The following is a 115,343-nucleotide window of genomic DNA, read 5'->3' on the forward strand; positions in this document are numbered from 1 at the left end:
TTGTACGCCCACTTCCAACAATTGATGAAGTCTTCCGTGAAGTGGAAGCAGGTAGTGCCCATTACGGTGTAGTTCCAGTTGAAAACTCATCTGAAGGGGTTGTAAACCATACTTTAGATTGCTTTAAAACATCGAATTTAAATGTGATTGGTGAAGTTGAATTACGTATTCACCATCAATTCCTTGTATCTGAAAATACACGTAAAGATAGTATTAAGCAGATTTATGCGCATCAACAAACTTTGGCTCAATGTCGCCAATGGTTAGATGCACATTATCCGGGTGTTGAGCGCGTTGCTTTAAACTCAAATGCAGAAGCTGCACGCCGTATTCGTAATGAATGGCATTCGGCAGCGATTGCATCTGATATTGCAGCAGGCATGTATAACCTTGAAATCTTACATAGCAATATTGAAGATAATCCGGAAAATACAACACGTTTCTTAGTGATTGGTCGTGAAAAAATTCCACAAAGTGGCAATGATAAAACATCATTATTGATTTCAGCGCATGATCGTGCGGGTGCTTTATTAGAAATTTTAGCACCATTTGCAAAACATAATATTAGCTTAACAAGTATTGAGACTCGTCCAGCATTACCTGAAAAATGGGCATATGTATTCTTTATCGATTTAGAAGGTCATATCGAACAAGAGAATGTTGCTGCTGCGATTAATGATATTCGCCCAATGGTGAAAGAGATTCGTATTTTAGGTTCTTATCCTGCCGCTGTTCTGTAATCACTTATGTTGGAATAATGACATGCATCAAGATAAGCATGTCATTATGCTTAAAAACAAATTGCTCAATGGTTTAAATATCTTTGAGCAAAAGCAAAGTTGAAGTTATGTCACAACCCCTATTTAAAAAAGTTGCATTTATTGGTTTAGGACTCATCGGGTCGAGTCTAGCTCGTGTTATTGTTGCAGAAAAGTTGGCGACAACTATTGTGGCATCTACACGCTCACATAAAACTTTAGAAGATGCAAAATCACTTGGCTTAATACACGAAGGATTTTCTGATCCTGTTGAAGCCGTGAAAGGGGCAGATTTAGTCGTTTTAGCCTTGCCAGTGCGTGCTACGCAAAAAGTGCTTGAGCAAATTAAACCTTATTTGTCAGCAACCACAATTTTAACCGATGTGGGAAGTACAAAAGGTAATGTCGTTGATGCAGCAAAAGCTGTATTTGGTGAAGATTTACCAGAAGGTTTTGTGCCAGGGCATCCTATTGCGGGTAGTGAACATACAGGCGTTCACGCGGGTAAAGTTGACTTATTTGCAAATCATAAAGTGATTTTAACGCCGTTACCAACAAGTGCAGAATGGGCTGTTGATAAACTGATTCAACTTTGGTCGGCAGCAAAAGCTGAAGTCATTTGTATGGATGTTGCCAAGCATGATGAAGTGCTGGCACATACGAGTCATCTACCACATTTAATGGCATTTAATCTGGTCGAGCAACTTGCAAACCGTGAAGATAATCTTGATATTTTCCGCTATGCAGCTGGTGGATTCCGTGATTTTTCGCGAATTGCGGCTAGCGATCCCCAAATGTGGCATGACATTTTCTTTGCCAACAAAACGGCCATATTAAATGCTGTAGATGGCTTCGAAAAACAGCTTACAGTACTTAGAAAATTGATTGAAAACGAAGATTCTCATGCATTAATGGGTTTACTCGGCCATGCTCAAGCAGCACGTCAGCATTTCAATCATATGTTAGCCAAAAAACCTTTAATGGAGAAAAATAAGGTGACACAGCAATTCAGTATCTTACCGGGAAATAAAACTTTTAAAGGTAAATTTACCGTACCGGGTGACAAATCTGTGTCACATCGCTCCATTATGTTTGGTGCTATTGCCGAAGGCACTACCCATGTCACTGGCTTCCTTGAAGGTGAAGACGCGTTAGCAACTTTGCAAGCCTTCCGTGATATGGGTGTAAGCATTGAAGGCCCTAAAAATGGTGAAGTGACCATTCATGGTGTAGGCATGCATGGCTTAAAAGCGCCTGCAAGTGCTTTGTATATGGGTAATTCTGGAACAAGCATGCGTTTGCTTTCAGGTATGTTATCTGCACAGAAATTTGATTCAGTCATGACAGGTGATGCTTCACTTTCTAAACGTCCAATGGAGCGTATTGCTAAGCCATTGCGTTTAATGGGCGCACAAATTCAGACTACAGGTGAAAAAGGTACACCACCTGTAAGCATTACTGGTGCTCAGCAATTAAAAGGTATTCAATACGATTTACCTATGGCGTCGGCTCAAGTGAAGTCTGGTATTTTGCTTGCTGGATTATGGGCTGAAGGTGAAACTTCGGTAACTGAACCAGAGCCAACACGTGATCATTCAGAACGTATGCTTCGTGCATTTGGTTATGATGTTAAGACTGAAGGCAACAAAATTTCCCTTGTTGGTGGCGGCAAATTAGTGGGTACTGACATTCAAGTACCATCAGATATTTCATCTGCTGCTTTCTTTATGGTGGGTGCTGCAATTACTGAAGGCGCCGACGTTGTGCTTGAAGCTGTAGGTATTAACCCAACGCGTACTGGCGTAATCGAAATTTTAAAACAGATGGGTGCTGACCTCACTGTTGAAAATGAGCGTATTGCGGGTGGTGAACCTATTGCTGATATTCATATTAAAGGCTCGCGTACACTTAAAGGCATTCATATGCCAGAAGACCAAGTGCCTTTAGCAATTGATGAATTCCCCGCATTATTTATTGCAGCAGCTTGTGCAGAAGGACAGACCGTATTAACTGGCGCAGCAGAGCTTCGTGTGAAAGAGTCTGACCGCATTCAGGTCATGGCAGATGGCTTAAAAATCATGGGCATTGACTGCACACCAACTGAAGATGGCATCATTATTGAAGGTAAGGGTAAGTCTGGCGATTGGTCACCAATTTTTACTGGCGGTGAAGTTGAATCACACCATGACCACCGTATTGCCATGAGCTTTAGTATGGCAGGCCTTCGTAATTCTGGTCCGATTACGATTCAGGGTACAGAAACAGTTGCTACCAGCTTCCCAACTTTTACTGAGTTGGCGAATCGTGCAGGCTTAACGATTGAAGTTAGCCAATAACTTTTTACCTAACACATTTTATAATTGCTAACACAATAGCAACGGCAGCAGCGGGCTAAAGGCTTGGCTGCTGTTTGTTTATTGCTTATGCTAAGCGCAGATAATGATAATAGTGTTAGGACAAAGGATGAAAAAATTACAATTTATTGCCAGTTGCCCACAACATGGGGTGCTTGATCATCCACCAAATGAATGCCATATCACACAAGAATATGTAGCGGCTTTATTATTTAAACAATTGGGACATTATGGCTTTGATGCACAGCACATTGTGCATGAGCATGAAAAGGTAGAAGTGAGTATTGATAATCATCTTTTACCCTTGTCTATTACTTGTCAAAAAACAGACCATGATGGGCATTTGATGTGTGAAATCTCTGCCAATCCAGATGAAGAACAAGACTGGTTTGAGAAAATTGAAACACAAAGCATTATTCGTCAGCTCGCACAGGCAGTTGAAAATAGTTTGAAAGCCGATCAAAGCTTTTCAGCATTTGAATGGAAAAATTAAAACATATTATTCTTAAGACTTATTCAGGAAGTACGATTTTTAGAAAAGTCGTACTCTCTTTAGATTAAAGATAAAATACAAAATCTTTACTCAAATCTCTACCTATCTTTAATGCATTGTGTATATTGAAATTATTACGATATTTACATAATTAGAGTGTGGTTTTCATGACACAAGTTGATATTGCAGCGTTATCTCCTCAAGTCGTTTGGCAGCATTTTCAAACACTTTGCACTATTCCTCGTCCATCAAAACATGAACAGCAGCTTCGAGAATATTTGCAAAACTGGGCTGAAAGTCGGCATCTAGAAACTTACGTAGACGAAGTGGGTAATTTGATTATCCGCAAGAATGCGACTGTAGGTAAAGAACATGTATCTGGAGTCATTCTGCAAGGCCATTTAGACATGGTCACGCAAGCCAATACTGGCACAGTACATGACTTCTTTAAAGACCCGATTCGCCCAATACTTGAAGATGGTTGGTTGATTGCTAAAGATACTACCTTAGGTGCAGACAATGGCATTGGGGTAGCCTTAGCTTTGGCAGTTTTAGATTCAAATGATATTACTCATGGACCAATTGAAGTTCTTTTAACAGTTGATGAAGAAGCGGGCATGAGTGGTGCACGGCTTTTACAGGCAGGTGTGCTAAAAGGCAAATGGTTATTCAATATTGATACAGAAGAGTGGGGTGAGCTATATCTCGGATGTGCGGGCAGTATTGATATTGAAGTCGAGCAACCACTCACGTATGAACCAATTCCTGAAAATTTGACGGTAGTGAATATTCAGGTTGCTGGTCTTAAAGGTGGTCATTCTGGTGTAGATATTCATTTAGGACGTGGCAATGCCAACGTTATTTTAGCCCGCTTTTTAAATGAGTATTTAGCAAAGCTTGGTGGATGCCTTGTTGAGTTTAGTGGTGGTTCAGCTCGTAATGCTTTACCTCGAGAAGCAGTCGCAACCATTGCAATTTCGCCTAACCAATTACCTGAAATAGAAAAATTACTCGCTGAATATCAGGCAGAGTGGAAGCAACAGCTAGATGGTATTGATGACAATCTGCAATTAAGTATTCAATCCACTAGCGCTGACGTGACTGAAGTGATTACTCAACAACAGCAAAACGAATGGTTGCAAGCTTTAGCAACAAGCCCATACGGCGTTGCAAGTATGAGTCAGGCTCTACCAGACGTAGTTGAGACTTCAAATAATATTGGGGTTGTAAAACTAAATCGAGAGGATGGAAAAGCTGTCTTAATGGTCCGCTCAATGGTGAACCAAGAAGCTGAAGATTTTGCAAAGAAAATTCAGGCATATTTCAGTCAATTTAATATCGCTTCTACACTCACACCATTAGTTTCGGGTTGGACACCAAATCCTGATTCAGCTGCTTTAAAGTGCTTACAACAAGCCTATCAAAAGGCGTTTAACATTGAGCCAAAGCTCAAAGTAATTCACGCAGGCTTAGAGTGTGGGATTATTGCCGAGCACTATCCAGATTTACAGATGGTTTCATTTGGACCTGATATTCAAGGTGCGCATGCACCGGGTGAGCGAGTAAAAGTTGATACTGTAGATAATTGCTGGAAGTTGTTGGTGACGGCTTTGGCATCTGTAGAGTAATTTTTTAGAAATAAGAAGCTCAGTCATGAGCTTCTTAAACGTTGACCTTTACATGAAAATGATTTGTACCTAACTCGATAAATTCGATTTCACAATCAATAAATTTTTCAATCATAGCTGCTTGAGTGCGAGTGTGTTCGCTAATACATTGTGCGGTGAACTCACCACCTTGACCCAAGGCTAACGGCAATAACAACTGATCTGCTAAATACTCATCCACAGCAGCATTAGTTTCCATATATTGCTTCACTTGTTCAGCCAAATGATTGGCAATTTGTTCTGCACTTTTTCGCATTTCGCCTAAAGAGGTAAATAGCTGGGTATGATGTTTATGTTCAAGTTTGACATACACCGTATTGCCTTGGCTGATTCCATTCAGCTGAAATTGCTTTTGTGTATCCAATTTCAGTCTTTTATTTAAAGTCGCTAATTCTCGTTGTGCAATTTGTGCTTCTTCTGAAAGATTTAATACAGCTGCAAAAGCCTCAGCACATTGCAGAGCACCACGATCTAATAAACTTAGTTTGTTGCGATGTTGCCACGGCTGAACGGTAATTTGAATTTCACCCGCCCCAATTGGAAAGAAGCCTGCTTTGTTTAATTTAAAATCGACGTTAATGCCAAGTTTCGCTAGAGCAGGTAAAAAGCAGTGTTCAATAAAATCTGCTGTTGGTGCAAGCGGGTTATGTGTACCCCCTGAGATGGTGAGTTCACTAGCTTCATTTTGTAATAACAAAACAGGTAGAAGCGTTTGTAAAACCAGTGTTGTACTACCTGCGGAACCGATTTGAAATTGATATTTCCCACTTTGAACATGTTGAGGTACGAAATACAACCGTTGGCTATGTAATTCAGCACCTTCAACATAAGCTTGGCTAATTTGTTGAGATGCCTGTACACAAACTAAATGTTGGCGCATTAAACCTGGTTTTTTACGACCTGCACGTATATTAATTAATTCAAAAGGCTGACCTGTAATCATTGAAAGGGCAAGGGCAGTTCTTAAAATCTGTCCACCGCCTTCACCTTGTGAACCATCAATTTGAATGGTTGTTGGCATATTTGCCAAAACTGTATTCACTTCTATTTTCCTTATTTTTTAATTTAATGAACATACTGTCAGTACATGGTAATGCGAAGTAACGCGTGACTTTGCTTTCGACAAAGGTTTGCTAGGTGCATAGTGCTGAGCCTGATAAGTGAATATCGATGCACGGCTCACATGCTGCCATAGCCGCCTGAATTATTTTCAATCCCTCAGATCGGAGTAACGCAGGATCTTGTACTCGCCCAGTATGCCCAAACTTTGATTGTGAACTAAATTCACAAAATTTGTTGTTTACTCAACTAAATCGATCTGCCAATTGGCAGCCTGAATTTTGATGTTTAAGTCACGGAGTTTCGCACTGATATCATCAGCCTGCTTTTGTAAGCTAGAAACAGGAATGACTTTCTTCCACTTAATTTCACGTGAGCTATAACGATCAGGTTCTCGATGCGTATTGGTAATCGCATCTATTAAAATCTTATGCTGTTCAGCATAACTATCACGTAAGCTTAATAGGGACAACAATACTTTGCCATCTTCCAGTTTTGCTTGCGCATTGGTCAAATGAATACGACAAATCAATTGATTGCTTTCCTGAGTTAAAGCAAATACCTGTTTGATGAGTTCATTTGGATCTTCACTAGGTTCATCACCGTCTTGTACCAATACATTGGCATTGATTCGTTGTTTTAACGAAGCGAGCTTTTTTTGTTGATCGCTTCGCAGTAAAAGTGCTTCTGCGAGTTTCATTTTTTATCTCTCTTTTCGATGGCTACACGTGCACTTTCGGGCAATAAATTATAAAGCTCATCAACTTCTTTAGGTTTGGTGATCATTTCTTCAATAATGAAGTTAATCATTTTAAAAAGTACTTCAGCAATTTCGGGAGTGTCATCAATGTTTATTTCACCAGGATGGACAGCATTGTTTCCAATTACTCGACAATAATCTAAGGCTTGCTGAATTTTTATTGGCAAACCTTTAGAAACTAAAGATTTAATATCTTCATTGATATTATTACCTTTCTCACCGAGTTCAGACATAAGTTGTTGAATTGCTAATCGTAGTAAAGCAGTTGCACCACGTGGAGATTTATAAAAAATTGATAATGCTTCATCAAAATAACTTTTGATGTTATTTGGTAAGTCAGAATGAGGAATAACAATCGGTTGTTGTTCTGGAAAAATCATTTTTTCATTTTTCCAAATTGAAATATTTTGGCATTTAACACATTTGCAACAATCTGTATCTTCAAGGTCGAAATAGTACCCCGATCCTGTAAATTTAGTTAGATACCACCGTTGTTCTGTATATACATTACAAAATACGCAATGAAATTCTGATTCTTTAAATTTCGCAGGAAAATAACTGTTCATAAATTAGTCCTTTATAGTTAATATACTAAGTGTATAAGAAAGTAGTAGTTTATTAATCACCCTTTAACACATACCACTTGTCTTAATGTATAAACTACTTCAACCAAATCGCTTTGAGCTTTCATTACATCTTCAATAGGCTTATATGCAGAAGGAATTTCATCAATAACTGCTGCATCTTTACGGCATTCCACACCTGCAGTTTGTGCAATCTGATCTTCCACAGTAAAACGTCGTTTTGCTTCAGTACGACTCATAACACGGCCTGCGCCATGCGAACATGAGCAGAAAGATTCCTGATTTCCAAGTCCACGTACAATAAAGGACTTTGCACCCATTGAGCCTGGAATAATTCCGTATTCACCTAGACGCGCACGTACTGCACCTTTACGGGTGACCATTACTTCTTCACCGTAGTGTTCTTCCTTTTCTACATAGTTATGGTGACAGTTCACTGCTTCCAAACGTGCCTGAAAAGGCTTTGGTACAATCGTAGCCAAGGCTTTAATTGCAGATTGCATCATGATTTCTCGGTTCTTCATCGCAAAGCGTTGAGCCCAACCTACAGCAAACCAGTAATCATCGAAATGTTCAGTGCCTTCGACTAGGTATGCTAAATCTTTATTTGGTAAGTTAATGAAATGTTTCTGCATATCTTTACGTGCAAGCTCAATAAAATGATTACCGATAGCATTTCCTACACCACGAGATCCTGAGTGCAACATAATCCACACATGATCATGCTCATCTAAACAGATTTCGACAAAGTGGTTTCCTGTACCTAAAGTTCCCAAATGCTTGCGGTTATTGGTGTTTTTTAAACGTGGATGTTTGGCACAAATGTATTCAAAATCTGCAACCAAATCGGCCCAAGCTTGATCTACCATTTCTGGTGGAGTTTCCCATGAACCACGATCTCGCCCGCGTTTAGTCATTCCATGTGGGATCAAACGTTCTAGTTCAGTACGTAGAGCATGTAAGTTATCTGGTAAATCTGAAGCAGTTAAGCTTGTACGGGTTGCCATCATTCCACAACCAATATCTACACCCACAGCAGCAGGAATAATTGCCCCTTTGGTTGGAATCACACTACCAATAGTTGCTCCTAAACCGAAGTGTACATCTGGCATCACAGCCATCCATTTATAAATAAAAGGCATTTGAGCAGTTTGCAATAATTGTTGTTTTGAGTTGTCATCAACAAGCACGCCTTTAGTCCACATTTTGACTGGCATAGTTTTTTCATTTTGCAGAACTTGGTAAGCACGTTCTTGCTGCTTTTGTTCAAATTGAGCTTGTTGGTTAATTTCTTCAATGACAGACATTTTCTTTTCCTTTCAAAGCCTGCCTGCCAAGCGTTTGCAGGCAGGTGTTATTCACAATATCCCAATGATGTTGTGTGCTTCATACTATTGCACTGAGTGTGCCAACTTTTTTAAAAAGTATTTAATTAAAATATAAGTTATTGAAAATAATATATAAAAATAATTAATTTCTCTGTGTAATTAATTTTTATTGGAGATTTTAATGTTTAATATATATCTAAAAATATATTTAAATATCTTTTTGGATATATGTTTTTAATGGGCTTTACGGTTTTTATCGACTTTTAAAAGCTGTCCAGCTTCGTTTAAAGTAAAATCATCAAAATCATTTGCTAAATAAAAATGACCTTTATAAAACTGGCGAACTTCTTCAATAATGGCTTGCTGTCCAGTTCTATCCTGATGTCTAGGGCTAAAGTGCGTCAGAATTAAATTACCCAGAGATTGCTGTTCTGCAAATTCAGCCACCATTTTTGCTGAACTATGCATTGGACCTTTGCCCACCTTATCTAAAACTGTTTGCAAGTAAGTTGATTCGTGAATAAGTAGTTGAGCATCTTTGCAAGCGTCTGCTAACAGTTCAGGTTGGTCATTATCTCCACCTATAACTGCATGAATTTGCTGGTTTTGAACTTTGATAAAGTCTTGAGCTTTTAGAGTTTGTCCCTCAAATTCAACATCATAGCCTCGTTTTAAATGGCCCCACATATCGCCTTGAGGTACGCCAAGCTGAGTTAGAGCTTGGATATCTAATTTCTTGTGAATAGATTTGATATAAATGCTAAAAGCAAAACTTGGAACACGATGGCTTAGTGGATGTGCTTGAACGATGAATTCATCGGTGATCTGCTGTGGCTGTGTCGCTTCATTCACATCAATAAATTGGAGTGAATAGGGCAAATATAAATCTGTAAGTTGGGCGGTGATTTCAAACCATTGCTGAATTTCTTTTGGTGCAATCACGATTAATGGTTTGCTGCGGGCATTCATGCCTGCACTTGCCAATAAACCAACTAGACCATAACAATGATCACCGTGAACATGTGTAATACAAATGGCAACTAGGTTTTGTAAGGAAAGTTTGGCTTGTTGAATGCGGTGCTGCGTACCTTCTCCTGCATCAATTAAAATCCAGTCCTTATTTTTGCTGTTACGAACCGCTAATCCTGAAACATTACGTGTCAGGGTGGGTACACCTGAAGATGTGCCTAAAAAAGTAAAATGAAGCATATTCTTGGAATTTTTTGGTCAAATGCGTATTGTATATTATAGACACTTATAAAATTTTATAGAAATTATGGCGGATGCAAAGAAAACAGTCGTTATTGGCTTTGTCGGTTCTACGCTTGATCAGGGGAGAAGGCCAGATCGATGGCAACGTTGGCGTCCTACAATTAGTCTGTTAATGCATGAAGATTTACTTGTAGATGAATTGGTGTTGTTACATGATCGGCAACATCATAATTTAGTTAAATCTATAGCAGCAGACGCGAAAGAAATTTCTCCACAAACACAGATTTCTGGGCATAAGGTCAGTATTAAAGATCCTTGGGATTTTGCAGAGGTGTATGGGGCACTTTATGATTTTGTAAAAACATATCCGTTTGATGTCGAAAAAAATAACTATTTATTGCATATCACTACGGGAACACATGTTGCTCAAATTTGTTGGTATTTATTGGTCGATGCACATTATTTGCCAGCTCAACTTATTCAGAGCTCTCCTAATCAACAAAAGACACCAGAAGGTGAATATAGGATTATTGATCTGGATTTATCTCGATACGATGTTTTAAAACAGCGATTCGATGATGAACAAAAGCAAAATTGGCAACAACTTAAAGAAAATATTTCTACTCATAATAAAGCGTTTAATCAGCTTATTGAGGAAGTTGAATTAGTTGCAACCCGCTCTAGTGCACCTATTTTAATTATGGGTGCAACAGGTGTTGGTAAGTCTCATTTGGCAAAACAGATTTTTCAGTTAAAGAAAGATAAATTTCAATTAAGCGGTCGTTTTATTGATGTTAACTGTGCGACCTTACGCGGTGATAGTGCCATGTCCACTTTATTTGGTCATATAAAAGGTGCATTCACAGGAGCAGCTGCTTCTCGTGCTGGTCTACTAAAAAGTGCTGACCAAGGCATTTTGTTTTTAGATGAAATTGGTGAGTTGGGGCCTGATGAACAAGCAATGCTTCTTAAAGCACTTGAAGACAAAAGTTTCTTTCCAGTTGGAAGTGATAAGGAAATTCAGGCAGATTTTCAGCTGATTGCGGGTACTAACCGTGATTTACGTAATGAAGTTCAGGCAGGTCGTTTTCGTGAGGATTTATGGGCCCGTTTGAATACATGGACGTTCTTTTTACCAAATTTAAAAGACCGTATAGAAGATATTGCCCCCAATATTGATTTTGAGCTACAGCGTTTTGCTGCAATTCATCAAAGACAATTACGTTTTCAACGTGATGCTTTAGAAATGTATTTAAAGTTTGCTAAATCAGCAGATGCATCATGGCAAGGAAATTTTAGAGATTTAGCAGCGAGCGTGACTCGTTTGGCAACTTTATCGCAAGGTGAGTTAATTCGTCGTGAAACTGTAGAAAAAGAAATTCAACGGTTAAAGCAACTTTGGCTTATTCAGACCACATCTTGCAATGATGAAAATAGAGACGCAGACATTCTATTGAACTATTTAAGTTCTGAACAACTAGAGCAAATAGATGAGTTTGACCAGATTCAATTACGTGGGGTGCTTAAAGTTTGTGAAAATTCAAAATCAATGGCAGAGGTAGGAAGACAACTCTTTTCGGTGTCTCGTCAACAACGTAATACAACAAATGATAGTGATCGAGTGAAAAAATATTTGGCCCGTTTTGGATTAAGTTGGAATAATTTTTAGTAGTTATAGGTCTTATGAAATGATGGACATAGACTCAATCTATGTCCATCAAACTACTGCTTATTTCATAATAATAAAGCGTGTAATGATTTGGCGAAGCTGTTTTAAATAGCCTGTAAAGAAGTGGTTAGCACCCGGTAAAATCGTAATTGGGTGCTTTTGAGGTTTTGCCCATGCAATCGCATCTGAAAGCAAGGTAATGTCATCTTGCTCACCATGAATGAGTAGAATATCACCTTGAATTTCAGGAGTTTTATAGTGGCGCAAACCCACTACGGTAGCCGTTGGTAAACCACACAAAATTAACTGTACAGGTCGTAATTCAGGATTAAGCTGTGCAAAGCATTTTGCCAGAACATGTGAACCGAAACTAAAGCCACCTGCATAAAATGGCAGACCTTCATGAAGCTTACGAACATGTTCAATTACGGCTAAAATATCTTCGGTTTCGCCATGACCTTCATCATGAATACCTTCACTGCCGCCTAAGCCACGGAAACTAGGGCGATAAACAATACAGCCATATTCATTAAAGATTTGGGTTAAAAGGGCAGGGACTTTATGTTGAGGGGTTCCACCTTGCAATGGATGCGGGTGGCAAACAACCGCAAAGCCTTTGATTTCACCTTCAGGGCGGTCAACGAAAAGTTCAATTTTACCTACTGGACCCTGGATGAAAGTTTGCTCAGACATATAAGAACCGCTAAATAACAATACGTGATGCTATTTTACCGATAGTCGTCATTGAAAACACGAGTTAGCATTAAAAAATATCTACTGTTATAGTTGGCATTAATAATAATTTTTTCAGGTTGTCTATGCTTGCTTTAATTTCTCCTGCAAAAACTTTGGATTATGAAACAGCGTTACCTACAGATGAGTTTACTCAGCCTCGCTTGTTAGAACACTCAGTGCAATTAATAGATGTTTGCCGAAAACTTTCTGCTTCCGAAATTGCCAATTTAATGAGTGTCAGTGAAAAAATTGCCACACTAAATGCAGACCGATTTAGAGATTGGAAGCCTGAATTTGATTTTTCAAATGCTCGTCAGGCGATTTATGCGTTTAAAGGTGATGTGTATACAGGTTTAGATGCCTATCATTTAAAAGGCAAAGATATTGATTTTGCACAGCAGCATTTACGTATGCTATCTGGCTTATATGGTTTATTACGTCCTTTAGATTTAATAATGCCTTATCGTCTTGAGATGGGCACTAAATTAAAAAATTTACGTGGTCATAATTTGTATGAGTTCTGGGGTGAAATTATCACGAACCAGATTAATGAAGACTTGGTGGCAATTAAATCTGAGCTACTTGTAAATCTAGCTTCAGATGAGTATTACAAATCGGTTAACGAAAAGAAAATTAAGGCTGAAATTGTGAAGCCTGTTTTTCTTGACCAGAAAAATGGCAAATATAAAGTCATTAGTTTCTATGCGAAAAAAGCACGCGGTTTAATGGCTCATTTTATGATTGAAAACCAATTAAATAAAGCTGAAGATATTAAAGCGTTCAACACCGATGGATACTACTTTGATGCTGAAAACTCATCAGCAAAAGAGCTAGTATTTAAACGCGATGAGCAATAATCCTGAGCGTGGTTAATATATGATGATGCAGCTTTACTTATTAAAACTGGAACATGTTTGGTTTGAGCTGCATCAGCATTATCATTTTTCTGAGCCACAAAAAATCTTAAATATACTCACCGCTGCTTATAGTGAAAAGCAACGGGCCTATCATACTGTTCAACATTTATATGAATGTTTGAGTTTGCTTGAGGCGATTCGTTCTCAATTAAATGATCCGTATGCTGTTGCGTTAGCTCTCTGGTTCCACGATGCGATCTATAACCCACAAGCTAAAGATAATGAGTTTAAAAGTGCTGAACTCTTTGAGAAATGTATGGCTCAAGATTTACCAGTAAATACCGTTCAGAAAATAAAGCAGTGGATTCTTGCCACGCAAAAACATATATCGACTAATGAGTTAGATTTACAATTTTTATTGGATATTGATTTAGCTATTTTGGCAGCAACTCCAGAACGTTTTATGCAATATGAACAGCAAATTCAGCAGGAATATGCTTGGGTCGATCCAGAAGTATATTCAATTAAAAGAAAGGAAGTTCTAGCGCATTTTTATCAGTCAGACCCACTTTATCAGACGACTTATTTTCAACAGAATTTTGAGTTAAGAGCAAAGCAAAATTTACAGAGGACATTAGGCATAGCCTAAGTAAATATAAGAATTTAGATCTGTTGATTTGAATAAAGCGATATAGATTTTAAAACTTTTAGAAAATTAAAAATGGTTATATGAGGGGGAGGAACCACTGAAAAATCAGTGATTCCTTAGAAATAAATTATTTAAAGAAATAACCTGTTTCTGGTGAGCTCGCATTTGCCATACGTTTACGTGGCATGCGACCTGCTAAAAATGCTTCACGCCCAGCTTCAACAGCTTTTTTCATTGCAGAAGCCATCAAAATAGGATTTTGAGCAGCCGCAATAGCAGTATTCATCAATACACCATCACAACCAAGTTCCATTGCAATTGCGGCATCACTTGCTGTACCAACGCCTGCATCTACCAAAACTGGCACTTTTGCATTTTCTTTAATAATTGAAATAGTGTGCGGATTTAAAATTCCTAAACCTGAACCAATGAGACTGCCTAAAGGCATAATTGCAACACAACCCATACTTTCAAGTTCTTGAGCGATGATTGGATCATCAGAGGTGTAAACCATAATCTCAAAACCGTCATCAATCAAAGTACGAGCCGCTTTTAAAGTTTCGGTTACATTTGGATATAATGTCTTTTCATCACCCAAAACTTCAAGTTTTACCAAGTTGTGACCGTCTAGAAGTTCACGCGCTAACATGCAAGTACGTACTGCGCTATCAGCATCAAAACAACCTGCGGTATTTGGTAAAATTGTATACTTTTCTGGCTGAATGACAGAGAGTAAATTTGGCTGATCTGGATGCTGTCCAATATTCACACGGCGGATTGCAACAGTAACGATTTCTGCACCACTCGCTTGAATGGCTAAATCTGTTTCATTTAAGTCTTTATATTTGCCAGTTCCTACCAATAAACGAGATTGAAAAGAACGTGAACCAATAATGAGAGGGGTGTCTTGCATGGATAACTCCGACTTAGCCGCCGCCAACAGCGTGAATAATTTCGATACGGTCATGTTGAGCGATAGAAATCTGCTCTAATTTGCTTTTTGGAATAATTTGCTGGTTGTATTCGACCGCAAATCTTTTTCCTTCAAGTGCCAAAGCCTGAATGAGCTGCATTAGGTTTTGACAAGGCGTGTCCGTTAATTCGCCATTTAAATAAATTTGCATGATCACATTCCAATTATCTTGCGTATTTGAGGGCATTCCAAGCCAAAACGAGCCATCCAGCTATCATAAATGCTCCACCAATTGGGGTAATTGCCCCTAAAATTCTCGGTAATCCAAGCGCCATGATATAGAGTGAACCACAGAAGAATAAAATACCAATCTGAATCAATATGAATGGCAATTTAATGGGGAACGTAAGGATAGCTTTGCTTAAAATACCAAGTGCTAAGAGACCTAAAGCATGGTAGAAAAAGTAGTCGGTTGCAGTATGCCACCAAACAAGTTGCTCAGGACTCGCATGAGCTTTAAGACCATGTGCTCCAAAAGCACCCAACATGACTGCAAAGGCAAGATTAAGGGCTGAAATGGCAATCCACATAACAAAAAACGCAAATGAATAATGAAGGGCAACGTTATCATAGATTGGGTTGGCTAAACATAGCCAGATAAAACAAAAGGGCTAATCGCCCTTTTATTTTTAAATTTATTTTAGCTTGCAGACATGGCAATTTTAATTTTTTCCATTGCATTCTTTTCAAGCTGGCGAATACGTTCTGCTGATACATTATATTCGGCCGCTAACTCGTGGAGAGTAGATTTGTCATCATCTAACCAACGACGTTGTAAAATATTACGCGAACGGTCATCTAACTGATCCATTGCATTATGTAGGGCAGATGTACTTTGCTCTTCCCAGTCCTCATTTTCGACTAAACGGGCTGGATCATAGCGATTATCTTCAAGATACAATGCCGGTGCAGTATGTGGGGTGTCATCGTCGTCGTCACCTTGAGCTTCGAAAGCAGCATCATAAGCGGTTAAACGACCTTCCATCTCCAGAACTTGTTCTGCAGTTACATTTAAGTCATTCGCAATCGATTGAGCTTCTTCGAGCGTTAATTTTTTACTCGATTTTTTTAAACTACGTAAATTGAAAAATAATTTACGCTGTGCTTTGGTCGTTGCAATTTTGACAATACGCCAGTTACGGATAACGTATTCGTGAATTTCTGCCTTAATCCAGTGGACGGCAAAAGATACAAGACGCACGCCCATATTTGGGTCGAAACGCTTCACGGCTTTCATTAAGCCTAAATTACCTTCTTGAATAAGGTCGCCTTGTGGTAGGCCATAACCTGCATAGCTGCGCGCAATGTGAACGACGAAACGTAAATGCGACATTACCAGCATTTTTGCGGCATCAAGATCTTGGTCATAATAATAACGTTCAGCAAGTTCTTTTTCTTGCTCGGCCGTTAAAATAGGAATCTGATTGACAGTACTGATATATGCACCAAGGTTTACACCGGGCGCAGACAATGACAGGGGCATCAATTGATTGCTGCTGTCACTCATGATTTCTCCTTATAGGATCGGATGGGATAACCAATAAATTCATCTTAGTTTGAATCAGCTTCATAATTAAGGAAAATTGGGTAGAGAAATGTAAAATTTTATGCAATTTCTAATCTTTTAGTTTATCAAAGAATTATTGAGTTTCAATTAAATAGTGAAATTCTCTTTCGGATATATGTGTGGTTTGACACACAAAATGATGTAAACCACAGTAACGAGTTACATCTATTTCACTATGGGGGTCAGAAGATTTTAATAAAAATAGCTGTTTACCCGATACTTTTTTGAGTTCGCGTTTTAGCATTAATAAAGGCATCGGACAAGGTTGGCCCAAGGCATTAATTTCAATAAGTGCTGTAGTAGAAGAAGTGTTGGTCATTCATCATCAAAACAACTAAAAAGATTATTCTAACAAATTTTTTTATAAACGCTGCACATTTTATAAAAGAAGAAACAAGCAATTACCTATAAAAAATATTGTAATAAGCTGTTTAAAAAAAGGACTAAAAATACGGGGAATAATTGAAAAAAATTCTATTAATTGTCATAAACCCGTGGTAAGCTCGAACCGTTTTAGGATTTACCGCACACTTAAATTGGTTTAAAAATCCTATAACAAATGGATGTAACCGGAAATTGTTGATAGTTTCACAGAATGATTACAAGCTTTAAGATTATAAATATTTTAAAAACTTGTTTGCTCTGCTGTTTGCAACACCGGAAGGTCCTTTTTTCAACATCTGAGGATTGACTTATGACAGCTCGCGAACAAGGCGTAGTAAAGTGGTTTAACGACACTAAAGGTTTTGGCTTTATTCAACGTAACGGCGGTGACGACGTATTCGTTCATTTCCGCGCAATCGTTGGTGACGGTCACCGTTCTTTACGTGACGGCCAACGCGTAGAATTTAGTGTAGTACAAGGTCAAAAAGGTTTTCAAGCTGAGAACGTTCAGCCTTTAGACTAATTCATCTTTTGATGAATCACGGACGCTCCAATTTTTGAATTGGGGCGTTTTTGTTTATAATGATCTTCTCATTAGAGAGATTGTTTGTTAGAGCACGTATTTATGACATCTGGTTTTGAAACCTTGAATTTACATCCGCAACTTAAAAAGGCGATTGATGCTTTAGGGTTTAAGCAAATGACCCCGATTCAGCAAAAGGTTTTAAAATATACGTTGGGCGGGCATGATGCAATTGGTAGAGCACAAACAGGAACAGGTAAAACTGCTGCTTTCCTTATTAGTGTAATTAATGACTTGTTACATAACCCGATTCAAGAGCAGCGCTTTCGTGGTGAGCCACGTGCCTTGATTTTGGCACCTACTCGTGAATTGGCATTGCAAATTGAAAGCGATGCGAAGTTACTCACAAAATTTTCAAATTTACACGTCGTGACATTGTTAGGTGGTGTAGATTTTGATAAGCAAAAGAAACAGCTAGATGCTAATTTTGTCGATATCATGGTTGCCACGCCTGGGCGTCTAATTGATTTTGTAGAACAAAAAGAAGTTTGGCTCGATCAAATTGAATTCCTAGTCATTGATGAAGCTGACCGCTTATTGGACATGGGTTTTATTCCTTCTGTAAAACGTATCGTGCGTTATTCCCCGCGTAAGGAAGAGCGTCAAACCCTCATGTTCTCGGCTACTTTTAGTTATGACGTGCTTAATTTGGCGAGACAATGGTTGTTTGAACCAATCACTGTTGAAATTGAGCCTGAGCAAAAAACCAATAACGATGTCGAGCAACGTGTTTATGTAGTAGCTAAACAAGATAAATATCGTTTGCTACAAGATATTTTGCGTGAAGAGCCTATCGATAAAGTCATGATTTTTGCTAATCGACGTGATCAAGTACGCCGTCTTTATGACCATTTAAAGAGAGATGGATATCGGGTCGGGATGCTTTCAGGTGAAATTGCTCAAGATAAACGTTTAAAAATGTTAGACCAGTTTAAGCAGGGTAAAAATAACATCATGATCGCAACTGATGTTGCTGGCCGTGGTATTCATGTTGATGGCGTATCTCATGTGGTTAACTATACCTTACCTGAGCAGTCCGACGACTATGTGCACCGTATTGGTCGTACAGGCCGTGCTGGGTCACAAGGTGTAAGTATTAGTTTTCTTTCAGAAGATGATGCTTTTTACTTGCCGGAAATTGAAAAAGCAATTGGTAAGAAATTGCCATTAACCCGTATAGAGGGTTATTGCTAATAAAAAAATCCCAATCATTTGATTGGGATTTTTTTTGATTAATTAATTTTGCAATAGAAAGTAAGTGTTGTTTGATAATCATCATCTTTTGCTAGAGATGCATTTTTACCAGTTAATGTGCCAATCACACCAGCTGCTGCTTCAACCATTTGGCCTGTTTTCTCGCTCACTACATCTTTTAATACACCGTTGTATGTTGTTTTTTCATCTACAACAACGGGCGTAGTATTTTTTGAACAAGTTTTTTGAGCGGCAGTAATCGCATTATTTTTTGCAATTAGATTTGTTTTACCAATGCCTGTGACTTCAAATTGATTATTTTCTTTTTGAACTGCCAAGGTGTTTTTAGGGGTAGTGGCACAAGCTCCTAGTAATAAAACAACACTACTCAACGCACTCGCTAAAATTATTTTTTTCATGTTTCACCTAATATCGTTAATCGTCAAAAGATCTCACTATTTGAACACAAGTTTTCTCATTGACTTTGAAGACGTTGTATTAGTTTTGATGTTTTGTCTTAAAAAAATGTCAAAGCATGAGCTCGTTGTTTTTATGTTCTAGATACAATGGTGGATTATCTGTAGATTATGCTAATCTATTTTGAATTTTTTGAGTTAGATCAATATTAATGACGGATTCAGCAACACAGATAATTCATCAGAATATTCACCAACGTCAATCTATTGGTCAATTGATTGAGCCTGCACCAAATGCAGATCAATTAGAGTTGGCCTTTCAAGCTGCTTTAACTGCTCCTGACCATCATAGGCTTAAACCAACACGTTTTGTTGTTATCGAGGCTGAACAACGTGCTGCATTTGGTGAGGTTTTAGCAAAAGCACTGGCTGATTTGGGTGAAACTGACTCAGCGCAACTTGAACGAGTTAAGCAACATCCTTTCCGCGCGCCTTTACTCATTTTAGCGCTTACGCAATTGCAAGACCATCCTAAGGTTCCGCATTTTGAACAGATTTTAAGTACAGGGGCTGCCGTGCAGAACCTTTTATTGTCTTTACAAGTTCAAGGCTTTTCCACCATGTGGCGTAGTGGCGCGGTTGTTGAATCAAATTGGTTAAAGCAGCATTTAGGATTGCAACCACATGATTTAATTTCAGGTATTATTTATGTGGGCAAAGCAGCTAAAGCGATTGCACCGCGTGCAGAGATTGAAAGTAAAGAATTTGTAAAGGTTTGGCAGGCTTAACGAGCCTCAAAAGTAAGAAATAGGATAATAAAGCATGGCTGAATTTAAGTTTACAGATTTAGTGGAACCTGTTGCGGTTGATAAAAAAACAGCATTACGTATTACTGTGTTAGGTGGAGGTAGCTTTGGTACGGCGATGGCCAATTTAGCTGCACGTAATGGTTGCGACACCATGATCTGGATTCGTGATGCCGAAACAGCAGAAGAAATCAATAAAACCCATATTAATAAACGTTATTTGCCAGACTTTGTTTTAGAGTCATCATTACGTGCTGTGTCTGACCTTGAACAAGCCGTGTGTGATCGAGATATTATTTTGGTGGCAATTCCTAGTCACTCATTTCGTGATGTATTAAAACGAATTGCTCCTTATATTACGGCACAAGCGGTTGTCTCTCTAACGAAGGGCGTCGAGGCTAAAACTTTTAGCTTCATGAGCGATATTATTCGTGAAGAATTACCAGAAGTTCCTTATGGGGTATTATCTGGACCAAATCTCGCTAAAGAGATTATGGCAGGTATGCCATCTGGTACTGTTATTGCCAGTGATTCTGAATTAGTTCGTTATGCTGTGCAGCATGCTCTTCATAGCGCTTTATTCCGAGTTTTTGGTAGTGATGATGTGCATGGTGTTGAACTAGGGGGCGCACTTAAAAATATTTATGCAGTTGCAATGGGAATTGGTGCTGCTTACAAGATTGGTGAAAACACCAAGAGTATGATTTTAACGCGTGCCTTGGCCGAAATGAGCCGTTTTGCAGTCAAACAAGGGGCAAATCCGCTAACGTTCTTAGGTTTATCTGGCGTTGGTGATTTATTTGCAACCTGTAATAGTCCTTTAAGCCGTAATTATCAGATTGGTTATGCTTTGGGTTCAGGTAAAACACTTGACCAAGCGAGTAAAGAGCTGGGGCAGACCGCAGAAGGAATTAATACGATTGTTCAAGTGCGTGGTAAAGCAGAAGAACTAGACGTATATATGCCTATTACCAATGCCTTATATGAGGTTATTTTCGAGGGTGCGCCACCTTTAAATATTGCCTTATCTCTTATGAAAAATGGACACCGTAGTGATGTTGAGTTTGTTTTACCTCATCATGAAGTCTGAAGAAGAAATGTCATAAATTACGGTTATAATGCAAGAATTATTAACAAGGAATATTTATGCAACTGACATTGGTTCGTCATGGGGAAGCCGCTCCTCCAGTGAATGGTAATGACACTAAACGTCCACTTACTGCTCGTGGGCATGCTCAAGCTAAGCAGACAGCAACATTTTTAAAAGATATTGTTAAGCCTGATATTTTTGTAGTGAGTCCTTTATTGCGTGCTCAAGAGACGTTGGCGCATATTCAAGCTTATTTTAAAGATGTTCCTGTGTTGTTATGCGATAAAATTAAACCAGATGATAATGCCAAAGAAGCAGTTGAGTGGTTGTCTCAGGTTCCTTATGAGTCAATTGTCGTCGTGTGTCATATGAACGTGGTAGGGCATATTGCTGAACTACTGACACATGAAAACTTTAATCCATTTGCACTTGCCGAAGCTCGAATTTATGATCAGGCTGTTATTGCAACTGGTTTATCAACACAGAAAAATAGTTTTATACCCACAATATAATTAAAAGGTCATTTAGCCCATTATGCTGTATTTATGGATGCCTGAAACCAATGGAATATGGCATTGGTCTAACGGAGAAAACTGGTTGCAGGCAGCAAGTCTTGATCAATTAATACAAGACCTGCAATTACATCAAGGAAAAGAAGCTGTCATCTTTTTCCCTAGTCGCCATGCTCAGGTACTCCAGCAGCACATGGCAAAGTCTCATTACAAGCAACTAGGGGCAGATGGTGTTAAATATTTGCTTGAAGAATTTGTAACTTTGCCTATTGATCATATGAAAGTGGTGCATCATTTTTATGCTGATCAACTCACCGTATTGGGAGTGGCAAAAACAACAGTGGAAACATGGCAGCATGCGATGGCTTTGCTGCCTATTAAACTCGTTGCTTTATTGCCAGACTTTCTAATTTTACCGGAACCTCAAGAGCAGCAAGTGGTCTTATGTAATATTGACCAGAAATTACTTGTGCGTGAAAGTAAATGGGTGGGTAATTCGCTAGATGACTTAGCATTGTTTTTGGAGTTTCAACCAGTCGAAGCTCATTATCAATATAGTGGTTTGACAACAGAGCAACTTGAAAGCTTGGTGGCAGCATCGGATGCTGAGCATCATTCTGAATTTATTTATCAATTTCAGGGCGTAGATAAACCTAAACAGCATCCTTTTAATGTTCTACCTAAAGCTAAAGGACAAGAGCATACTATTTCTGGTTATTGGAAAGCGTGTGCTGCTGTTGTTTTAGCAATTATAGTGGTCCAGTTTAGTTATGATTTTTTGCGTTGGATAAAGTTAAGAAATGTGGCTAATCAAACCGCCGAACAGACGATTGAGCAATATAAATATTGGTTTGGCCCTTCTAGTCGGGTAAATGAGCAAAATATAAAAAGCCAATTTGAAAGTCATTTGCGCATGAGTAAGCAAGGGGATGCACAAGCACTTTCTTTATTGAGCCGTGTTGGTCCTATTTTAATGCAAAGACAAATTTTAGCTCAGCAGTTAAATTATGATGCTTCAACACTAACTATGGCATTAAAAGCAAAGTCAGCAGATGATTTGCAAGCTTTAACACAGCAACTTAACCAGCAGGGATTCAAAGCTGAGCTAGGTAATGTTCAAGCTGATGGTGGTGGAGCGATTGGGGTGGTGAAAATACAATAATGAAAATGATAACTCAATTGCAAAACCGCTTTGACCAGTGGATTGAACAGGTCATTCAATATTTAGACCGTTTGACTGTGCGTGAGCGGGTTATGGTGGTCTTTACTACAATTTTTGTTGTGGTTGCCATTGTGGGTGCTTCACTTTGGAAAATGCATTCCTTGGCAGAACAACAGCAAAAACGGTTAAATGATTTAAAAGATTTAATGGTATGGATGCAGAGTAATGCCGTTACCATGAAACCAGCGAATGAACTCGAATTAGGCCAATCGGAAAAGATACAACGAGTAGCTCAGCAACAAGGCTTAACAGTCACTTCTCAACAAAATGGTGAGCAGTTACAAATTATTGTTACTCATCAGAATTATGCAATTTTAGCGAACTTTTTAACCCAACTTGCGCAAATGGGCTTAAGTATTGAAAAAATGGAAATGGTTTCAAGTGATGGACAGATTAAATTAACAGCGACGGTTCAATAACATATTAAAATATGCTGTTCTTAAGCATGGTGTTTTGTGCTACCTGTGCCTATAATATGCCTACCTAAAATCAGTAGACTGTGATTGGTATGTTATATTCACTTGCTCGCCCGATGTTGTTTAGTTTAGCACCAGAGCGTGCCCATGAATTAACATTATCTATGCTTGATAAAGCACATAAGTTCGGCCTGCTACGCCAGAGCGTAGAATCAAAACCGACAACCTGTATGGGAATTGAATTTCCAAATCCGGTAGGTTTAGGAGCTGGACTTGATAAGAATGGTGCACATATTGATTCTTTAGCCGGACTGGGTTTCGGTTTTATTGAAATTGGAACAATTACACCTCGTCCTCAGTCGGGTAATCCACAACCACGATTGTTCCGTATTCCTGAAGCGAAAGCCATTATTAACCGCATGGGTTTTAATAATGATGGTGTTGATAAACTTGTTGAGAATGTCAAGGCTTCCAAATTTAAAGGAATTCTAGGCATCAATATTGGTAAGAATGCAGATACGCCTGTAGAAAAGGCTGTTGATGATTACCTGATTTGTCTTGAGAAAGTTTATAATTACGCTTCTTATATTACCGTTAATATCTCATCTCCAAATACTAAGAACTTAAGAAGTTTACAAAGTGGTGATGCATTAACTGAATTATTGCAAACCTTAAAAGAAAGACAACTTGAGCTTGCCGAGCAATATAACCATTATGTTCCTTTGGTTTTAAAAGTTGCGCCTGATTTAACAGCAGAAGATGTTGAGTTTATTGCAGCGCAATTATTGCAATTTAAAATTGATGGTTTAATCGTTACCAATACGACTTTATCTAGAGAAGGTGTAGAAAATCTTCCTTATGGTAATGAGTCGGGTGGCTTATCAGGTGCGCCTGTTTTTGAAAAAAGTACCGAATGCTTACGTTTATTTGCCCAAACTTTAAAAGGACAAATCCCGTTAATTGGCGTGGGTGGAATTTTGTCGGGTGAACAAGCAGCAGCCAAACAGCAAGCTGGAGCAACACTAGTACAGATCTATAGCGGATTGATTTATACCGGTCCTATATTAGTAAAACAATGTGTTGCAGCCATGACTTAAGTGAATATGAACACAATTGATATCATCATTCTGATACTTTTGCTCATTGGGGGGCTAAACGGTTTGCGACAAGGATTTATCAAAGCCTTTGCGAACTTGGTAGGATGGATCATTGCATTAATTATGGGTGCAAAATATGCTGTCCTTCTTGCGCCGTCCATGTCAGGTTTAAGTCATGATCCGGTTGTTCAAAAAATTGCAGCTTTCGCATTTATCGCACTTATGATCATTGTTTTAACATGGATCGTCACTGCATTTTTAAATGGCCTCTTGAAAAGTCTGAAATTGGGGCCATTAAATCGTTTAGCGGGTGGTGCTTTTGGTTCTTTAAAAGGCTTGTTGGTTGTGTTGATTACAATGCAGGGCGTAGGGCCTTGGGTTGAAAGTTCACCACACTGGAAACAGTCCAAACTTATACAATTTTTACTGCCTTATGCACCTTTAGCGACCGAGTTATCTAAAGATGCAGCAAGTGAGGCATTTCATCAAATAACATCTGGAGGTAGTGCATCAAGCACCCCTTCAAAACCAATGGACGAATCGGAAGATTTAGAAAACCGATCCGACCATTCGACAAAGAATCCTTTTTATTAATTCCTAGCTTGTCTGCGAGGTTGCTATGTGTGGAGTTGTTGGTATAGCCGGTAAATCGCCAGTGAACCAAATGTTGTTTGATGCTTTAACGATGTTGCAACATCGTGGGCAAGATGCAGCTGGAATAGTAACCTGCCATGAAGGCCGTCTTTTCCTTCGTAAGGATAACGGTATGGTGCGTGATGTTTTTCATACTCGTCATATGAGAGCATTACTTGGTAATTATGGTATTGGCCATGTACGTTACCCAACTGCCGGTTCTGCTAGCAGTGCTGAAGCACAACCATTTTATGTGAACTCACCTTACGGTATTACGCTTGCACATAATGGTAATTTAACCAATGCTGAAGACATTCATGATGACCTGTTTAAAACAGATTTACGTCATATGAATACTGATTCTGACTCAGAAGTTCTTTTGAACGTATTCGCGCATGAGTTGCAGAAGAACGGTACTTTAAACCCTACACCAGATGATATTTTCCATACAGTTACTCGTGTACACGAGCGCTGTCTGGGTGCATATGGCGTAGTGGCGATGATTACTGGTCATGGTTTAGTTGGTTTCCGCGATCCAAACGGTATCCGCCCACTCATTTATGGTTCACGTATGACTGAACAAGGCGAGATGGAATACATCATCGCTTCTGAATCAGTTGCTATTACAGCGCTTGGTTTTAAAATTGAGCGTGACATTGAACCTGGTGAAGCAATTTTTATCACTGCTGATGGTGAATTGTTCACAAGACAATGTGCAGCTAATCCAAAATACCGCCCATGTATTTTTGAATATGTTTATTTTGCACGCCCTGATGCCATCATTGACGGAATTTCAGTTTATAAAGCCCGTTTAAAAATGGGTGAAAAGCTTGCTCATAAAATTTTACGTGACTGGGGTGAAGATCACGATATTGATGTGGTTATTCCAATCCCAGATACGAGCCGTACTTCAGCATTAGAACTTGCAAATATTCTAGGTGTTAAGTTCCGTGAAGGTTTTATGAAAAACCGTTATATCGGTCGTACCTTCATTATGCCAGGTCAGCAACAGCGTAAAAAATCTGTACGTCAGAAATTAAACCCTGTTGAGTTGGAATTTAAAGGCAAGAACGTTTTATTGGTTGATGACTCAATTGTTCGTGGTACAACCTGTAACGAAATCATCCAGATGGCCCGTGATTCTGGTGCAAAAAAAGTATACTTTGCATCAGCTGCACCTCAGGTTATGTATCCAAACGTTTACGGTATTGATATGCCTGCTAAAACTGAGCTAATTGCTTCAGAACGCAGCGTAGAAGAGATCCAAGAAATTATTGGTGCGGATCGTTTGGTTTTCCAAGAATTGGAAGACTTGAAAAATGCTGTACGTACTAGCAAAGTGCCTGATCTAACTGAGTTTGATTGCTCTGTATTTGATGGAATTTATGTAACAGGTGATATTGATGGTGCTTATCTAAATAATTTGGAGCAGAAGCGTAATGATTCTGCTAAAAAGAAAAAAGATGGTTACATTGATGTGAATGTTGATGCTGCTTCTGTAGATTTAACAGGAATTAAAGAAGAATAGGAATAGCTGAAAAAAGCGGGTGTTTCCCGCTTTTTTCTTTTATGATGAAACCTAACAATGTAATTGGGATTATTTACATTGAAAGAAGTAAGCCACTATCTAATCGAAAATAAGAATATGGCATGGTCCATCACTATGTGTTTGGTTGCTGTGCTGCTTACTATTTTTATTTTAAATTTAATTTTAGGTTTGCTCGTCCATTTTTTTGATTATAGTCAGCCCATTTGGTGGCACACTTTAAGTCCTTATTTTGTCGCACTATTACTTTTTATTATGGTTTGGTCTGTAGTTACCGAACTTTATATCCTGCGTAAAGGTGGACATTCTTTAGCGAAACAGCTTAAAGCGCGTCGTTTGGTGAAAGAAGAAAGTACCCCAGAAGAACTTGCAGCATTAAAAATTACAGAAAATTTGGCGCAGAATTTCTCACTAAAAGTTCCAACCTTGTATGTTTTGCCTGATGAGGTCGGGGTCAATGCACTCACAGCAGGTTTTCACCCTAAAGATATTGTGATTATTCTGACGTGGGGGGCCTTGCAGAATCTGGATAAACTTGAGCTATATGGCTTATTGGGCCATGAGTTTAATCAGATTTTATCGGGTGAAGCTGTTGAAAACACTAAATTAAAGATTTTATATAGTGGTTTAACAACTTTTAGTCAGTGGGGTAGTAAATTAGCGAAACAGGGTTTTAAACGCTATAGCCCAGGCTATAAACATAAATTTGAAACAGTCTTTGTTGCGGTGGGTGGTGTAATTTGGTTAGCGGGTAGCCTTGGGGTATTGATCACTCGATTTATTAAATACTTAACTCTGAGTGGTCGCACATTTCGTAATGACCAAAAAACAGTACGATTATTAAAAAATAGTTCGAATACTCAGACTTTATTGCGTATTTATGTTCACCATTCGGGTTCTCAAATTCATAGTGCTTATTCAGAATCAATCGCACATATGTGTTTTGCAAACTCACTTAGCCCTCAAAGCTGGATGAATATTCATCCGAGTATTCGTGAACGCATTTATGAATTAAACCCGACTTTGCTTCAAGATTTACAATTAGAAAATTTGAAAAAACTACGTAACCGTCCGTTATTTAGCTTATTTCATTTTTTAGAGGAATCTGAGAAAGAAATTTATATTCCATGGTCATCTCCACAGCCTTTGCCTTTACTAAGGTTGTCGCCTATTAGTTTTGCACTAAATGATGCCATCAAGCCTCTTAGTAGTGATGTGCGTCGCAATAAAAAGCGTCCTGAGTTAATTCAGCGTGCGCTACAAACAGCTACGGGGTCACGTGAGGTGATGGTGGCTATTTTGATGATTCGTCAATATCGAGAATTCATCCCTAAAGATGCGCCAGTTAGCCATGCCATTATCGATGCTTTATTGAATTTGGACGGTCGTATTCATATTCAGATATTCCATGATGCCTGTAAAAACATTGGACATATGCCAGCAAGTATTGCGCGGCAATTTCTCACAAAACTAGCACTCATTATTCAAGAAGATGGCGAGATTGGGTTGCTGGATGCACTTTTGTTAGAACGGGTTAAATATGAACTGAGTTTAATGCCGTTGCATTTACCAACTGCATTTGAAGAAGTAAAACCCCAAATTGTTCGCTTGGTTGATGCTTTACTTCATGTTCAACAAATTAACAGCCCAAATCAGTTAGAAGTCCGTGATCGTATTTTACGTTCTTTGCTCAATCCTGATGAAATGAATATTTATGATGAAATTTCGGATGAGCCTTTAGATCTTGCTGAAATTTTAAATGATATTGCGGGTTTATTGTTACGTGACCGTCTGAGTATTTTAGCGATTGCGGAAATGTGCTTATGGAGCGATCGCATTATCACTCAAGATGAGTTGGATGTACTTGAATTACTTTATTGGCGTTTCGGCTTCGAGACAGAAGAAATTGTTGAGCAAATGCAAAAAAGAAATAGTGTTATGATTATTTAAAAGACATCTACGATTATAAAAACAACTGAACGAAATAAAACACTGAAAAAAAAACTGAAGCCCGTTAGAATGTAGATTGAGTAGAGGTATTGATTCAAACATGATTGGGCAGCAAAGAAATATACTGGCAACTTTAGGAATTGATTTATGGATTCCTAAGACACAGGTGTGCCAAAAAAATAATGCTCAAAGCCTTTGGCGAGATCATGTTGTTGAAGAACCTGAACCGATTATATTGCCTTCTGTAGAACCAGTCGTTCTTGAGCAGCCCACAAAGCCACAAATCAAAGATATTCCAAAAGTTGAACCTGAAATTGTGGCGCCAGTTTCAATAGATGTTCAGCCCGTTATAGCACCTCATAATGAAGTGCAAGCACCTGTAATTAAGATTGCATCATTTGAGTTGCAGGCTTTTTCTCTTGAAAAATGTGTTATTTTTTTAGATGTTACGAATTTAAGTGAAGAAGAAAAACAGCTTTGGAGTAACATACAAAAAGCAAAAATAGGGCAGTATGCTGAATTAAAATGGCCTTTCCCTTTAGTGACTTATCAAGATCAACGGGGCGCTGGTTCATATATACAAGGCTTTTTAGATGCTGTCGCAGCAGAGAAAAAGATATTGTGTCTCGGTGATTGTTCTTATATTCAACATGCAAATATTATTCATTTAGCAAGTTTAAAAGAAATGCTGGAGAAACCACTCCTTAAAAAAAGGTTATGGAAATTAATGCAAGATAACAACGAGTAGTAGGGATTTACATGAAAAAAGTTGTAGTATTTAGCCAAATTGATGAAGAAATTTTGTCTCGATTACAACAGAATTATCATGTTGTAGTTCTTAACCCAAAACTGGGTGATATTAATGAACAAATACGACAACACGTTGTAGATGCTGACGGGATGATTGGTGCAGGACGGTTACTGAATGAAAGTAACCTTGCACCAGCCCAAAAACTAAAAATTATTTCATCTGTAACGGTGGGCTATGACAATTATGATCTGGCTTACTTAAATCAAAGAAAAATCTGGTTATCAAATACGCCTCATGTTTTAACAGAAACAACAGCTGATCTTGCTTTTACATTATTACTAAGCGCTGCTAGAAAAGTTCCTTTTCTTGATCATTGGACAAAGCAAGGTGAATGGAAAAGAACTGTAGGGCCTCAGCAATTCGGTTTAGATGTTTTTGGAAAAACACTAGGAATTATTGGACTTGGCAATATTGGGGCTGCAATTGCTCGACGTGGTTTTTATGGATTTAACATGAATATTGTTTACCATAATCGTCGTGAAAAGCCTGAATTAGCTGAGCCATTAAACGCACAATATCTTGGTTTGGATCAATTACTACAACAGTCTGATTTTGTAGTAACCGCAGTTGATTTAAATAACGAATCGAAAGCTTTAATGGGCAAAGCTCAATTTGAGCTTATGCAAAAACACGCTATTTTTATTAATATTGCGCGCGGTTCGGTAGTTGATGAGCAAGCTTTGATTGAGGCTTTGCAGCAAAATCAGATCTTTGCTGCTGGTTTAGATGTGTATGAAAAAGAACCTTTACAAGATTCAGCACTTTTTAAATTGCCGAACGTAGTCACTTTACCTCATGTAGGTTCAGCTACTGCTGAAACCCGTAAAAAAATGGCAAATCTTGCCTATAAAAATCTGGTTGAGGCTTTAGAGGATAAAACACCTAGATATCTGGTAAACCCAAACTTTATATAAGTGATGAATAACACTTCATTGCAAAACTAGTCGATTTCGAGTGATATAGTAAAAGTCTATTGATTGAACATCATTTTTTATGGTTCACATCAGTAGACTTTTTTTATGGTTTAATTTTAATAGAGAAAAACTTTTGAGATTTTTGCCAGTTATTTTAAGTGCGACTTTTATAGCAAATGCTGCGTATGCACAGTCTTTCGACCCTCGGTCATCTGCGAATCAGGTGGAAATTCCAAATCTTGGAAGTGGGATAGGCTTGCTTGATCAACAAAAAGAAAAATTTATTGGTGAAAAAGTATTCCGTGAAGTTCATAAACAAATGCCAGTTCTCCAAGATATCTGGCTCGAAGACCAATTTTTCCAAGTATTTTCAAGTATTTTGAGTGAGACTCAACTTGGTCAGCCTATTGGTCTAGTTGTAATTAAAGATCCACAAATTAATGCGTTTGCTGTTCCGGGTGGTTTATTCGCGCTTAATACTGGCCTTATTGCTTCAGCTCGCAATATTGATGAAATTGCTGGGGTTATGGCGCATGAAATTGCACACGTATCTCAAAGACATTTTAGTCGTTCGGAGGAAGCCTTTAAGGGGCAAACTTTATTAAGTTTGGCTGGGCTTTTGGCAGGTGTGGCAATCGCAGCACAGGGCGGTGGAGATGCGGGGGCAGCAGTGATGTTGGGAACACAGGCTGCACTAATGGATCAACAATTAACATATAGTCGAAATCAGGAACGTGAAGCAGACCGTATTGGCATGCAATATATGTATGCAGCGGGTTATAACCCTCAAAGTATGGCAGACTATTTTGAAACAATGCACCGTGCGACGAGTCGGGTAAGTTTTTTACCAGATTTCTGGCTGACTCATCCATTGACGACTGAGCGCATGAGTGAAGCTCGACTTCGTGCGAACCAGATGCCTAAAGTCAAAAATCGCATATATGATGCCGATTTTGAAATTTTAAAATGGTACACAATGGTGGTTTCAAATCAGGCTACTGAAAATCAACTACAGAGTTTGGCCTCTCAAAAAAATATTGCTGGTCTTATTGCTTTGGCGGCTTTTTACGTAAAACAAGGTGATTATGCACAGGCACAGTCTACCTTAGATCAAGCCAAATCTAGCGGAAAACCTCTTGTTGCGCTATTGCAGACAGATATTTATCTAGGGCAAAACAAGTTGGATCAAGCCTATACTTCAATTGCTTCTACACAAATGACTATGCCTGAAAATAGAGCTTTTAGCTATAAATTGGCTGAAGTGCTATTACGTCAAGGAAAATTTGCACAAGTTCAAACGCTTGTTCAGCGATTTATTAATAAAAACCCAAGAGATATACAAGGTTGGCAATTTTTACAGCAAGCTGCAAATTTGGATAAGGCAGGAAAGTTGAGAGCAGTTAATGTTTTACGCTATCGGGCAGAAGCTGAATATTGGTCGGGGAGTGAAGAGAATGCAATTAAATCGATGTTGCATGCTCAGCGATTGGCAAAAGACAATCAAACAATGTCGGCTAGAATAGACAGTAGATTAAAACAAATGCAAGATGAGCGACGAATGAAAATCTAAAAATATATCTTTTAAAATTTTCAGATATGCAAATATGCACAAACTAAAAGGAATTTTGGTTTGAAGGAATATAAAATTTAAGAGAGGAAATTAAGCTAATTTAGCTTTAATTTTTGCTGAAACGATAGAAGGATCGGCACGCCCGGCTATGATCGGACGTAGAGAATTCATCACCTTACCCATATCTTTCATGCTAGTTGCTTCTTGAGCAGAAATCGTTTGCTCAATAAGAGAATCAAGCTCTTCCTCAGTCATAGCTTCTGGTAGAAACTGAGATAGAATCTCAGCTTCGGCTTGTTCTTTACTAGCTAAATCATCACGACCAGCACCTTCAAAGGCTTTGATCGATTCTTTACGTTGTTTAATTTGCTTTTCAATGACCGCAAGAACCTGAGCGTCGCCAAGCTCTGTGCGCTCATCAACTTCGATTTGCTTAATTGCTGCTTGTAGACCACGCAAAACCGTCACTGTTGCCATATCTTTGGCACGCATAGAAGTTTTTAATGCATCAGTAATTTGGTTTTTTAAAGTAGTCATAATTCAGCAGTCAATCACAAATTAATTAGTAAAGGCGAGTAGTACGTACAGATTCGCGAGCCAATTTCTTTTGGTAGCGTTTAACTGCAGCAGCTTTTTTGCGCTTACGTTCTTGAGTTGGTTTTTCGTAGAATTCGCGTTTACGAACGTCTGCTAAAACACCAGCTTTTTCGCATGAACGTTTGAAACGACGGATAGCTACGTCAACTGGTTCGCCTTCTTTCAACTTAACTTGTGGCATGTAAAATCCTCTAGATTATGGATAAGATCAAGCACACTATTGTGCCGGATCACAAGTGAAGGTCAGTATTTTACTCATTTACAACTCATATCACAAGTCTATAATAGCGATTGCAATATTTTGACTCATATAAAAGGCAGTTTTGATGATTGTTTTAGGCTTGGAAACTTCTTGTGATGAAACAGGGTTGGCACTTTATGATAGCGAACTCGGCTTACGGGGACAGGTTCTTTATAGCCAGATTAAACTTCATGCCGAATATGGTGGGGTAGTACCTGAACTTGCTTCTCGTGACCATGTTCGTAAATTAATTCCTTTAATGAATCAATTGCTTGAACAAAGCGGAATAAAAAAGCAAGAGATTGATGCAGTTGCTTATACGCGTGGTCCTGGCTTAATGGGAGCCTTAATGACAGGAGCTTTATTTGGAAGAACTTTAGCTTTTTCTTTAAATAAACCTGCAATTGGCGTTCACCATATGGAGGGGCACATGTTGGCACCTCTACTCTCAAGTCAACCACCCGAATTTCCATTTGTTGCCTTATTAGTTTCAGGTGGACATACACAATTAATGGCAGCTCACGGTATTGGTCAATATGAACTCTTGGGTGAGTCTATTGATGATGCGGCTGGTGAAGCTTTTGATAAAGTTGCAAAAATGATGAGCTTGCCATACCCAGGCGGTCCAAATATTGCAAAACTAGCTTTAAGCGGTAATCCGTCAGCGTTTGAATTTCCACGACCAATGCTTCACCAAGGTTTAGATTTTTCTTTTAGTGGTTTAAAAACAGCAGTTTCTGTGCAATTGAAAAAATTGAATGGTGAAAACCGAGACGCGGATATTGCAGCTTCATTTCAAGAAGCAATTGTAGATACGCTTGTAAAAAAATCAGTAAAAGCTCTAAAGCAAACTGGACTGAAACGTTTAGTTATCGCAGGTGGCGTAAGCGCAAATTTACGTTTACGCGAGCAATTAGAAACTTCATTGGGTAAAATTAAGGCACAAGTTTACTATGCTGAACCGGCCTTATGTACTGATAATGGTGCAATGATTGCATTTGCAGGTTATCAACGTTTAAAAGCAGGTCAACATGATGGTTTGGCTGTAACCACAACCCCACGTTGGCCAATGACGGAATTGTCTATTCCTGAATAAAGTTACTCATCTTCAAAGACAGCTTGATTTTCGATATCAATGTATTCGATATAGCCACGGCCTTGAACTTCATTGCCGAAGTAATTACCAGTAAATTTATAGCCACTAGCATAACCACGCCCATGACCATAGCGGAATGGGCAGTCAATTTCTGCCTGAATATTCAAAATAATTTGTTTATTCTCATTTCGAGCAATCCACGAAAAGTATTTCGGAAGTTGCATTTTTTCTCCAGTCGGTGAGATGTAGTCATCGACTTGATGAGAAATAACGTCAAAGCTAATATCTGTATAAATTTCTGCGGGTCGCTCAAGATATCTAATATGCAGGGTGTAAGCTACTGTCTGTCCTGCAATATCTGCTTTAGTAAGAAGAAGTTGAGTGGTCTCGTTTAAATTAATAATTTGATAAGTAAAAAAATCAAGCGGCAGTTTATAAACGTCAGGAAGAAGTTTGTTTATGAAACTATGTGGACCAACTGCTCGTGCATATTCATACGTACAGAGTCCTTCACTTTCAATGCGTTCTGCTTGATAACTTAAAAAGCCTTTAAATTTTGCTAATAAACTAAAATGATCATAAATCGGTGTTTTTATAAACCACGAAACATGTGATGTAACATCAATATCAAAGTCGAAATCAAGCCCATCATAATGTCCATGGATATGAACTTGCGGGAATTTTCCTTGAATTGAAATCTCTTTGCCTAATTCTATTAAGCTTCCATCTTTATTAATTTGTGTCTCTTTGGGAATGATATACGCCTTAAGCAAAGCTTGCTCAACCGCGGCAGTACTTGAAAAGAACGTGGCTGTTTTTCTTGGGTCCTCATTAATTATGTCGTCATGATCAAAGGCTAGCGCACCGGGCGTGCCTAATAAAATCATAATGTTTAAATAACGATGTGGTTCGGGTAAAAGGGGGAAAAAGATACCGTAATGTGTCCAGCTATAATATTTTTCATCAACTCGTGGGCGGATGATATGAGACTGAGTAAAAGGAAGAGTTGAGTATTTTTCTGCTTGATCCAAGGCGCCTTGCACGAGCAATAAGCTTTTACCAAGGACTTTGCTGCCTATAGAAATTTTTGGCAATTGTTTTTTCATATATAAACCTAAATAAGGATAGGACTATCTTTGTTTTAGGTTATGAAAAACAATTGCAAAATCTAAGCGGTTTTCAGGCCAAAGCTAAGGCTTTGCAGGACATTCGTCGTTTAATTGTTAGACAACTGTTTTAAGCCATTTAAACCAATCCAGTGCTTTGAGAACTGGTAAGCAGCACGGCCAGAGCGCTGACCACGCATTTGGCACCAACGTAAACTCTCGGCACGAACTTCATCATTAAAAGGCATATTTGCCTTTTGAATATAATGTTCTACGATTTCTAAATATAAATTCTGATCCATTGGATAAAAAGATAACCACAAACCAAAACGATCTGACAAAGAGATCTTTTCTTCAATCGCTTCTTGAGGGTGTAGTTCAGTATATTGAGGAACATCGACCTTGGTTACAGGTGTATTTTCATGCATGAATTCGGGTAACAAATGGCGACGGTTACTGGTCGCATAAATAATAAAATTACTCGCACCAGATTGTAATGAGCCGTCCAATACACTTTTTAAACTACGATAGTTTTCATCTTCAGCATTAAAAGCCAAGTCATCGCAATATACGATGTATTTTTCAGGTCGATTTTGAATGATTTTTTGAATTTTAGGTAAATCTGCCAAGTCATCACGTTCAATTTCAATTAAACGTAACCCTTGAGGGGCATATTCAGTCAATAAAGCACGAACAATAGATGATTTACCTGTACCACGTGAGCCCGTTAAAAGTACATCATTTGCTGGTAAGCCATTTAAAAATTGGAGAGTATTTTGAATGATTTTTTCTTTTTGGCGCTGAATGCCTTTTAAGTCATCTAAATAAATATTTTTTGGGGTATGGATGGCTTTAAGTTGCTGATTTTCCCATCTAAAAGCAGGTGCAGTAAAATCTGTTTCTTGTTTAGGTTCAGGTAAGACCTGCTGTAACTGATTTAATACAAGTGATAATGTCTGAACTAAATTGTCTGGTAAATCAATGGTAGCCATGGTAAGTCAATCATGTTAAACAGTAATTTACTAGGATACTAACACCGAAATTAACAGGCTGACAAAAAAGTTGTTGCTATACAGTTTATCGGTTTTGCAATTGATTGAAATCTTCAGACCGCGCATAGTGTGGTCATGTCTATTTAGTAAAATCATCTGTGAAGATGAGGACGAAATATGTTTGAAAAAATACGAAGTGATATGAATCCGCATCAGGCTTACCGTATCAAAAAATTACAACGTCAATTAGACATGGCTGAATCTTATGAAGAGTGGAAGTCTTTTGCATTAAAACTAGATGAAGAAACAGGGGTGCAAGAGTGGAAGTTCGATAATAGTTCACCTTATTTTGATGCAGAGCTCATTTCTTATCGATATACCTTACTGAAAAGATATCGTCAGCAACATCGAACGCTAGACCTCATTTATTTACTCAAAGAAGGCCTAACCTACGATATTGCAAATATTGGTCACCCAATGCTTTTTGCCGCAACGCATGTGGGCACAAAAAAACTAATTGAAGATTATATTGAAGAAGTTAGCCAAAGCTTGGCCTATATAGCTTCAAGTGAATGTATTACTTTCCAACGCAAAGAAAAAATTGAGTTTTTTGAAAATTGTGAAAAAGCATATGGACAACCGGCCCTTATGTTCTCGGGTGGAGCGACTTTGGGGCTTTTTCACACTGGGGTGTGTAAAGCTTTAATTGAACAAGATCTAATGCCTAAAGTGTTGTCTGGCTCAAGTGCAGGGGCAATTATGACAGGCATGCTCGGAACTTCTGCCAGTGAAGATGTTCAAAATTTATTAAATGGAGAACAATTCTTTAGTGATGCTTTTCATTTTAGAAAACTTCGTGAACTCATTAAAGGAAATGGTGGAATTGCCGATGTGCACTATTTGAAAAAGTTCCTTGTTGAAAATCTGGGTGATCTTACCTTTGAGGAAGCTTTCAAAAAATCTGGTTTAAATATTAATGTTGCGGTTGCACCCTATGATGCAACAGAAAACCCGCGAATTATGAATGCCATTATGACTCCGAACGTTTTGGTATGGAGTGCTGTGTTGGCTTCATGTGCCGTACCTGTGTTATTTCCACCAGTGCGTTTAACCAGTAAACGTTATGACGGTGAACATACCCCTTATATGGCAAATACAAAATGGGTAGATGGCAGTGTAAGAAATGATTTTCCGCAAGAAAGAATGGCGCGTCTATATAATTTAAATTACACCATCGCCAGTCAGGTTAACCCGCATATTGTGCCATTTATGCAAGATGATGCAGACCGCTTTCGTAAAGATGTTTTAAGCTGGCCAGAACGTATTTTAAGACGTCAAGGCAAAGTATTGTCAATGGGAATTATGGACTTTACGCGTCAAAGACTTGGTTCTATTTCTCCGATTAGGAGATTGCTAGATCATGGATATGGCGTAATGGGGCAGCGTTATTATGGCGATGTTAATATTATTGCTAAATATGGCTTGAGTCACTATACCTATACTTTACAAAACCCGCGTCCACATTTGTTTAAACGTTTGCAACGAGAAGGGGAACGCGCAACTTGGCCAAAAATTTCTTCGATTGAGACCCATGCTCGTATTGGCAAGACGATTCAGCATTGTTTAGAAGTTTTGCGTTTTGAAGAAAAGCAACAACAGCCAGAGTCTTACTATGCTGAAGCATGATTTTGCTTCTCATATTGAAAACTTAACATGTGTTACAAAGCCCACAAGTTCAGCTTTAGGACGGCATCTATGGACATGTTCTGTAGATGCTAGAAATTACTGGTTAAAATATCATTTACCTGAAACGCATGTTCAAAGTGAGCAAGATTTCATATATGAACAATGGTTTTACGAAGAAATTAATCACAAGAAACCTGCGTGGCTTTTGCCCCATAAATTAATGGAAGTTAGTACCATTCCTCAATTAAACCATTCTTTAGGTCAGGTTTTAATTTTACCTGATACTGATTTGTGGTTTGGTTCATTGCCTCATGAAACTAATTTAATTGATGTGTATCATACGATTTGGTTCGCACTAGATAAGCTCGCGGAACTTCATAGATTGGGTTGGATTCATGGGGATATTAAGAAAGAGCATTTTCGAAAGTTTGAGCAAAAACCTTACTTGATTGATTTTGAGAAAGCCCGACTTTTGACGAGTTCAGATTCAGTGATGGATGCAACACCACGTTATATGGCACCTGAACTCTATCAAGGTCATCGCAAAAGCCTACAAAGCGATTTATATGCATTTGGAATTGTTTTGTATGAATGGTTAACCCAAACTCGCTTAGAAGCAGGGAGTTACTATGATTGGGCAGTATTGCATTGCCAAAATTTAACCATTCAATTACCAACACAGTTTATGAATTTTTATCTATTACTTTCAGGTTTATTGCAAAAACAACAAAAAAATAGGTTTGCAAACGCGTTTGAAGCGCTGAATTGTTTAAAAGCAGTTTCAATCTGATAAAAATCATTGATCTAGTATCTGTATACAATTTACACGGTCAGTTTTTTTTAGAAAAAAAACACTTGTCACTGTTAGATCTTATCGCTAATATACACAGCCATCGGGGGCGTGGCGAAATTGGTAGACGCACTGGATTTAGGTTCCAGCGCCGCAAGGTGTAAGAGTTCGAGTCTCTTCGCCCCCACCACTTTAAGTTAAATCTTAAAGTTGATTTGGATGTTAAGTCATCTAGATCTTGGAAGAGGATTGGTGTAATGGTAGCATGACGGTCTCCAAAACCGTTCGTCAAGGTTCGAGTCCTTGATCCTCTGCCACATTTATTTTAAATAAATGTCCCAGATGGGGGCGTGGCGAAATTGGTAGACGCACTGGATTTAGGTTCCAGCGCCGCAAGGTGTAAGAGTTCGAGTCTCTTCGCCCCCACCATTAAAGGAAGCAAGACGATGTTCTTGCTTTTTTTATGATTAAATCATTAGCTATTTAATCATAAATATAGAGGATTGGTGTAATGGTAGCATGACGGTCTCCAAAACCGTTCGTCAAGGTTCGAGTCCTTGATCCTCTGCCAATGATTTAAAAATGAAGCTCCTTTTTAGGAGTTTTTTTATTGCCTGAATTTTTAAAGCTCAAATTATTTCAAGTCTTCGTTCATATTTTCATCTGCCGCTTGATAAGTCATAAACAGTTATCTTTCTGTTCCTCGATATTTTAACTAATTAGACGTAAGGTGTTGGTTAAGTAGGGAATATACTAAATTTTTAGTTGCTTTATTAAGTTATTGTTTTTCTGATTTTTATTATAATTTATAAAATTTTTTTCATAAAAAGCTTGAATAGAAATTTATTTCATGTATCATGCTCTTAACTAGAAAAAAGTCTTGTTAGTAAATCTTCTTTAAAGTATCGTAGTTTTAGTCATAATCCTTCGTTTTTTAAGATCTTAACTCAATTTGTTATTCTTTTTTCAAAGTTATGTTAGTGTCATTATTAAATGATACTAAAATATTAGAAATCAGTAGGATATATCATGTCTAATACAGTAAGTGGTACAGTAAAATGGTTTAACGAAACTAAAGGTTTCGGTTTCATTCAACAAGATAATGGTCCAGATGTGTTTGCTCACTTCAAAGAAATTTCTGGCTCAGGTTTCAAAACTTTGCACGAAGGTCAACGTGTAACGTTTACTGTTACTCAAGGGCAAAAAGGCCCAAATGCTGTAAATATTATTCCACAATAATATTTCAGTAAGAAAAAAAGCACTTTTTAGTGCTTTTTTTTATTTTAGTCGTTTAAAAGAAATTCTGTTGTTCTTTTAAATGCTATAAAAGCCCTCTATAAGAGGGCTTTTTATTTTATATCCAGTATGTAAGTCTAATAATATCTCTTATCTCTTATCTCTTATCTCTTATCTCTTATCTCTTATCTCTTATCTCTTATCTCTTATCTCTTATCTCTTATCTCTTATCTCTTATCTCTTATCTCTTATCTCTTATCTCTTATCTCTTATCTCTTATCTCTTATCTCTTATCTCTTATCTCTTATCTCTTATCTCTTATCTCTAAAATCAGCCATTTGTTTAATGCTTAGCATAGGGAAGAAATATAAATTATCAGGAATAGATATATGTTAGATTGAAGAATCTTCAGATAAAGAAATTTTATATTTCACGGAATTGTTAATGAACGTTCGACTGTGTTATGCCAGCCAACGAAACGAAAAAAATGAAGACTTACTGCAAGATTTACGTGATATCTTGACAGAAGCTCGAAATTTCAATGATTTTAATCAAATTTGTGGTGTGCTCTATTATGCTGATAATGCTTTCTTTCAATGCCTAGAAGGTGAAAAAGAGTTAGTGGAAAGATTATTTGAAAAAATTAAAAATGATCAAAGACACTACAATGTTAAATGGCTATGTACATATTCCATTGAGAAGAATTCTTTTCAGCGTTGGTCAATGAAATATGTACAGCGTAATACAAATATTGAATCTTTCTTTTTAAGTATGGGAGAAACTAGTTTTAATCCCATTCGTCTTGATGAGCAGAATTTAAAAAATTTCTTAAATGAATTATTGATTGCTGATCAAACCAAGATGAATACAGTTAAGAAAGTAGGAATGGTTAAGCGTGGGGTGAACCCTTTCTAGTTGTTTGGCTATCACAAATATGGAGGGTCTTGAGTTTAGGAATGATTTTAGTCATAACAAGATAGACAATAATTGAACTTGCGAGCATTGATATCACTTCTAAACTTTGGCTAATAACAAACATTGCCCAGTAAAAAAAGCTAAATAAGGCGAGACATAGTCCGCTACCTTTGAAATACCAAGTAATAAATATTCCAAAAAGTGCAGAAGAGAGCAGAAGGTTGGTTGTTTCGTTCATTCCTAGGTAGTTAAAGAAAATAATCAGTAAGCATAAAGCTAACATTGATAGTAAATATACAAATATATTTTTTGCAATAAACATTTTCTATATCCTATCTGATGACTAAAAGTTATCTTTCCTCTGTTTCCAGAGGAAAGATAGTACATATTAATTTTTTGAGATTCTTTTTCTATTATTAGGAGTTTTTATATTAATAAAGATAATGTTACCGATTCTCCAGATCTCTTCATTAATATTCAGCTTTCTATTTAATAGTAAAGAGTGCTTATATGTACTGAAATTAATTATAGGAAAAACAATTGCTTATGTTGTAGGTTTTGGCTTACATGGTTGTGAGAAATTACCTACGTTTGTTCAAAAAATAGACAAAATTTACAAAATAAGATTTACATGAAATTCATATTTAACAAATGGTTATTTGATTTTTTTGTTGATGTGAGTTTTACATAAATAACAAAAAGTAACATGTGTTTTAGGAGGCATCTTTCTCAAAATAAAAAATATTAGGTCATTAAATGAGTATTCAGTAAAAAAGTTATTTTATGAAATTATAAGAGTACGTAGTTTTTAATATAGAAAATTAATAATAAAAATTTATATGACCTAATTTATACATTAAAAAGTAGATAGGGTTGGCAACCATACAGAGATGAGTAGTGTTAGTGCCATCATTTTATTAAAAGTGTTCATATGCTTTGTTTGTGAAAATAATCGATTACTTAGCCTACCCGCTAAGGCCCACATGTATAGGCAAGGAATAGCTATAACTAAAAAAATGCAGGATAAAATTGAGACATTTATCCAGATATCTTGCCCTTGTTTTGTGTAGACACTAATCACTGCAAAAGCCATCATCCATGTTTTAGGATTAATTGCTTGCATAAAAAAGCCAGCCTTAAAACCTATAGGAGTCTGTTGTTTATCTTGTTCTAAATGAGTAGTGGGGTGATAGCTATATAATTTCCAAGCCAACGAGGTGAGCCAGATTAAACCAATCAATGTCATTATTTTTTGAATAATTGGGTAAGCCAGAAGGGTTGAACCTAGCCCAATGCCAACGATGAGCACAAGTAGAGCAGCCCCGATGCAAGAACCTAAAATGACAGGAAACGTTTTAGAAATTTTATAACGGCTACTTAAACTTAAAATTATAAAATTAGTTGGACCGGGAGTAATTGAGGCAACAATAGCAAATAATGAAAATGCAGTGAGGTTTTCCATCTTGTCTACTTGAGTTAATAGGGAGAGATAAGATGAAATAATTAAGATTTTTAATCTTGAAGATTTGTGCAGATTTTTCTATAGGCAGCAGGTGTTAAACCATAGCAGCGCTTAAACCAGCGACTTAAATGACTTTGGTCAGCAAAGCATAAATCTGAAGCAACCTGTGCGGGAGATATGCTTCTGGCGAGTAAATCACGCGCTCGAGTAAGCCTGAGTTGAATAAGATATTGATGAGGTGCTAAGTGAAAAGTTGCTTTAAAAATGCGGTGAATATGATATCGGTCTAGGCCTGTCATGCGAGCGATGTCTTCAAGACCGATATCTTCAAATAGATGATCATGCAAAATATCTCGGATTTGGTATGCGATTTGAGGCGTGTGAGTAGAAGATGATTGGTGAGCTTTTTTCAACCATTTCCCTTGTGCGATATACTGAATAAGTAGGTCTAGACTATTATCTTTGACAATATTCATTTCTTTATAGTGCAGATGCTGGAATGCTTGAGAAGTAATAATGGCGAGCTGTTCATCTGACTTTAATGGTGCATCAATCACTAACTCGTATTGATCAGGGCTATTATGAAATAAACCTTGGATACGTTGTTTTAACCAGTCTGGATGTAGGTAGAGCATTTGGTAGGTAAAGCCATCAGATGCAGGAGCATGTCCATCATGGATTTCTTCTGGTTCAAGCATAAAGACTTGCCCCGCATGACTATTGATTTGCTTTTTACGACAATGAAATTGTTGAATGCCGGATTCAGTTACACCAATTAAATAGCTCGAATGCCAGTGGGGATCATAAGCATGACCAGTAAAATGGGCACGGATTGTTTCAATACCTGTATTGGTATCTTTTGAAATATCCACCCAGTTACCCATAACAATCCACCCATAAATTTTTAAGTTTAGCCCTTAGAACGGTACAAAAGAGGTGAGTGTAGTTCTAGAAGATTTGTGCAAAATCTTTAAAAATTTAGATGGACTATTCACCAGCGTACAACATCTACGCTGGTTCCCAATATTGTTTAAACGAACTAACCTGAACGCTCAACTAACCAATTACTTATTTCAGGCCAGACCGCTGTAGGTGCTTGGCTTCCGGAAACAACACCCATGTGTCCACCCGGTACGACCTTAAATGTTTTATCTTGGCTGCTAATTAAATCCATGAGTGGCTTAACAGCATCCGCGGTCACAATAATATCAGTACTACCACCCAGTGCTAACACCGAACATTCAATATCTTTTAGATAGGCTGTAAGTTCACCGAATTTCACTACACCGTTGGATAATTCATTATCAATCCAGAAACGAAGGATGATGTCACGCATGACACCGCCTGGATAGGCCAGCATGTTATCGATAAATGAACTAGAAGTTGCGTGGTCAATAATAAATTCTCGGTTATCGAGGTTTTTAAAAAGTTCCCAATACGTTTTTAAATTTCCAATTGGGTCCGTTAATTTAAAACCTAGCGTGTTTTGCCATCCATGAATATGAAACGCTTCACTTGGCACATGGTCGCGAATACGAAACGGCGTATGTTTGCGAACCCATTGTGCAGGTTTGGTTAAGCTGCCATAGAGTTTGCCCATATATCCGGCTTTATGTGTATCGATAGGGGAAGCTAAAATAATTAAGTTTTTAATATCTTTGTCTTTAAATAATGCGGTATAGCAGAGTGAAAGTGCACCACCCAAACTCCAACCGTGTAAAGAAAGCTGTTGCTGACCACTGTGCAAGCGGACCTGCTTTAACATTTCAGGCATAAAGACTTTAATGTAGGTGCCAAAATTGTATTTTGCTTGGTGTCGGGTGGGCACGCCCCAGTCAATTAAATAGACATCAAAACCTTGTGCTAAAAAGAAGCGGACAAAGCTGCGTGTAGGAAACAAATCATAAATGAGCATGTTAACTGCTAGCGGCGGAACGATAACTAACGGTACGCGGTGTTGAGGTGTAGAAGTATTCGTCTCATTTCTATAATGACGTAAGCTAATAATTTCATGCTTATAAATCACGTCAAAGGGCGTTTTTCCTGACAAGGCAATTTGAGGGCCTCTAAAAAATAGATCCGATGCATTGATCAGCATGTGAGGTATTTTTTGACCAGCACGTGTCTGAAGAGATTTTTTAATGGACTGTAGCTGTGGAACGTTCTGTCGAACTTTAAGCAATAAACTCATTGAACATAAAACCTATAAAGATGTTGCCCAGAACAATAACGAGCTGGTCTTTTAAGAATATTAAAGGGAATGAGAGCTAAGTTCAGTGACTTAAAAGACAGGATTTTCTGTTTAAGGTATCAAGGGGTAATTATTTCTAATTAATAACATTTGAAGTTAAATATTTGAAATTAAATAACTAAATTAATTGTATGGTGTAATTTTGTATAAAATATTTAAAAATTTAAGTTTTTCTTAAGAATTGTGAAAATTGATTGCTAGGGTAATTTTGTAAAGTTTATTTGTGTTTTTTTTACATATTAAAAAATAAAATATAATTATTTTACAATCCGTTAGGAATGTAATTAGAAAGTAGTATATATGGAATTTGTTTTTAATGGTTTTTATACACTAATTTCGGCGGTCATCGTTTTATTATTGGGCCGCTTTCTTGTTAATCGAATTGATTTTTTAAAACGCTACAATATTCCCGAACCTGTAGCAGGCGGTTTAGTTGCTGCGGTCGTCTCGCTACTTGTCCATACCATATGGGGATATAGCATTGTTTTTAGTAGCGAATTACAAACCAGCTTTATGCTCGTATTCTTTGCTTCGATTGGTTTAAGTGCCAATTTTATGAAGCTTAAAGAAGGCGGTATGGCTTTGGTTATCTTCTTAGTCTGCGTAGCGTCTTTCATTGTTGTGCAAAATGCGGTAGGCATGAGTCTTGCGACGTTACTTGGTCTTGATCCACTCATTGGCTTAATTGCGGGTTCAATTACCTTAACAGGTGGTCATGGTACAGCCGGAGCTTGGGGTGAAATTTTAGAAACTCAGCATGGTATTCAGGGTGCTCTCGCTTTAGGAATGGCGAGTGCGACTTTTGGTTTAATTATTGGTGGTGTGATTGGTGGCCCATTAGCAAAATTGCTTATCAATCGTTATAGCCTTGCTCAACCAAAAACTAATGCTGAAATCCAACAGCGTGATGGTCATGTTGAACAAAATTCTGATGACCTTGCGCCATTTGAAAACCCTCATCAAGTTCGTTTAATTACTGCTGACAATGCAATTACCACGCTAGGTATGTTCGCAGCGTGTTTGGCATTTGCTGAATTTATGACTGGCTTTAGTAAGGGAACTTGGTTTGAGTTACCAACCTTCGTTTGGGCACTGGGTGGCGGTGTAATTTTAAGAAACATTTTAGAAAGCGTCTTAAAAATTGATATTTTTGACCGCGCGATTGATGTTTTTGGTAATGCATCATTATCACTTTATTTAGCAATGGCATTGCTTTCATTAAAGCTTTGGCAGCTTGCAGATTTGGCTGGGCCGCTTGTCGTAATTTTAGGTGCCCAAACCATTACGATGGCGTTATATGCTGCTTTTGTGACCTTCCGTGTTATGGGTAAAAACTATGATGCAGCGGTCTTGTCAGCAGGGCATTGTGGCTTCGGTATGGGTGCAACACCAACAGCAGTTGCTAATATGCAGGCGATTACGAACATGTATGGTCCATCGCATAAGGCATTTTTAATTGTTCCGCTTTGTGGCGCATTCTTTGTCGATTTAATTAATGCAACGGTTATTCAGCTGATGTTGAAATTTGTTGTTTAATCAAAAAAAGCCCGTAAGGGCTTTTTTTATGGATTCTTTTTCTCACAACTAATAATCGCCCTTAAACATAGTTTCACATAGAATAAATTGCAGATAAATAAAATGAGAAATGTATGAGCGCAGAAGCACATTCAATTAGCTTAGTTGCCCCTGTGGTTTTATTGGCAGCGGCTGTAATTGCAGTCCCTATTTTTAAACGTATTGGTTTAGGTTCGGTATTAGGTTATTTAATTGCAGGTCTGATTATTGGCCCATTCGGTTTCGCTTTTTTCCAAGATTCCACCGCAATTTTACATATTGCCGAGTTAGGCATTGTGATGTACCTATTTTTGATTGGTTTGGAAATGCAGCCGTCACATTTATGGAGCCTTAGACGCGAGATTTTTGGCCTTGGCACACTACAGATCATCATTTGTGCACTGGCTTTGACGGGCGTCGGGTTGCTATTTGGTTTTACGTGGCAAGTTGCTTTTATTGGTGCAGCAGGGTTTGTATTAACGTCGACTGCTATTGTGATGCAGCTATTGGGCGATCGCGGTGACTTGACCCAGCCTCGTGGGCAAAAAATTGTAGCCATCTTATTATTTGAAGATTTACTGATTGTACCATTGCTCGCTATTGTTGCTTTTATGGCACCGAATCATGTGGTCGAAAGCACATCTGTACGTTTAGAAAATATAGGCATTGGTTTAATCGCAATTGCAGGTCTTATTGCGGCAGGTTATTGGTTACTTAACCCATTATTTAGACTCTTGGCTGCTGCTAAAGCGCGAGAAGTCATGACTGCTGCCGCCTTATTGGTTGTATTGGGTGCTGCGCTGCTCATGCAAGTCAGCGGTTTGTCCATGGCGATGGGTGCTTTCTTAGCTGGTGTGCTTTTATCTGAATCAACTTTTAGACATCAAATTGAAGCTGATATTGAACCATTCCGAGGAATCTTGCTGGGTCTCTTTTTCCTTGGGGTCGGCATGTCATTGGATTTATCAGTGGTTGCTCAAAACTGGCAGCTCATTGTCAGTGGCGTAATTGCGCTGATGCTTGCCAAAGCGCTCATGATTTATATTGTCGCTCGAATAACGAAAAGCCCTCATACTGAAGCGTTGGACCGTGCCTTACTCATGGCTCAGGGCGGAGAGTTTGCCTTTGTACTTTTCTCTGCTGCGTTAAGTGCACAAGTTATTGACGGTACAATTAAATCTAATCTTACCGCTATTGTTGTGCTTTCAATGGTGTTGACTCCAATTGTAGGTATTATTTTTAAACGGTTTACTCAATTTAAAGCGAATGTTTCATTAGAAAACGTCAATATTGCCGAGGGTTTAAGCGGTAGCGTTTTAATGATTGGATTTGGACGCTTTGGACAGGTCACCAGTCAATTATTATTGGCAAGAGGCGTAGATGTCACCATTATTGATAATAATACGGACATGATTCAAAACGCGGAAAAATTTGGGTTTAAAATTTATTATGGGGATGGTTGTCGCTTAGATATTTTACATGCTTCTGGTGCTGCAACAGCACAAGCGATTGTGGTGTGTGTAGACAGTAAAGAGACAACCAATAGAATTGTAGAACTCGTCACACATGAATTTCCTTTAGCGAAATTATTAGTCCGTTCATATGACCGCGAGCACTCACTGCATTTAGTCAAACAAAAAGTAGACTTTATGATCCGTGAAACGTTTGAATCTGCGATTAAGTTTGGGGGAGTTATTTTACAAGAACTTGGTGTGGATGAAGATGAAGTAGAAAGAATTACTGAGGAAATTCGAGATCTTGATAATGAGCGCTTTGAAACTGAAATCGCAGCAGATGACGTAAATGCGGGAGCTGGTATGCAATATACACATACTCATCATCCACGACCAACAGCACCATTGATTCGACCAAAACGGGAAGGGCGGATTTTAAATAAAGAAGGTAACTCAGATAACGATTCTTGATGAGTATAAAGATCAGTAAAAGCGCTCTTTAGAAGAACTTTTACTGAACAATAAACCTGATGCGCCTGCTAATCAAACCATCTTAATTGAGTGAGATTAGATTTTTAGTCACATTATAAGCCCGACTACAAATGCTCTAAGGCTGTGCCTTTAACTGGGTTTCTGCGCCAGTAATAAGGCTGCAAAAATCTAAGAAAAAGCTTCCACGGCGTGATCCAAGCGATGCGTCGGTTGGCTTTTTTATTTTCAATAATTTGCTTTGCTAAATATGCACAAACGACTTCTGGCGGATCAATCACAAAGAAAAATAACCGTTTCATCTTTTTCCAGTTTTGGATGTTGCCATTGGTCCAAGAAGAAACTAATAAGTCGGTTGCAACCATGCCTGGGCTGAGTGTGCCAGTTAAAATAGCTGTCGATTTTGTTTCTTTATAAAGTGCTTTACTGAAATAACTTACGGCCCGTTTTGTAGTTGCATAAGGCGTCATGCCTGCACTCCATTCGCCGTTGCTTCCCCAACCTTCCATATTAAAGATTTGACCATAACCTTGTTTAAGCATTCCCTTTAAAGCCACTTGTGAACCCAACATCGTGCCTAGAATATTGGTTGAAACAGCGGCGTTTAATTCATCAGGTTGGAGGTCAACGAAGTCTTTGGTTGGGTGGCAGCTTCCTGCGTTATTAATCCACACATTGACTTGCCCAAAGCGCTCAATTGCACCATCCCATAGGGTTTGCACATCAGACACTTGAGTCACATCGCAACACAGGCCAATGAATTTTTCTTTATTGAAATGAGTTTCTAAATGAGAAAGAGCCTGCTTAAGATGCTCTTGGTTTCGTCCAGCAATGACAACAGAACATCCAAGATCTAAAAAAGCATGGGCAAGGGCTAAACCAATACCTTTAGTACTGCCTGTAATGACCACATTGCAAACTTCAGTTTTGGGTAAACTCATTGCACTCTCTATATAAAATCTTTAAAAATAGTTACATGAATGGTTGTAAGTTAATTTTGCTCACTTAATAAGATGAGATAGACAATAGATAAACTTATCATTGAAAGATTCATTACGATAGGGTTGTAGGGCAAGATCAGGGTAGAGGGTATTAAAAAACCAATTAAAAGAAGCAGCCCAAGCAAACCTAAAATGCTTAAATAATGAATATATTTATGTGCAGTAAAGAGAAAACATAAACCAAAAATCATTTCAGCTATTCCACTTGCATGGCCTGCAAGTTTTGCATGTTCAAGTGATAGTCCTAGCCATTGCCATACAAAAATTTCATCAGAATTAAGAAATAGAAATTTTGGAACTAGACCTTGATAAAACCATAAAAAGACTAGCACAAGGTTTATAAATTTGAAGATATTAATATTTTTCATGAAAAGTACTTTAAGAATTTAAAATTTTCTTTAGATTAGGTTTGGCCTATTATCTTTGGGTTCATTTGTTTCTTCAAGAGATGAGATATAGAAGGAATATAATTTCTAAATATTTTAAAAAGATATTCGCTTAATTTCTGATATTTTATACAGATCTGGAGATAAAAATTAGCTATTAAATTAATAGGATAAAGTATGTTAGTTATGCTTGATAAGCAACAACCTAAACATGCGTTGATTAGCATATACACATACATCCCTTTTTCTATGGAGTTTTCTGAAAATGGATTGGCTGATATATACTGGAGATGAGAAATGGAAAAACTTGTTTATTCTAAGTTAATTATTTTTTAATTAAACTTAACACCTATTATTCTTAACTATCAAATTAAATGAAAAACATATTAAAAAAATAGCGACATTAAAGTCGCTACTTTTATGAAAGAATTTTGCTTCAATCAGGCTATATCAGGGTGTTTATCTGCAAGCTTTTGACGTTTTTGCTGAAGCTCTTCAATTCTCTGATCAATATTTTCAATTTTTTGCTCAATAGTTTCATGAAATTCTTCAAGTAACTCCTGCGCTTCCTCTATATTATGGGCAATAGGCACGCCACCAATTAAAGGCTTATTGGCTGTTTCCTTCAAATATATTGCAGTAGCAATACCCACCACACCACAAATCATCAAGTAATAGGCTGGAACCATCAGATTATGGGTAGTTTCAACCAGAGTTGCGGTAATAGTTGGGGTTAAACCAGCAATAACGACTGAGAAATTAAAGGCAATACCTAAAGCGCTATAACGGATTTCAGTTGGAAATAGGGCGGGTAAAGTTGATGCCATCACTCCGATAGACATATTGAGGGATAAAGCAAGAATAAGTAAGCCTATAAAAATTTGATAACTTACCCCAGAGTTAAGTAATACAAAAGCAGGATATGCCAAGAAAACAAGGGAAAAGCTTCCAATAAAAATAAATGGGCGGCGACCAAACTTATCACTCAAATAACCAATCACGGGTTGTACAAATAACATCCCAACCATAACGGCAATGATAATAAGTGCACCATGTGCTTCTGAATAGCCTAAGTTATGCGAAAAATAGCTTGGTAAATAAGTTAGCAACATGTAGTAAGTGACGTTAGTGCTGATTACTAGACCAATGCACACCAATAAACTACGCTTATGTTTAACAAAAATTTCTTTGAAACTAAATTTTTGAGGTTTGCTTTTTAGTGCTTGTTGCTCTGCATGCTGTTGATACACAGGGGTTTCTTCAAGGCGGTTTCGTAAATATAAACCGATTATGCCCAGTGGTAGAGCAAGAAAGAAGGGAATACGCCAACCCCACTCGGCAAAGCTTGCTTCCCCCACGGCGTGTGTGATCAAAGCGACGGTTGCAGCACCAAGTACAAAGCCCGCTATCGATCCAAAATCAAGCCAGCTTCCCATAAAACCACGTTTTCGGTCTGGAGAATATTCAGCCACAAAAATCGCAGCACCTGAGTATTCACCACCAATGGAGAAGCCTTGTACAATTTTTACAATGAGTAAAAGAATAGGTGCCCATAAACCGATTGTTTCATAAGATGGAATAAGGCCAATACCAAAGGTACTGATGGACATAATAATGATAGTAATGGCAAGAACTTTTTGACGCCCGTATTTATCACCTAAATGTCCAAAGTAAACACCACCTAATGGGCGAAAAATAAAAGGAACTGAAAATGTAGCAAGTGCAGCAATCATTTGCACGCTTGGTGAAGCATTTGGGAAAAATACTTTACCGAGAACGTATGCCACATAACCATAAACACCGAAATCAAACCACTCAATTGCATTACCTAATGCAGCTGCAGTAATCGCTTTTTTGGTTTTTTCGTTCTCGATGATATTGATATCATCAATCTCAATAGGTTTTACTTGTTTTTCAGATGTGCGCATATTTAGCCTAAGAATTGAATCTCAGTATTTAAAGTGAACATATACGGTTTTAAATACTGAATTAAAAAATTGCAGAATAAAGAGGCAGAATAACGATGAGTTATTCAAGAAAAGGAAATTAAGAGGTGTCCTCTTAATGATCCATAAGATAGCAAAATATTTTTAATTGTTTGTTTATGTTAAGGTTTTAAATTGTGAAGAAATTGTATGGATAAAGTTACATAACTTTACTTAGTGGTAAAACTGAATTATAGGGTAAAATTTTTATAGAAAAATTGATAAAAGACATGATATTAGCGTAAAAGTTAAGCGCTATTTTTTTGAATTTAAGAGAGCAAATTTTTTACTTTTCATATACAAAATCTCAACTTGCCTTTAATTTGCACCATAATTTCAATGTTGGGGCAACACTCCAAATATAATGAAGTGGATTTATATTAGGTTTTGATTAATCGAACTTCTTTGCTTCTGGGATTAACTCTAAATAATCAAAAAATTGTTGTATCTGTTCTTCAGTTTCCCGCGCTGTAAAAATAGGAATAATTCATCTTTATCAAGGTAACCGACCTCGGGTGTTTCAATACTTATGTAACGATTGATAAGTATTTTATAAACCTAATTTAACAATAAGTTATTCATTATTTATCCTTACTTTTTAATGATCTATTTTAAAACAAATGTCATTTTGCATGCTTGACTGTAATAGGGTAGAGCACTATCCTTTGCCTGCTGACCTACATTGTCAGCCGGCTTTGACAGGCTGATTTAGACTGCATCAGAATTATTCCTTCTGAGGAATAGTTTTGTGTGTAAGCTCCTCGTCTCCTCCCGTTGCGGTAGGACGGGAGAGGGACACCCTCGGGTGTGCTGGCGTCTAACCAGTCTGTCAACCTTCTCTCGTTCTGCCACCATAATTATTTGACAGTAATTCGGTAGAACTTCTTTAGACATGAGGAGTCCTCTATGCATACTAATTCTTCTTATTCTTTGGCCTTTGCCAAGCTCTTTCTATCCATACCGCTCAACTGGTCTTTAAAACGGTTTAAACATTTATAGGTTTAGCCTTTAGATCGTTACGACTAAAAAATCATAGCAACAATAAAGCTTGAGATAGGTTAGCGCATCCTTTTTGTGCAGCTTTCGCATGCCTGTTTTTAGCACTCATTTTAAGAGTGAAGGCCTTTCTATCTCTTTTATATACAACAAAAAATTATCTTTGAGCAGAATGTTTATGCCAAATTTAGAAAATTCATTTAGAGCATTAAGAGTGCTCCACGCGGCAAGAGATCTATTTAATCAACATGGTTTTCATAATGTAGGTGTCGACCGAATTATTGCTGAAGCTAGAATTTCCAAATCCACTTTTTATAATGATTTTCACTCCAAAGAAAAGCTCATCGAGATGAGCCTAACTTTTCAAAAAGATGCATTAAAAGACGAAGTGTTTTCAATTATCCATTCATATCGTGAACTCATGCTGTTCGATAAGCTTAAGAAAATTTTCTATTTACATGCAGATTTAGAGGGCTTTTACCATTTGCCATTTAAAGCAATTTTTGAAATTGAAAAGCTTTATCCAACCGCCTATAAGGTCGTAATTGACTATCGAAATTGGTTCATTGATGAAATCTATAAACTACTTTTAACGCTAAAAGTTACAGCTTCAATTGAAGATGCTCACCTGTTTTTATTTGTGATTGATGGCGCTATGGTTCAGCTTTTAGGGGAAAATCAGGTAGATGAAAGAGATAGATTATTAAATTATTTTTTGACTATGGTTAATTAAGAATCGGCGAATGAAAAGCTCCTTATTTGAGGAGCTTTTTTTAGATCTGAATTTAAATATCTCACTAAAATAATGTATTGGGCTTGTATTTATTTATGGTGAATTCAAGCTTTTCAAATAAAGATCGGCGCGTTGTGCATGACCAAAGCACCAATCTTCCGCGCTATTTTGCACAATCACAAACATGACATCTTGTTCTGGAACATCAAAATTCTGTTTAAGCTGTGCTGTAACATGCAGCATTAAATCTGATTTTTGTTGCGCCGTTCGGGGCTTGCCTGAGGTGATATAAAGTAAGATAAATTTTTCAGTACGTGCGGTTTTAACCCAATAATCAGCGTCAACAAAAACCTGTCCTTGTGGTATTTGCTCAAAAATATGAAAACAATCATTTTTGGGTGTATCGAAATAGTTTTCCATACAAGTTTGCACAACTTTAGATATTTGCGCTTTTTCTAAATCGGTATATGGATAGCTGGTTGTAAAACGAATCATGGGCATGACCATATCTCCTCTGGCATATGTTCAAGTGCTGAAATAGCGGTGGGTAGTCCTGCATAGAAAGCAAGATGGGTAGTAACCTCAATAATTTGTTCCTTAGAGATACCTTGGCTTAGGGCATTTTTGATATGCCATTCGAGCTGTGAATAGCGACCCTGCAAAATAAGCGCCGAGATTGTAATGAAACAGCGTGTTTGAGTATCAAGGATTGGTCTTTGCCAGATATCTGCAAACAAATAATCCTTACCGAGCTCATAAAGTTTGGGAGCGACACTTTCTAAATTGTTGATATCAATTTTTCTAAACATCTTAAAACTCTGCGTTGGGGGATGTTGTAGCGACTATGGCAGTTTGTTATATTTTAAAAAATCAAAACTTTTTGAACCTATAGTTCAGTTTTTATGAATGATTGTGTGAAAGTACCCACCAACCTTGATTTAGATGCCTTACGAGCATTTGTAAAAGGGATAGAGCTAGGCAGTTTTTATTTGGCTGCTCAAAACTTATGTCGTTCTCCGGCTGCGATTAGTGCTCAATTAAAAAAATTAGAGCAGCAGACTGGCTGCCAATTATTAAGAAAAAACGGAAGATTGTTAGAGTTAACACCGAGCGGTGAATTATTATTTAGTCATGCAAAAAGTGTGTTGGCTATGAATGATAGGGTACTTTTACAACTTCACCAGACTCAAGCGACAGGGGTTATTCGCTTTGGATTACAAGAAGATTTTGCTGAAGGTACGCTACAACAATTAATTGCCCAGTTCATGTTGCAATATCCTAAAGTACAGTTTCAAATTCAGGTCGATCGAAATCTTAATTTATTAGAAAAAGTACAAAAACAAGAGCTGGATTTGGCACTCATCTGGCAACAAGATGAAGCCCGTGAAAATTTTTATGAGTTGCAGAATGTAGAAACAGAGTGGTTATTTTGTTCTCATCCACACATCCAGCAGACTCTTGAAACTGGATCTTCGATTCCATTGGTTGTATTACAGCAACCGTGTATTTTAAGGCAAATGGCAATTCAGGCGCTTGAAGAGAAGGACTTGGAATGGCACATTGCCTATGAGTGCAATTCTGTTCAAGCTTTGTGGCCTGCGGTACGTGCAGGCATTGGAATCAGTTTAAGATCTTTATTTCAAATACCTTCAGATATCAAGATTTTAAAAAGTGCTGAATTGCCTCTACTTAGATCTTTATCGTTTGGGCTTTATTCCAGTTCAAAATTAGAATCTGGTTATATTGTTCAGCAATTTCAAAAATATATTGAACAGCATCTTCAATAGTTTTTCTGTCTAAAAAGTTGAATTTAATTAGATAGTCTTTGGTTTAATTTATATTTTCATTTAACTTAGTAGCAAAGAGGTTCTCTATAAATTATTTTGGGTGGCAGTAAAATAATCAAAATTTTCATTTCTCTTCTATCTTTCTTAACTTGAATGTTGATATACCAATGCTATAAGTTAAATTTTTGGAATGATATTTGCTGCGTGTTAGGAGTCATTGTTTTTAGGTAAAACACGTTCGTTGAAGAATGTAATACAAACTATAAATTTCAGAGTATCACTATGAAGCTTAAAGAATTAGCAGGTTGTGAGGAGTGCGATACAGTCTATCGTAGAGCTCCGCTTGCTTATGGAAAAAGAGCTTATTGTGTTTGCTGTGGCGCAGAACTCTATCGGCATACCAAGCCATTTACCACGTTGTTAGCTTTGATTTTAACGGCCATAATTGTATTTATTCTTGCCAATAGCTTTCCCATTGTAAAAATTGAACTGCAAGGAAACACATCTGAGACTACTTTACTGGGGGCAGTCTGGGTGATGTTTCATTATGATCGGGCTTTCGTTGGTGTACTCATCTTAATTACCACTTTTATTGTGCCGCTTTCCTATCTTTTATTACTTACCTATGTGCTCGGTACAGTGAGTGTATTGAAAAAGAGGCCAACGTTTTTGGTGATTGCCTTACGGACACTTTTCTTTATGAGAGTGTGGGGAATGGTTGAGGTGTTCTTAATCGGAATTTTGGTCACGCTTGTAAAGTTAGTTGGAATGGTCTTAGTGATTCCCGAGATTGCTTTATGGGCATTCGCAGTCTTAAGTATATTGTTGGTTTATATTACTTCAATAAAAGTGAGTGATATATGGAACGAAATTGATAGGTCACTCCCATGAAAACGATAAAAAATGTGACCTCAGAAAAAACCGTAAAGACTGGTGTGAACTTGACTCAATATCCACGAGCCAAAGATCTCTCATTAATTGTGTGTCATTGCTGTGGAGTCGTAAATTCTTCTCAAAATAAAAAAAGACGACGAGATAAAAGCCATCAAGTTTTACATTGTATTAGATGTAATAGCGTGCTGCATTCACGTAAACCAGCGAGTTTAAATCGAACCTTTGCCTTAGTCGTGGCTGCGACAATCCTTTATATTCCGGCCAATGTACTTCCAATGACAGTGACTGACTCACTTTTAGGTAGCCAGCAAGATACGATCATGAGTGGGGTAATTTACTTTTGGCAAAGTGGAGACTATTTGGTTTCAGTCGTCATTTTTATGGCCAGTATTTTTATTCCGATGCTGAAACTGCTGATTTTGTATTTTTTATTATTTGCGGTATATCTACAGTCTTCAGCCGGTTGGAAGTTTGTACCAGAGCAATGCGTTAAATTATATCGAATTGTCGAGTTTATTGGGCGCTGGTCAATGATTGATGTTTTTGTGGTGGCACTTTTAACAGCCCTCATTCAGATTCAATCGCTTGCTACAATTTTAGCAGGGCCGGGTTCGATCGCTTTTGGCGCGGTTGTGGTGTTAACCATGTTCGCATCACTTAGTTTTGACCCACGTATTATTTGGGATAACTTCTATGCATCTCAAAATACAAACAAACCGTCTTCTGTTGCTTCTGAAAAAACAACAATTATTCAGGCAGAACATTCGCCTTTGAATAATGATTCTATTAATCCCAGTCAATAAAAGAACAATGAGTATGTCTGAAAATGAAATAACCACTGGTAACTCAGATCATCGTGATACAGATGTTGAACTGGATAGCATGAATGATTTACCAGAACCCCAAGAAAAGAAAAGTCGGTGGAAGCCTTTATTAATCTGGCTTATTCCATTAATTGCTCTTCTAATCGCGCTTTCATTAGCTGTAAAAGCGTTACTGTCTCATGGCCCTACAATTGATGTGTCTTTTAGAACGGCCGAGGGTTTAGTCGCTGGCAAAACTACAGTCCGTTATAAACAGGTGGATATTGGTGTAGTACGGCAGATTGATCTTTCAGATGACCGTTCACACGTTATTGCCAGAATTGATTTGCGTAAAGGTGCGAGTAACTTTGCTGCTAAAGATTCACGGTTTTGGGTCGTGCGACCACGTATTGGGACGGGTGGAGTTTCTGGAATAGACACCTTATTGTCAGGTTCATATATTGAAGTGGATGGCGGAAAATCAGAAGAGGATAAGTTTGAATTTACTGGTTTAGAAGTACCACCAGTCATATCTTCAGATGTTCCCGGAAAAGTATTTTTCTTAAATGCAGATGATCTTGGTTCGTTAGATATAGGTTCTCCAATTTATTATCGTCGAATTAATGTAGGGCAAATTACAGCCTATAAATTGTCCGATGACGGTAAAAATGTTGAACTACAAACATTTATACGCGCGCCGTATGACAAGTTTGTAACCACCGATGCACGTTTTTGGCAGGCGAGTGGAATTGATGTGACCTTAAATGCTTCAGGCTTTAATTTAGATACTCAATCGCTGGCAAGTATTGTCGCAGGGGGGATTGCTTTTGGCTTCCCTGAAAGCTCGCACGCGACTACAGCCGCTAACAATAGTCGTTTTAATCTTTGGGACTCAAAAGGTGAAGCATTAAAAGAACCTGATGGTCAACCACGTGGCGTGATTATGTATTTTGATCATTCATTACGCGGGCTTACTGTCGGTGCTCCGATTGATTTCATGGGCATTGAAATTGGTAATGTTAAATCAATAAATGCCGAGTTTTATGACCACTACAAACAGATTCGTATGCGTGTTGAGGCGGTCATCTATCCTTCACGAGTTGAAAATGGTCAGGCACTTAATCCGAACAGTGAAATTTTCAAAGATTTTATTGAACATGGTTGGCGTGCTCAAATGAGAACCGGAAACCTTCTAACGGGACAAAACTATATTGCTCTAGACAAGTTCCCTAAAGCTAAACCAGCTACATTACAAATCTTGAGTGATGACCGTGTGGTGATTCCGACCACACCAACTGAACTGAGCGGTTTACAAGCACAAGTTTCTCAGATTGCTGACAAGTTAACGAAATTCCCGTTAGTTGAAATTGGGCAAGATGTGCGTAAAACACTTAACAATATGAACACAGCCATTGAGTCTACCGACAAGCTGGTTAAACAGTTAGATGGTAAAGTTGCACCTGGTTTACAAGCAACCTTAGATGATGTTCGTAAAACTGTAAGGTCATCTGAGTCTATTTTGTCGAGCGATGCGCCATTGCAACAAGACGTACGTAAAGCATTACAGCAAATGACCCGTGCCGCTGCCTCTTTACAGTTAATGTCAGACTATATTGAACAACATCCTGAATCAATTATTCGTGGTAAGACCCCAGAGGCCGATGATGAAAAATAAAAACAATCGATCTTTTCAACATCCTAAAGCAGTCAAATGGCTGCTTGGGAGTGGCTTGTTTTTAACGGCAGTTGCCATGACCGCATGTTCGAGTTCACCAACGCCAAACTACTATACGCTTACACCTAAAGTCACTCCGGTCACCAGCTCAACTGTGCAGGTGATTGAGGTCTTGCCAGTCGGGATTCCAGACCGATTAGACCGTGCGCCTTTGGTGCTACAAGACAGTAGTGGTAAGTCTACGGTGTTAAACAATGAACGCTGGACATCGACCATGGGTACGCAATTACGCGATACCTTGTCTGCGGGTTTACAACAAAAGCTAGGCGCAATTGACAGTTATAGCAGTGGGCTTGCTGGAAACAATCAGCCTTTATATCGAGTTTCTACAGACTTTTCTCATTTTGATATTGTAGATCACAGCAATATTAATATTGCTGTGTCTTGGGTGGTGAAGCGTCAAATACCACCCACTCAATTAGAGTCAGCTAATGCAAAAGTAATCACTAATAGAGGATCTCAGCTGAATTGCAGAATTGCTTTTAAGCAACCAATTGATCAAAAAGCTAAAAAAATGGAAGCAATTGTGAGTGCGTCAAGTGAGGCGATGACTCAAATTATTAATACGGTTTCTTCTTCAATTGTGGCGCTCGATTCAAACAAAAAATCGGTGATTAGCAATGGGGTTTGTTCGTAAACCAAATCGCTTTGAATTAACCCCTTTATTTGTGCAAAACAGATAAAGGGGTTTTATTTTTAGTTGCCTCGATAGGTTGAGTAACCATAAGGGCTGAGTAATAAAGGAATATGGTAGTGATTTACGCTTCCATCCACTTTAAAAATAACGGGTACTTCGGCAAAAAAAGTTTGTTGTTTGTTCTTTTTGAACCAGTCTTCGGTTTTAAAGGTAACTTTATAAACACCTTGCTCTAGTTTTTTATTTTCTGGATAGAGCGCAGTAATACGACCATTTGAATCGGTCACTTGCTGGTTGAGTTTCACCCACTGGTTATTGGTGTTTTTTTCTAAAACAACTTCAACCTGTGAAGAGGGCAAACCCGTTTCTAGATTTAACACATGCACACTCAGCGGATTAGTTTGTGCAAATGTAGCTGAAGCTATAAATAACGAAGATAAAGCAATAAATGATTTAGTCATGGTGAAGTTCCTTATGAATGAAAAACGGTTTCAATTGCTTTGCTTGCGCATTGATTGTCATTTTGTGCGCCGCCAGCACCCGCAACCCCAATCGCTCCGATCACTTGGTTCTCAAAACGAACAGGTACGCCGCCTCCTAACAAAAGTAAATTTGCTACGGTGGTTAAATTTTTTGCATCGGGGTTTTGGTTACTATTTTGGCTTAAAACCAAGGTCGATGTTTTGGTAGATAGAGCCGTATAGGCCTTTTTTTCAGCAGCCATTAAATTATGCGGCCCAACCAACTCATGCCGTTCGGCAGTTAAAGGGTTACCGCCGCGATCCACAACAACCACTGCAATGTTTTGATTTAATTTTTTGCATGCCTCTTTAGCACTGTCCGCTAGTAGGTGCGCAGTTTTAAGATCTAACGAATAGACTTGATTCAAAGCAGGGGGCTGTGCAAAAGTACTATTACCCAATAGCACGGCTGTTAGCATCAGCCATTTCAATTTGTTCATAATGATTGCCTCTATGTTGCTTTGAAAATCTTAAACAAATTGCTTAATTTCAAGCATGACAATCACATTACAAAGTTGTCATCTTTCAAATGAGTCTCTACAAAATGCGTATCCTTATTATTGAAGACGAGATCAAGATCGCCACTTATTTGGTGAAAGGATTAAAAGAGTCCGGATATCAAGCGGAGTGTGTTCATTTAGGGCTTCAAGGTTTAGAAATGCTAAAGAGAGATCAATATGACTTACTTATTCTTGACGTCATGTTGCCTGACATAGATGGCTGGAGCGTATTACAAGTATTACGCCAGTTCTCCAAAATTCCGGTGATTTTTTTAACGGCAAAAGATCAGGTGATGGATAGAGTCAAAGGTTTAGAGTTGGGTGCAGATGATTACTTGGCTAAACCTTTTTCTTATATCGAACTGTTGGCACGTATTAAAAGTCTGTTAAGAAGACAGCAATATCTACAAGAAAACGAACTGTCTATTAGTGATTTAAAAATGGATTTGGTCGGACATAAAGTATGGCGTAATGGCAACTTAATTGAGTTGAGCAAGACTGAATTTAATTTATTGCGCTATCTATTGCTCAACAAAGAGCAAATCGTGACGCGCAGACAAATTGGTTCTGAAGTCTGGAATATTAACTTTGATACCGATACCAACTTTATTGATGTGGCAGTACGCCGTTTACGAAGCAAAATTGATGAAGGGTATGAATTAAAACTCATTCATACCATCCGTGGTTTGGGCTATAAAATTTCGGTTAGCTTATGAACTTTAAATTTCTACGTTCGCTTGAAGTCCGTATTACGCTATTGGTCACGCTTTGTTCTGCCTTGATTTTATGTTCAGTCGGCTTTATGACCTATTTAGGCATTAACCAAATTTTATTAAAGCAACAAGATAAAGCTTTAGCAGACAGAATTAACCGCTTGGAAATTTTGCTACAAGATAGTGAAAATGTAGAGCAAATTATTGCGCGGCCTAAGCTGTATCAAAATATGCTGGGCAACCAAGACAACTTGTTTCTACTCATTCATAAAGATAAAACTTTAATTAATATCAATCCGCTCCATATTCAGTTACCTGAGCTTGCAGAGCGTCCGAGTCTTCAATTTCAGGACTTAGCTAATCATGAATATCCAACGCGAGTTGCTTGGAAAACCATAAAAATTAATCACGAGCCTTATCTGCTCATTGCAGGCAAACAATGGTCTGAACGCATTAATATTCTTTTGCCTTTTCAAAAGAACCTGTTGATGTATGTGGTAGGAGGCATCTTCGCAATCTTTGTGCTTTGCATTTTAGCGTGCCATTGGGGGTTAAAGTCACTACAACAGCTTCGCAAGCAGACGCATTCTATTAACGTAAATCAGCTACAGAAACGATTAAATCTCTTAAATACACCTTTAGAAGTTGAGCTACTTTCAAAAGATATAAATCATATGCTTGAGCGTATCGAAAAGGGCTATACCCAGCTCAACCGTTTTTCTGAGGATATTGCTCATGAGTTTCGTACTCCTTTAAATAATCTGATTGGGCAAACCGAGATTGCTTTAACTGGCGAACGCTCAGTTGAGCAATATGAAGATTTGTTGGTGTCTCATTTGGATGATTACCACCGATTAAAACGCATGATTGATAGCATGCTTTTTTTAGCAAGAGCCGATCAGAAAATGGTTCTTGTAAACAAACAAGAAATAAACGTCCAAGATGTTATAGATGGGCTATGCCAGATTTTTGAATATCAAGCCGAGGAACAAGAGTGTCATTTTAGTCTTAACCTAGAAGCTCAAAAGTTATTTGCAGATCCGGAGTTATTTCAAAGAGCAGTCTACAACCTTGTTTTAAATGCGTTGGTTCACGGTGGCAATAACCGAACTATTTATATCGCAACTAAACATACGATGATTGAGCATACGCAATGGGTGAGCCTGACTGTGGTAACGGGAGGTGTTTCAATTGCTGAACATCAACTTGAGCATCTTTTTGAAAGATTTTACCAATGTCAATCAAGCCGAAGTGATGAGAACCAGACAGGTGGCTTAGGTTTATCCATTGTCGCTTCAATTATGGAGCTACATCATGGTTCATATCGAGTTTATAACACGCTCGAAGGCGTATGTTTTGAACTGAATTTTCCAATTGCAGATGCCCCAAAGAAATACAATTAAATCCTTATTAATGTTCCTTAATTTTTAAAATTCACACTTTGTTCACAACCCTCTGGCGTATGTTTAAACATATGAAATAAATAGAAGAGGGTAGTTATGAAATTATTATTTAAGTCACTTGTCATCAGCAGCAGTCTTGCAGCGGTTAGCTTAACGCTTCCTTTGAGTACCTTTGCCGACACAAATACGAAACCAGTGGCTGTTGAATCTATTGATATTAATAAATACGCAGGTAAGTGGTATGAGATTGCGCATTTACCTATGTTTTTTCAGCGTAATTGTGTAGCCAATACAACTGCAAACTATTCCATTAACGCGGACAAAACCGTTGGTGTCTTAAATAGTTGTACCAACAAAGATGGCAAAATCATTTCATCTGAAGGTGTGGCCTATTCGCAAAATGAGGGCAACAGTAAATTAAAAGTGAGCTTTTTACCTTCTGGCCTAAGATGGATTCCTTTTACAAAAGGCGATTACTGGGTTTTAAGAGTTGACCAAGATTATCAGGTCGCTTTAGTGGGTGGCCCAAGCCAGAAATATTTATGGATTCTTTCTCGTAGTCCCCAAATTGATGAGGCGACATATCAGTCTTATCTGCAAACCGCAAAAAGCTATGGCTACGACGTTTCTAAACTCGTTAAAACAACTCAGTCAAAATAGTGAAGTTACTGATTAGGTAGATGCATATATTTATCTCGTAATCGTATGAACTTCACATAAAATTCATTGCGCATTTTCTAAATTAGAACCAAAAGAAATGCTTTAGATCAGGAAGAATCAATGTCTAAATTTTTTCTGCGCTGGATCGATAGCTGGTCAGATTCAGAAAATGCGCAAGTGGGTACTTCTGGCGAATATGTCATTGAAAAGAAAATTCAATGGTTAAGAATAATTCCTTTTATTTTATTGCATATCGCTTGTTTAGCTGTGTTTTGGGTGGGCGTATCTTGGTTTGCAGTTGTTTTCATGCTGGGGTTTTACTTTCTTCGCATGTTTGCAATTACTGCTTTTTTTCACCGCTATCTTTCACATAAAACTTTTCAAACATCACGTATTGTCCAGTTCATTTTTATACTGATCGGAACCATGAGTGCACAGCGTGGACCGTTATGGTGGGCAGCACATCACCGTTATCATCATCACTTTACTGACACCGATCAGGACCCACATTCAGCGAAAGCAGGCTTTTGGTATTCCCATGTAGGCTGGTTTTTAAATGAGCAAAATTTTGCCACTCGTAAAAAAGTGATTAAAGACTGGTTGAAATATCCTGAGCTGATTTGGCTTGACCGATTTAGTTTGCCTATTGTGATTTTTACAGCTTTGGCAATTTATGGTTTTGGTTCGTGGCTTGCGCAACATTTCCCTGAGCTGAGAACCAATGGCTTACAGCTTTTGGTGTGGGGATTTGTGATTTCTACCGTTCTGTTAACACATGCAACCTTATGTATTAATTCACTCGCACATCGTTATGGTTCACGAGAGTTTAATACCCCAGATGATAGTCGTAATAATTTCCTACTTTCTTTAATCACCTTAGGTGAAGGCTGGCACAACAACCACCACTTTTACGCGGGTAGTGTGCGTCAAGGTTTTTATTGGTGGCAGATTGATATCACCTTTTATGTGCTCAAACTGATGTCTTTATTTGGTTTGGTGTGGGGGCTAAAGCCAGTACCAGCGAAGGTTTATCAATATAAAAAGATTAAAGATCTACCGATAGAAAAAATTGAAAATGGGGAAGTATTATGAAAATTGCCATTGTGGGTTCGGGTATATCGGGACTTTATGCTGCATGGAAATTGTCAAAACAACATCAAGTTACCGTATATGAAAAAAATAACTATTTAGGTGGTCATACTGACACTCATGAGCTGGATATAGAGGGCGCTAAAGTTGCGGTAGATAGTGGTTTTATTGTGTTTAATGACTACAACTATCCGTTATTTACCGACATGCTTAAAAATTTTGGAGTTGAAACTCAAAGCAGCGACATGAGTTTTTCGGTGAATAATCTGGTCAGTGGGCTTCAATATAACCCCTCAAAAAAATGGTCGCTCTTTGCCCGTCCGCAGAACTTTTTAAACCGTAAATTTCTACAAATGCTCTCAGATTTGCTACGCTTTTATGATGATAATAAAAATATTGACTTAGCAGATTTTGACCCTAATTTATCTATTGAAGACTATTTAGACCTACACAAATATAGCCATGAGTTCCGTTATGAGCATCTTTATCCGATGTGCGGTGCCTTATGGTCGGCTCCGGTTGAGCAGGTAGGTCAGATTCCATATCGATTTGTCGTGAGCTTTTTTCAGCATCACCGCATGCTACAGCTAAAAGAGCGGCCACAATGGCAAACGGTTAAACACGGTTCAGCAAGTTATATACATGCTATTCAACAAAACTGTCCATCCATTGAGTGGAAATTTGCAGAAGTAAAAGGTGTGAGCCGTTCACAAGAAACCGTGTTTATCGAAACGACTGAAGGGCAAGCCGAATATGACTGGGTGATTTTTGCAAGCCATGCCGACGATAGCCTAAGTTTATTAAAAGATGCGTCATCTCTGGAACGAGAAATATTAAGTCAATTTAGCTATCAAGATAATCGAATGGTAGTTCACCGTGACACTTCAATTATGCCTAAAAGCCGTTTGCAATGGGCAAGTTGGCATGTACATGTAACCCCAACATCGCAAGCTCAAAGCAATGAGTCCGGCATACATTATGGTTTTACCTACTGGATGAATAATTTGCAGAATTTATCCTGCAATACTCAAGTTTTTTCTACTTTAAATCCGAATATGAAAATTAAAACCGAAGACATCTTGGTTGAACGCCAATATCGTCATCCTGTATTTGATACAAAAGCGATTCAAACTCAATCTCGTTGGCAAGAAATTAACGGACAAAACAGAACTTCATTTTGTGGAGCGTATTGGGGCTGGGGTTTCCATGAGGATGGTGCCCGCAGTGCAGCACGTGTTGTAGAGCAAATTTTACACTTTTAAAAATAGATAAGGAGCTTTTCAAATGTTATTAAATAAACTTGCTATAGCTCCTACACTTATTCGTCACCGACGCTATAGCCCCAAACAGCATCAATTCACATCGACCTTAAATTACTTATGGTTCGATCCAGATCAATTAAATGAGATTGCAAAAGATTGTTCAATTTGGTCGACGGATCATTGGAATGTCTTAGAACTATCCAAAAATGATTTTTTAAATATGTATCGCGGTTCTATAAGGGAGAAAGTAGAGAAAGCGATATTGGAAAATAGTAACTCACATTTTAGGCCAGAGTGGGAAATCAGAGTGTTGGCTTTACCTCGTTGTCTCGGTTTTAGGTTTAACTCGGTCGTCTTTTATTTTGTTTTAGGTAAAACTGGGAAACCTATATTTATTGTAAGTGAAATCACCAACACTCCTTGGAATGAACGAAAAGTTTATATACACGACTGCACAAAACAACAAAGTAATGTGGGCGGTTATCAGAGTTTCGATTTTAACTTTGAAAAATCATTTCATGTTTCGCCCTTCATGCCCATGCAGTTGACTTACTGCTGGCGATTTAGTTTTTCAGACCAACAAAATGTCATTCAGATGCAGCTGTTTGAAGAACAAAAACAAGTGTTTGATGCAACTATGCGGTTTGAACTTGTGCCCATCACATTTCCTTCACAGCAGTATCGATATGCTCTTATGAACAGCCTAGCCCCTTTTAAAATGTTGTTTTCAATATATTTAGAGGCATTTAAGTTATGGCGAAAAAAAGTTCCATTTTATCGTCATCCTAAAAAGATCAAGGTAGATAAGACATGATAAAAACATTTCTTTATGGTGAAGATGACTCACTACCGTTACTGCTCAAGAGTCTTCTCAAACTACGTCATGGACAGATCACTTTTCAGGGTGCATGGAGTGGTACGGTTGGCGAGGTTTCAGACTTACATGCTGTGATTGAAGTTCGCAATCCTTTGCTGATGGATCTCATTTTAAAAAATGGTGTTTTAGGAGCCGCTGAAGGCTATATCCGTGGTGATTGGAGCAGCGAACAACTTGTAGAGTTGGTTCAGATATTGGCACGTAATCGAGATGTATTAGACCAGTTTAACCAGAATGTTATTGCACAGGCGAGCCAGTTTTTTCTGAAGGGTTGGTATAAAAATAGAAAAAATTCTATAAGCGGGAGCCGTAAAAATATTGCTGAACACTATGACTTAAGTAATGACTTTTTTAAATTATTTTTAGACCCGTCGTTAATGTATTCGAGTGCTGTTTTTGAAAATGAAAACATGTCACTCGAAGACGCATCTGATTATAAAAAAGAGCTCATCTGTAAAAAGTTAGATTTAAAACCAATGGATCATTTGGTTGAAATTGGAAGTGGGTGGGGTGGTTTTGCAATTTATGCAGCCCAACATTATGGCTGTAGAGTGACCACAATTACCATTTCACAAGCTCAATACGATGAAGCTATTATTCGGGTAAATGAAGCAGGCTTAGCGCATCGAATTGATGTGCAATTAAAAGACTACCGCTTGCTCGAAGGGAAGTTCGATAAGTTGGTTTCAATTGAAATGGTTGAGGCCGTAGGTGCGCAGTATTTGTCGACATATTTTGATCAGTGCAAAGCGCTGTTAAAACCGAAAGGTTTGGCATTTATTCAAGCCATCACCATTGAAGATTTTCGATATAAAAAAGCATTAAATACAGTCGATTATATTAAGCGTTATATTTTCCCTGGTAGCTTTATTCCTAGCGTGAGCGTATTGACTCAAACCGCCTCTGAAAGTGGTTTAAGGCTAAAGCATTTAAATGACATCGGTTTAAGTTATGCAAAAACAATTCATCACTGGCGAGCACGGTTTTTAATCGCACGAGAGGAAGTATTGGCTCTGGGTTTCGATGAAAACTTCATTCGCATGTGGGATTTCTATTTATGTTATTGCGAGGGTGGTTTCAAAGAAGGTGTGATAAGCAATGTTCACTTGTTGTTTGAAAGTACCAGTTACTAACTCAAACACATCAAGCAAGGAGACTGCTCATGTTTTTGAATTTACTGATTCTAGATTTAATGATCATGTTGCTGAGCTGGCTACTTGCCACAGCAAATGGTCGAGCTGGAATTGTAGATGCCGCATGGAGTTTCTGTCTGGCACTAAACATTATTGTGTCTTCTTTACTCATTTCAGTTGCTCCAGTTGAAGTAAGACTTTTTATCGGTATTTTTAGCGGCTTATGGTTTTTAAGACTATTTTGGCATTTGTTAAGACGCTATCAATCTGAACACAAAGAAGATGGTCGTTACGCGAACATGCGTCAAGCCATGGGAAAGTTTCAGCATTTTGGCTTCTTTTTATTTTTTATCTTTCAAACACTTTTAGTGCTTTTGTTCTTCTTACCAATGTGGACACTCCTCAATGTAGAAGCAACTGAGTGGAGTAGTGGATATAAAGTCACTTTAGTGATTGCTGCCGTCATCATGGCGATTGCCTTTATTGGAGAGCAGCTCGCTGATCAGCAATTATACCGATTTAAATTAAATCCAGATCATCATGGCAAAACGATGGATCAGGGTTTATGGCGTTATTCACGTCACCCAAATTATTTTTTTGAATGGTTACATTGGTTTGCCTATCCAATCATTGGTTTAGCTGCGGGCCAGTATTTATTGTGGATTTATCCGTTACTAATGTGGCTATTTTTATATTACGTCACGGGTATTCCATTTAGTGAAAAACAAGCAATTAAAAGTCGCGGTCAAAACTATCTTGATTATCAACAAAAAACATCAATGTTTATTCCGCGAAAACCCAAAAAATAGGTGCGCATATGGATTTTATTGTTCATCAATCTTTAAAAGTTGTTGAAAGTGGTGTGATCCCAGATCATGCAATTCGGGCAGCAATCCGTGCTTTAAGCAAAAAGCGCTTAATTCAAGAAGGCCGTTATGACCCTGAACAAGGGGCACAGCGCTATATGGATGTGCTTAATATGCTGAAACGGAGCGAAATCGCGGTTGAAACGGATAAGGCAAACGAGCAGCACTATGAATTGCCGACTGAATTTTTTCAGGCAGTGCTTGGAAAAAGACTCAAATACAGTGCTTGTTATTTTCCGACTAAAACAACAACTTTAGATCAGGCAGAGGAACTGGCACTTCAGCTTTACTGTGAAAGAGCACAACTTAAAAACGGTCAACACATTTTAGAGCTAGGCTGTGGATGGGGTTCTCTAACTTTGTGGATGGCAGAAAACTATCCGCGCTCACAGATTACAGCTGTTTCAAACTCTGCAACCCAGAAAAAGCATATTCTTGGGCAAGCAAAGTTGAAGGGTTTAAACAATATTGAAGTGGTCACATGTGATGTGAATGTGCTCGAATTAGACCAAGATCAATTTGATCGGGTTGTATCGGTTGAAATGTTTGAACACGTTCGTAACTATCAACGTCTTTTTGAGAAAATTCAGGGATGGTTGAAGGCAGATGGGCTACTTTGGTGTCATATTTTTTGCCATCGCTTTTTACATTATCCTTTTGAAGTAAAATCAGATTATGATTGGATGTCCAAGTATTTCTTTACTGGCGGTTTAATGCCTGCGACGTCAACTTTTTTGCATTTTCAAGAGCATTTAGAATTGGCTCAACAGTGGCAGTGGTCGGGTGAGCACTATATGAGAACCGCAAATGCTTGGCTTGATAATATGGATAATCAAGAAGTTGAATTGAAGCCTCTGTTTAAAAAAATCTATGGAAAAGATGCCAATATTTGGTGGCAACGTTGGCGTATTTTCTTCATGGCTTGTGCTGAGCTGTTTGGTTTTGAGCAAGGACAAGAATGGGTAATTGGTCACTTTTTATTTAGAAAGAGATCATTGTAATTTCTAGAGCCTACCTCGGCGATAAAGATATGATAAGAACTCGACATGATGGCAAATCTAGTCATCCATTAGCCAAAATGTTCAATCGATATTATTGGTTGCAGATTGGCCTGATTGCATTATCGATCGTGGTCGGGTTGGCTTGTAGTGCATGGGTCATTAAAGGCTCTTTACTTAAAACCGCTTTAGAGCAAGAAATGGAGCATTACTGGTTACGCATAGAACGTGACCCAAATGCAGATTTACCGGATACGAAAAATTTATATGGATATCGGTGGAATACAGAGATTGCACCTCAACCTTTTCGAGGCATGCGTTTAGAAAGTGGGGTGCACCGAGTATTCGTTGATGGTAAAGAGCGAATGACAGTCTATGGTGAGCATAATGGTCAACATGTTCTGTTGGTATTTGGCGAGAGCAATGTCAATAAGCTGATCTGGCTATTTGGACTGGCTCCGCTCATGTTTAGTTTGTCTGTGCTATATAGCTTCTTATGGTGGTCAAATCGAAAAGCCAGACGCTATTTTTCCCCAATTACACGCTTGGCAAATGCTTTGGAAAATATCGATTGGGCACATCAAGATACCCAAGCATCTCCTTTTAGAGATATTAATACCAATGGCAACATGGAAGCAGAATATCTCAAACAAGCTTTGGAAAAATATCATCAAGTTTTAAGTGATTTTATTCGACGTGAAAGGGAGTTTACGGGAGATGTGAGCCATGAGCTACGTACTCCGTTAACCATTTTGAAAGGTAATGTGCAACTTTGTCAGGCGAGATATGGAGATGATAAAGCCTTAGTTCGTCTTCATAATACGATTGAGGATATGCAGTTATTAGTTGATACCTTACTGGCGATTGCACGTAATACAGTAAAAAGCTTACCGTCTGAAAAGAATTTTTTATCTAGAATTGTGAAGGATCTAGTCGAAAGTTTACAAGCAGTGAGTGAGAGTAAGGGGATACATATTCATATTCAACCCGACCTTTCTGAACAGCCGCGCTGGTTATATCCCTCTATGACTAAAATGGTTTTAAGCAATATTTTACGTAATGCGCTGAATTATTCTCAAGGCTCAGAAATCGACATTATTCAACAAAAAAACAGCCTGATTATTGCGGATAATGGAATTGGAATTTCTCTACCTAACGATGTTAAGGTTCAAGAGCTCAGCGACTCTCAGCTTTCTTTAAAAGTTAAAGGCCATGGTATTGGCTTGCAATTGGTGCAAAAGCTTTGCAAACAATTAGGATGGCGAGTGGAGTTGTTTGATCGGCAGTACTATTTAGCTACTCATCCTGAGTTGGACTTAGAACAGGCAACGGGTTTAATTGTTGTGGTCTATTTGAGCTAACTTGCTGAACCGTCTAAAGCAATTTTTAAACCGACACCCGCCACTGTATGTAATAGCTTAGGGTCAAAAGGTTTATCAACCATTTTTCTTAAATTATAGATATGACTACGTAACGCATCACTTTCAGGTTCTTCATCGCCCCATAACTCCATCATCAGTTCTTGTTTGGTCACTACTTTTGGAGATTGACGCATCAAAATTTTTAATAATTTAAATTGAATAGGCGGCAATTCGATATTATTTCCGGCACGAATAACTGTCTGGGTTGCGCTATCAAGAATTAAGTCATGAATCTGAATTTTATGATGAGTAACTTCGCCAGCTGCTCTTTTAATTAATGCACGGATACGCATGACTAATTCATTAAAATCAAAGGGTTTAACCAAATAATCATCTGTTCCAGCGGTAAAGCCTTTAAGTTTGTCATCTAAAGTATCTCTTGCTGTCAGCATAAGGACAGGAATATCAACGCCTTGTTCGGTGCGTAGCCAGTTACATAGGTCATAACCCGAGCCATCGGGTAAGTTTATATCGAGCAGCAAAAGATGATAATGATGCGATTTGAGAAAAGTCCGTGCAGCATCTAAATTACGCGCATGATCGATGATATAACCATGCACTTCAAGAAATTCGCAGACTGTTGCTGCCAGTTCAAAATGGTCCTCAACCATGAGGATAAAATGATTACCCATGAGATTTTATTAAGCCATTAATTTAATAATTGTTGTTTTAATTTAGCATTAAATGGTTCGCTACCAAACCAGATTTTAAAATATTGATTTGCATTCGGATTGTTTAAAGAACCGAGTAGCTTCTGGTTTAATTTTAGTTCCAGTTTTTGATTTTCCTGCTGGTAATACAAACTATATAAATCTCCATTTTTGATGGGTTTATAAAGTTCATTAATATGATTAAGCGGAGATTTTGCATCAAATCCACTAATATTTTTCTTTAAATAGTGGGTTGCTGCTCGCTTAAAAGCCCACTTGGGAATATCGCGGTTATAGCTAAAGTCCATTTTGATGCTTTGACTCTGCCAATTTTTTAAGCAATCTTCAGCAAAGTAACTGACATTTCCCACTTTCTTACTCGTGACCATCAAAGGCGCTGAACTACATTTTTTCAGTTCAGCCGCGTTAGCTTGAGATACGATCAAGATTCCCAGAAATATTAAGACTCGACTTTTTTGAACGGTAATATCCATTTATAGACTCCTCCAAATATTGGTAAAGAACGGTAAAGGCCATTCGCCGGATCCCAATAATCTTGCTGGAAAATAATTTTTTGCTGATCATTAATTTTAATTTGACTCATTCCATAAGAAGCCATGGTTTTTGAACGACCTAACATTTTAAAGTCATAGGTCATGTACCAATGGATATAGGCTGTATCTTGATGGTGAGTTGCACTAATGAGTTTTACAGTGACATTACTCACTCGAGCATTCATGCCTTCAAAATGTTTAATGAGATCTTTTTTTTGAGAGAACTGCGAGAGTGTGTCGTTAATATAAAGCTGATCAGCGTAGAGATTGCCAGCATTGCTTATAAAGGAAGGGGTACCAAGCGTATTAAAGGCAGCAACAAAACGATTGCCGATATCTAACGCCTGTTCGTCATTCAATGTTATTCCATTAATTTTTTGTTCAGCTTTGCCATAGTCACTTGAGTAGCTAGGCACACTTTTACACGCTGTTAAACCTACCAAGGTAATCAGCCCTAGGGCTGTGGTTATAATTTTCATGTCTATATCCGAGCCAAGTTTATAAGATTAAATTAAAGAGCTGGTCGTGAAGTTTGCGTGAATTCTTATGTTTTATGATTTGGGGTTAATGGAGAGAGTTTTCTGTTTTGGAAATTTCATAAACTAGGTCTATATCAACTTAGAAATTTCTCTGGACGTCACAGTTTTTCATATTAATAAATAGAATAAGCTAGAAAAAATTTAATAAAGCAATTTTATTCTAGCTGCGCTTTACTCATAAGAGATATAGATTACATTTGCATAAATAGGAAGTTTATATAATGAAAACAATTGGCTTATTAGGCGGAATGAGTTGGGAATCCACAGCGCTTTATTATCAACAAATTAATAAAATGGTTCACAGTAAATTAGGAAAATTGCATTCTGCCAAAGTAATTATTAATAGTGTTGATTTTGAAGAAATAGCAGCGTTGCAAGCAAAAGGTTTATGGCAAGAGGCAGGTGCATATTTAGCTGAGCAGGCGCTAAATTTAGAAAAAGCAGGGGCAGACTGTATTTTAGTGTGTACGAATACCATGCATAAAATTGCACCGCAGATTGAAGATGCTATTACGGTCCCTTTTATACACATTGCCGATGCGACAGCAAAAGAAATTGTGAGTCAAGACATTCGTAAAGTCGCACTCTTGGGAACAGCTTTTACAATGGAGCAAGATTTTTATAAGGCTCGATTACAGGAGCATGGAATTGACGTGATGATTCCAAATGAAGCCGACAGAAAGATAGTACATCGTATTATTTATGAAGAACTTTGTTTAGGTGTGATCAATCCAGAATCACAGCAAAAATACGAGACTATTGTAGAGAGACTCATAGCTGAAGGTGCCCAAGGGATTATCTTAGGTTGTACCGAAATTTGTATGTTGATTGGTGAGCTTAAATTCTCAGTTCCTTTATTTGATACGACTGCCATTCATGCAAAAGAGGCAGTAAGTTTTGCTTTAGAATAAAAAATTATGTAATAGAAGATAAATTTTATCAATGAAATTTTAGAATGGAGGATAACTTTTGAAATTTAGATCAAAAATTGATTGGTGGCTTTTATTAATATTTATTGTTATCACGGCCAATATCATTATGAAAGTTTATGAAGCAAATCATCATTATTCTTTAGCTTCAAATTTTCCGCATCTCATTATTTATAGTTTAATTATTTTTGTCATTTGGCTTCCAATTTTTAACACTTATTACGTAGTAGAAAACGACACATTAATTATTAAGAGCTTGGTATTCCGATGGAAAATTAATATTAATGATATTACTCAAATAGAACCTACTCATAATCCATTGTCATCTCCAGCGCTCTCATTAGATCGACTCAAAATTTATTATATAAAAAATGGAGAAGTCGCATCAGTGATGATTTCGCCAAAAGATAAAGAAGGTTTTTTTCAAGCCATAAACAAAAGACTCCACTAAAGTTGCTTGTTTAATTGCACACATAAATTACGCTATTTCCATGACGACAAAAAATAAATGGAGATAAACCATGCTTACACGTTTTTTACTGCCAATTTTCGGCACTACGGTTTTAATTACATTAGCTGGATGTGCTTCATCCTCTCAATCTCCTATTAACGAGAGCTATGGGCCTGAACCAAAATTGCCTGAGCCTAAATCAAGTTTATTTCCAACCGTGAATATAGCACCAGCAGAAGGCTGGCCGAGTGGTGTTATGCCAACACCAGCAGAAGGTTTGAAGGTAAAAGCATTTGCAAAAGGGCTTGAACACCCACGTTGGCTTTATGTGTTACCCAATGGTGATGTATTGGTTGCTGAAACAGATGCCCCACCTAAACCAGAAGACGGTAAAGGGATTAAGGGTAAAATTATGACTTTTGTGATGAGACGTGCAGGATCATCTCATCCGAGTGCCAACCGTATTAGTTTATTACGTGACACCAATGGAGACGGAATTGCTGATCAAAAAACGGTATTTCTCAAAGATTTGAACTCACCGTTTGGTATGGCATTAGTAGGTAATAATTTATATATCGCCAATACAGATGCACTTGTGCGTTTTCCTTATCAAGAGGGCGAAACTCAAATTACAGCAAGTGGAACCAAAGTATTGGACTTACCGGGTGGTCCTTTAAATCACCACTGGACCAAAAATGTGATCGCTAACCCAGCAGGGAGTAAGCTGTACATTACTGTCGGTTCTAACAGTAATGTTGCTGAAAATGGTATGGAAAAAGAAAAAGGTCGCGCACAAATTATGGAGTTTGATATTGCAAGTGGTCAGTCACGTCCATTTGCAACGGGACTACGTAATCCGAATGGTATGGCTTGGCAACCTCAAAGCGGCAAACTTTGGACGGTTGTTAATGAGCGCGATGAAATTGGCAGTGATTTAGTACCTGACTATATGACTTCGGTTCAAGACGGTGCTTTTTATGGCTGGCCTTATAGCTACTATGGTCAACATGTAGATGTACGAGTAAAACCACAAAATCCTGAACTGGTCGCACGTGCAATTAAACCTGACTATGCATTAGGTAATCACACAGCCTCTTTAGGTCTTGCGTTCTATGCAGCTGAACTCATGCCACAATATCGTGGTGGCGCATTCATTGGGCAGCATGGTTCATGGAACCGTAAACCGCACAGTGGTTATAAAGTAGTTTATGTACCATTTAGAAGTGGTCAACCCTCTGGTCCTCCACAAGATGTTTTAACAGGGTTTTTAAGTGACAAAGGTAAAGCTTATGGGCGCCCTGTAGGTGTAGCAGTTGATTTTTCAGGTGCCGTGTTAGTTGCAGATGACGTGGGCAATACGATTTGGCGCGTTTCACCAGTTGCTGAGACGACTTATGAAGCTCCAATGAAACGTGCTATTGGAACCCCGCCAGGTACACCATAAAGTGTATCGAAAATCGTTTATTAGCATGGGCAGCCTTTAATCTTTATTAAGGGCTCGCCTAAGTGCCTATTATTTAATTTTTAAATAACTGAATAAAAAAAATACTAATTGGACTTTATAAGCCAACTTCTCAAGAATGAATATGTGAAAACAACAATGATGTTTAAGGATAAAACACATGAATACACATATTCGAATTGCCGTGGTTGGTGGTGGTATTGCTGGTTTGGCTTTAGCAAGTAATTTAAGTAAACATGCTCATTTAGATGTCCAAATGTTTGAATCTGCACCTCAGTTTTCTGAAATTGGGGCAGGGATTTCTTTTGGAGCAAATGCAGTCAAAGCCATTGAACTGTTAGGTTTAGCCAACGAATATCACGCAATTGCAGATAAGGTATCTGCACCATTTCAAGATGTTTGGTTTCAATGGCGCAATGGTTATACCGATGAATATCTATCGGCATCGGTAGCGGCAGGTGTAGGGCAGTCTTCTGTTCATCGTGCAGACTTTCTAGATGCCATTATTCCTCACATGCCTACGCAAAATGTTCACTTTTCTAAACGCCTCGAGACGATTGAAGAACATGGTGATGTGGTGATTTTGCATTTTAGTGATGGCAGTCGCCATGAGTGCGATTATTTGATTGGGGCTGATGGTATTCGCTCTGTTGCTCGCCAATATGTTTTAGCTACTCATCATTTACCACTTGTTCATCCACGCTTTTCAGGAACTTGGGCATATCGTGGCATTATTTCACATGCTTCATTTAAAGAAGCTTTGCAGCAAATGCAAGGTGATACAGACCTAGCTGATATTCCACAAATGTTATTGGGTAAAGATAAGCATATTTTGACGTTCCCAATTCGTAAGGGTGAGCAAATCAATATTGTTGCCTTTTGCTCAAATCGTGAAGATACGGTACTACCAACAGATACACCATGGACACGCCCTGTCGATAAAGCTCAAATGCTTTCCGATTTTTCAGACTGGAGCGAAAGCTGCCAAACATTACTCGGTTTAATTGAAGAGCCTACCATTTGGGCCTTACATGAAATTGAGGAGCTTTCGACTTATCAAAGTGCCTCGGGTCACGTGATTCTTATGGGTGATGCCGCACATGCTATGTTACCTCATCAAGGTGCTGGAGCAGGGCAAGGTCTCGAAGATGCTTTAATCCTTGCTGCCTTACTGGCGACAAAAAACTTACAAGTAGATCAGCTAACCGATGTGTCTTCAATTTATGAAAAGCTGCGTTTAAAACGAGCTTGCCGTGTTCAACAAACCTCTCGTGAGTCTGGCGAAATTTATGAGTGCTATTCAACTCAGTACTCAACGTTTGCAGAAATTGGCGAGCACCTTGAACATCGTTTTGACTGGTTGTGGCAACACGATTTAGAGCAAGATGTTACGGATGCACAGCAACAATTAAAACAGCTAGGAATCGCAACTATTTAAATCATGTGATGCTTTATAAACAATTTGCTAAGGAAAGCAATTATGGAAAAACTAAATGCAAATCAATTGATTGATGAGGCAAAGTTAACGCCATTGCATTGGCGAGTGATTTTGCTGAGTGCACTTATTATTATTTTTGATGGATATGATCTGGTCATTTACGGTGTTGCATTGCCTAAGCTCATGCAGCACTGGCAGTTAGATAGTATGACTGCTGGGCTTTTAGGTAGTGTTGCACTGTTTGGCATGATGTTTGGTGCAATGCTGTTTGGAAGTTTAGCGGACAAATTAGAATCTTATGGCTTTAGTCGTAAACGCCTTATTATGTTATGCATCATGATTTTTAGTGGTTTTACTGTGTTATGCGGTCTTGCCGATAGTCCAAAAGCGTTTGCAATTTACCGGTTCATTGCGGGTTTAGGTTTAGGTGGTGTAATGCCCAACGTTATTGCCCTAATGACAGAATATGCCCCAAAAAAGTTAAGATCTACCTTAGTTTCACTGATGTTTAGTGGTTATGCCATTGGTGGTATGGGTTCGGCACTTTTAGGCATGTGGTTGGTCCCTAATTTTGGTTGGCAAATCATGTTTATTTTGGCAGGTATTCCGTTGGTTCTATTACCAATTATTTGGAAATATTTACCCGAATCGATTGATTATCTAATTCGCCAGAAGAAGTGGGACGAGGTACGGTATTTACTTCAACAATTGGCCCCAGAACAAAATATAAGTGTCCAGACCAACATTGTTTTACATCAGGAAAACCAACAAGTTGCTGCTCGTCCTTTGGTTGCTTTGTTTACTGAAAATCGTGCCCTAGTCACCATCTTTTTTTGGCTCAGTGTTTTTATGGCTTTACTTATGGTGTATGCCCTAGGTAATTGGATACCAAAGTTAATGGTAGAAGCAGGCTATGACCTATCAACCAGTTTGGTATTTTTACTAGCGTTAAATTTAGGCGGAATGCTTGGTGCGATTGGAGGTGGTTTCTTTGCTGATCGTTTTCATTTAGGTAAAGTCATTTGTTCGCTGTTCTTAGCGGGTGCAATTTCACTTTACTTATTAAGCTATGCGTTACCTATGGTGATTTTATATCTCTGCATTGCTGTTGCAGGTGCGGCTTCTATTGGAGGGCAAATTTTATTACTGGCTTATATGGCGCAGTTTTATCCTTCACCAATTCGAAGTACAGGCATTGGTATGGCTTTAGGTGTGGGACGTATTGGCGCTATTCTAGGGCCGATTTTGTGTGGTTGGCTTTTAAGTCTGCATTTACCAATTGAATATAATTTTATTGCTCTAGCCATTCCTTGTGTACTTGCCACATTGAGTGTTATCGCCATAAGTATTTGCAGTAAAACTAAACGAGTACTACTCAATTCAAGCATATCCCCATAAGTGTTAAGCATTTTTTATTCCGATAAAACAAACTAAACTCTAAATAAAGAAGCTAAAGTCTTTGTTTAGAGTATTTTAAGGATCAAGACCATGGATTTAGGTTTGATTAAAGTTTTTGTTTGTATTTATGAGTCTCGTCATATTAGTAAAGCTGCTGATAAATTAAATTTAAGCCAGCCTTCGGTGACTTATAATTTGAACCGTTTACGCCGTCAGTTAAATGATGAGTTATTTACCCGAAGTCGAGGAGGAGTGGAGCCAACAAAAGTCGCTCATGAACTCTATCCAATTTTCCATCAAGCGATTTTTAATATTGAATCGGCGATTGCTCAAGCACAGGAATTTCATCCTGAAAACTCGAATAAAACCTTTCGAATTGGACTGTCTGACGCAGGGGAAATTTGTCTTTTGCCTAGCCTTATGGCTTTTTTACAAAAAGCAGCCCCACATATTCAAATTGAAATTGAAGAGATTCGATCAGATAAGGTTGAGCAGTGGCTCATTGATGGTTTTTTAGATCTGGCTGTATTTAATAGTACGCAGACAATAATGCCGAAAATAGAAACACGTACTTTATTTGAAGAAAGATATGTATGTATTGCCAGAGCTGACCATCCGAGGCTACAACAGCAACTGACTTTAGAGCAATATTTGCAAGAAGACCATGTTGCCATTAAGTCATCGACAGGGCATATCCAAGTTGAACAATATTTAAAAACAATGGATTTGAAGCGACGTATTCGTTTAGAAGTTCCTCATTTTAGTGTTTTACAAGGCGTTTTACAGAGTTCAGATATGTTGGTGACATTACCGTCACGAGCAGCTCGGCATTATCTCGCTCATGGTAATGTTCAAATGTTTGAATTACCTTTCGCTATGGATTCTTTTAAAGTGAGCTTGAACTGGTTTAATCGTAGTGATGACATTATTGCCAGAAAATGGCTGATTCAATCTGTCGGTCAAATATTTGAAGTTTTATAAAACCATTAATATCTATGTTGAAAGTTAGATTTAAAATTCAATTTTCAGATTATTGGGTTTGATCTGAGAAGTTAAAGTTCTTTCCCATTTATTATTAAATTTTGATAGCATTCGCGGTATACACAATAAGAACTGTTGATACGAATTATGACTGATCAATTAAGAGCAAAATTTGAAAATTTAGAACTTAATGCCGGTTTAGGGAAAATCAGTGCGTTTATTTCAATGTCACTCAGCTTGCTTTGTTTATTTGGTGCTTTATGTTTTTTATTTCCCAGTGTATTAACGACCCCAGAACTTCGTCCTCTTTACGCAAAGCACTATAATCTTTTCTATTATGGCCTGATCACTGGCATTGTGATTAGTGCTGGTTTTGGTGCATTTAGCGCGATTGTTCGTCAAAACAGATATGGCTTTTACGGGCTATGTTTTTCACTTCTGGCAGCAGTTTTGGGTTGCGGCGTAATTGAAGCACCCGTTTTACCAAGTGTACCGTTTTATGCAGGTATCGATTATTTTGTACTGACCTTATTCATTTTAGCGTTAGTCTTTATTCCGCTTGAAGGCTTTTTTGCTAAAAATCCTGAACAAAAAATATTAAGAGTTGGCTGGGTGACCGATATGAAATATTTCATGGTCAGCCATGTTGGGATTCAACTATTCAGCTTTTTAACGGTTATGCCAATTCAATATTGGATTACACACCTGCCTGATAACCCAATTGTGCCTTATGTACAAGCTCAACCAATTTGGCTGCAATTTATTGAGCTACTGATTGTGGTAGATTTTACGGTGTATTGGTTGCATCGCGCCATGCATGAAGTTAATTTCTTATGGCGTTTTCACGCGATTCATCATTCGACTGAATATATGGATTGGTTAGCATCTTCTCGTTTGCATGTCATAGAAGTACTGATGACTCGCTTTATTGCGACTTTACCAATTTTCCTATTAGGTTTTCATACTTCAGCTGTTTTTGCTTATTTAGTTTTTATTTTGTTTCACGCTATTTTTATTCATTCCAATGTACGTTTTCGCTTTCCATATTTGCGCTGGATTATTGCAACACCAGAATTCCACCATTGGCATCATTCTTCAGAAAAACCAGCTATTGATAAAAATTACGCTGCTTTTATCCCACTCTATGATGTTATTTTTAAAACTGTCTATATGCCTAAACTTTTGGCAAGTGTATATGGAACAGTTGGCTATAAAATTCCAAATAGTTTTGTGAAACAATTTACTTGGCCTTTTAAAAAGTATGTAAAGCGGTTTTTAAAACCTTGGCGTGATCAGTAAACCTTAAGTTTTAGCTTAATAAATCTAGAATGCTTAAATGACATGTTTAAGCATTCTTCTTGGCATCTGCCGCTGCAAAATGAGCCATTTGGTCAGCATACGCTTTTTGAAAAGAAGGACGTATAGTCGCTCTCTGAACATATGCAAGACAATGGGGAAATTCTGTCAACCCATCAAATTTATTCACCAAACGTAATACGTCAGCCATAACAATATCGGCTATAGAAAATGACTGAGCCAGCCATTCGCGCTCTGCAAGAAATGACTCCATATGTTGAAGGCGAGACTGAAGAAAGGCATCAAATTGTTTGTGTGCGGGAGTATCTCTCTGAGCATTAGAAAATCTTAATAAAGCCCAAGGAAGACTTGCCATTTCTACTGAATTAAGTGCTGCAAATAACCATTCTATAACTTCATTACGCTGTTTCGGATCTGTAGGTAAAAGTACACGACTACGCTCACCCAAATAAAATAAGATAGCGCCACTTTCAAAAATTGAAATATCGCCATCTGTTAACCAAGGAACTTGCCCAAAAGGTTGGTGAGCAAAATGATCAGCTCCTCGCTCATAAAAAGATACGCTATTTATTTTATAGGGCATTTTTGCCTCTTCTAATGCCCATCTTATCCTTATATCTCTTACAAAACCTCGTGGTAATTCCGGAACCCAATCAAAAGTTGTCAAAATGAAATTATTCATAATAAATTTCCTTATATTTTATAATGATAACTCAAACATACTTTTGAGCCTTTTACTTATTTTGTATCTAAACCCATCTTGCGAGTGAATCTTGATATTAAAAATAGTCTAACGAATTTCAATAGGTATCAATGTAGCAATCAGAAGCTAAATTATTTATTTAAGTATTATTTGTTTTAAATTGTTTAAGTCAGCTTCATTTGAGGCTGACTTTTTAACAAATCATTATTTGCTTTTAATATTTTTAAAAATCATCACAAGGGCAATCAGAGCAAGACCAATAATTAAACTCATATAAATATTAGCACTGTTCATAAGTCCAATTTTACCCACAAAATAACCTGCAAGAATTGCCGGAATACTAAAAGCCAAATAGCTTTCAACAAAAAATGCGGCCATAAGACCTGCACGCTCTTCTGGTAACGCAAGCGGCATGACTGTGCGAATTGCTCCCATAAAAGCGGTACCAAAACCCACTCCAGTGATAATAGAACCTAAAAATAGAATAACTGCACTTGTAAAATTAATCGCTAAAAATAAAATCGTAGCTCCAATAATGATGGATAAGGTACCTGTGAGCAAAATACGAAAATTTGTAGATTTTCTTAGGGTTAATATGCCGGCTGCACCTGAAAGTGCGAGCGCCATAAACATAATCCCATTTAACCATGCAGAAGAGGTTTGAAAAATCTTTGCGAGTAAAGAGGGCATAAGTGATAAGAAAAAACCACTGACCATCCAAAGTGCAATATTAATAGGGCTAATACTTAATAAAGCACTTCTCGCTTGATGAGGAATAGCCATGTTGGGTTTTAAAGAAGCAAGTGCGCCCGATCTTTTTTGTGCAGTTTCAGGATTAAAAAAACTTAACATGAGTTGAAATGCAAAGAGAACACATAAAAGCTCAAAAACGAGCTGCAAAGGTTGTGATGAAAATTGCAAAATAGTACATGTAATAAAGATGCCAGCTGCCATGCCGACCATTGGAGCAATACTATTAATCAAGGAGCCCTGATGCTTGCTGAAATCTAAAATTGCGGCTCCTATGGCAGAAACAGCAAGTCCAGTCGCTATGCCTTGCAGACCACGAGCAATAAATAGCATAGAAACATCTGAGGCAAAAAGGAAAAAGCTCATTGAAACGATTTGCAGAAAAATTGCCGAAAGAATGACAGGTCGACGTCCAATATAATCAGATAAAGAGCCAATAATGAGTAAAGAGGCAAGTAAGGTAAACGCGTAGGTCGCAAAAATTAAGGTTAATGTAACAGGCGAAAATTGCCATGCTTGCTGATACAAGCGATATAGAGGAGTCGGGGAGCTGGACGCGGCCATAAATGTCATGAGCGTGATCGTGTTTAAGGTCAACGCAACTCTTGAATCTAACCGAAAAACACATCTAGACCGTTTCGAACTTGAATTGTTCATATAAGATGAATAACATAAAAGCGAATATTTAGCTTTTATACATTATTTTTACACTAAAGCAAATCGTTAGCTTTAGTGTATTTTGTATATGCAAATAATATTTTAATTGTTTTTTATTGAAGTAGAGCTGATTAATGGCAAAAGTTGTTACTGGGTTACGACCGGGCGGCCGTAGTGAAAGAATTCAAACTGCGGTACATCAAGCAGTAAAAGAGCTTCAAAAAACATTCGAGCAAGGTCAAATCACCATCCCTCTGATTGCCCAACAAGCTGGAGTAACACCTTCAACAATTTATCGCCGTTGGGGAGACATTAATCAGTTATTTTCAGACGTTGCTTTAAATGAACTCAAACCCGATATGGAGCCAAAAGATTTAGGTTCATTTCAACTTGATGTTACCGCATGGGTCGAACAGTATTTTGAAGAGTACTCTTCTGAAGTGGGACAGGTCTTACTCCGTGATGTTTTATATGCAGTTGAATCTTCAAATGCCCGACAATGCGAAACCTTAATTATTCAGCAACTCGATATTATTCAAGCTCGAGCAAGACTACGTCATCAACCAACCATATCGAATCAAGAAATTATCGAAGCAGTCATTGCTCCAATGCTGTTTAGAATCTTATTCACTGACCGCACCTTATGCTTAGACTATGTCCATATTTTATTAGAGCGGTTATTTAAGGCTCATCCCAATTTTAATTAATTTATAGCGGCCTATTAGTCTAAATATTTAACAAGAAATAGACGCGGTTTCTCATTAAAAAAATATATATCAGTTTTTCTTATTATTTTTAAAATAAATTTTCATAATTTATAATTCATATGTTTTACACAAAATCATTTATTTAATAAATGATTAGCTTGGGGTGGATACACAAGTACCTATGGCGGGTTTTTTCACTTTTTATGGTGTAAAATTTTAATATAAATAATAGCTTATTTAAAAAATTAACTATTTTTATGATATTTAAAGCCTAAAAATAAAATGTATTCTATACAATTTAATGCATGATTTTTGAATTTAACATTTTTTAAATTTATGACACAGGGTGTTTTTTATTCTTTACAATGGCTTTTCCTTGTTAAAGCAGCTTGTGGTGCTTGCTTTATATTTTATTTTTTTATCCCCATCGAAAAGGTATTTAGATAATGGATTTCAATACCCTTGACCAAGAAGCAGTACAGAAAAAACAGAAATTTCACCAAATTTTGTATGTACAGGTCATTTTTGCAATTATTTTGGGCATTTTAATTGGTCATTTTTACCCAGAACTTGGCGAAAGTTTAAAACCACTTGGTGATGCATTCATCAAGATCGTTAAAATGATTATCGCTCCCGTCATCTTTTTAACTGTTGTTACAGGCATTGCCAGTATGACAAACATGAGCCGTGTTGGCCGTGTGACTGGTAAGGCTATGCTCTACTTTTTAACCTTTTCAAGCTTGGCGCTTGTGGTTGGTATGATTGTGGCAAATATTATCCAACCGGGTAAAGGCCTTAATATTGATCCAGCTACCTTAGTCAACGACAAAGTAAATACTTATGTTGAAAAGGCGCATGCAACAAATATTACCGACTTCTTCATGAATATTATCCCGCAAACATTGGTCAGTCCTCTGGCTGGTGGCGAGATTTTACAGGTGTTATTTGTAGCGGTGCTATTTGGTATTTCTTTGGCTGCTTTGGGTGACCGAGCACGTCCAATTACCGATTTCTTAAATAATTTAACAGCTCCAGTTTTCTACTTGGTTGGTATGTTAATGAAGCTTGCCCCAATCGGTGCTTTTGGTGCAATGGCTTTTACGATCGGTGCGTATGGAATCGAATCAATTGGTAATTTATTACTGTTAATCATGACGTTCTACATTACTGCTGTATTATTTATTCTAGTAATTTTAGGTGCAGTAGCTCGTTATAACGGTTTTTCAATTATTCATTTAATTCGTTATATCAAAGATGAACTTTGGTTGGTTTTAGGAACAAGTTCTTCTGAAGCAGCTTTGCCATCTTTAATGGACAAAATGCAAAAAGCAGGTTGTGAAAAATCAGTTGTAGGTTTGGTCATTCCAACAGGTTATTCATTTAACCTTGATGGTACGAATATCTATATGACTATGGCGGCTCTGTTTATTGCGCAAGCTTGTAATGTAGATTTATCAATTAGTGAGCAAATTGCATTGCTTTTAGTCGCAATGGTAAGTTCTAAAGGGGCAGCAGGGGTGACTGGTGCAGGCTTTATTACTCTAGCTGCAACTTTATCGGTTGTACCAGCTGTTCCTGTCGCGGGTATGGCTTTAATTCTTGGTATTGACCGCTTTATGTCTGAGTGCCGTGCTTTAACAAATCTAGTGGGTAATGCATGTGCAACAATTGTTGTGGCACGTTGGGATAAAGCTTTAGATAAAGATCTTCTTGATAAAGCATTAAAGAACCCTAAAGCAGATTAACCTTACAAAAAAATCTGTAGCTAAGGGCAATTTGGGAGAGTAGCCCTGCTACAGATTTTTTTAATAACTAAAAATATATTTTAATTAAGCCATTCTAAAGTTCTGCAACATTACTTGTCTTTCAACAAAGACATTACTGTAATTAAAATCGAGTCGTGAAAAATTATGCTTTTAAGTGATCCTCAAACTCTTCACCTAATTGCATAGCTAATGAATTACCTGCTAACTCACAGGTCACCAAACCATATTCTTTTTTAAAACTAAAAGTAAAACCTTTCCCGTCAGCAAGATTTTTAACTGAATACCCTAACTTTTCTAACCAAATACGAAACGCAATCAAATTTTTAGCTTTAACAACCTTTTTCACGTGAGAACTCCTTCTATCCGTGGCATTACATCTTATTTATTAATAGGGTTTTAATTAGATTTTTTAAAGGGGGAAAACTTTTTTTTATTTTGCAACTTGTAAAAAAAGTAAGATAAAGAAATAAAAGATTTCATTTTTATAAAATTATGAGTGGGTTATGTAACTAAAAAATAATAACTTTTTATTTAAAGTGCTGTTTGTGTGATGGTTTTTAAAAATTATAAATTCAATGATATTTTTAAAATAATGAACAAATAAAAAATAGAGTAAATGTAAAAAATAATTACAGGCAACAGGTAATAAGCAAAAAGATACAGTTCTTAAAAATGAACCTGTATCTTCTTTGAAAGCTTAATTTTAGAAATTATCTTTAAGAGCACGCAGGTGGGCGAAGTCTTCAACACTTTCTGCGCGAAGAAAGGGGTTAGTTGCTAATTCAAGTTCAATCGTGCTTGGTAGTGTGATTAATCCTTGTTTACGTAGCTCACGGACTTCTTCAGCTCGTTCTGATAGGGCATGGTTATGCGGTTCTACCGTTAAGGCAAATTCGGCATTTGAAAGCGTGTATTCGTGCGTGCAATATACTTTTGTATGGGTTGGTAATGCTGCTAAACGGCTCAGTGAGTGATACATTTGCTCAGCCGTGCCTTCAAACAATCGACCACATCCCATTGCAAATAATGTATCACCGCAAAATACAGCCTCTAATTCTTCAATAAAATAGATAATATGCCCTAAGGTATGACCTGGGGTTGCAATAATCTCTACTTTTAAATCATTAAATTTTAGATGATCGTCATGTTGTAAGGGGTGGGTAATTCCCGGAATTTTTGTGAGTTCATCGCGTGGGCCATACACAGTAATATTTTGGGCAGCCGTTAGATCAGCAACGCCCCCAATATGGTCTTTATGCCAATGAGTAAGCCAGATTTGTTTTAAATTTAACTGATTGTTCTGACAAAATTGAGTTACCAGTTCCGCTTCTGTTGGGTCGATTGCAACAGCTTCTTGGGTTTCAGTATCTTCTAAAATCCAGATATAGTTTTGGAGGGCATTCTGCACATCAATAAAATGAATTCTATAACGCATTGTTTTATCCTGAAACTAAATCCAAAGAGTAAATGAATAATGACTAATTCTGATCATACCAGAAAATGGTATTGAGCCATGCTCTCAACTGTCTTTAAGAATGGGGTGATATAAAACAAAAAAAGCCCCCTAAACGAGAGCTTTTTTGTATGGATGATTTAACGGAGCTTGGCGAGCCAGTTTCCTAGCGTTTGTACAATCTGTACTAATAGCAATAGGATAATGACTGTTAAAATCACAACGCTAGTATCAAAACGTTGATAACCATAAGAAATCGCTAAATCACCAATACCACCTGCGCCAACTGCACCCGCCATGGCGGTTGCACCAATAAGACTGATTGTCGCTGTGGTAAGGTTTAAAATGAGTGAGCTACGTGCTTCAGGCAAAATAAAGCGAGAGATAATTTGCCAAGGTGTAGCACCCATCGCTTGAGCAGATTCAATAATTCCTTCATTGACTTCAAGCAATGAAGTTTCAATCAGACGTCCCATGTAAGGGCCAACATAAATAGTCAATGGAACAATAGCTGCCCACGTACCAATTGAAGTACCTACTAATAGCTTAGTAAGAGGAATCACTGCAATAAGTAAAATAATAAAAGGAAGAGAGCGTAAAGCATTTACAATTGGATTAAGTAAATGATAAATCACTTTATTGGGTAAAATGCCTTCTGGACGGGTAACTAATAAAATAATTCCCTGAATAAATCCCCAAATTCCGCCAAACAAAAGTGCGAAGAAAACCATATGAAAGGTTTCTTGCAAAGCTGTTACGAACTGATCAATAGAAAGGGAACTGTGCCAGAAAGGTTGAGTAAGTTCAGTTAACCACTGTACGATTAAATCTCTCATACTTGATCTCCTGATTGAACTACACCTACTTCATTTTGTTCCAAAAACTCAATAGCCTGCTTAATGAGCTGAGGATCACCTAAAAGCTGCACAAACATTTGACCAATGACTGTGCCATTAATTTCAGTCATGTTGGCAAATAAAATATTTAAGCTAATATCGAATTTTTTAATCAGTGACTGAATTACAGGTTCTTGAGCAGAACGCCCTAAAAACTGTAGACAGTAAATACTATGATGATGTTGGTTTTCGAGCTGATTTAAAATATTCACAGGCAACTGTTGATGTAAAACAGTTTGAATGAAGTTTTTAGTGGTTGGATGTTGAGGTTTACTAAAAATATCAATCGTTGAACCTTGTTCAATGACTTTACCTGCTTCCATCACGGCCACATGATCACAAATAGTTTCAATGACATCCATTTCATGGGTCACCATCACAATCGTGATTTTTTGCTCTTGATTAATTTTCTTGAGTAGTTCTAAAACTGACTTGGTTGTTTGCGGGTCTAGGGCAGAGGTTGCTTCATCACATAAAAGAATCTTTGGATGATTTGCCAAAGCACGGGCAATACCGACACGTTGCTTTTGTCCGCCAGAAAGTTCATCTGGATAAGCATCTTTTTTATGCTTAAGATCAATGAACTCTAATAACTCATTTAAGCGCTTTTCACGTTCTACTTTATTGTAATTCAGTAGTCGCATTGGCATTTCGATATTTTCAGCAACCGTCTTGGTTTGTAGCAGATTGAAGTGCTGAAAAATCATGCCAATACTTGCACGTTCCTGACGTAATGAGCGTGCATCCAAAGCGGTGAAATCTTTCTGATTAATAATGATTTGACCTTCTGTTGGTCGCTCAAGTAGGTTGATCAGGCGGATTAAGGTACTTTTACCTGCACCACTATAGCCAATGATGCCAAAAATACTGCCCTCTGGAATCTCTAAATTGATTTGGTCGAGTGCGCGTATGGTTTGACTTTTGAGCTGATAGTGCTTTGAAATGTTTTTAAATTGAATCATATCGTCAGAAGCTATGCTGGAAAGAAAAAACAGGCAAAGAGAATTTGCCTGTTTCACGTTTCCGCTATTATATTACTATTTAGCTTCTGAGAGATAGCTGATTGGTTGATCTACGTCAACTTTTGTTCCACCAAAACGCTCTGTTACATACTTTTTAGCTGATGCACTGTGATATAGCTGACCAACTTTTTGCAAAACAGCATCATTTTTACGTGAATCAGCAGTTGCAAGAACGTTGACATTAAGTCGTGTGCTTTGATCAACAGGCTCATAGAAAATAGAATCTTTGAGTACGTTCAAACCACCTTCCATTGCTAAGGTGTTACCTAATACAACGGCATCAACTTCGTCTTTAATACGTAATGCAGTTGCCATTTGGATTGGTTTGATATCGATCTTTTTACTATTTTCGATGATATCGTTTGGACTGCCTTGAGCTGGGTTAAAATCAGCTTTAAGTTTGATTAAGCCAGCTGTTTGTAATAAAAGTAAAGCACGAGCTTCGTTGGCAGCATCATTTGGGATTGCAATAATTGCGCCCTCTGCGAGCTCATCAACTTTTTTGTGTTTACTCGAATAGATACCCATTGGCTCAAGATATGTGGTAGAAACCGGTGCAATTTTATCTTGGTTTGATTTATTAAATGCAACAAGATAAGCATAAGATTGGAAAGCGTTCAGATCTACTTCTTTGTTCGCAATGGCCGCATTCATAGAAACATAGTCTGTGAAGTTTTTCACTTCTAACTTTAAGCCAGCAGCTTGGGTTTCAGGCAACGTTGCGATATAACGCCAAATATCAGCATCTGAACCTGTAGAGGCAATTACTACCGTTTGTACTTGGGAGCTATCATTGTTTTGGTTTGTCTGTGGAGCACTTTCTTGTTTACCACATGCTGCCAATAGTACTACTGACATACTTAAAAAAAGGCTGATCAGCTTTTTCATTTAAAAAAGTCCTGATTGAGGAGATATAGAAAAATAAGTATTGATCTATATCTATATGAAATGAGAGGAGTTGGAATTACAACTGGTTTAAACTCTGGTATCTTTTGGTGGGGTCTCATAATTTGCTTGCATATTTTGGCGGTAAGAGAGGGTAATTGTTTTATAAACAAAAACTGTTTCCCCAAACAGTTAATCCCCAAACATTAGCCAAACGAGTGTTCATAAACTTAGAACATTAAAAACTCTCTACAGTCATAATGTGTAGAGCAAGTCACTATGAAAATTATTAAAACAGCAGTGTTTATTGACAGTTCCAACGTTATGCTAATCATATCAATAAAAGTGTGCTTGATATAGGGGGCTTCTTTTTTATTTATTGATATCTTTAGAAATATAATAAAGATTTATACGATTTGCTTATATTGTGGCACATGATAGAAAAGCCTCTATATAGAGGCTTTTCATTAAAGTTTTAAACTTGTGGAATTTTTAAGCTTTTTCACGTGCAATTGCGCGGTAGCCAATGTCGCTACGATATTGCATACCCGTAAAGTTAACTTGTCCGCATACTTCAAGCGCATTAATCTGTGCTTCAAGAACGCTGTCGCCTAATGCTGTTACACAAAGAACTCGACCACCAGAAGTCACGATGTGACCATCTTCACGAGTTGCAGTGCCTGCATGGAAAATTTTAGTATCTTCAGGTGATTGTCCGATACCTGAAATTACATCGCCTTTGCGTACACTATCAGGATAGCCTTCTGCTGCGAGTACAATACCGATTGACTTGCGTTCATCCCATTCAGCTTCTTTTGGTAAGTTACCAGCAATACCAGCTTCTACCAATTCAACAAGAGATGATTTTAAACGCATCATGATCGGTTGGGTTTCAGGGTCACCAAAACGACAGTTAAACTCGATCACACGTGGTTGACCTTGTTCATCAATCATTAGGCCAGCATATAAGAAACCAGTGTAAACATGTCCATCAGCAGCCATACCTTCTACGGTTGGGTGCATGATTTCAGACATAACACGTTCGAAAATGTCAGAAGTTACAACCGGAGCAGGAGAGTAGGCACCCATACCGCCAGTGTTAGGACCTTGATCGCCTTCAAAAATACGCTTGTGATCTTGTGAAGTTGCCATTGGTAAAATATTTTTACCATCAATCATACAAATGAAAGAAGCTTCTTCACCTGCAAGAAACTGTTCAATCACAACGCGTGAACCAGCATCACCAAATTTGTTGCCTGCAAGCATGTCATCAATTGCTGCAAAAGCTTCTTCGTTGGTCATTGCAACGATTACACCTTTACCAGCAGCAAGGCCGTCAGCTTTAATTACAATTGGTGCGCCATGTTTTTCAACATAAGCTTTAGCTGCATCTACTTCAGTGAAAACGTCATAGAAAGCAGTAGGAATGTTGTGGCGCTTTAAAAAGTGTTTAGCAAATGCTTTTGAGCCTTCAAGCTGTGCTGCATATTGAGTAGGTCCCCAAATTTTTAAACCTGCTTCACGTGCAGCATCTACCACACCATTAACTAATGGTGCTTCTGGACCAACAATAATAAGATCAACATTATTTTCTTTAGCAAAAGCAATGATTGCTGGGTTGTCTAAAATATCAAGTTGAACATTAAGACATTTATCTTCTGTTGCAGTTCCAGCATTACCTGGTGCAACAAAAACCTGAGCAACATTGGTATCTTGCGCGATTTTCCATGCTAAAGCATGTTCACGACCACCACTACCTAAAACTAAAATATTCATTTTTAATTTGTTCCTTAACTTTAATCCTTTTTCATCCCCCTCTATCCCTCAAGGTGGAGAGTTAGCTCCATTATTGTGGAAAACCCTCCTGAATGAAAGGAGGGTTAGGGAGGACTAAATTTAAATTAGTGGCGGAAGTGGCGCATACCAGTGAAGACCATTGCAATACCAGCTTCATCAGCTGCCGCAATAACTTCCTCATCACGCATAGAGCCACCTGGTTGAATAATGCATTTAATGCCAGCTTTAGCCGCATTATCAATACCGTCACGGAACGGGAAGAATGCATCAGATGCCATTACAGCGCCTTCAACAACCAAACCAGCATGTTCAGCTTTAATGGCAGCAATACGAGCTGAGTTAACACGGCTCATTTGACCTGCACCTACACCAATAGTTTGGCGGTTTTTCGCATAAACAATTGCATTTGATTTTACATATTTCGCAACTTTCCAAGCAAAGATGAGGTCATCAATTTCTTGTTCAGTTGGTGCGCATTTGGTTACTACTTTAAGATCATCTTTAGTAATCATACCTAAGTCTTGATCTTGAACTAATAAACCGCCATTAACGCGTTTGTAGTCAAGTTGTGGTGCACGTGCGTCAATCGCAGGTAGTTCGCCACAAACTAAAACACGTACATTTTTCTTAGCGCCAGTAACTTCAAGCACGCCATCAGCAATACTTGGAGCAATGATTACTTCAACGAATTGACGCTCTACAATTGCTTGAGCAGTTGCAACATCTAACTCACGGTTAAATGCAATAATACCGCCGAAAGCAGATTCTGGGTCAGTCGCATAAGCTAAATCGTAAGCAGCTTTAATGCCGTCTAAAGAAACAGCAACACCACAAGGATTAGCGTGTTTTACAATCACACAAGCAGGTTTTGCAAATGATTTCACACATTCAAGTGCAGCATCTGTATCTGCAATGTTGTTATAAGACAATTCTTTGCCTTGTAACTGTTTTGCCGTAGAAACTGACGCTTCTTTTGCATTTGCTTCAACGTAAAATGCAGCAGATTGATGTGGGTTTTCACCGTAACGTAAATCTTGTGCTTTGTTCAATTGAGTATTGAACGTACGAGGGAATAAATCAGCTTCGCCTTCGGTCTTACCAACGCGAGCGCCTAGGTAAGAAGCGATCATGCCGTCATATTGAGCTGTATGTTCAAATGCTTTAACAGCTAAATCGAAGCGTGTTTCATAAGAAAGTGAACCAGCAGCTTTTAATTCAGTAATAACTGTATCGTAATCTGAAGCATTTACAACAATACCGACAGAAGCGTGGTTTTTAGCAGCAGCACGAACCATTGTTGGACCGCCGATGTCGATATTTTCGATAGCATCAGCAAGTGAACAGTTAGGTTTTGCAACTGTTGCAGCGAATGGATAAAGGTTCACAACAACAAGATCAATCGGATCAATGTTGTGTTCTTCCATTACTGCTTCGTCTAAACCGCGACGAGCGAGAATACCGCCATGAATTTTTGGATGTAATGTCTTAACACGACCATCCATCATTTCAGGGAAGCCAGTATGTTCAGATACTTCAACCACAGCGATATTATTATCTTTAAGCAACTTGTATGTGCCGCCTGTAGATAATAGTTCTACCCCTAAAGCTGCAAGGTTTTGAGCAAATTCGACAATTCCTGTCTTGTCAGATACAGAAATCAAAGCACGTTTAATAGTCATGATGTTTAATTCAACAATTTCAAGTCTACGGATTAAAACCAATAAGCATAAAAAAATGCCCACGACGTCGTGAGCATTTTATCATTTATTCACTCATCAAACCGTGAGCTTTTAACTTTTTGCGTAAAGTGCCACGGTTGAGTCCAAGAATCTCTGCAGCACGGGTCTGATTACCACGTGTATATTCAAGAACTACAGATAAAAGAGGTTTCTCCATTTCTGCTAGCACCATGTCATATACCTGAGATGGCTGCTCACCTTGCAATTGTGCAAAATAATGACGAACTGCGCGATCCACGTGGATGCGAAGAGCAACATCAGATTGTGCAGTAAAAATAGGAGATTTGCTATTCATGCGAGTTAATCCGAAAATCAAATACTAGCTTGGATAAAGTAGTATATAAATGTGGTCTAAAAATACGGAGTCCTGTTTTAGATCCTAAAACAGTGACTCTAAAACATAAGAACAATTAGCTTGCCATATTTCTTCGTATTGAATAAAAAATAAGCGTAACAATAGTTAAATATTTGTTACAGCTCCCTCAAAAACAAAAAAAGTTAGGCTATGTGCTTAATGTAGAAAAGCACACATGCTTAACAGTATTTTTTTTGGATTGAGAGCGAGGAGTATATGAGTCAAAGCTTTCGTGGCGCGTATCATACCATTGTCTAGGAAAAAGTGAGCAAATTAACTGCATTTTTTTTTATTTTTTTTTCACTTTTTTTACATTTTAGGGGTGGACAATTTCTAATCGATAATTTAGTAGGCTTTTTTTGCTTCTGTTTAGCTCAAATTGGAATCGGAAAGGAGTATTTGAGGGAATGCGCTGAATACCTCGTAAGTTTTCAACAAGATATTGTTGAGGCGTCAATATAATTTCTTCTGTTTTCTTTGACTCTGTTGCAAAACTCAACTTTAGATTAGGAAGTTCAACACTTTTATCATTCTGATTAAGCAATATGCCTGAAAATTGCGTATGACTTGTGTCAACTTTGCGGAGTTTTAACTTTTCTATATAAATAAGTTGATATTGTTCAGTTGACTTATTGCAGTGCAGTATTCCACATACATAATTAAATGCATGGCTGACGGTTGGGCTTGCATGCATGAGCTTAGGGTTAAACCAGAGAATTTGAAAAGTGAAGACTAAAATTAAAATAAGGTTGGCAGAGCTCCAGAGCGTGTAGTACAACCAGCTATGCTTTTTATTATTGTCTTGTTCTTGTGAAGATGCTTGTTCAGCTAAATTAAGATTGGGTAGAGCGTTAATAGGTTCGTTGTGAAAATAATTTAAGTTGTTGAGATAGGTTAAAAGATCAATATTTGAATTCTCAACTTTTTGATCAAAGATATCTAACACGTGAGAATGTGTCATATATCTAGTTTGCATTGAACCGTTGACTAATGTAGATGAGTTAACCATAACAGGCTGTTCAATATTAATCAGATGGGTGAGTGCATTAAAGCTCGAATCACATTTAGGACAACAAACCATACCCTGAGCAACAGTCAATTGAGTAAGAGACACTTTATAGACTGTTAAGCATTTAGGGCAGCGGGTTTGTTTTTCATTCATGAGTTAAAATATTCTCAATTTATTATTTGCGTTTTCCTGAAATGCGACACCAATTTTCTTCGCGTTTTTCGACATCTAATATATCAAAAAATTCAGAATAAACACGTGAAACATCAGCAACTTGCTCTTCAATTACACCTGCAAGTGCGAACTCACCGTCAGATTTAAGTAAATTTGCAAACTCCGGCGCAAGTGCCATTAGTGGACCCGCTAAAATATTTGCAACTAAAACATCTGTCTGTTGAGGTTTAAACTCTTGATCGAATTCTTCAGGAAGGCCTACATATAGTCGATCTAATACGCCATTAAGTTCAGCATTTTGTTTTGTTGCTAAAACAGCCTGAGGGTCAATATCAGTGGCATATACTTTTTTAGCGCCTAATAATAAAGCGGCTACACCTAAAATGCCTGAACCACAACCATAATCAATGACGATCTTATCTTTAACGTCAGTTTTACCTAGCCATTGTAAGCATAAGAAAGTACTTGCGTGGTTACCTGTACCAAACGCAAGACCTGGGTCGAGCTTAATATTAGTTGCATCAGCTTCTGGTGGCTCTAGCCATTCAGGTACGATCCAGAACTTTTCCCCAATTTGAATTGGCTCGTAATAGTCCATCCAAGCGCGTTCCCATACTTGATCTTCAAGTTCTTCATGACGGATAGGAGCGTCTGGAAGTTGAGCTTTTAAGAAAGCTTCTAAAGTGTCGACATCAATAGGGTCTTGTTCGTCTTGTTGATAAATGCCTGTCACAATCACTTTATTCCATAAAGGTGTTTCACCTGGTAATGGTTCAAGTAAAGCCTGATCTTCAGCATCATCCAGAGTTACGCTTACCGCACCTAGAGACATTAAAAGTGTTTCTGTGAACTCAACTTGTGCTTGATCAACGGTAATGTGTATTTGTAACCACTTCACGAAAAGGACCTAAAAATTTTATTTAAAGGCGTATTGTAGCTGACTAGACAGTTTTAAAAAAGAAAGCGGCCCATCTTTAATGGGCCGACTTTAAAAATACTGAGGAGGTATAGTGGAAAATAAATTGCTTCTTCTATACCTCGTGTCGAAACAGATTAAGGAGCAGGGGCTTTAAATTGTAACTTACCATTTTCATTTGGTTGGCAAGTACCATTAAAGATTACGCCGTTATGGTTGTAAGCTACCCATTCACCCTGACTTTTTTTAGTACAAGCTCTCAGCTGTTTTTGCATCTCTGATTTGCCTGACTCAGCAGCATGATGAGCTGTTTTGCTTGATTTAGCCATATGAGTCGATTTAGCAGTATGATTGGTCGCAGCGTGGGTCAACGTTACGCCTGAAAAACAAAGTAGAGATGCGGTTAAGATTTTTAACATAGTCGTTTTCATTTTGTATTCCTTCTTGTCGCGTTAATTTTAAAGTTATAGAAGTGCTGTACGTTTTTTATTCTAAGATGAATTTATTTTAATAACATTCACTTTGTATTGAGTTCATGAAACAAAATGTCAAATCATGTGGCGTACCGTAAATTATGTGAAGATGATTTTGTAATTATGTACATCAATAAGCAGATAATTTTGATATAATGTTCCGTCTTTTTTTTTCTGGTGTTTTTGTACTCATGCACTATCCTAAAGTTTATGATGTTATCGTTATCGGTGGCGGTCACGCAGGTACGGAAGCGGCCCTTGCTGCTGCGCGTATGGGACGACAGACTTTGCTTTTGACCCATAACATTGAGACTTTGGGTCAAATGAGTTGTAACCCAGCAATCGGTGGTATTGGTAAGTCGCATTTAGTACGTGAAATTGATGCGCTTGGCGGAGCAATGGCTTTAGCTGCCGATAAAGGTGGTATTCAGTTCCGTATTTTAAATTCACGTAAAGGTGCGGCAGTACGTGCAACACGTGCTCAGGCTGACCGCGTTCGCTATAAAGCTGCCATCCGCGATACTTTGGAAAATCAAGCAAATCTTGATATTTTCCAGCAAGCGGCTGATGACCTGATTGTTGAAGGTGATACGGTTAAAGGTGTTGTTACCCAAATGGGTATTCGCTTTGATGCTAAAACTGTTGTGTTAACTACGGGTACATTCTTGGGTGGTGTAATCCACGTTGGTTTACAAAAATCAAGTGGTGGTCGTGCGGGTGATCCTCCTTCAATTGCACTTGCTCAGCGTTTACGTGAATTAAATTTACCTGTAGGCCGTTTAAAAACGGGTACACCACCACGTATTGATGCACGTTCAGTTGATTTTTCAGTCATGATTCCGCAGCCAGGTGACTTCCCGTCGCCAGTTATGTCGTTCATGGGTGATGCCTCTATGCACCCTGAACAGGTAAATTGTTATATCACGCATACCAATGAAAAAACCCATGACATTATTCGTGGTGGTTTAGATCGTTCACCAATGTATACCGGTGTTATTGAAGGTGTAGGACCACGTTACTGCCCATCAATCGAAGATAAAATTCACCGTTTCGCTGATAAAGACTCGCATCAAGTATTTTTGGAACCAGAAGGTTTAGATACACACGAGCTTTATCCAAATGGTATTTCGACTTCGCTTCCATTTGATGTTCAGTTCGAGCTGGTTCGCTCTATTCGTGGTATGGAAAATGCCCATATTTTGCGTCCAGGCTATGCGATTGAATACGATTATTTCAATCCACAAGCTTTGAAATTCACTCTCGAAACTAAAGCTATTAACGGGTTGTATTTTGCTGGCCAAATTAACGGTACAACAGGTTACGAAGAAGCAGGTGCCCAAGGTTTACTTGCTGGCTTAAACGCTGCGCGCCGTGCTTGGGAACAAGAAGAGTGGACACCTAAGCGTGACCAAGCTTACATGGGTGTATTGGTTGATGACCTCATTACTTTAGGTACTAAAGAACCATACCGTATGTTTACCTCACGTGCTGAATACCGTTTAATGTTACGTGAAGACAATGCGGATCAACGTTTAACGACTGTTGGTCGTGAACTTGGTTTGGTTGATGATGTGCGTTGGGCTGCTTACTGTGAAAAAATGGAAGCGATTGAGCGTGAAACTTCTCGTTTACAACATTTGTGGGCGGCACCAAATAACCCTATGGGTAAAAAATTCGTTGAGATGACAGGTGCTGACTTAAGTAAAGAATGTAGTGCAATTGATTTGCTTAAACGCCCTAATATTAACTTTGGTCAAATTGCCGAACTTACTGGTTCTGAAGTTTCGGAGCACGTGGGTGAGCAAATCGAAATTGCTGTGAAATACGAAGGTTATATTAACCGTCAGCATGAAGATGTGGCTCAGTTAAAGCGTCTTGAAGAGACCAAAATTCCTACCGATTTTAATTATGATATTGTGTCTGGTTTATCTCGTGAAATTACCCAGAAATTAAAAACGGTTCTTCCGGAAACATTAGCTCAAGCAAGTCGTATTCCTGGTGTTACACCAGCAGCTGTTCAACTTGTAATGATCACAATTCGTAAAAATAATATGATTAAGAAAACAGCTTAATCTTTTAAATGCAAAAAAGCCCAGTTAAGACTGGGCTTTTTTATTTTCTGTTCAAAAATATATGAAAACTTCCTAAGGAAGAAAATAGATTTCGCTTCCTTTTTTTCTTATTTCACATATTTCAAGCAGCCAGTTATATTAAATTCACGTTCAAACAAGAGGTCTTTAACCATGACAATGAAATCAATTCGCTACAATAGAGATGAAATGGCATGCCAATGCTTATGTTCAAAATAGCGCAAAAGAAAGAGCAGGTCAGTTTTGTAGGGGGGAGAACACATTGATCTGAAAACAAGTATAAATATAAGAGTCAATATAAAATTAAGAAAATTATAATTCAAAATCTAAAGAGAACCTTATGGTTCTCTTTTTTATATCTATTTATTCTCAGATTCAATTTCTCGTACAGCATTGTGTACTTGAATAGGCTCGATATGCAGTAATTTCTTGCCAAAACTACGCAACCACCACACCAGTTGAGATGTAAAAGGTACGGTCGCTGTAACTTCTACGATGTTTTCTTCAAGTGGAATTATAGTTTGATCTTTACTTAACTGACTTTCATAGAAAGTTCTAGCAGTTTGCTCTGTCATCGTTAATGTGAGTTGAATTGACTCAGTTGGCTGCTTGTAGTCCACTCTAAAGCCTAAAGCGCCTGAATCGATATAATGATCAATATCAAAATTGACAGGATGCAGTGCTCGACTATCTAAGACTTTTGCTGATTTAAAACGGTGCAAGGCAAATGTTTGAACTTCAGTTTTGTCATGTCGTGTGCAAATTAAATAAATTACCGCACCTTTTTGTACCAAAGCCAAAGGATTTAAAATATAAGTTTTATCCTCGCCCTGATTTACTCGTGCCCGATAAATACATTCTATTTGTTTGTCTTGGAGTAGACCTTCATAAATTGCTTGTTGAGCATTTCGATCGACTACAGGCGGAATAAGAGGTTGGCTTGCTGGTACGATGCGTACTCGGTTAATCCATTGCCTAACATTATTTTGTGTAGAGAGACTGCGTTTGGCTAAATCAAACCAAGGCCCCATCTCATCAAGCAGACTTGGTGGAAGTAAGTGTTTAAGATGCTCCTCAACCATCATAAATGTTACAGCCTGAGAGCTAGTCATGTGAGGTAAGCTCTGAATTGGCGCATCGGATTGCCACCGCCAGCCCTGAGGTACGGCTTTATTACTTTCAATTGGAAAGCGCTGAGCAATTTGATTTAAATCACGCTGAATAGTCCTTAAACTGATATCAATACCTTCACGTTCAAGCATTTCCTGTAACTCCCGCGTCCCGATCCATTTACCGGTAGGGAGGCGAGATAAAATCTGCCATTGGCGATATAAACTATTTGAAGTTTCTTTTTCTATTACAGACATAAGCGTAATACATCTATATCCAACTGCTTTGGTGTCAACACAATAAAAAATCTTTACACATTTAGCAAGTTTGTCAGATTCGGTTTATAGGTCCTTTTACAATCGATGTTAAGATTTAGAGGAAGAAAGTTATAACAAAGCACCGTAAAAATATTAAAGATATATAAATGGCACTGAAATTGCTTATTTAAAAATGAAATATAGATAAATGATAAGACGAGGTGGTTATGTCAGAACAAGAGCATGAATTACATATAGATAATGATTTTTTTATACAAGAGCAGACGACTAAGGCGATCATTAACCCAACCTCTTTTTTAGAACATATTTCCGTACAAACCAACCTATTTGAGCAGCTAAAATCACAGTTTTTTAATGAGATGCTTGACGATGTAACATCAAATGGTGCGGCTTCTAAAAAAATTGAGCAATGGTTGAGTATCCGTACTTTAGATGAATTAAAAGAATTGAATACTCAAGCGAAGCAACATTTTCTTTATCATGGGATTACTTTTAACGTATATGGTGATAAAGAAGGTGCAGAGCGAACAATTCCTTTTGATTTAATTCCAAGGGTGATTGAAAAAAAACAATGGGAGAAAATAGCTTCGGGCTGTGCACAGCGTGTTAAAGCTTTAAATTACTTTTTAGATGATATTTATCATGGACAACATATTTTGAAAGAACAGCTCATTCCCGAAGAGCAAATTATGGGGAATGATGCTTTTCAGCCACATATGCTTAAACATTCTCTGAAAGGTAAAATTTATTCACAAATTAGTGGAATTGATATTATCCGTGATGGTGAAGGAGAATTTTTTGTATTGGAGGATAATTTAAGAACACCTTCTGGCGTATCTTATATGATCGAAAGCCGAAAAATTAGCCAAGAATTGATGCCAGAGCTATGTGCAACCAATAATTTACAGGGAATTGAGCATTATCCAAAACTTTTAAAAGAAATATTGCAGGAGAATTCACCTGCGGACAGACCTTTTATTGTGGTACTAACACCGGGACGTTTTAACAGTGCTTATTATGAGCATGCTTTTTTAGCACGTGAAATGGATGTACCACTGGTTACAAATCGGGATTTATTTGTAGAAAATGATCAAGTTTTTGTCAAAACTATTCGTGGGCGTCAAAAAGTAGACGTAATTTATCGCCGTTTAGATGATGATTTTCTGGATCCGTTAGCATTTCGACCGGACAGTGCTTTAGGTGTGGCGGGTCTTATGTCTGCTTATTTGCAAAAAAATGTTGTTATTGCAAATGCGCCTGGAACAGGTGTGGCTGATGATAAATCTATTTATCCTTATGTGGATCAAATGATTCAATATTATTTGGGTGAAACACCAATTCTAAAAAATGTACCTACTTATCAGTGCCGTAAAGATGAACATTTAGATTATGTACTTTCTAATCTGGACCAGTTAGTTGTTAAAGAAGCACAAGGGTCGGGTGGTTATGGCATGTTAATTGGGCCTCAAGCAAGTTCATGTGAAATTGATGACTTTAGAAAAAAATTGATCGCCACACCTCATATGTACATTGCACAACCGACCTTGGCCTTATCTGTTGCTCCAACTTTAACTACATCTGGGGTGGCTGAACGTCATATTGACTTACGTCCATTTGTATTGAGTTCACCTTATCGTACAGAAATAGTGCCGGGTGGCTTAACGCGAGTGGCCATGCAAGCGGGCTCTTTAGTCGTAAATTCGTCCCAAGGTGGCGGCATAAAAGATACATGGGTTGTCGAAACATTACATTCCTAATTGTGGGTTAAAGAGGAACTTTATGGTTTTACTCAATTCGAGTGCGCATCAAATATATTGGTTGGGTCGATATTTAATGCGAGTTAAATTTGCTGCCTCTCATTTACCCTTTACACAAGATGAGAAAGCAACAAAATTTGCAGCAGCATTTGGTTTAGTCATAGAAAATGCTGAATTACTAAATCACTATATGTTAGACAAGAAGCAAACATTTTCATTACTGAACCAGCTCGTTATTGCTAAAGATAATATTCAGGCACTAAGAGGTATATTGTCATCAAATGCTTATGCAGAATTAAATAATGTTATTAACACGCTTCAACCCCAACCTGAGACTTTGAGAAAAGCTGTTGAACAATGTACTCAAATATTAGAAGCGGAGAATGAAGATATTTGTTTATTTCTGAATTTAGGTCAAAAAATAGAGCAATTTGATATAGAACTACGTTTTGGGCAGGATTTATCAGCGCTCGTGTCAGAGCTAGATGTTGTGGTGCAGCAGCTTGTTGGCTTAGATTGGGAGAATATAGATCAAAATTGGCAAGTACTAAAGCATCAGCTAACGTGGGACGCTTATTATACTTTTACACAGCAGCTGGAAAATATGTTTGAGGTCTGATTATGAAATTGATGGTGAATCATCAAACGCATTATAGCTATACTGAAACTGCTCAAAACAGTATTCAGTATATTAAAATGATGCCTCAAACATCACCGCATCAACATGTTATGAATTGGGCGATTAGCGTGCCGGGTGACAAAACGATAAAAAGGGACATATTTAACAATGTATGGATGACGGCTAGTCAGCGTTATCAATACCAACATCTTACATTTATGGCTCAAGGAATCATTGAACTTCAAAATGTAGAGCTAGGTTGTGTAAATCTATCTACACCGACAAATTTGTTTTTGCAGATGACAAGTGCAACCCGATGTGATTTTGCAATGTTGGACTTTGCCAAAAATATTGTGGTGGTCAAAGACCGACAGCATATTGCATTATTAAGTGAACATATTTTGCAGAAAATACTCTATCAGCCTGAAAGTACTTCGGTTCAGACAACTGCAACTGAAGCATTTCACGCTGGACAGGGTGTATGCCAAGATCATGCTCATGTTTTAATTGCGATGTGTCGTGCGCTACAATTACCGGCACGTTATGTTTCTGGTTATCTATTTGATCAAAACTATCCGCACCTTGCCAGTCACGCTTGGGCGGAAGTATTTTTAGAAAATCAGTGGTATTGTTTTGATGTAAGCAATCAGTTGTTTACACCCAAACATCATATCTACCTTGCAGTAGGCCGTGACTATCTTGATGTGGCACCAATTCGTGGTGTAAGAGAGCAAGGTGGGGTGGAAAACATGATGTCTGTGGTTCAGGTGTTGGCATGTTGAATGTAAAGAGAATGAAATGACCTATTGTTGTGCGCTTAGATTGGAACAAGGTTTAGTGTTTATTAGTGACACGAGAACTAATGCAGGAGTTGATCATATTTCTGTGTTCCGAAAATTGCATACTTTCGGCGTTACTGGAGAGCGTTTCATGGCCTTACAAACAGCAGGTAATTTGGCGACTACACAAGCTGTTATAGGTCATTTGCAAAATGCTCTTACTTTGCAGCAAGAACCTAACTTATATAGTGTCAATACGATGTTTGAGGCGGCTGAACTGATTGGTAAAACCTTAAAAAGTGTTTTAGAAGATATTAGTTCAGACACTCAAGAACAAATGAATTATGCGTGTAGTATTTTAATAGGTGGGCAAATTAAAGGCGGTGAAATGCAGCTTTATAATATCTATCCGCAAGGTAATTTTATTTGTGCAACTACGGATACACCCTATTTCCAAATAGGAGAAAGCAAATACGGAAAACCTATTTTGGATCGTGCTCTATATTATGCGATGCCGCTAGATGATGCATTACGTTGTAGCCTGATTTCTTTTGATTCAACCTTGCGCTCAAATGTTTCTGTTGGATTGCCGCTTGATGCATTGGTTTACAATAAAGATAGTTTCATTATTCCGGTGGGTAAACGAATTACCGAAGATGATCCGTATTTTTCACAAATTAGTAAACAATGGTCCGATACTTTACGCCGTGGTTTGCAAGAATTGCCAAAACCGACTGATGATTATTGGCGATAAAATTTTTAAAAGCTGATAAAAAAATCCAAGCATGCTTGGATTTTTTTATATTTTATTATTTAACTGCTTTTACGAATAGGGCGATTACTTAAGCGACAGAGTAATTCATATCCTATTGTTCCGTTTGCATCGGCTACATCATCAACTAAGCGGTGTATTCCCCAAAGTTCGACTTGAGAACCTAATTTAACTTGAATAGCTGTAACGTCAATTGCAAGCATATCCATGCTGACTCTGCCCACTACAGGACATAATTGCCCATTAATCGCTACATAATTTTGTTTAATATAAGCTCTCGGGTATCCGTCACCATAGCCAATAGAAACTATTGCAATATCCATTTTTTGTTGCGCACAGAAGGTTGAACCATAACCTACATGTTCTCCAGCTTGAATGTGATTCAATGCAATCACTTCTGCTGTAAAGGACATGACTGGTTTTAGGTCAAGATCATGTACTGTTTTATCTGCAAAAGGCGAAGCGCCGTAAAGCATAATGCCCGGGCGAACATAGTCAAAATGTAATTCTGGCCATTTATAAATAGCAGCAGAATTACAGCAAGATGCTAAAACTGGATCACAAGCTTGTTTAACCTGTAAAAATTGTTGTTTTTGTTGCTCGTTGAGGGGATGGTCCACATCTGCATTTGCGAAATGCATCGCTAGTACACAGGTAAAGCCTTCAGATTTTAAAGTTTTAATGACCTCAATAATTTCAGGAACTTTAAATCCTAAACGGTTCATGCCGCTATTGAGCTTAATCCAGACTTTTAGGCATTGAGCGATGTATTCTTGCTTATGCTTAATTAACCATTCAAACTGCTGTTGATGATGAATCACACATTCAAATTTTTGCTTAATTGCAATAGGCATTTCATCTTCAGAAAATGCCCCTTCAATTAAAGTAACAGGTTGTTGAAATCCAAGTTCGCGAATTTCTAAACCTTCTTGTAGGCAGGCGACACCAAAGGCATCTGAGGCATTTAAGGCTGCTAAACAGTCTTTGATTCCATGTCCGTAAGCATTAGCTTTCACCATACTTACAATTTTTGAATTTGCTGCGAGTTGTTTGACACGGTTTAAATTATACTGAAGCGCATGGCGATCAATATAAACTGTTGCTTGGCGCACCCTCATTTACTCCTTTGGGCTAGAGATAGAGCTTATTCTTCATCATCATATTGGCTGTAATACTCAGGAGAGAGATTACTAAATCGGGTATATTGACCTTCAAAGGCAAGACGAACTGAACCAATTGGGCCGTTACGCTGTTTACCAATAATAATTTCTGCGGTACCGGCTTCTTTCGACTCTTTGTTATAAACCTCATCACGGTAAATAAACATAATCAAGTCGGCATCCTGCTCGATCGCACCAGATTCACGTAAGTCTGACATTACTGGGCGCTTATTTGGTCGGTTTTCCAGACTTCGGTTGAGCTGGGAAAGTGCGATAACGGGGCAGTGCATTTCTTTTGCTAAGGCTTTTAAGCTACGTGAAATTTCTGAAATCTCACCCACACGGTTATCACCCATGCCAGGAACTTTCATGAGCTGTAAATAATCGACCATGATACAGCCGATTTTACCATCATGCATTTTGGCAATGCGTCGAGCACGGGCACGAAGTTCCGTTGGAGGTAGGGCAGATGAGTCATCAATATACAAATGCATTTGTTGAAGCTGCAAAATGGTGCCAGTAACTTTGGTCCATTCATCAGCATCTAAGTTCCCCGAACGTAAATGTCCTTGGTGAACTTTACCCATTGCAGAAATAAGACGCATCGCAATTGAGTCTGCTGGCATCTCCATTGAGAATACCAGAGCGGGTAGCTTGTTATATTGTAGAACGCTTTCAACCAAATTCATGGCGAAAGTGGTTTTACCCATAGATGGACGTGCAGCAACAATAATTAAGTCACCAGCTTGCATACCAGATGTTTTATTATCAAGTTCTAAGAAGCCAGTGGTTAAACCAGTAATATTGCCATCAAGTTTTGAAAGCTCATCAAGTTTACTAATTACATCGGCAGTTACAGAGCTAATAGATTTAGGACCTGCATCTTTTTTATTGTTATTGTGCTGTTCTGCTAAAGAGAAAATACTGGTTTCTGCTAGATCTAGAATTTCACTAACACCACGACCTTTTGTGTCATAAGCATTTTGTAGAATTTCAGTACTGACTTTGATCATACTACGAAGCGTAGAGAACTCTTTAATTTTTGTGGCATACGTTTCTAAGTTATAGAAACTTGATGGGGAGTCAGCCATAAGCTGCATTAAATATTCTTCGCCACCAATAGCATCAAGTAAATTTTGTTTTAAAAGCCAATCGTTAACTAAGACCGCATCATAAGGTGAATTTTCTTGTGCGAGTTTTTCGATTGCACGGTAAATATATTTATGGCGAGTCGCATAGAAATCATTTTCTTTTAACATATCACTAACTTGCTCGAAAGATTCGGCAACTGTCATTAGTGCAGCAAGTACAGCTTGCTCAATGGCTAAATTGTGTGGGGGAGTGCGAAACTCTTTAAGTTGGCCTGATTCACTCGTCTTATTTTCTGTTGGAGATGAACGGGTTAAAGAACTGGCATTCGCCTGAGACATAATTAGACCTGATGATAAAGAAAGGTTACGCAAATAGCCTGTGAGGCCGAGAACTATCTTAAAACAAAATTAAATAAACTACCTAATTAAAAAACCAATTAAACTAAAGAACTGATCAGGAATTAATATATCTTATTTTAAAAGTAGGGCACATAAAAAAAGAGCATGCAAAAGCATGCTCTTTTTTTGGTGAGAAATTACTCAGATACGATAGTAACGAGAACTTCTGCAGCAACATCATGATGCAATTGGATTGCGATGTTGAATTCACCAGTGTGACGAAGTGCGCCATTCGGTAAACGAACTTCTGCACGGTCAACTGCAAGACCAGCATTCGTTAAAGCGTCAGCGATGTCACGAGTACCGATAGAACCGAAGAGTTTACCTTCGTCACCAGCTTTAGCAGTGATAACGATATTAACTTCATTCAATTGTTCAGCACGTGCTTGAGCAGCAGCTAAAATTTCAGCTTCTTGCTTTTCAAGTTCAGCGCGACGAGCTTCGAAAGCAGCAGTGTTAGCTTCAGTAGCTGCAACTGCTTTACCTTGAGGGATAAGGAAGTTACGGCCGTAACCAGCTTTAACTGATACTTTATCGCCTAATTTACCAAGGTTTTTAATGCGTTGTAATAAGATAACGTCCACAGATCACCTCACTTATGGTTGTCAGTGTACGCAATCAAAGACAAGTAGCGAGCTTGCTTGATAGCAAGTGCTAATTGACGTTGATAACGAGCTTTAGTACCAGTGATACGGCTAGGAACAATCTTGCCGTTTTCAGTGATGTACTGTTTTAAAGTATCGATATCTTTGTAGTCGATGTACACAACATTCTCAGCTGTAAAGCGGCAGAACTTGCGACGACGGTAAAAACGTGCCATTGATGTTCTCCTTATTCAGCTTCGTGAGTAACTTGCTGTGCTTCTTCGCGTTGAGCTTTACGCGCACGCTTTTCTTCAGCACTTTTAGCAAGCAATGACTCTTCAGTGATTGCGTGTTCACGACGGATGATAAGGTTACGAATGATCGCGTCGTTATAACGGAATAATTCTTCTAGCTCATCAAGCGTAGTTTGACCACATTCAACATTCATAAGAATGTAGTGTGCTTTGTGAATTTTGTTAATTGGGTAAGCCAATTGACGACGGCCCCAATCTTCTAAACGGTGAATTTGACCTTCAGCTTCTTTGATCTGAGAGATATAGCGTTCAACCATACCTACAACTTGATCGCTTTGATCTGGGTGTACTAAAAGTACGATTTCGTAATGACGCATTGTCAGCTCCTTACGGTTTAAACAGCCCCTAATAAATAAAACATTAGAAGCAAGGAGTCATAACTTAATAAGTTATGTCGCAAAATTTGCGAAGGCTGAATTATAGGTAAAAATGCGACCAAAAACAAATCTTTTGATGAGAAAAGTAAAACTTCTTTACTATAAGAGAAAATCCTCCCTTATTTAAAAGAGAGGAAGATTTGGAGCAGGGGATTGATAGGTAAAGCTAAAGCTCAAACTTAACAGGGTAATTAATATGACCGAGTAGAGGAAAAAACGTTTAGCCCAAAGTTGGTCATTTTCAGCTTTAAATCCAATAATTGATAAATATAACCAATACGCTGTTAGTGCATTAAAGGTTATTAGAAAAAATATATTGGTATAGCCAAAACAATATAAACCATTCAATACGGCTGCAAACAACAGAATATAAATGACACATTCTACTTTCGTGCGATAAATAGAGCGTGCAACTGGCAGAATGGGGATTCCGGCATTTTTGTAATCGTCAAAACGATAAATAGCAATTGCCCATGAATGTGGCATTTGCCATAGCGCATAAGCCAAAAACAAAAGTAAGGCGGCTACATCAAAATGATGAGTTACTGCTGTATAACCAATAACAGGAGGACTCGCCCCGGAAATACTACCAATTACGGTTTGATGGATTGAGGTACGCTTTGTCCACAAACTATAAAAACCGACATAGACAATAAAACCAATCATTGCAAACAAAAAAGCGTAAGCATTTACACCGAACCACAAAATACTAAAACCGATAAGTCCAAGAACAAATGCATATATAAGTGCAATAGTAGGAGATATGGTTTTTTTGACTAGTGCGCGGTTTTGCGTACGCTGCATTTTGATATCGATGTCTTGGTCTATAACATTATTTACAACACAACCAGAAGCTACAACTAAAGTTGTTCCAAGTAGGGTGAGTAGTAATAATAAGATGTCTATAGAGCCTTGGGCGGCTAAGAAAAAGCCGCCCAAGGTGGTAATGAAATTACCGAAGAGAATTCCTGGTTTAGTCAGGAATAGATATTTTTTCAACATGTCAATCAGTTTAGATCATCATGTTGTAGTGAAGGTAATTCATAATCCACACAGAACCGATTAAAAGTACCGCGATACATAAGATTGTGTAGATGAATGCAATCATATTCCAGCGTTGTTCAGATGATGTATTCATGTGTAGGAAGTACACAAGCTGTACAAGAACCTGAGCAACAGCAGCGATTGCAATTACTGTAACTAAGATGCCACGACTGAAACCACCCGCCATCACCATCCCGAACGGGATGATGGTGAGGATAACAGAAAGGATAAATCCAACAGTGTATTGCTTAAAGTTACCGTGTGACGCACCTGCAGCATTATGGTCATGACTACTCATTAGAGAACTCCCAGTAAGTAAACGACGCTGAATACACAGATCCAAACGATGTCAAGGAAGTGCCAGAACAAGCTTAAGCAAGCTAGACGACGTGTATTCGGTAATGTCAAACCTTTAGTTTTGATTTGATACATCAAGACCAACATCCACACTAAACCAGAAGTTACGTGGATACCGTGTGTACCAACCAAAGTAAAGAACGATGATAAGAATGCACTGTGAGTTGGACCATGACCTTCTTCGACAAGGTGATGGAACTCATAAAGTTCCATTCCAATGAACGTTGCACCAAAAAGGAATGTAATAAATAACCAAGTGATTACTTGATTTACATTCTTTTTATAAGATGCAAGTACAGCAAAACCGAAAGTTACCGATGAAATCAATAAGGCAAATGTTTCAGTTAACACGTAGCCTAATGAGTCATGGAACAGGTCATATGCACTTGGAGTTCCTGGTGGAATATGACTGCTTAATACAGCGAACGCAATGAAGAGTGATCCGAAAAGAATCAAGTCACTCATCAAGTATGTCCAGAAACCAAAGACCGTTAAGTCGGTATCATCATGTTCATGATGACCATCGTGGCCGTGGTTGTCGTGATGAAGTACTTCAGCCATTTCCTTAGTCCTTCTTCAAGTGTTTTTCAAGTAAAGCATAGCGTTCGTTTTCAATACGCTCAACTTCAGCAGCAGGAACATAGTAATCAACATTCTTAGTGAATGAGCTTACGATCAAGCTAACAACAGCTGAAACGAATGAAACAACAACGAGCCACCAAATATGCCAGATGAGAGCAAAGCCAAGGATCGTAATGAACATTGCAATGACAAAACCAGCAGCACGATCAGTCGGCATGTGGATGTCTTCATATTTAGTGTTACGTGCGTATGCTACACCATTTTCTTTGTCAGTCCAGAAACGGTCAATACCGCTTGCATCTGGTTCATGCGCAAAGTTATAGAACGGAGCAGGGGAAGAAGTCGCCCATTCAAGCGTACGTGCATCCCATGGATCGCCTGTAAGGTCCATGTTGTCTTTGCGTTGTAAGAAACCAACAATGATTTGCATTAAGAAACATGCAATACCAATCGCAACGAGAACAGCACCAAATAATGCAATTGCAAGGTAAGGATCCCATTCTGGGTTGTCATATGTATTCAAACGACGAGTCATACCCATGAAACCAAGGATATAAAGTGGCATGAATGCAAAATAGAAACCGAAGAACCAGAACCAAAACGCAGCTTTACCCCATGCTTCATTGAGCTTCCAACCAAACATTTTTGGCCAGTAGTAAATGATGCCGGCAAACATACCAAACACCACACCACCGATAATTACGTTATGGAAGTGAGCGATCAAGAATAATGAGTTGTGTACAAGGAAGTCCGCAGGTGGAACAGCCATAAGTACACCAGTTAAACCACCAATACCAAATGTGATAAGGAAGCCAAGTGTCCACAACATTGGAGTAGTAAAGGTGATGCGACCTTTATACATGGTGAATAACCAAGAGAAGATTTTCACACCAGTAGGAATCGCAATAACCATGGTCATGATACCGAAGAACGCGTTAACGTTCGCACCAGCACCCATGGTAAAGAAGTGGTGAAGCCATACAACGAACGCAAGAACAGTAATCGCGATAGTTGCATACACCATAGACTTATAACCGAACAACGCTTTACGAGAGAAGGTTGCAACGATTTCTGAGTATAGACCAAATGCTGGTAATACTAGGATATATACTTCAGGGTGACCCCATGTCCAGATCAAGTTCACATAAAGCATTGGACTACCGCCAAGCTCATTTGTGAAGAAATGGAAGCCGAAGTAACGGTCTAGAGTTAACATTGCAAGTGTACCTGTTAATACAGGGAACGATGCGATGATTAATACAGCCGTACAAAGTGAAGTCCACGTAAAAATAGGCATATCCATCAATTTCATGCCAGGTGCACGCATTTTGATGATGGTAACGAAGAAGTTAACACCAGATAAAAGCGTACCTAGACCAGAAACCTGAAGTGCCCAGATATAGTAGTCAACACCTACACCAGGAGAATATTGAATGCCAGACAGAGGAGGGTAAGCCATCCAGCCAGTCGCAGCAAATTCACCTAATACAAGTGAAAGCATCATCAAACCAGCAGCACCGGCGAATAACCAGAAGCTTAAAGAGTTCAATAATGGGAAAGCAACGTCACGAGCACCAATCTGTAAAGGTACAGAGATGTTCATCATACCAACAACGAGACCCATTGCTACGAAGAAGATCATAATTACACCGTGTGCGGTGAAGATCTGGTCGTAATGGTCTGGATGTAGATAACCTTCGCCGCCGCCTTTAGCGAGGAAAAGTTGTAGACGCATCATAATTGCATCGGCGAAACCACGCAAAAGCATGACTACAGATACAAGAATGTACATGATACCAATCTTTTTATGGTCTACCGTAATAAACCACTCATTCCACAAATATCCCCATTTTTTGAAATAGGTGATACCGCCAAGCACAACAATTGCACCAAGTGCCATAAGGACCATGGTGACAAGCACGATTGGCTCTGTCGGGATAGAGTCCCAACCCAGTTTACCAAAAATCATATCCATGTCTTATTCCCCTTGAGCAGCGTGTTCAGCTGTTGCATGCGCAGCAGAGTGGTCAACACCATGATAGTTACTCATATAGTGGTTGATAATTGTTTCAAACAATTTTGGTTCAACTGAAGAGTAATAAGTCACAGGGTGTGGCTTAGTCGGGAACGGTTTCATAGCTTCAGCTTTAGCAAGCGCTTCTTGATCACCAGCGGCTTTAGCACGATTTACTAAATGCTCGATTTGGTGCTTAGAACGGTCACCATCACGTAAGGTTGCCAATTCAGCTTGGTCAAGCGTAGTTTTTTGAACTGCTTCTGGATTAATGGTAGAACCATTACCTGCTTTAACAGCTGCTACCCATTCGTTGAATTGTTGCTCTGTAACACTATGCGCCTTGAAACGCATTTGAGAGAAACCGTAACCTGAGTAGTTAGAAGAGAAACCACGATATACACCAGGTTCATTTGCTAACAAATGAAGGTGAGTTTGCATACCTGCCATTGCATAAATCTGGCCGCCTAACTGTGGAATGAAGAATGAGTTCATTGTAAAGTTAGAGGTGATTTTAAAGCTTAACGGAGTTTTTTCAGGGAAACGTACTTCGTTAACTGTTGCAATGTTTTGTTCAGGATAAATGAAGATCCATTTAAACTGTTCAGCAACAACTTGAATAGTTAAAGGAGCTTTATCTGATTCTAAAGGACGGTATGGGTCATACTTGTGGGAACCCCACCAAGTTAACCAAGCTAAAATACCAATAATAATGACAGGGATACCCCATACTACAACTTCAATTGTAGTTGAGTGTGCCCATGTAGGTTTATAGTCTGCATCTTTATTTGACGCGCGATATTTCCAACCAAACCATAATGCCATGATGATTGAAGGAATCACCACAAGTAACATTAAATAGATCGCAGTCATCATAAGGTCACTTTGACCTTGACCAACTGGACCTTTAGAGTTTAGAAGTACCATATCACCACCACACCCAGTCAAAAGTGCGGCAAGCGTTGATAAAGACAATACAGCTAAAATCGTTTGTCTCATTTTACAACCTCGGTGAAGAGTCCCATTCCCTAATTAAATATGGGATAGCGATTAAAGTGTCGCATGATTGAGAACGCTAATCCTTAAATTTAGACTTCTCAATTATATGACACCGCTACGTTGTAGGGCATTATGCCTCATATCGACAAACTAAGCTATACATAAAGCAGCCTGAAATAATTGTTTTAAAACCCAATTTTTTTTGTAGGGTATTTAATCTGTATGGAGCTTTTATTTAAATATCAACTCTCTATAGAAAAAATGGAGGCGAGGTGCCTCCATTTTTTTAGACTTTAAATCAATGAGTCATTTGCTATCATTTGATCACTTTTGTTCTTGCAATTTTGTCATGTAGTGCTTGGCGTTTTTGCCCTAATGCAAATGCATAGTCAATAATTGTACTAATAGGCATAAACAGTAAATTTAAAATGATAAAAACAATACTTCTTAATAAGAAGATGCGAGTTAAATTAACTTTACCGTTACTTTCAAAATCTACAATTTTAATGCCAACAATTTTCTTACCTATACTTTGCCCAAACTTCGTTAAAAGAAAGGCTTGAATTGCAAGCATGATTACTACGTAAAGAAGCATCGAGTGCCAAGCTTCTACAGGAATTAAAGTGAAAAGCTGGTGTTGTAGTTCTGCTGCTTTAGTTGAAGCAACTTCAGTTGATTGCATTTGTTTTTGCAATTCAAATAATTGCTTATACTGAGATTCATTAAAGAAAAAAGAAGGAATCGCGGCTATTGGTAACCAAAGCAATAAATCAATAATTTTTGCCAAAGCTCGAGATGGAATAGAGGCAAGTTCATGAATTTTAGGCTCTACACGAATTTGACGAATAGTTTCATTAGATGAACTATTTGTGTTTATGACAGGTGCAGAATAACCGATAGGTTGATATACAAGTTTACCTTGGGTTAATTCTCCTAAAGCTTTCCATTCTGTCATGCCTTCATGCCAAGCTAAATCAGTTAACAAAATTTGTTGGCTAGCCAACATTTGATTTACTTGCTCTAAGGTGTAAGGCCCAGCTTGTTGATTATTACGTGCCAAGTAAATTTGCATAAATAAAAATTCTCTGTTCTAAAGATGAAAAAAGACCCACGGATGGGCCTTTTTTTATAACATATTAGATTTGTTTGATTTTTTCTTCAGCAAGGAAGAACCATGTATCTAAAACTGAGTCTGGGTTAAGAGAAACAGACTCAATACCTTGTTCCATTAACCATTTTGCAAGATCTGGATGATCTGAAGGACCTTGACCACAGATACCTACATATTTACCAGCTTTACGGCAGGCATGGATTGCCATTGAAAGAAGTGCTTTAACTGCTGCATCACGCTCATCAAATAGATGTGAAACAATACCTGAGTCACGGTCAAGACCTAGTGTTAACTGAGTTAAATCATTCGAACCGATAGAGAAACCATCGAAATGCTCTAGGAATTGTTCAGCTAATAGGGCGTTAGTTGGTAATTCACACATCATGATTACTTTTAAGCCGTTCTCACCACGTCTCAAACCATTTTGTGCTAGTAACTCAATAACGCGTTTTGCTTCAGATACAGTACGTACAAAAGGAATCATGATTTGAATATTGGTTAGACCCATTTCATCACGAGCTTTCTTAAGTGCACGGCATTCTAATTCGAAACAGTCACGGAAGTTATCAGATACATAACGGCTTGCACCGCGGAAACCGAGCATTGGGTTTTCTTCTTCAGGCTCGTATAACTTACCGCCAATCAAGTTTGCATATTCATTTGATTTGAAGTCAGACATACGAACAATAACTGGTTTGTCACCGAACGCAGCAGCAAGAGTCGCAATACCTTCAACCAATTTTTCAACATAGAAATCTACAGGTGAAGCATAACCAGCAGTACGAGTCAGAACTGCAGCACGAGTTTCACGAGGTAGGCTATCAATGTTGAGTAACGCTTTAGGATGCACTCCGATCATACGGTTAATAATGAACTCAAGACGAGCAAGACCAATACCTTCATTTGGAATTTGAGCAAAGTCAAACGCGCGGTCTGGGTTACCTACATTCATCATAATTTTGAACGAAAGCTTAGGCATAGATTCAATTGAGTTACGTTGAACTTCGAAATCTAAAGCGCCTTCGTAAATGAAGCCAGTGTCACCTTCAGCACAAGAAACAGTTACTTCTTGACCATCAGTCAATACTTCTGTTGCGTTACCACAGCCTACAATAGCGGGTACACCAAGTTCACGTGCAATAATTGCCGCGTGACATGTACGACCACCACGGTTAGTAATAATTGCCGCGGCACGTTTCATTACCGGTTCCCAATCAGGGTCGGTCATATCTGATACAAGAACGTCGCCTTCTTGAACTTTGTCCATTTCTTTAATTGAGCTAATAATGCGGACTTTACCAGAACCAATACGTTGACCAATTGAACGACCTTCACAAAGAACAGTGCCTCTTTGTTTAAGAAGATAGCGCTCCATTGTGCCTACATTTTGACGGCTTTTTACAGTTTCAGGACGAGCTTGAACAATATAAATTTGACCATCATCGCCATCTTTTGCCCATTCGATATCCATTGGCGCACCGTAGTGCTGCTCAATAATAAGCGCTTGTTTAGCTAGCTCTTGTAACTCATGATCATTTAAAGCAAATTGTTGGCGCTCTTGTTTCTCAACATCAACAACTACAACAGATTTACCAGCAGAACCTTCTTCACCATAAATCATTTTCTGGTGTTTTGAACCAAGGTTACGGCGTAAAACTGAATGTCTACCTGCATTTAATAGTGGTTTAGATAAGTAAAATTCATCTGGGTTAACTGCACCCTGTACAACCATTTCACCTAAACCATAAGATGCTGTGATAAACACAACTTCGCGGAAACCAGACTCGGTATCAAGTGTAAACATTACACCCGCAGCGCCAGTTTCAGAACGAACCATACGCTGAACGCCTGCAGAAAGTGCAACGACGTCATGATCAAAACCTTGATGTACACGGTAAGAAATTGCACGGTCATTATATAAAGAAGCAAATACTTCTTTAATCGCAATAAGAACGTTATCAATACCGCGAATATTCAAGAAAGTTTCTTGCTGACCTGCGAATGAAGCATCTGGTAAATCTTCAGCAGTTGCAGATGAACGAACGGCAACCGCGATTTCTGGGTTGCCGTTAGAAAGTGTTGTAAAAGCGGCGCGAATTTCTTGTTCTAGGCTTGCAGTGAGTGGAGTCTCTACAATCCATTGACGAATTTTAGCACCTGTTTCTGCAAGAGCATTTACGTCATCAACGTTGAGTTGAGCAAGTTCTGCTTGAATTCGAGCGTTAAGACCGCTTTGATCTAAGAACTCACGATAGGCATCAGCAGTAGTTGCAAAACCGCCTGGTACCGATACACCAGCATTTGCTAAATGACTGATCATTTCACCCAAAGATGAGTTTTTCCCACCTACGAGTTCGACATCGTGTTTCCCTAATTTTTCTAGACCGATTACGCGCGCTTCCAAAGTTTTCACTCCACTTTTGCAGTATTAATGTCTATCTTGGCATGAAATTATAAAAATAAAGTGCTTAGTTGAGAATTATACTAAGCGACAGTCATGTAAGATCAGTTTACTATAAAGATTATATAGTACTAAGACAAATGTTTAAGGAGAATTTTAATGTCAGAAAGTAAACAATTTAAGCGAAGCGTTTTTTTTATTTCTGATGGAACTGCGATAACTGCAGAGACTCTTGGACATTCGTTATTAGCACAATTTCCCAATGTAGATTTTGATATTCATATCATGCCGTATATTGCAACCGAAGAGGCTGCAATGGAGATTGTAGTCGAGATTAATCGATGTCAAACCAAAGATGGTTGTCTGCCTTTAGTATTTGATACTTTAGTTGATCCACATGTGCGAG

The 115,343-nt window shown here is 38.1% G+C and carries 115 protein-coding genes, 4 tRNA genes and 1 pseudogene (2 of these 120 only partly in view); 63 read left to right on the forward strand and 57 right to left on the reverse strand.

Annotated features, from left to right (window positions below; all coding sequences use genetic code 11):
* From pheA to ACB088_RS03440, 4 genes are all read left to right on the forward strand, one after another.
* Positions 1–740, forward strand: partial view of a prephenate dehydratase gene (gene pheA / locus ACB088_RS03425; protein WP_003650703.1) — the 3' portion only. Its footprint begins 370 nt before the window's first position; the window shows 740 of its 1,110 coding nt (coding positions 371–1,110); its start codon lies beyond the left edge, outside the window; the stop codon is at positions 738–740.
* A gap of 107 nt (positions 741–847) precedes the next feature.
* Positions 848–3,094, forward strand: a complete 2,247-nt coding sequence (locus tag ACB088_RS03430) for a bifunctional prephenate dehydrogenase/3-phosphoshikimate 1-carboxyvinyltransferase (RefSeq protein WP_375038010.1) — start codon at positions 848–850, stop codon at positions 3,092–3,094.
* 127 nt (positions 3,095–3,221) lie between these two features.
* Positions 3,222–3,605: a hypothetical protein gene (locus ACB088_RS03435; RefSeq protein WP_004643460.1), complete on the forward strand. Its 384-nt coding sequence runs from the start codon at positions 3,222–3,224 to the stop codon at positions 3,603–3,605.
* Positions 3,606–3,772: 167 nt separating this feature from the next.
* Positions 3,773–5,233 (forward strand): aminoacyl-histidine dipeptidase, encoded by a 1,461-nt coding sequence (locus tag ACB088_RS03440; protein ID WP_375038011.1) that lies wholly within the window; start codon positions 3,773–3,775, stop codon positions 5,231–5,233.
* 34 nt (positions 5,234–5,267) lie between these two features.
* Here ACB088_RS03440 and rtcA read toward each other — a convergent pair whose 3' ends face one another.
* From rtcA to ACB088_RS03465, 5 genes are all read right to left on the reverse strand, one after another.
* Positions 5,268–6,314, reverse strand: a complete 1,047-nt coding sequence (rtcA, locus tag ACB088_RS03445) for an RNA 3'-terminal phosphate cyclase (protein WP_375038012.1) — start codon at positions 6,312–6,314, stop codon at positions 5,268–5,270.
* Between the two features lie 258 nt (positions 6,315–6,572).
* Positions 6,573–7,031, reverse strand: coding sequence for a DIP1984 family protein (locus tag ACB088_RS03450; RefSeq protein ID WP_375038013.1), 459 nt, complete (start codon positions 7,029–7,031; stop codon positions 6,573–6,575).
* A complete protein-coding gene (locus ACB088_RS03455) occupies positions 7,028–7,657 on the reverse strand; it encodes a DUF4145 domain-containing protein (RefSeq protein WP_375038014.1) in 630 nt (209 codons plus the stop codon). The genes ACB088_RS03450 and ACB088_RS03455 overlap by 4 nt, the downstream gene beginning before the upstream one ends.
* A gap of 56 nt (positions 7,658–7,713) precedes the next feature.
* The gene (locus tag ACB088_RS03460; RefSeq protein WP_375038015.1) at positions 7,714–8,982 is read right to left on the reverse strand and encodes an RtcB family protein; all 1,269 of its coding nucleotides are present in this window, start codon (positions 8,980–8,982) and stop codon (positions 7,714–7,716) included.
* A 255-nt stretch (positions 8,983–9,237) separates the two neighbouring features.
* Positions 9,238–10,212: a ribonuclease Z gene (locus ACB088_RS03465; RefSeq protein WP_375038016.1), complete on the reverse strand. Its 975-nt coding sequence runs from the start codon at positions 10,210–10,212 to the stop codon at positions 9,238–9,240.
* A 67-nt stretch (positions 10,213–10,279) separates the two neighbouring features.
* Here ACB088_RS03465 and rtcR point away from each other — a divergent pair, with 67 nt between their 5' ends.
* Complete coding sequence (rtcR, locus tag ACB088_RS03470) at positions 10,280–11,884, forward strand: RNA repair transcriptional activator RtcR (RefSeq protein WP_375038017.1); 1,605 nt, start codon at positions 10,280–10,282, stop codon at positions 11,882–11,884.
* A 60-nt stretch (positions 11,885–11,944) separates the two neighbouring features.
* Here the strand turns inward: rtcR and ACB088_RS03475 are convergent, their stop codons facing one another.
* Positions 11,945–12,577 carry an alpha/beta hydrolase gene (locus ACB088_RS03475; protein WP_004643457.1) on the reverse strand — a complete coding sequence of 211 codons (633 nt, stop codon included), beginning with the start codon at positions 12,575–12,577 and terminating at the stop codon, positions 11,945–11,947.
* Between the two features lie 125 nt (positions 12,578–12,702).
* Between ACB088_RS03475 and yaaA the strand changes: the two genes are divergently transcribed.
* Positions 12,703–13,476, forward strand: coding sequence for a peroxide stress protein YaaA (gene yaaA, locus ACB088_RS03480; protein WP_375038018.1), 774 nt, complete (start codon positions 12,703–12,705; stop codon positions 13,474–13,476).
* 19 nt (positions 13,477–13,495) lie between these two features.
* Complete coding sequence (locus ACB088_RS03485) at positions 13,496–14,125, forward strand: metal-dependent hydrolase (RefSeq protein ID WP_375038019.1); 630 nt, start codon at positions 13,496–13,498, stop codon at positions 14,123–14,125.
* Positions 14,126–14,252: 127 nt separating this feature from the next.
* Here ACB088_RS03485 and ACB088_RS03490 read toward each other — a convergent pair whose 3' ends face one another.
* The 5 genes from ACB088_RS03490 to ACB088_RS03510 all read right to left on the reverse strand — a co-directional run bounded on the left by ACB088_RS03490 (position 14,253) and on the right by ACB088_RS03510 (position 16,984).
* The gene (locus ACB088_RS03490) at positions 14,253–15,038 is read right to left on the reverse strand and encodes a thiazole synthase (RefSeq protein WP_375038020.1); all 786 of its coding nucleotides are present in this window, start codon (positions 15,036–15,038) and stop codon (positions 14,253–14,255) included.
* Positions 15,039–15,051: 13 nt separating this feature from the next.
* Positions 15,052–15,249 carry a sulfur carrier protein ThiS gene (gene thiS / locus ACB088_RS03495; protein ID WP_003650729.1) on the reverse strand — a complete coding sequence of 66 codons (198 nt, stop codon included), beginning with the start codon at positions 15,247–15,249 and terminating at the stop codon, positions 15,052–15,054.
* A gap of 13 nt (positions 15,250–15,262) precedes the next feature.
* A complete protein-coding gene (locus ACB088_RS03500) occupies positions 15,263–15,628 on the reverse strand; it encodes a DUF423 domain-containing protein (protein ID WP_375038021.1) in 366 nt (121 codons plus the stop codon).
* Positions 15,629–15,738: 110 nt separating this feature from the next.
* Complete coding sequence (rpoH, locus tag ACB088_RS03505; protein ID WP_003650733.1) at positions 15,739–16,605, reverse strand: RNA polymerase sigma factor RpoH; 867 nt, start codon at positions 16,603–16,605, stop codon at positions 15,739–15,741.
* Between the two features lie 133 nt (positions 16,606–16,738).
* Positions 16,739–16,984, reverse strand: coding sequence for a sulfurtransferase TusA family protein (locus ACB088_RS03510; RefSeq protein WP_375038022.1), 246 nt, complete (start codon positions 16,982–16,984; stop codon positions 16,739–16,741).
* 375 nt (positions 16,985–17,359) lie between these two features.
* On the opposite strand from ACB088_RS03510, the gene ACB088_RS03515 reads away from it, so the two are divergent.
* Complete coding sequence (locus ACB088_RS03515; protein ID WP_000126912.1) at positions 17,360–17,572, forward strand: cold-shock protein; 213 nt, start codon at positions 17,360–17,362, stop codon at positions 17,570–17,572.
* Between the two features lie 102 nt (positions 17,573–17,674).
* Positions 17,675–18,826: an ATP-dependent RNA helicase RhlB gene (rhlB, locus tag ACB088_RS03520; RefSeq protein WP_375038023.1), complete on the forward strand. Its 1,152-nt coding sequence runs from the start codon at positions 17,675–17,677 to the stop codon at positions 18,824–18,826.
* Between the two features lie 38 nt (positions 18,827–18,864).
* Here the strand turns inward: rhlB and ACB088_RS03525 are convergent, their stop codons facing one another.
* Positions 18,865–19,245 carry a hypothetical protein gene (locus ACB088_RS03525; protein ID WP_005046134.1) on the reverse strand — a complete coding sequence of 127 codons (381 nt, stop codon included), beginning with the start codon at positions 19,243–19,245 and terminating at the stop codon, positions 18,865–18,867.
* A gap of 209 nt (positions 19,246–19,454) precedes the next feature.
* On the opposite strand from ACB088_RS03525, the gene ACB088_RS03530 reads away from it, so the two are divergent.
* The 12 genes from ACB088_RS03530 to ACB088_RS03585 all read left to right on the forward strand — a co-directional run bounded on the left by ACB088_RS03530 (position 19,455) and on the right by ACB088_RS03585 (position 31,809).
* Entirely contained in the window at positions 19,455–20,030 is a 576-nt protein-coding gene (locus ACB088_RS03530) for a nitroreductase (protein ID WP_375038024.1), read from the forward strand.
* 34 nt (positions 20,031–20,064) lie between these two features.
* Positions 20,065–21,138 (forward strand): NAD(P)H-dependent glycerol-3-phosphate dehydrogenase, encoded by a 1,074-nt coding sequence (locus tag ACB088_RS03535; protein ID WP_375038025.1) that lies wholly within the window; start codon positions 20,065–20,067, stop codon positions 21,136–21,138.
* Between the two features lie 56 nt (positions 21,139–21,194).
* Positions 21,195–21,650 (forward strand): histidine phosphatase family protein, encoded by a 456-nt coding sequence (locus ACB088_RS03540; protein WP_209734012.1) that lies wholly within the window; start codon positions 21,195–21,197, stop codon positions 21,648–21,650.
* A 22-nt stretch (positions 21,651–21,672) separates the two neighbouring features.
* Positions 21,673–22,812: a type II secretion system protein GspL gene (gene gspL / locus ACB088_RS03545; RefSeq protein ID WP_375038026.1), complete on the forward strand. Its 1,140-nt coding sequence runs from the start codon at positions 21,673–21,675 to the stop codon at positions 22,810–22,812.
* A complete protein-coding gene (gene gspM / locus ACB088_RS03550) occupies positions 22,812–23,291 on the forward strand; it encodes a type II secretion system protein GspM (RefSeq protein ID WP_309949260.1) in 480 nt (159 codons plus the stop codon). Before gspL ends, gspM begins: the two co-directional genes overlap by 1 nt.
* An 89-nt stretch (positions 23,292–23,380) precedes the next feature.
* Complete coding sequence (locus ACB088_RS03555; RefSeq protein WP_375038027.1) at positions 23,381–24,385, forward strand: quinone-dependent dihydroorotate dehydrogenase; 1,005 nt, start codon at positions 23,381–23,383, stop codon at positions 24,383–24,385.
* Between the two features lie 6 nt (positions 24,386–24,391).
* On the forward strand, positions 24,392–24,979 hold the full coding sequence (locus ACB088_RS03560; RefSeq protein WP_092706172.1) for a CvpA family protein: 588 nt from the start codon (positions 24,392–24,394) through the stop codon (positions 24,977–24,979).
* A gap of 25 nt (positions 24,980–25,004) precedes the next feature.
* Positions 25,005–26,546, forward strand: a complete 1,542-nt coding sequence (gene purF, locus ACB088_RS03565; protein ID WP_003650754.1) for an amidophosphoribosyltransferase — start codon at positions 25,005–25,007, stop codon at positions 26,544–26,546.
* Between the two features lie 78 nt (positions 26,547–26,624).
* Positions 26,625–28,514 (forward strand): M48 family metalloprotease, encoded by a 1,890-nt coding sequence (locus ACB088_RS03570; protein ID WP_375038028.1) that lies wholly within the window; start codon positions 26,625–26,627, stop codon positions 28,512–28,514.
* A 100-nt stretch (positions 28,515–28,614) separates the two neighbouring features.
* Positions 28,615–29,262: a hypothetical protein gene (locus ACB088_RS03575; protein WP_375038029.1), complete on the forward strand. Its 648-nt coding sequence runs from the start codon at positions 28,615–28,617 to the stop codon at positions 29,260–29,262.
* 11 nt (positions 29,263–29,273) lie between these two features.
* The gene (locus tag ACB088_RS03580) at positions 29,274–30,239 is read left to right on the forward strand and encodes a 2-hydroxyacid dehydrogenase (RefSeq protein ID WP_375038030.1); all 966 of its coding nucleotides are present in this window, start codon (positions 29,274–29,276) and stop codon (positions 30,237–30,239) included.
* A 142-nt stretch (positions 30,240–30,381) separates the two neighbouring features.
* Positions 30,382–31,809: a M48 family metalloprotease gene (locus ACB088_RS03585; RefSeq protein WP_375038767.1), complete on the forward strand. Its 1,428-nt coding sequence runs from the start codon at positions 30,382–30,384 to the stop codon at positions 31,807–31,809.
* 90 nt (positions 31,810–31,899) lie between these two features.
* On the opposite strand, the gene ACB088_RS03590 is transcribed toward ACB088_RS03585, so the two are convergent.
* Together ACB088_RS03590 and rpsU are read right to left on the reverse strand one after the other, a co-directional pair.
* Entirely contained in the window at positions 31,900–32,346 is a 447-nt protein-coding gene (locus ACB088_RS03590; RefSeq protein WP_133746963.1) for a GatB/YqeY domain-containing protein, read from the reverse strand.
* 25 nt (positions 32,347–32,371) lie between these two features.
* Positions 32,372–32,587, reverse strand: coding sequence for a 30S ribosomal protein S21 (gene rpsU, locus ACB088_RS03595; protein ID WP_001136722.1), 216 nt, complete (start codon positions 32,585–32,587; stop codon positions 32,372–32,374).
* A 145-nt stretch (positions 32,588–32,732) separates the two neighbouring features.
* Between rpsU and tsaD the strand changes: the two genes are divergently transcribed.
* The gene (tsaD, locus tag ACB088_RS03600) at positions 32,733–33,743 is read left to right on the forward strand and encodes a tRNA (adenosine(37)-N6)-threonylcarbamoyltransferase complex transferase subunit TsaD (RefSeq protein WP_199990481.1); all 1,011 of its coding nucleotides are present in this window, start codon (positions 32,733–32,735) and stop codon (positions 33,741–33,743) included.
* 2 nt (positions 33,744–33,745) lie between these two features.
* On the opposite strand, the gene ACB088_RS03605 is transcribed toward tsaD, so the two are convergent.
* A complete protein-coding gene (locus ACB088_RS03605) occupies positions 33,746–34,849 on the reverse strand; it encodes a DUF6670 family protein (protein WP_307011704.1) in 1,104 nt (367 codons plus the stop codon).
* 110 nt (positions 34,850–34,959) lie between these two features.
* The gene (locus ACB088_RS03610) at positions 34,960–35,841 is read right to left on the reverse strand and encodes an ATP-binding protein (RefSeq protein ID WP_375038031.1); all 882 of its coding nucleotides are present in this window, start codon (positions 35,839–35,841) and stop codon (positions 34,960–34,962) included.
* A gap of 177 nt (positions 35,842–36,018) precedes the next feature.
* On the opposite strand from ACB088_RS03610, the gene ACB088_RS03615 reads away from it, so the two are divergent.
* The 8 genes from ACB088_RS03615 (at position 36,019) to ACB088_RS03650 (ending at position 40,468) form a co-directional block, all read left to right on the forward strand.
* Positions 36,019–37,527 carry a DUF3336 domain-containing protein gene (locus ACB088_RS03615; protein WP_092706157.1) on the forward strand — a complete coding sequence of 503 codons (1,509 nt, stop codon included), beginning with the start codon at positions 36,019–36,021 and terminating at the stop codon, positions 37,525–37,527.
* Positions 37,514–38,317 carry a protein kinase gene (locus tag ACB088_RS03620; RefSeq protein WP_375038032.1) on the forward strand — a complete coding sequence of 268 codons (804 nt, stop codon included), beginning with the start codon at positions 37,514–37,516 and terminating at the stop codon, positions 38,315–38,317. The genes ACB088_RS03615 and ACB088_RS03620 overlap by 14 nt, the downstream gene beginning before the upstream one ends.
* A 105-nt stretch (positions 38,318–38,422) precedes the next feature.
* A tRNA-Leu gene (locus tag ACB088_RS03625) sits at positions 38,423–38,507 on the forward strand.
* 53 nt (positions 38,508–38,560) lie between these two features.
* Positions 38,561–38,634: transfer RNA gene (locus ACB088_RS03630), tRNA-Trp, on the forward strand.
* 27 nt (positions 38,635–38,661) lie between these two features.
* A tRNA-Leu gene (locus tag ACB088_RS03635) sits at positions 38,662–38,746 on the forward strand.
* A 68-nt stretch (positions 38,747–38,814) separates the two neighbouring features.
* Positions 38,815–38,888: transfer RNA gene (locus tag ACB088_RS03640), tRNA-Trp, on the forward strand.
* 458 nt (positions 38,889–39,346) lie between these two features.
* Complete coding sequence (locus ACB088_RS03645) at positions 39,347–39,556, forward strand: cold-shock protein (protein ID WP_003650775.1); 210 nt, start codon at positions 39,347–39,349, stop codon at positions 39,554–39,556.
* 441 nt (positions 39,557–39,997) lie between these two features.
* Complete coding sequence (locus ACB088_RS03650; RefSeq protein WP_375038033.1) at positions 39,998–40,468, forward strand: AnBLUF65 family BLUF photoreceptors; 471 nt, start codon at positions 39,998–40,000, stop codon at positions 40,466–40,468.
* Here ACB088_RS03650 and ACB088_RS03655 read toward each other — a convergent pair.
* From ACB088_RS03655 to ACB088_RS03670, 4 genes are all read right to left on the reverse strand, one after another.
* Positions 40,443–40,790 (reverse strand): hypothetical protein, encoded by a 348-nt coding sequence (locus ACB088_RS03655; protein ID WP_307008849.1) that lies wholly within the window; start codon positions 40,788–40,790, stop codon positions 40,443–40,445. The two genes, ACB088_RS03650 and ACB088_RS03655, sit on opposite strands and share 26 nt — an antisense overlap.
* Before the next feature lie 534 nt (positions 40,791–41,324).
* Complete coding sequence (locus ACB088_RS03660) at positions 41,325–41,930, reverse strand: LysE family translocator (RefSeq protein WP_375038034.1); 606 nt, start codon at positions 41,928–41,930, stop codon at positions 41,325–41,327.
* Positions 41,931–41,980: 50 nt separating this feature from the next.
* Positions 41,981–42,814, reverse strand: a complete 834-nt coding sequence (locus tag ACB088_RS03665; protein ID WP_375038035.1) for an AraC family transcriptional regulator — start codon at positions 42,812–42,814, stop codon at positions 41,981–41,983.
* Positions 42,815–42,969: 155 nt separating this feature from the next.
* Positions 42,970–44,121: an alpha/beta fold hydrolase gene (locus tag ACB088_RS03670; protein WP_375038036.1), complete on the reverse strand. Its 1,152-nt coding sequence runs from the start codon at positions 44,119–44,121 to the stop codon at positions 42,970–42,972.
* Between the two features lie 360 nt (positions 44,122–44,481).
* Between ACB088_RS03670 and gltS the strand changes: the two genes are divergently transcribed.
* A complete protein-coding gene (gltS, locus tag ACB088_RS03675) occupies positions 44,482–45,717 on the forward strand; it encodes a sodium/glutamate symporter (protein ID WP_003650798.1) in 1,236 nt (411 codons plus the stop codon).
* A gap of 113 nt (positions 45,718–45,830) precedes the next feature.
* A complete protein-coding gene (locus tag ACB088_RS03680; protein WP_375038037.1) occupies positions 45,831–47,660 on the forward strand; it encodes a monovalent cation:proton antiporter-2 (CPA2) family protein in 1,830 nt (609 codons plus the stop codon).
* Between the two features lie 125 nt (positions 47,661–47,785).
* Here the strand turns inward: ACB088_RS03680 and ACB088_RS03685 are convergent, their stop codons facing one another.
* The 4 genes and pseudogenes from ACB088_RS03685 to ACB088_RS03700 all read right to left on the reverse strand — a co-directional run.
* Complete coding sequence (locus ACB088_RS03685; protein ID WP_375038038.1) at positions 47,786–48,619, reverse strand: SDR family NAD(P)-dependent oxidoreductase; 834 nt, start codon at positions 48,617–48,619, stop codon at positions 47,786–47,788.
* A gap of 50 nt (positions 48,620–48,669) precedes the next feature.
* Complete coding sequence (locus tag ACB088_RS03690; protein ID WP_056481081.1) at positions 48,670–49,047, reverse strand: DoxX-like family protein; 378 nt, start codon at positions 49,045–49,047, stop codon at positions 48,670–48,672.
* Positions 49,048–49,505: 458 nt separating this feature from the next.
* The gene (gene proP / locus ACB088_RS03695) at positions 49,506–50,993 is read right to left on the reverse strand and encodes a glycine betaine/L-proline transporter ProP (RefSeq protein ID WP_004643398.1); all 1,488 of its coding nucleotides are present in this window, start codon (positions 50,991–50,993) and stop codon (positions 49,506–49,508) included.
* 448 nt (positions 50,994–51,441) lie between these two features.
* Positions 51,442–51,578, reverse strand: a pseudogene (locus ACB088_RS03700) (ADP-ribose pyrophosphatase); the annotation flags it as partial.
* Between the two features lie 646 nt (positions 51,579–52,224).
* On the opposite strand from ACB088_RS03700, the gene ACB088_RS03705 reads away from it, so the two are divergent.
* Positions 52,225–52,779 (forward strand): TetR/AcrR family transcriptional regulator, encoded by a 555-nt coding sequence (locus ACB088_RS03705; RefSeq protein WP_375038039.1) that lies wholly within the window; start codon positions 52,225–52,227, stop codon positions 52,777–52,779.
* Positions 52,780–52,872: 93 nt separating this feature from the next.
* Here ACB088_RS03705 and ACB088_RS03710 read toward each other — a convergent pair whose 3' ends face one another.
* Both ACB088_RS03710 and ACB088_RS03715 read right to left on the reverse strand, forming a co-directional pair.
* On the reverse strand, positions 52,873–53,280 hold the full coding sequence (locus ACB088_RS03710) for a tautomerase family protein (protein ID WP_375038040.1): 408 nt from the start codon (positions 53,278–53,280) through the stop codon (positions 52,873–52,875).
* A complete protein-coding gene (locus tag ACB088_RS03715; RefSeq protein WP_092706670.1) occupies positions 53,271–53,588 on the reverse strand; it encodes a carboxymuconolactone decarboxylase family protein in 318 nt (105 codons plus the stop codon). Before ACB088_RS03715 ends, ACB088_RS03710 begins: the two co-directional genes overlap by 10 nt.
* A gap of 93 nt (positions 53,589–53,681) precedes the next feature.
* Between ACB088_RS03715 and ACB088_RS03720 the strand changes: the two genes are divergently transcribed.
* The 5 genes from ACB088_RS03720 (at position 53,682) to ACB088_RS03740 (ending at position 58,635) form a co-directional block, all read left to right on the forward strand.
* On the forward strand, positions 53,682–54,566 hold the full coding sequence (locus ACB088_RS03720; protein WP_375038041.1) for a LysR substrate-binding domain-containing protein: 885 nt from the start codon (positions 53,682–53,684) through the stop codon (positions 54,564–54,566).
* 282 nt (positions 54,567–54,848) lie between these two features.
* On the forward strand, positions 54,849–55,457 hold the full coding sequence (locus ACB088_RS03725) for a paraquat-inducible protein A (protein WP_375038042.1): 609 nt from the start codon (positions 54,849–54,851) through the stop codon (positions 55,455–55,457).
* A complete protein-coding gene (locus ACB088_RS03730; RefSeq protein ID WP_375038043.1) occupies positions 55,454–56,263 on the forward strand; it encodes a paraquat-inducible protein A in 810 nt (269 codons plus the stop codon). Before ACB088_RS03725 ends, ACB088_RS03730 begins: the two co-directional genes overlap by 4 nt.
* Positions 56,264–56,270: 7 nt before the next feature.
* Positions 56,271–57,938: an intermembrane transport protein PqiB gene (locus tag ACB088_RS03735; RefSeq protein ID WP_375038044.1), complete on the forward strand. Its 1,668-nt coding sequence runs from the start codon at positions 56,271–56,273 to the stop codon at positions 57,936–57,938.
* Positions 57,928–58,635, forward strand: a complete 708-nt coding sequence (locus tag ACB088_RS03740; protein WP_375038045.1) for a membrane integrity-associated transporter subunit PqiC — start codon at positions 57,928–57,930, stop codon at positions 58,633–58,635. The genes ACB088_RS03735 and ACB088_RS03740 overlap by 11 nt, the downstream gene beginning before the upstream one ends.
* 59 nt (positions 58,636–58,694) lie before the next feature.
* Here the strand turns inward: ACB088_RS03740 and uraH are convergent, their stop codons facing one another.
* Both uraH and ACB088_RS03750 read right to left on the reverse strand, forming a co-directional pair.
* Positions 58,695–59,096 carry a hydroxyisourate hydrolase gene (uraH, locus tag ACB088_RS03745; RefSeq protein WP_000167347.1) on the reverse strand — a complete coding sequence of 134 codons (402 nt, stop codon included), beginning with the start codon at positions 59,094–59,096 and terminating at the stop codon, positions 58,695–58,697.
* Positions 59,097–59,107: 11 nt separating this feature from the next.
* Entirely contained in the window at positions 59,108–59,575 is a 468-nt protein-coding gene (locus tag ACB088_RS03750; protein ID WP_375038769.1) for a heme-binding protein, read from the reverse strand.
* Between the two features lie 125 nt (positions 59,576–59,700).
* Here ACB088_RS03750 and ACB088_RS03755 point away from each other — a divergent pair, with 125 nt between their 5' ends.
* The 10 genes from ACB088_RS03755 (at position 59,701) to ACB088_RS03800 (ending at position 70,018) form a co-directional block, all read left to right on the forward strand.
* Positions 59,701–60,372 carry a heavy metal response regulator transcription factor gene (locus ACB088_RS03755; protein WP_005046218.1) on the forward strand — a complete coding sequence of 224 codons (672 nt, stop codon included), beginning with the start codon at positions 59,701–59,703 and terminating at the stop codon, positions 60,370–60,372.
* A complete protein-coding gene (locus ACB088_RS03760; protein WP_375038046.1) occupies positions 60,369–61,772 on the forward strand; it encodes a heavy metal sensor histidine kinase in 1,404 nt (467 codons plus the stop codon). The genes ACB088_RS03755 and ACB088_RS03760 overlap by 4 nt, the downstream gene beginning before the upstream one ends.
* 96 nt (positions 61,773–61,868) lie before the next feature.
* Entirely contained in the window at positions 61,869–62,432 is a 564-nt protein-coding gene (locus ACB088_RS03765; RefSeq protein ID WP_375038047.1) for a lipocalin family protein, read from the forward strand.
* Between the two features lie 120 nt (positions 62,433–62,552).
* Entirely contained in the window at positions 62,553–63,524 is a 972-nt protein-coding gene (locus ACB088_RS03770; RefSeq protein ID WP_133746940.1) for an acyl-CoA desaturase, read from the forward strand.
* Positions 63,521–64,783, forward strand: a complete 1,263-nt coding sequence (locus tag ACB088_RS03775) for an NAD(P)/FAD-dependent oxidoreductase (RefSeq protein WP_375038048.1) — start codon at positions 63,521–63,523, stop codon at positions 64,781–64,783. The genes ACB088_RS03770 and ACB088_RS03775 overlap by 4 nt, the downstream gene beginning before the upstream one ends.
* 22 nt (positions 64,784–64,805) lie before the next feature.
* Complete coding sequence (locus tag ACB088_RS03780; protein WP_375038049.1) at positions 64,806–65,597, forward strand: DUF1365 domain-containing protein; 792 nt, start codon at positions 64,806–64,808, stop codon at positions 65,595–65,597.
* Positions 65,594–66,793, forward strand: a complete 1,200-nt coding sequence (locus tag ACB088_RS03785) for a class I SAM-dependent methyltransferase (protein ID WP_375038050.1) — start codon at positions 65,594–65,596, stop codon at positions 66,791–66,793. Before ACB088_RS03780 ends, ACB088_RS03785 begins: the two co-directional genes overlap by 4 nt.
* A 29-nt stretch (positions 66,794–66,822) precedes the next feature.
* Positions 66,823–67,602 carry a DUF1295 domain-containing protein gene (locus tag ACB088_RS03790; protein WP_375038051.1) on the forward strand — a complete coding sequence of 260 codons (780 nt, stop codon included), beginning with the start codon at positions 66,823–66,825 and terminating at the stop codon, positions 67,600–67,602.
* Positions 67,603–67,610: 8 nt separating this feature from the next.
* Complete coding sequence (locus ACB088_RS03795) at positions 67,611–68,660, forward strand: SAM-dependent methyltransferase (protein WP_375038052.1); 1,050 nt, start codon at positions 67,611–67,613, stop codon at positions 68,658–68,660.
* A gap of 29 nt (positions 68,661–68,689) precedes the next feature.
* Positions 68,690–70,018, forward strand: coding sequence for a HAMP domain-containing sensor histidine kinase (locus ACB088_RS03800; protein WP_092706703.1), 1,329 nt, complete (start codon positions 68,690–68,692; stop codon positions 70,016–70,018).
* On the opposite strand, the gene ACB088_RS03805 is transcribed toward ACB088_RS03800, so the two are convergent.
* From ACB088_RS03805 to ACB088_RS03815, 3 genes are read right to left on the reverse strand one after another with little or no spacing between them, the layout of a single operon-like run.
* Positions 70,015–70,710 (reverse strand): response regulator transcription factor, encoded by a 696-nt coding sequence (locus ACB088_RS03805; RefSeq protein ID WP_375038053.1) that lies wholly within the window; start codon positions 70,708–70,710, stop codon positions 70,015–70,017. The two genes, ACB088_RS03800 and ACB088_RS03805, sit on opposite strands and share 4 nt — an antisense overlap.
* 17 nt (positions 70,711–70,727) lie before the next feature.
* Positions 70,728–71,222, reverse strand: a complete 495-nt coding sequence (locus ACB088_RS03810) for a chalcone isomerase family protein (protein WP_375038054.1) — start codon at positions 71,220–71,222, stop codon at positions 70,728–70,730.
* A complete protein-coding gene (locus tag ACB088_RS03815) occupies positions 71,189–71,761 on the reverse strand; it encodes a nuclear transport factor 2 family protein (RefSeq protein WP_375038056.1) in 573 nt (190 codons plus the stop codon). Before ACB088_RS03815 ends, ACB088_RS03810 begins: the two co-directional genes overlap by 34 nt.
* Before the next feature lie 281 nt (positions 71,762–72,042).
* Here ACB088_RS03815 and ACB088_RS03820 point away from each other — a divergent pair, with 281 nt between their 5' ends.
* The 7 genes from ACB088_RS03820 (at position 72,043) to ACB088_RS03850 (ending at position 79,779) form a co-directional block, all read left to right on the forward strand.
* Positions 72,043–72,732 (forward strand): aspartate/glutamate racemase family protein, encoded by a 690-nt coding sequence (locus ACB088_RS03820; RefSeq protein ID WP_375038057.1) that lies wholly within the window; start codon positions 72,043–72,045, stop codon positions 72,730–72,732.
* A 58-nt stretch (positions 72,733–72,790) separates the two neighbouring features.
* Positions 72,791–73,201, forward strand: a complete 411-nt coding sequence (locus ACB088_RS03825; RefSeq protein WP_199989912.1) for a PH domain-containing protein — start codon at positions 72,791–72,793, stop codon at positions 73,199–73,201.
* Positions 73,202–73,271: 70 nt separating this feature from the next.
* Positions 73,272–74,645, forward strand: coding sequence for a PQQ-dependent sugar dehydrogenase (locus tag ACB088_RS03830; protein WP_375038058.1), 1,374 nt, complete (start codon positions 73,272–73,274; stop codon positions 74,643–74,645).
* A gap of 178 nt (positions 74,646–74,823) precedes the next feature.
* Positions 74,824–76,101 carry a salicylate 1-monooxygenase gene (gene salA, locus ACB088_RS03835; RefSeq protein ID WP_375038059.1) on the forward strand — a complete coding sequence of 426 codons (1,278 nt, stop codon included), beginning with the start codon at positions 74,824–74,826 and terminating at the stop codon, positions 76,099–76,101.
* A gap of 42 nt (positions 76,102–76,143) precedes the next feature.
* Positions 76,144–77,499, forward strand: a complete 1,356-nt coding sequence (locus ACB088_RS03840; protein ID WP_375038060.1) for an MFS transporter — start codon at positions 76,144–76,146, stop codon at positions 77,497–77,499.
* Between the two features lie 90 nt (positions 77,500–77,589).
* Positions 77,590–78,480 (forward strand): LysR family transcriptional regulator, encoded by an 891-nt coding sequence (locus tag ACB088_RS03845; RefSeq protein ID WP_003652524.1) that lies wholly within the window; start codon positions 77,590–77,592, stop codon positions 78,478–78,480.
* A 147-nt stretch (positions 78,481–78,627) separates the two neighbouring features.
* Positions 78,628–79,779, forward strand: coding sequence for a sterol desaturase family protein (locus ACB088_RS03850; protein WP_375038061.1), 1,152 nt, complete (start codon positions 78,628–78,630; stop codon positions 79,777–79,779).
* Positions 79,780–79,825: 46 nt separating this feature from the next.
* On the opposite strand, the gene ACB088_RS03855 is transcribed toward ACB088_RS03850, so the two are convergent.
* Together ACB088_RS03855 and ACB088_RS03860 are read right to left on the reverse strand one after the other, a co-directional pair.
* Positions 79,826–80,479: a glutathione S-transferase family protein gene (locus ACB088_RS03855; protein ID WP_202724260.1), complete on the reverse strand. Its 654-nt coding sequence runs from the start codon at positions 80,477–80,479 to the stop codon at positions 79,826–79,828.
* A gap of 225 nt (positions 80,480–80,704) precedes the next feature.
* The gene (locus tag ACB088_RS03860) at positions 80,705–81,907 is read right to left on the reverse strand and encodes an MFS transporter (protein ID WP_199989903.1); all 1,203 of its coding nucleotides are present in this window, start codon (positions 81,905–81,907) and stop codon (positions 80,705–80,707) included.
* Positions 81,908–82,041: 134 nt separating this feature from the next.
* Here ACB088_RS03860 and ACB088_RS03865 point away from each other — a divergent pair, with 134 nt between their 5' ends.
* Together ACB088_RS03865 and ACB088_RS03870 are read left to right on the forward strand one after the other, a co-directional pair.
* Positions 82,042–82,614 carry a TetR/AcrR family transcriptional regulator gene (locus ACB088_RS03865; protein WP_199989901.1) on the forward strand — a complete coding sequence of 191 codons (573 nt, stop codon included), beginning with the start codon at positions 82,042–82,044 and terminating at the stop codon, positions 82,612–82,614.
* 446 nt (positions 82,615–83,060) lie between these two features.
* Positions 83,061–84,359: a dicarboxylate/amino acid:cation symporter gene (locus ACB088_RS03870; protein ID WP_003652519.1), complete on the forward strand. Its 1,299-nt coding sequence runs from the start codon at positions 83,061–83,063 to the stop codon at positions 84,357–84,359.
* 163 nt (positions 84,360–84,522) lie between these two features.
* Here the strand turns inward: ACB088_RS03870 and ACB088_RS03875 are convergent, their stop codons facing one another.
* From ACB088_RS03875 to ACB088_RS03925, 11 genes are all read right to left on the reverse strand, one after another.
* Complete coding sequence (locus ACB088_RS03875) at positions 84,523–84,726, reverse strand: hypothetical protein (RefSeq protein WP_003652518.1); 204 nt, start codon at positions 84,724–84,726, stop codon at positions 84,523–84,525.
* A gap of 357 nt (positions 84,727–85,083) precedes the next feature.
* A complete protein-coding gene (gloB, locus tag ACB088_RS03880) occupies positions 85,084–85,815 on the reverse strand; it encodes a hydroxyacylglutathione hydrolase (protein ID WP_199989897.1) in 732 nt (243 codons plus the stop codon).
* Between the two features lie 158 nt (positions 85,816–85,973).
* Positions 85,974–86,669, reverse strand: coding sequence for a methionine ABC transporter permease (locus ACB088_RS03885; RefSeq protein ID WP_003652516.1), 696 nt, complete (start codon positions 86,667–86,669; stop codon positions 85,974–85,976).
* Positions 86,666–87,691, reverse strand: coding sequence for a methionine ABC transporter ATP-binding protein (locus tag ACB088_RS03890; RefSeq protein WP_003652515.1), 1,026 nt, complete (start codon positions 87,689–87,691; stop codon positions 86,666–86,668). Before ACB088_RS03890 ends, ACB088_RS03885 begins: the two co-directional genes overlap by 4 nt.
* Before the next feature lie 75 nt (positions 87,692–87,766).
* Positions 87,767–88,639, reverse strand: coding sequence for a MetQ/NlpA family ABC transporter substrate-binding protein (locus ACB088_RS03895; RefSeq protein ID WP_199989895.1), 873 nt, complete (start codon positions 88,637–88,639; stop codon positions 87,767–87,769).
* Positions 88,640–89,128: 489 nt separating this feature from the next.
* Entirely contained in the window at positions 89,129–90,412 is a 1,284-nt protein-coding gene (purD, locus tag ACB088_RS03900; RefSeq protein WP_375038062.1) for a phosphoribosylamine--glycine ligase, read from the reverse strand.
* A 125-nt stretch (positions 90,413–90,537) separates the two neighbouring features.
* Positions 90,538–92,112 (reverse strand): bifunctional phosphoribosylaminoimidazolecarboxamide formyltransferase/IMP cyclohydrolase, encoded by a 1,575-nt coding sequence (gene purH, locus ACB088_RS03905; protein ID WP_035361157.1) that lies wholly within the window; start codon positions 92,110–92,112, stop codon positions 90,538–90,540.
* Between the two features lie 85 nt (positions 92,113–92,197).
* Positions 92,198–92,467 carry a DNA-binding transcriptional regulator Fis gene (gene fis / locus ACB088_RS03910; RefSeq protein ID WP_001086304.1) on the reverse strand — a complete coding sequence of 90 codons (270 nt, stop codon included), beginning with the start codon at positions 92,465–92,467 and terminating at the stop codon, positions 92,198–92,200.
* Between the two features lie 376 nt (positions 92,468–92,843).
* The gene (locus tag ACB088_RS03915) at positions 92,844–93,689 is read right to left on the reverse strand and encodes a DUF3426 domain-containing protein (protein ID WP_375038065.1); all 846 of its coding nucleotides are present in this window, start codon (positions 93,687–93,689) and stop codon (positions 92,844–92,846) included.
* Positions 93,690–93,711: 22 nt separating this feature from the next.
* Positions 93,712–94,608 (reverse strand): 50S ribosomal protein L11 methyltransferase, encoded by an 897-nt coding sequence (gene prmA, locus ACB088_RS03920; RefSeq protein ID WP_092706739.1) that lies wholly within the window; start codon positions 94,606–94,608, stop codon positions 93,712–93,714.
* Positions 94,609–94,763: 155 nt separating this feature from the next.
* Positions 94,764–95,057: a hypothetical protein gene (locus ACB088_RS03925; RefSeq protein ID WP_092706741.1), complete on the reverse strand. Its 294-nt coding sequence runs from the start codon at positions 95,055–95,057 to the stop codon at positions 94,764–94,766.
* A 233-nt stretch (positions 95,058–95,290) separates the two neighbouring features.
* On the opposite strand from ACB088_RS03925, the gene mnmG reads away from it, so the two are divergent.
* On the forward strand, positions 95,291–97,171 hold the full coding sequence (mnmG, locus tag ACB088_RS03930; protein WP_375038066.1) for a tRNA uridine-5-carboxymethylaminomethyl(34) synthesis enzyme MnmG: 1,881 nt from the start codon (positions 95,291–95,293) through the stop codon (positions 97,169–97,171).
* A gap of 377 nt (positions 97,172–97,548) precedes the next feature.
* Here mnmG and ACB088_RS03935 read toward each other — a convergent pair whose 3' ends face one another.
* A complete protein-coding gene (locus ACB088_RS03935; RefSeq protein WP_003652496.1) occupies positions 97,549–98,556 on the reverse strand; it encodes a YafY family protein in 1,008 nt (335 codons plus the stop codon).
* A gap of 227 nt (positions 98,557–98,783) precedes the next feature.
* On the opposite strand from ACB088_RS03935, the gene ACB088_RS03940 reads away from it, so the two are divergent.
* Genes ACB088_RS03940 through ACB088_RS03955 form a run of 4 tightly spaced genes read left to right on the forward strand, consistent with a single transcriptional unit; the run spans position 98,784 to position 102,486 of the window.
* Positions 98,784–100,334: a circularly permuted type 2 ATP-grasp protein gene (locus ACB088_RS03940; protein WP_375038067.1), complete on the forward strand. Its 1,551-nt coding sequence runs from the start codon at positions 98,784–98,786 to the stop codon at positions 100,332–100,334.
* A 22-nt stretch (positions 100,335–100,356) separates the two neighbouring features.
* Entirely contained in the window at positions 100,357–100,953 is a 597-nt protein-coding gene (locus ACB088_RS03945) for an alpha-E domain-containing protein (protein WP_375038068.1), read from the forward strand.
* Between the two features lie 2 nt (positions 100,954–100,955).
* Positions 100,956–101,735, forward strand: coding sequence for a transglutaminase domain-containing protein (locus ACB088_RS03950; protein WP_375038069.1), 780 nt, complete (start codon positions 100,956–100,958; stop codon positions 101,733–101,735).
* A 16-nt stretch (positions 101,736–101,751) separates the two neighbouring features.
* Entirely contained in the window at positions 101,752–102,486 is a 735-nt protein-coding gene (locus ACB088_RS03955; RefSeq protein WP_004643330.1) for a proteasome-type protease, read from the forward strand.
* Positions 102,487–102,545: 59 nt separating this feature from the next.
* Here ACB088_RS03955 and alr read toward each other — a convergent pair whose 3' ends face one another.
* The 12 genes from alr to ppsA all read right to left on the reverse strand — a co-directional run bounded on the left by alr (position 102,546) and on the right by ppsA (position 114,949).
* Entirely contained in the window at positions 102,546–103,616 is a 1,071-nt protein-coding gene (alr, locus tag ACB088_RS03960) for an alanine racemase (RefSeq protein WP_375038070.1), read from the reverse strand.
* Between the two features lie 32 nt (positions 103,617–103,648).
* Complete coding sequence (dnaB, locus tag ACB088_RS03965) at positions 103,649–105,094, reverse strand: replicative DNA helicase (protein WP_003652486.1); 1,446 nt, start codon at positions 105,092–105,094, stop codon at positions 103,649–103,651.
* 197 nt (positions 105,095–105,291) lie between these two features.
* Positions 105,292–105,738 carry a 50S ribosomal protein L9 gene (gene rplI, locus ACB088_RS03970; RefSeq protein ID WP_004643328.1) on the reverse strand — a complete coding sequence of 149 codons (447 nt, stop codon included), beginning with the start codon at positions 105,736–105,738 and terminating at the stop codon, positions 105,292–105,294.
* 8 nt (positions 105,739–105,746) lie between these two features.
* Positions 105,747–105,974, reverse strand: coding sequence for a 30S ribosomal protein S18 (rpsR, locus tag ACB088_RS03975; protein WP_003652483.1), 228 nt, complete (start codon positions 105,972–105,974; stop codon positions 105,747–105,749).
* An 11-nt stretch (positions 105,975–105,985) separates the two neighbouring features.
* Complete coding sequence (gene rpsF, locus ACB088_RS03980) at positions 105,986–106,369, reverse strand: 30S ribosomal protein S6 (RefSeq protein WP_003652481.1); 384 nt, start codon at positions 106,367–106,369, stop codon at positions 105,986–105,988.
* Between the two features lie 183 nt (positions 106,370–106,552).
* The gene (gene cyoE / locus ACB088_RS03985) at positions 106,553–107,431 is read right to left on the reverse strand and encodes a heme o synthase (RefSeq protein ID WP_133746916.1); all 879 of its coding nucleotides are present in this window, start codon (positions 107,429–107,431) and stop codon (positions 106,553–106,555) included.
* Positions 107,432–107,441: 10 nt separating this feature from the next.
* Positions 107,442–107,771: a cytochrome o ubiquinol oxidase subunit IV gene (locus ACB088_RS03990; protein ID WP_004643325.1), complete on the reverse strand. Its 330-nt coding sequence runs from the start codon at positions 107,769–107,771 to the stop codon at positions 107,442–107,444.
* The gene (cyoC, locus tag ACB088_RS03995; RefSeq protein WP_005306751.1) at positions 107,771–108,391 is read right to left on the reverse strand and encodes a cytochrome o ubiquinol oxidase subunit III; all 621 of its coding nucleotides are present in this window, start codon (positions 108,389–108,391) and stop codon (positions 107,771–107,773) included. Before cyoC ends, ACB088_RS03990 begins: the two co-directional genes overlap by 1 nt.
* Before the next feature lie 4 nt (positions 108,392–108,395).
* Positions 108,396–110,387, reverse strand: coding sequence for a cytochrome o ubiquinol oxidase subunit I (gene cyoB / locus ACB088_RS04000; RefSeq protein ID WP_003652474.1), 1,992 nt, complete (start codon positions 110,385–110,387; stop codon positions 108,396–108,398).
* Between the two features lie 3 nt (positions 110,388–110,390).
* A complete protein-coding gene (gene cyoA / locus ACB088_RS04005) occupies positions 110,391–111,425 on the reverse strand; it encodes a ubiquinol oxidase subunit II (RefSeq protein WP_092706753.1) in 1,035 nt (344 codons plus the stop codon).
* A 316-nt stretch (positions 111,426–111,741) separates the two neighbouring features.
* Positions 111,742–112,497 carry an RDD family protein gene (locus tag ACB088_RS04010; RefSeq protein ID WP_375038072.1) on the reverse strand — a complete coding sequence of 252 codons (756 nt, stop codon included), beginning with the start codon at positions 112,495–112,497 and terminating at the stop codon, positions 111,742–111,744.
* 64 nt (positions 112,498–112,561) lie between these two features.
* Complete coding sequence (gene ppsA / locus ACB088_RS04015) at positions 112,562–114,949, reverse strand: phosphoenolpyruvate synthase (protein ID WP_170834047.1); 2,388 nt, start codon at positions 114,947–114,949, stop codon at positions 112,562–112,564.
* Between the two features lie 147 nt (positions 114,950–115,096).
* Here ppsA and ACB088_RS04020 point away from each other — a divergent pair, with 147 nt between their 5' ends.
* Positions 115,097–115,343, forward strand: partial view of a pyruvate, water dikinase regulatory protein gene (locus ACB088_RS04020; RefSeq protein ID WP_003652470.1) — the start only. It continues 590 nt past the right edge of the window; the window shows 247 of its 837 coding nt (coding positions 1–247); its start codon is at positions 115,097–115,099; its stop codon lies off the right edge, out of view.

It is taken from the genome of Acinetobacter sp. RW6 (genome assembly GCF_041956835.1).
Classification (GTDB): Bacteria; Pseudomonadota; Gammaproteobacteria; order Pseudomonadales; family Moraxellaceae; genus Acinetobacter; species Acinetobacter calcoaceticus.

Coding starts and splice junctions, on each gene's coding strand:
- ACB088_RS03430 (WP_375038010.1), top strand. CDS start 848: ATGTCACAACCCCTATTTAAAAAAGTTGCATTTATTGGTTTAGGACTC.
- ACB088_RS03435 (WP_004643460.1), top strand. CDS start 3,222: ATGAAAAAATTACAATTTATTGCCAGTTGCCCACAACATGGGGTGCTT.
- ACB088_RS03440 (WP_375038011.1), top strand. CDS start 3,773: ATGACACAAGTTGATATTGCAGCGTTATCTCCTCAAGTCGTTTGGCAG.
- ACB088_RS03450 (WP_375038013.1), bottom strand. CDS start 7,031: ATGAAACTCGCAGAAGCACTTTTACTGCGAAGCGATCAACAAAAAAAG.
- ACB088_RS03455 (WP_375038014.1), bottom strand. CDS start 7,657: ATGAACAGTTATTTTCCTGCGAAATTTAAAGAATCAGAATTTCATTGC.
- ACB088_RS03460 (WP_375038015.1), bottom strand. CDS start 8,982: ATGTCTGTCATTGAAGAAATTAACCAACAAGCTCAATTTGAACAAAAG.
- ACB088_RS03465 (WP_375038016.1), bottom strand. CDS start 10,212: ATGCTTCATTTTACTTTTTTAGGCACATCTTCAGGTGTACCCACCCTG.
- rtcR (WP_375038017.1), top strand. CDS start 10,280: ATGGCGGATGCAAAGAAAACAGTCGTTATTGGCTTTGTCGGTTCTACG.
- ACB088_RS03475 (WP_004643457.1), bottom strand. CDS start 12,577: ATGTCTGAGCAAACTTTCATCCAGGGTCCAGTAGGTAAAATTGAACTT.
- yaaA (WP_375038018.1), top strand. CDS start 12,703: ATGCTTGCTTTAATTTCTCCTGCAAAAACTTTGGATTATGAAACAGCG.
- ACB088_RS03485 (WP_375038019.1), top strand. CDS start 13,496: ATGATGATGCAGCTTTACTTATTAAAACTGGAACATGTTTGGTTTGAG.
- ACB088_RS03490 (WP_375038020.1), bottom strand. CDS start 15,038: ATGCAAGACACCCCTCTCATTATTGGTTCACGTTCTTTTCAATCTCGT.
- thiS (WP_003650729.1), bottom strand. CDS start 15,249: ATGCAAATTTATTTAAATGGCGAATTAACGGACACGCCTTGTCAAAAC.
- ACB088_RS03500 (WP_375038021.1), bottom strand. CDS start 15,628: ATGTGGATTGCCATTTCAGCCCTTAATCTTGCCTTTGCAGTCATGTTG.
- rpoH (WP_003650733.1), bottom strand. CDS start 16,605: ATGAGTGACAGCAGCAATCAATTGATGCCCCTGTCATTGTCTGCGCCC.
- ACB088_RS03510 (WP_375038022.1), bottom strand. CDS start 16,984: ATGACCAACACTTCTTCTACTACAGCACTTATTGAAATTAATGCCTTG.
- ACB088_RS03515 (WP_000126912.1), top strand. CDS start 17,360: ATGACAGCTCGCGAACAAGGCGTAGTAAAGTGGTTTAACGACACTAAA.
- rhlB (WP_375038023.1), top strand. CDS start 17,675: ATGACATCTGGTTTTGAAACCTTGAATTTACATCCGCAACTTAAAAAG.
- ACB088_RS03525 (WP_005046134.1), bottom strand. CDS start 19,245: ATGAAAAAAATAATTTTAGCGAGTGCGTTGAGTAGTGTTGTTTTATTA.
- ACB088_RS03530 (WP_375038024.1), top strand. CDS start 19,455: ATGACGGATTCAGCAACACAGATAATTCATCAGAATATTCACCAACGT.
- ACB088_RS03535 (WP_375038025.1), top strand. CDS start 20,065: ATGGCTGAATTTAAGTTTACAGATTTAGTGGAACCTGTTGCGGTTGAT.
- ACB088_RS03540 (WP_209734012.1), top strand. CDS start 21,195: ATGCAACTGACATTGGTTCGTCATGGGGAAGCCGCTCCTCCAGTGAAT.
- gspL (WP_375038026.1), top strand. CDS start 21,673: ATGCTGTATTTATGGATGCCTGAAACCAATGGAATATGGCATTGGTCT.
- gspM (WP_309949260.1), top strand. CDS start 22,812: ATGAAAATGATAACTCAATTGCAAAACCGCTTTGACCAGTGGATTGAA.
- ACB088_RS03555 (WP_375038027.1), top strand. CDS start 23,381: ATGTTATATTCACTTGCTCGCCCGATGTTGTTTAGTTTAGCACCAGAG.
- ACB088_RS03560 (WP_092706172.1), top strand. CDS start 24,392: ATGAACACAATTGATATCATCATTCTGATACTTTTGCTCATTGGGGGG.
- purF (WP_003650754.1), top strand. CDS start 25,005: ATGTGTGGAGTTGTTGGTATAGCCGGTAAATCGCCAGTGAACCAAATG.
- ACB088_RS03575 (WP_375038029.1), top strand. CDS start 28,615: ATGATTGGGCAGCAAAGAAATATACTGGCAACTTTAGGAATTGATTTA.
- ACB088_RS03580 (WP_375038030.1), top strand. CDS start 29,274: ATGAAAAAAGTTGTAGTATTTAGCCAAATTGATGAAGAAATTTTGTCT.
- ACB088_RS03590 (WP_133746963.1), bottom strand. CDS start 32,346: ATGACTACTTTAAAAAACCAAATTACTGATGCATTAAAAACTTCTATG.
- rpsU (WP_001136722.1), bottom strand. CDS start 32,587: ATGCCACAAGTTAAGTTGAAAGAAGGCGAACCAGTTGACGTAGCTATC.
- tsaD (WP_199990481.1), top strand. CDS start 32,733: ATGATTGTTTTAGGCTTGGAAACTTCTTGTGATGAAACAGGGTTGGCA.
- ACB088_RS03605 (WP_307011704.1), bottom strand. CDS start 34,849: ATGAAAAAACAATTGCCAAAAATTTCTATAGGCAGCAAAGTCCTTGGT.
- ACB088_RS03610 (WP_375038031.1), bottom strand. CDS start 35,841: ATGGCTACCATTGATTTACCAGACAATTTAGTTCAGACATTATCACTT.
- ACB088_RS03615 (WP_092706157.1), top strand. CDS start 36,019: ATGTTTGAAAAAATACGAAGTGATATGAATCCGCATCAGGCTTACCGT.
- ACB088_RS03620 (WP_375038032.1), top strand. CDS start 37,514: ATGCTGAAGCATGATTTTGCTTCTCATATTGAAAACTTAACATGTGTT.
- ACB088_RS03645 (WP_003650775.1), top strand. CDS start 39,347: ATGTCTAATACAGTAAGTGGTACAGTAAAATGGTTTAACGAAACTAAA.
- ACB088_RS03650 (WP_375038033.1), top strand. CDS start 39,998: ATGAACGTTCGACTGTGTTATGCCAGCCAACGAAACGAAAAAAATGAA.
- ACB088_RS03655 (WP_307008849.1), bottom strand. CDS start 40,790: ATGTTTATTGCAAAAAATATATTTGTATATTTACTATCAATGTTAGCT.
- ACB088_RS03660 (WP_375038034.1), bottom strand. CDS start 41,930: ATGGAAAACCTCACTGCATTTTCATTATTTGCTATTGTTGCCTCAATT.
- ACB088_RS03665 (WP_375038035.1), bottom strand. CDS start 42,814: ATGGGTAACTGGGTGGATATTTCAAAAGATACCAATACAGGTATTGAA.
- ACB088_RS03670 (WP_375038036.1), bottom strand. CDS start 44,121: ATGAGTTTATTGCTTAAAGTTCGACAGAACGTTCCACAGCTACAGTCC.
- gltS (WP_003650798.1), top strand. CDS start 44,482: ATGGAATTTGTTTTTAATGGTTTTTATACACTAATTTCGGCGGTCATC.
- ACB088_RS03680 (WP_375038037.1), top strand. CDS start 45,831: ATGAGCGCAGAAGCACATTCAATTAGCTTAGTTGCCCCTGTGGTTTTA.
- ACB088_RS03685 (WP_375038038.1), bottom strand. CDS start 48,619: ATGAGTTTACCCAAAACTGAAGTTTGCAATGTGGTCATTACAGGCAGT.
- ACB088_RS03690 (WP_056481081.1), bottom strand. CDS start 49,047: ATGAAAAATATTAATATCTTCAAATTTATAAACCTTGTGCTAGTCTTT.
- proP (WP_004643398.1), bottom strand. CDS start 50,993: ATGCGCACATCTGAAAAACAAGTAAAACCTATTGAGATTGATGATATC.
- ACB088_RS03705 (WP_375038039.1), top strand. CDS start 52,225: ATGCCAAATTTAGAAAATTCATTTAGAGCATTAAGAGTGCTCCACGCG.
- ACB088_RS03710 (WP_375038040.1), bottom strand. CDS start 53,280: ATGCCCATGATTCGTTTTACAACCAGCTATCCATATACCGATTTAGAA.
- ACB088_RS03715 (WP_092706670.1), bottom strand. CDS start 53,588: ATGTTTAGAAAAATTGATATCAACAATTTAGAAAGTGTCGCTCCCAAA.
- ACB088_RS03720 (WP_375038041.1), top strand. CDS start 53,682: ATGAATGATTGTGTGAAAGTACCCACCAACCTTGATTTAGATGCCTTA.
- ACB088_RS03725 (WP_375038042.1), top strand. CDS start 54,849: ATGAAGCTTAAAGAATTAGCAGGTTGTGAGGAGTGCGATACAGTCTAT.
- ACB088_RS03730 (WP_375038043.1), top strand. CDS start 55,454: ATGAAAACGATAAAAAATGTGACCTCAGAAAAAACCGTAAAGACTGGT.
- ACB088_RS03735 (WP_375038044.1), top strand. CDS start 56,271: ATGAGTATGTCTGAAAATGAAATAACCACTGGTAACTCAGATCATCGT.
- ACB088_RS03740 (WP_375038045.1), top strand. CDS start 57,928: ATGAAAAATAAAAACAATCGATCTTTTCAACATCCTAAAGCAGTCAAA.
- uraH (WP_000167347.1), bottom strand. CDS start 59,096: ATGACTAAATCATTTATTGCTTTATCTTCGTTATTTATAGCTTCAGCT.
- ACB088_RS03750 (WP_375038769.1), bottom strand. CDS start 59,575: ATGCTAACAGCCGTGCTATTGGGTAATAGTACTTTTGCACAGCCCCCT.
- ACB088_RS03755 (WP_005046218.1), top strand. CDS start 59,701: ATGCGTATCCTTATTATTGAAGACGAGATCAAGATCGCCACTTATTTG.
- ACB088_RS03760 (WP_375038046.1), top strand. CDS start 60,369: ATGAACTTTAAATTTCTACGTTCGCTTGAAGTCCGTATTACGCTATTG.
- ACB088_RS03765 (WP_375038047.1), top strand. CDS start 61,869: ATGAAATTATTATTTAAGTCACTTGTCATCAGCAGCAGTCTTGCAGCG.
- ACB088_RS03770 (WP_133746940.1), top strand. CDS start 62,553: ATGTCTAAATTTTTTCTGCGCTGGATCGATAGCTGGTCAGATTCAGAA.
- ACB088_RS03775 (WP_375038048.1), top strand. CDS start 63,521: ATGAAAATTGCCATTGTGGGTTCGGGTATATCGGGACTTTATGCTGCA.
- ACB088_RS03780 (WP_375038049.1), top strand. CDS start 64,806: ATGTTATTAAATAAACTTGCTATAGCTCCTACACTTATTCGTCACCGA.
- ACB088_RS03785 (WP_375038050.1), top strand. CDS start 65,594: ATGATAAAAACATTTCTTTATGGTGAAGATGACTCACTACCGTTACTG.
- ACB088_RS03790 (WP_375038051.1), top strand. CDS start 66,823: ATGTTTTTGAATTTACTGATTCTAGATTTAATGATCATGTTGCTGAGC.
- ACB088_RS03795 (WP_375038052.1), top strand. CDS start 67,611: ATGGATTTTATTGTTCATCAATCTTTAAAAGTTGTTGAAAGTGGTGTG.
- ACB088_RS03800 (WP_092706703.1), top strand. CDS start 68,690: ATGATAAGAACTCGACATGATGGCAAATCTAGTCATCCATTAGCCAAA.
- ACB088_RS03805 (WP_375038053.1), bottom strand. CDS start 70,710: ATGGGTAATCATTTTATCCTCATGGTTGAGGACCATTTTGAACTGGCA.
- ACB088_RS03810 (WP_375038054.1), bottom strand. CDS start 71,222: ATGGATATTACCGTTCAAAAAAGTCGAGTCTTAATATTTCTGGGAATC.
- ACB088_RS03815 (WP_375038056.1), bottom strand. CDS start 71,761: ATGAAAATTATAACCACAGCCCTAGGGCTGATTACCTTGGTAGGTTTA.
- ACB088_RS03820 (WP_375038057.1), top strand. CDS start 72,043: ATGAAAACAATTGGCTTATTAGGCGGAATGAGTTGGGAATCCACAGCG.
- ACB088_RS03830 (WP_375038058.1), top strand. CDS start 73,272: ATGCTTACACGTTTTTTACTGCCAATTTTCGGCACTACGGTTTTAATT.
- salA (WP_375038059.1), top strand. CDS start 74,824: ATGAATACACATATTCGAATTGCCGTGGTTGGTGGTGGTATTGCTGGT.
- ACB088_RS03840 (WP_375038060.1), top strand. CDS start 76,144: ATGGAAAAACTAAATGCAAATCAATTGATTGATGAGGCAAAGTTAACG.
- ACB088_RS03845 (WP_003652524.1), top strand. CDS start 77,590: ATGGATTTAGGTTTGATTAAAGTTTTTGTTTGTATTTATGAGTCTCGT.
- ACB088_RS03850 (WP_375038061.1), top strand. CDS start 78,628: ATGACTGATCAATTAAGAGCAAAATTTGAAAATTTAGAACTTAATGCC.
- ACB088_RS03855 (WP_202724260.1), bottom strand. CDS start 80,479: ATGAATAATTTCATTTTGACAACTTTTGATTGGGTTCCGGAATTACCA.
- ACB088_RS03860 (WP_199989903.1), bottom strand. CDS start 81,907: ATGAACAATTCAAGTTCGAAACGGTCTAGATGTGTTTTTCGGTTAGAT.
- ACB088_RS03865 (WP_199989901.1), top strand. CDS start 82,042: ATGGCAAAAGTTGTTACTGGGTTACGACCGGGCGGCCGTAGTGAAAGA.
- ACB088_RS03870 (WP_003652519.1), top strand. CDS start 83,061: ATGGATTTCAATACCCTTGACCAAGAAGCAGTACAGAAAAAACAGAAA.
- gloB (WP_199989897.1), bottom strand. CDS start 85,815: ATGCGTTATAGAATTCATTTTATTGATGTGCAGAATGCCCTCCAAAAC.
- ACB088_RS03885 (WP_003652516.1), bottom strand. CDS start 86,669: ATGAGAGATTTAATCGTACAGTGGTTAACTGAACTTACTCAACCTTTC.
- ACB088_RS03890 (WP_003652515.1), bottom strand. CDS start 87,691: ATGATTCAATTTAAAAACATTTCAAAGCACTATCAGCTCAAAAGTCAA.
- ACB088_RS03895 (WP_199989895.1), bottom strand. CDS start 88,639: ATGAAAAAGCTGATCAGCCTTTTTTTAAGTATGTCAGTAGTACTATTG.
- purD (WP_375038062.1), bottom strand. CDS start 90,412: ATGAATATTTTAGTTTTAGGTAGTGGTGGTCGTGAACATGCTTTAGCA.
- purH (WP_035361157.1), bottom strand. CDS start 92,112: ATGACTATTAAACGTGCTTTGATTTCTGTATCTGACAAGACAGGAATT.
- fis (WP_001086304.1), bottom strand. CDS start 92,467: ATGAATAGCAAATCTCCTATTTTTACTGCACAATCTGATGTTGCTCTT.
- ACB088_RS03915 (WP_375038065.1), bottom strand. CDS start 93,689: ATGAATGAAAAACAAACCCGCTGCCCTAAATGCTTAACAGTCTATAAA.
- ACB088_RS03925 (WP_092706741.1), bottom strand. CDS start 95,057: ATGAAAACGACTATGTTAAAAATCTTAACCGCATCTCTACTTTGTTTT.
- mnmG (WP_375038066.1), top strand. CDS start 95,291: ATGCACTATCCTAAAGTTTATGATGTTATCGTTATCGGTGGCGGTCAC.
- ACB088_RS03935 (WP_003652496.1), bottom strand. CDS start 98,556: ATGTCTGTAATAGAAAAAGAAACTTCAAATAGTTTATATCGCCAATGG.
- ACB088_RS03940 (WP_375038067.1), top strand. CDS start 98,784: ATGTCAGAACAAGAGCATGAATTACATATAGATAATGATTTTTTTATA.
- ACB088_RS03945 (WP_375038068.1), top strand. CDS start 100,357: ATGGTTTTACTCAATTCGAGTGCGCATCAAATATATTGGTTGGGTCGA.
- ACB088_RS03950 (WP_375038069.1), top strand. CDS start 100,956: ATGAAATTGATGGTGAATCATCAAACGCATTATAGCTATACTGAAACT.
- ACB088_RS03955 (WP_004643330.1), top strand. CDS start 101,752: ATGACCTATTGTTGTGCGCTTAGATTGGAACAAGGTTTAGTGTTTATT.
- dnaB (WP_003652486.1), bottom strand. CDS start 105,094: ATGTCTCAGGCGAATGCCAGTTCTTTAACCCGTTCATCTCCAACAGAA.
- rpsR (WP_003652483.1), bottom strand. CDS start 105,974: ATGGCACGTTTTTACCGTCGTCGCAAGTTCTGCCGCTTTACAGCTGAG.
- rpsF (WP_003652481.1), bottom strand. CDS start 106,369: ATGCGTCATTACGAAATCGTACTTTTAGTACACCCAGATCAAAGCGAT.
- cyoE (WP_133746916.1), bottom strand. CDS start 107,431: ATGTTGAAAAAATATCTATTCCTGACTAAACCAGGAATTCTCTTCGGT.
- ACB088_RS03990 (WP_004643325.1), bottom strand. CDS start 107,771: ATGAGTAGTCATGACCATAATGCTGCAGGTGCGTCACACGGTAACTTT.
- cyoC (WP_005306751.1), bottom strand. CDS start 108,391: ATGGCTGAAGTACTTCATCACGACAACCACGGCCACGATGGTCATCAT.
- cyoB (WP_003652474.1), bottom strand. CDS start 110,387: ATGGATATGATTTTTGGTAAACTGGGTTGGGACTCTATCCCGACAGAG.
- cyoA (WP_092706753.1), bottom strand. CDS start 111,425: ATGAGACAAACGATTTTAGCTGTATTGTCTTTATCAACGCTTGCCGCA.
- ACB088_RS04010 (WP_375038072.1), bottom strand. CDS start 112,497: ATGCAAATTTACTTGGCACGTAATAATCAACAAGCTGGGCCTTACACC.